89 protein-coding genes, 2 tRNA genes and 1 other RNA gene are annotated in these 99,589 nt (G+C 70.7%); 72 read left to right on the top strand and 20 right to left on the bottom strand.

Features of this window, described 5'->3' with window-relative positions; all coding sequences use genetic code 11:
- Positions 1–111: 111 nt before the first annotated feature.
- The 7 genes from hemL (at position 112) to G495_RS22205 (ending at position 6,813) form a co-directional block, all read left to right on the top strand.
- Positions 112–1,377 (top strand): glutamate-1-semialdehyde 2,1-aminomutase, encoded by a 1,266-nt coding sequence (hemL, locus tag G495_RS0109940; RefSeq protein ID WP_028587690.1) that lies wholly within the window; start codon positions 112–114, stop codon positions 1,375–1,377.
- A gap of 8 nt (positions 1,378–1,385) precedes the next feature.
- Positions 1,386–2,483: a cobalt-precorrin 5A hydrolase gene (locus G495_RS0109935; RefSeq protein ID WP_051445252.1), complete on the top strand. Its 1,098-nt coding sequence runs from the start codon at positions 1,386–1,388 to the stop codon at positions 2,481–2,483.
- Complete coding sequence (gene cobJ, locus G495_RS0109930; protein WP_035251653.1) at positions 2,480–3,244, top strand: precorrin-3B C(17)-methyltransferase; 765 nt, start codon at positions 2,480–2,482, stop codon at positions 3,242–3,244. The genes G495_RS0109935 and cobJ overlap by 4 nt, the downstream gene beginning before the upstream one ends.
- Before the next feature lie 231 nt (positions 3,245–3,475).
- Positions 3,476–3,874: a cytochrome c3 family protein gene (locus G495_RS0109925; RefSeq protein ID WP_028587687.1), complete on the top strand. Its 399-nt coding sequence runs from the start codon at positions 3,476–3,478 to the stop codon at positions 3,872–3,874.
- Between the two features lie 66 nt (positions 3,875–3,940).
- Positions 3,941–5,074 carry a hypothetical protein gene (locus G495_RS22210; protein WP_028587686.1) on the top strand — a complete coding sequence of 378 codons (1,134 nt, stop codon included), beginning with the start codon at positions 3,941–3,943 and terminating at the stop codon, positions 5,072–5,074.
- A gap of 319 nt (positions 5,075–5,393) precedes the next feature.
- Positions 5,394–5,582 carry a hypothetical protein gene (locus tag G495_RS0109915; RefSeq protein ID WP_028587685.1) on the top strand — a complete coding sequence of 63 codons (189 nt, stop codon included), beginning with the start codon at positions 5,394–5,396 and terminating at the stop codon, positions 5,580–5,582.
- A gap of 7 nt (positions 5,583–5,589) precedes the next feature.
- A complete protein-coding gene (locus G495_RS22205; RefSeq protein WP_211234139.1) occupies positions 5,590–6,813 on the top strand; it encodes a ubiquinone/menaquinone biosynthesis methyltransferase in 1,224 nt (407 codons plus the stop codon).
- A gap of 164 nt (positions 6,814–6,977) precedes the next feature.
- Here G495_RS22205 and G495_RS0109905 read toward each other — a convergent pair whose 3' ends face one another.
- The gene (locus tag G495_RS0109905) at positions 6,978–7,181 is read right to left on the bottom strand and encodes a DUF2065 family protein (protein WP_028587684.1); all 204 of its coding nucleotides are present in this window, start codon (positions 7,179–7,181) and stop codon (positions 6,978–6,980) included.
- 86 nt (positions 7,182–7,267) lie between these two features.
- Between G495_RS0109905 and G495_RS0109900 the strand changes: the two genes are divergently transcribed.
- The 10 genes from G495_RS0109900 (at position 7,268) to G495_RS0109855 (ending at position 20,105) form a co-directional block, all read left to right on the top strand.
- Positions 7,268–8,581 carry a nucleotide sugar dehydrogenase gene (locus tag G495_RS0109900; protein WP_028587683.1) on the top strand — a complete coding sequence of 438 codons (1,314 nt, stop codon included), beginning with the start codon at positions 7,268–7,270 and terminating at the stop codon, positions 8,579–8,581.
- An 89-nt stretch (positions 8,582–8,670) separates the two neighbouring features.
- Positions 8,671–8,832 (top strand): hypothetical protein, encoded by a 162-nt coding sequence (locus G495_RS21730; protein WP_156939666.1) that lies wholly within the window; start codon positions 8,671–8,673, stop codon positions 8,830–8,832.
- An 80-nt stretch (positions 8,833–8,912) separates the two neighbouring features.
- A complete protein-coding gene (gene mqnB, locus G495_RS0109890) occupies positions 8,913–9,626 on the top strand; it encodes a futalosine hydrolase (RefSeq protein ID WP_035251650.1) in 714 nt (237 codons plus the stop codon).
- A complete protein-coding gene (locus G495_RS0109885) occupies positions 9,623–10,432 on the top strand; it encodes a 1,4-dihydroxy-6-naphtoate synthase (RefSeq protein WP_028587681.1) in 810 nt (269 codons plus the stop codon). Before mqnB ends, G495_RS0109885 begins: the two co-directional genes overlap by 4 nt.
- Positions 10,433–10,500: 68 nt before the next feature.
- Entirely contained in the window at positions 10,501–11,466 is a 966-nt protein-coding gene (locus G495_RS0109880; protein WP_028587680.1) for a polyprenyl synthetase family protein, read from the top strand.
- Positions 11,467–11,484: 18 nt separating this feature from the next.
- Positions 11,485–13,980 (top strand): diguanylate cyclase, encoded by a 2,496-nt coding sequence (locus G495_RS0109875; protein ID WP_028587679.1) that lies wholly within the window; start codon positions 11,485–11,487, stop codon positions 13,978–13,980.
- 157 nt (positions 13,981–14,137) lie between these two features.
- A complete protein-coding gene (locus G495_RS0109870) occupies positions 14,138–17,143 on the top strand; it encodes an AIR synthase-related protein (RefSeq protein ID WP_028587678.1) in 3,006 nt (1,001 codons plus the stop codon).
- Positions 17,144–17,509: 366 nt separating this feature from the next.
- Positions 17,510–18,766 (top strand): tyrosine--tRNA ligase, encoded by a 1,257-nt coding sequence (gene tyrS, locus G495_RS0109865; RefSeq protein ID WP_028587677.1) that lies wholly within the window; start codon positions 17,510–17,512, stop codon positions 18,764–18,766.
- 128 nt (positions 18,767–18,894) lie between these two features.
- The gene (locus tag G495_RS0109860) at positions 18,895–19,740 is read left to right on the top strand and encodes a UbiA-like polyprenyltransferase (RefSeq protein WP_028587676.1); all 846 of its coding nucleotides are present in this window, start codon (positions 18,895–18,897) and stop codon (positions 19,738–19,740) included.
- A gap of 53 nt (positions 19,741–19,793) precedes the next feature.
- Positions 19,794–20,105: a hypothetical protein gene (locus G495_RS0109855; RefSeq protein WP_028587675.1), complete on the top strand. Its 312-nt coding sequence runs from the start codon at positions 19,794–19,796 to the stop codon at positions 20,103–20,105.
- A gap of 328 nt (positions 20,106–20,433) precedes the next feature.
- On the opposite strand, the gene G495_RS0109850 is transcribed toward G495_RS0109855, so the two are convergent.
- The gene (locus G495_RS0109850; RefSeq protein WP_028587674.1) at positions 20,434–20,925 is read right to left on the bottom strand and encodes a methylated-DNA--[protein]-cysteine S-methyltransferase; all 492 of its coding nucleotides are present in this window, start codon (positions 20,923–20,925) and stop codon (positions 20,434–20,436) included.
- Between the two features lie 18 nt (positions 20,926–20,943).
- Complete coding sequence (gene mnmL, locus G495_RS18570) at positions 20,944–21,942, bottom strand: tRNA modification radical SAM protein MnmL/YtqA (RefSeq protein WP_051445250.1); 999 nt, start codon at positions 21,940–21,942, stop codon at positions 20,944–20,946.
- Between the two features lie 156 nt (positions 21,943–22,098).
- On the opposite strand from mnmL, the gene G495_RS0109840 reads away from it, so the two are divergent.
- From G495_RS0109840 to cydB, 27 genes are all read left to right on the top strand, one after another.
- Complete coding sequence (locus G495_RS0109840) at positions 22,099–23,139, top strand: rod shape-determining protein (RefSeq protein ID WP_028587673.1); 1,041 nt, start codon at positions 22,099–22,101, stop codon at positions 23,137–23,139.
- 1 nt (position 23,140) lies between these two features.
- Positions 23,141–24,055, top strand: coding sequence for a rod shape-determining protein MreC (mreC, locus tag G495_RS18565; RefSeq protein WP_051445249.1), 915 nt, complete (start codon positions 23,141–23,143; stop codon positions 24,053–24,055).
- 9 nt (positions 24,056–24,064) lie between these two features.
- Positions 24,065–24,529, top strand: coding sequence for a hypothetical protein (locus G495_RS21725; RefSeq protein ID WP_051445248.1), 465 nt, complete (start codon positions 24,065–24,067; stop codon positions 24,527–24,529).
- Complete coding sequence (mrdA, locus tag G495_RS0109825; RefSeq protein WP_028587672.1) at positions 24,513–26,303, top strand: penicillin-binding protein 2; 1,791 nt, start codon at positions 24,513–24,515, stop codon at positions 26,301–26,303. The genes G495_RS21725 and mrdA overlap by 17 nt, the downstream gene beginning before the upstream one ends.
- Positions 26,300–27,415 carry a rod shape-determining protein RodA gene (rodA, locus tag G495_RS0109820; protein ID WP_028587671.1) on the top strand — a complete coding sequence of 372 codons (1,116 nt, stop codon included), beginning with the start codon at positions 26,300–26,302 and terminating at the stop codon, positions 27,413–27,415. Before mrdA ends, rodA begins: the two co-directional genes overlap by 4 nt.
- A gap of 77 nt (positions 27,416–27,492) precedes the next feature.
- Positions 27,493–27,936, top strand: a complete 444-nt coding sequence (locus G495_RS18555; RefSeq protein ID WP_084458105.1) for a bactofilin family protein — start codon at positions 27,493–27,495, stop codon at positions 27,934–27,936.
- Positions 27,937–28,075: 139 nt separating this feature from the next.
- Positions 28,076–28,492, top strand: a complete 417-nt coding sequence (locus G495_RS0109810; protein WP_028587670.1) for a F0F1 ATP synthase subunit B — start codon at positions 28,076–28,078, stop codon at positions 28,490–28,492.
- Positions 28,493–28,621: 129 nt separating this feature from the next.
- The gene (locus tag G495_RS0109805; protein WP_051445253.1) at positions 28,622–29,137 is read left to right on the top strand and encodes a F0F1 ATP synthase subunit B; all 516 of its coding nucleotides are present in this window, start codon (positions 28,622–28,624) and stop codon (positions 29,135–29,137) included.
- Positions 29,134–29,685: an ATP synthase F1 subunit delta gene (atpH, locus tag G495_RS0109800; RefSeq protein WP_028587668.1), complete on the top strand. Its 552-nt coding sequence runs from the start codon at positions 29,134–29,136 to the stop codon at positions 29,683–29,685. Before G495_RS0109805 ends, atpH begins: the two co-directional genes overlap by 4 nt.
- 3 nt (positions 29,686–29,688) lie before the next feature.
- On the top strand, positions 29,689–31,197 hold the full coding sequence (atpA, locus tag G495_RS0109795) for a F0F1 ATP synthase subunit alpha (RefSeq protein WP_028587667.1): 1,509 nt from the start codon (positions 29,689–29,691) through the stop codon (positions 31,195–31,197).
- A 22-nt stretch (positions 31,198–31,219) separates the two neighbouring features.
- The gene (locus tag G495_RS0109790) at positions 31,220–32,104 is read left to right on the top strand and encodes a F0F1 ATP synthase subunit gamma (protein ID WP_028587666.1); all 885 of its coding nucleotides are present in this window, start codon (positions 31,220–31,222) and stop codon (positions 32,102–32,104) included.
- A 16-nt stretch (positions 32,105–32,120) separates the two neighbouring features.
- Complete coding sequence (gene atpD / locus G495_RS0109785; protein WP_028587665.1) at positions 32,121–33,530, top strand: F0F1 ATP synthase subunit beta; 1,410 nt, start codon at positions 32,121–32,123, stop codon at positions 33,528–33,530.
- A gap of 18 nt (positions 33,531–33,548) precedes the next feature.
- The gene (locus tag G495_RS0109780) at positions 33,549–33,974 is read left to right on the top strand and encodes a F0F1 ATP synthase subunit epsilon (protein WP_028587664.1); all 426 of its coding nucleotides are present in this window, start codon (positions 33,549–33,551) and stop codon (positions 33,972–33,974) included.
- Positions 33,975–34,349: 375 nt separating this feature from the next.
- Positions 34,350–35,720: a bifunctional UDP-N-acetylglucosamine diphosphorylase/glucosamine-1-phosphate N-acetyltransferase GlmU gene (gene glmU / locus G495_RS0109775; protein ID WP_028587663.1), complete on the top strand. Its 1,371-nt coding sequence runs from the start codon at positions 34,350–34,352 to the stop codon at positions 35,718–35,720.
- A gap of 37 nt (positions 35,721–35,757) precedes the next feature.
- Positions 35,758–35,988 carry a cell division protein ZapB gene (gene zapB / locus G495_RS0109770; protein ID WP_028587662.1) on the top strand — a complete coding sequence of 77 codons (231 nt, stop codon included), beginning with the start codon at positions 35,758–35,760 and terminating at the stop codon, positions 35,986–35,988.
- 16 nt (positions 35,989–36,004) lie between these two features.
- Positions 36,005–36,286: a cell division protein ZapA gene (zapA, locus tag G495_RS0109765; RefSeq protein ID WP_028587661.1), complete on the top strand. Its 282-nt coding sequence runs from the start codon at positions 36,005–36,007 to the stop codon at positions 36,284–36,286.
- A 3-nt stretch (positions 36,287–36,289) separates the two neighbouring features.
- A non-coding RNA gene (gene ssrS / locus G495_RS21065) (6S RNA) lies at positions 36,290–36,473 on the top strand.
- 260 nt (positions 36,474–36,733) lie between these two features.
- A complete protein-coding gene (gene rny / locus G495_RS0109760) occupies positions 36,734–38,293 on the top strand; it encodes a ribonuclease Y (RefSeq protein ID WP_028587660.1) in 1,560 nt (519 codons plus the stop codon).
- 446 nt (positions 38,294–38,739) lie between these two features.
- Positions 38,740–39,210 (top strand): cytochrome c family protein, encoded by a 471-nt coding sequence (locus tag G495_RS0109755; RefSeq protein WP_028587659.1) that lies wholly within the window; start codon positions 38,740–38,742, stop codon positions 39,208–39,210.
- A gap of 21 nt (positions 39,211–39,231) precedes the next feature.
- Entirely contained in the window at positions 39,232–41,241 is a 2,010-nt protein-coding gene (locus tag G495_RS0109750) for a methyl-accepting chemotaxis protein (protein WP_028587658.1), read from the top strand.
- An 85-nt stretch (positions 41,242–41,326) separates the two neighbouring features.
- Positions 41,327–41,740 carry a PilZ domain-containing protein gene (locus G495_RS18550; RefSeq protein ID WP_035251647.1) on the top strand — a complete coding sequence of 138 codons (414 nt, stop codon included), beginning with the start codon at positions 41,327–41,329 and terminating at the stop codon, positions 41,738–41,740.
- Between the two features lie 80 nt (positions 41,741–41,820).
- The gene (gene rbr / locus G495_RS0109740) at positions 41,821–42,396 is read left to right on the top strand and encodes a rubrerythrin (protein WP_028587657.1); all 576 of its coding nucleotides are present in this window, start codon (positions 41,821–41,823) and stop codon (positions 42,394–42,396) included.
- Positions 42,397–42,467: 71 nt separating this feature from the next.
- Positions 42,468–42,848, top strand: coding sequence for a desulfoferrodoxin (locus G495_RS0109735; protein ID WP_028587656.1), 381 nt, complete (start codon positions 42,468–42,470; stop codon positions 42,846–42,848).
- Between the two features lie 36 nt (positions 42,849–42,884).
- A complete protein-coding gene (rd, locus tag G495_RS21060) occupies positions 42,885–43,043 on the top strand; it encodes a rubredoxin (RefSeq protein ID WP_084458101.1) in 159 nt (52 codons plus the stop codon).
- Positions 43,044–43,130: 87 nt separating this feature from the next.
- On the top strand, positions 43,131–44,333 hold the full coding sequence (locus tag G495_RS0109725) for an FprA family A-type flavoprotein (protein ID WP_028587655.1): 1,203 nt from the start codon (positions 43,131–43,133) through the stop codon (positions 44,331–44,333).
- An 81-nt stretch (positions 44,334–44,414) separates the two neighbouring features.
- Positions 44,415–45,713 (top strand): cytochrome ubiquinol oxidase subunit I, encoded by a 1,299-nt coding sequence (locus G495_RS0109720; protein WP_028587654.1) that lies wholly within the window; start codon positions 44,415–44,417, stop codon positions 45,711–45,713.
- A 62-nt stretch (positions 45,714–45,775) separates the two neighbouring features.
- Positions 45,776–46,804, top strand: a complete 1,029-nt coding sequence (gene cydB / locus G495_RS0109715) for a cytochrome d ubiquinol oxidase subunit II (protein WP_035251644.1) — start codon at positions 45,776–45,778, stop codon at positions 46,802–46,804.
- Between the two features lie 357 nt (positions 46,805–47,161).
- On the opposite strand, the gene G495_RS0109710 is transcribed toward cydB, so the two are convergent.
- Positions 47,162–47,755 (bottom strand): VOC family protein, encoded by a 594-nt coding sequence (locus tag G495_RS0109710; protein WP_028587652.1) that lies wholly within the window; start codon positions 47,753–47,755, stop codon positions 47,162–47,164.
- A 213-nt stretch (positions 47,756–47,968) separates the two neighbouring features.
- Between G495_RS0109710 and G495_RS0109705 the strand changes: the two genes are divergently transcribed.
- The 4 genes from G495_RS0109705 to thiC all read left to right on the top strand — a co-directional run bounded on the left by G495_RS0109705 (position 47,969) and on the right by thiC (position 51,345).
- Positions 47,969–48,586 (top strand): recombination-associated protein RdgC, encoded by a 618-nt coding sequence (locus tag G495_RS0109705; RefSeq protein ID WP_028587651.1) that lies wholly within the window; start codon positions 47,969–47,971, stop codon positions 48,584–48,586.
- A gap of 11 nt (positions 48,587–48,597) precedes the next feature.
- Positions 48,598–49,128 (top strand): hypothetical protein, encoded by a 531-nt coding sequence (locus G495_RS0109700; protein WP_035251642.1) that lies wholly within the window; start codon positions 48,598–48,600, stop codon positions 49,126–49,128.
- Between the two features lie 129 nt (positions 49,129–49,257).
- Positions 49,258–50,064: a prolipoprotein diacylglyceryl transferase gene (gene lgt / locus G495_RS0109695; protein ID WP_035251639.1), complete on the top strand. Its 807-nt coding sequence runs from the start codon at positions 49,258–49,260 to the stop codon at positions 50,062–50,064.
- Positions 50,065–50,073: 9 nt separating this feature from the next.
- Positions 50,074–51,345, top strand: coding sequence for a phosphomethylpyrimidine synthase ThiC (gene thiC, locus G495_RS0109690; RefSeq protein ID WP_028587648.1), 1,272 nt, complete (start codon positions 50,074–50,076; stop codon positions 51,343–51,345).
- A gap of 113 nt (positions 51,346–51,458) precedes the next feature.
- Here the strand turns inward: thiC and G495_RS20390 are convergent, their stop codons facing one another.
- The 3 genes from G495_RS20390 to G495_RS0109670 are packed head-to-tail and all read right to left on the bottom strand — an operon-like array spanning position 51,459 to position 54,305.
- Positions 51,459–52,133: a LutC/YkgG family protein gene (locus G495_RS20390; protein WP_051445247.1), complete on the bottom strand. Its 675-nt coding sequence runs from the start codon at positions 52,131–52,133 to the stop codon at positions 51,459–51,461.
- Positions 52,126–53,580 (bottom strand): lactate utilization protein B, encoded by a 1,455-nt coding sequence (locus G495_RS0109675; protein WP_028587647.1) that lies wholly within the window; start codon positions 53,578–53,580, stop codon positions 52,126–52,128. Before G495_RS0109675 ends, G495_RS20390 begins: the two co-directional genes overlap by 8 nt.
- Positions 53,577–54,305: a (Fe-S)-binding protein gene (locus G495_RS0109670; RefSeq protein WP_028587646.1), complete on the bottom strand. Its 729-nt coding sequence runs from the start codon at positions 54,303–54,305 to the stop codon at positions 53,577–53,579. The genes G495_RS0109675 and G495_RS0109670 overlap by 4 nt, the downstream gene beginning before the upstream one ends.
- A 271-nt stretch (positions 54,306–54,576) precedes the next feature.
- Between G495_RS0109670 and G495_RS0109665 the strand changes: the two genes are divergently transcribed.
- Together G495_RS0109665 and G495_RS20385 are read left to right on the top strand one after the other, a co-directional pair.
- The gene (locus G495_RS0109665; protein WP_028587645.1) at positions 54,577–57,006 is read left to right on the top strand and encodes a methyl-accepting chemotaxis protein; all 2,430 of its coding nucleotides are present in this window, start codon (positions 54,577–54,579) and stop codon (positions 57,004–57,006) included.
- A 141-nt stretch (positions 57,007–57,147) separates the two neighbouring features.
- Positions 57,148–57,537 carry a hypothetical protein gene (locus tag G495_RS20385; RefSeq protein WP_028587644.1) on the top strand — a complete coding sequence of 130 codons (390 nt, stop codon included), beginning with the start codon at positions 57,148–57,150 and terminating at the stop codon, positions 57,535–57,537.
- A 17-nt stretch (positions 57,538–57,554) separates the two neighbouring features.
- Here the strand turns inward: G495_RS20385 and G495_RS18540 are convergent, their stop codons facing one another.
- The 5 genes from G495_RS18540 to G495_RS22020 all read right to left on the bottom strand — a co-directional run bounded on the left by G495_RS18540 (position 57,555) and on the right by G495_RS22020 (position 62,975).
- Entirely contained in the window at positions 57,555–59,885 is a 2,331-nt protein-coding gene (locus G495_RS18540) for a type IA DNA topoisomerase (protein ID WP_051445246.1), read from the bottom strand.
- Between the two features lie 161 nt (positions 59,886–60,046).
- Positions 60,047–60,526 carry a tail fiber assembly protein gene (locus tag G495_RS22530; protein ID WP_051445245.1) on the bottom strand — a complete coding sequence of 160 codons (480 nt, stop codon included), beginning with the start codon at positions 60,524–60,526 and terminating at the stop codon, positions 60,047–60,049.
- Positions 60,527–60,534: 8 nt separating this feature from the next.
- A complete protein-coding gene (locus tag G495_RS20375; protein WP_051445244.1) occupies positions 60,535–61,242 on the bottom strand; it encodes a phage tail protein in 708 nt (235 codons plus the stop codon).
- Between the two features lie 116 nt (positions 61,243–61,358).
- Positions 61,359–62,222 (bottom strand): hypothetical protein, encoded by an 864-nt coding sequence (locus G495_RS22830; RefSeq protein WP_035251636.1) that lies wholly within the window; start codon positions 62,220–62,222, stop codon positions 61,359–61,361.
- A gap of 612 nt (positions 62,223–62,834) precedes the next feature.
- A complete protein-coding gene (locus tag G495_RS22020) occupies positions 62,835–62,975 on the bottom strand; it encodes a hypothetical protein (RefSeq protein WP_169734373.1) in 141 nt (46 codons plus the stop codon).
- An 85-nt stretch (positions 62,976–63,060) separates the two neighbouring features.
- Between G495_RS22020 and rlmD the strand changes: the two genes are divergently transcribed.
- Positions 63,061–64,428 carry a 23S rRNA (uracil(1939)-C(5))-methyltransferase RlmD gene (gene rlmD / locus G495_RS0109625; protein ID WP_028587643.1) on the top strand — a complete coding sequence of 456 codons (1,368 nt, stop codon included), beginning with the start codon at positions 63,061–63,063 and terminating at the stop codon, positions 64,426–64,428.
- 801 nt (positions 64,429–65,229) lie between these two features.
- On the opposite strand, the gene G495_RS18515 is transcribed toward rlmD, so the two are convergent.
- Both G495_RS18515 and G495_RS0109610 read right to left on the bottom strand, forming a co-directional pair.
- Positions 65,230–66,420: a Fic family protein gene (locus tag G495_RS18515; RefSeq protein WP_051445243.1), complete on the bottom strand. Its 1,191-nt coding sequence runs from the start codon at positions 66,418–66,420 to the stop codon at positions 65,230–65,232.
- A gap of 38 nt (positions 66,421–66,458) precedes the next feature.
- Positions 66,459–67,049 (bottom strand): GDSL-type esterase/lipase family protein, encoded by a 591-nt coding sequence (locus G495_RS0109610; RefSeq protein ID WP_028587642.1) that lies wholly within the window; start codon positions 67,047–67,049, stop codon positions 66,459–66,461.
- A gap of 572 nt (positions 67,050–67,621) precedes the next feature.
- Between G495_RS0109610 and trpB the strand changes: the two genes are divergently transcribed.
- From trpB to G495_RS0109585, 5 genes are all read left to right on the top strand, one after another.
- The gene (trpB, locus tag G495_RS0109605; protein ID WP_156939665.1) at positions 67,622–68,830 is read left to right on the top strand and encodes a tryptophan synthase subunit beta; all 1,209 of its coding nucleotides are present in this window, start codon (positions 67,622–67,624) and stop codon (positions 68,828–68,830) included.
- A gap of 138 nt (positions 68,831–68,968) precedes the next feature.
- The gene (locus G495_RS0109600; RefSeq protein ID WP_051445242.1) at positions 68,969–70,279 is read left to right on the top strand and encodes an HD domain-containing phosphohydrolase; all 1,311 of its coding nucleotides are present in this window, start codon (positions 68,969–68,971) and stop codon (positions 70,277–70,279) included.
- A 226-nt stretch (positions 70,280–70,505) separates the two neighbouring features.
- On the top strand, positions 70,506–71,246 hold the full coding sequence (gene ftsE, locus G495_RS18510) for a cell division ATP-binding protein FtsE (protein ID WP_051445241.1): 741 nt from the start codon (positions 70,506–70,508) through the stop codon (positions 71,244–71,246).
- Positions 71,243–72,118, top strand: coding sequence for a cell division protein FtsX (locus G495_RS0109590; protein WP_028587639.1), 876 nt, complete (start codon positions 71,243–71,245; stop codon positions 72,116–72,118). The genes ftsE and G495_RS0109590 overlap by 4 nt, the downstream gene beginning before the upstream one ends.
- 31 nt (positions 72,119–72,149) lie before the next feature.
- A complete protein-coding gene (locus tag G495_RS0109585) occupies positions 72,150–73,982 on the top strand; it encodes an SLC13 family permease (RefSeq protein ID WP_028587638.1) in 1,833 nt (610 codons plus the stop codon).
- Between the two features lie 12 nt (positions 73,983–73,994).
- On the opposite strand, the gene G495_RS0109580 is transcribed toward G495_RS0109585, so the two are convergent.
- On the bottom strand, positions 73,995–74,474 hold the full coding sequence (locus G495_RS0109580; RefSeq protein ID WP_035251633.1) for a pyridoxamine 5'-phosphate oxidase family protein: 480 nt from the start codon (positions 74,472–74,474) through the stop codon (positions 73,995–73,997).
- Positions 74,475–74,720: 246 nt separating this feature from the next.
- On the opposite strand from G495_RS0109580, the gene hisC reads away from it, so the two are divergent.
- The 4 genes from hisC (at position 74,721) to G495_RS0109560 (ending at position 79,652) form a co-directional block, all read left to right on the top strand.
- The gene (hisC, locus tag G495_RS0109575) at positions 74,721–75,833 is read left to right on the top strand and encodes a histidinol-phosphate transaminase (protein WP_028587636.1); all 1,113 of its coding nucleotides are present in this window, start codon (positions 74,721–74,723) and stop codon (positions 75,831–75,833) included.
- Complete coding sequence (gene cmk, locus G495_RS0109570) at positions 75,830–76,495, top strand: (d)CMP kinase (RefSeq protein ID WP_028587635.1); 666 nt, start codon at positions 75,830–75,832, stop codon at positions 76,493–76,495. The genes hisC and cmk overlap by 4 nt, the downstream gene beginning before the upstream one ends.
- 357 nt (positions 76,496–76,852) lie before the next feature.
- The gene (locus G495_RS22015) at positions 76,853–77,047 is read left to right on the top strand and encodes a FeoB-associated Cys-rich membrane protein (protein WP_028587634.1); all 195 of its coding nucleotides are present in this window, start codon (positions 76,853–76,855) and stop codon (positions 77,045–77,047) included.
- Between the two features lie 46 nt (positions 77,048–77,093).
- Complete coding sequence (locus G495_RS0109560; protein ID WP_051445240.1) at positions 77,094–79,652, top strand: heavy metal translocating P-type ATPase; 2,559 nt, start codon at positions 77,094–77,096, stop codon at positions 79,650–79,652.
- Positions 79,653–79,756: 104 nt separating this feature from the next.
- On the opposite strand, the gene epsC is transcribed toward G495_RS0109560, so the two are convergent.
- The 4 genes from epsC to nifU are packed head-to-tail and all read right to left on the bottom strand — an operon-like array spanning position 79,757 to position 83,727.
- Positions 79,757–80,689 (bottom strand): serine O-acetyltransferase EpsC, encoded by a 933-nt coding sequence (epsC, locus tag G495_RS0109555; protein WP_028587632.1) that lies wholly within the window; start codon positions 80,687–80,689, stop codon positions 79,757–79,759.
- Positions 80,690–80,727: 38 nt separating this feature from the next.
- Positions 80,728–81,663 (bottom strand): cysteine synthase A, encoded by a 936-nt coding sequence (gene cysK, locus G495_RS0109550; protein ID WP_028587631.1) that lies wholly within the window; start codon positions 81,661–81,663, stop codon positions 80,728–80,730.
- Positions 81,663–82,895, bottom strand: coding sequence for a cysteine desulfurase NifS (gene nifS / locus G495_RS18505; protein ID WP_035251630.1), 1,233 nt, complete (start codon positions 82,893–82,895; stop codon positions 81,663–81,665). Before nifS ends, cysK begins: the two co-directional genes overlap by 1 nt.
- A gap of 1 nt (position 82,896) precedes the next feature.
- The gene (nifU, locus tag G495_RS0109540) at positions 82,897–83,727 is read right to left on the bottom strand and encodes a Fe-S cluster assembly protein NifU (protein ID WP_028587630.1); all 831 of its coding nucleotides are present in this window, start codon (positions 83,725–83,727) and stop codon (positions 82,897–82,899) included.
- A 360-nt stretch (positions 83,728–84,087) separates the two neighbouring features.
- On the opposite strand from nifU, the gene speA reads away from it, so the two are divergent.
- The 6 genes from speA (at position 84,088) to ahcY (ending at position 92,062) form a co-directional block, all read left to right on the top strand.
- Positions 84,088–86,001, top strand: a complete 1,914-nt coding sequence (speA, locus tag G495_RS0109535) for a biosynthetic arginine decarboxylase (protein WP_028587629.1) — start codon at positions 84,088–84,090, stop codon at positions 85,999–86,001.
- 175 nt (positions 86,002–86,176) lie between these two features.
- Positions 86,177–87,355: a saccharopine dehydrogenase family protein gene (locus G495_RS0109530; RefSeq protein WP_028587628.1), complete on the top strand. Its 1,179-nt coding sequence runs from the start codon at positions 86,177–86,179 to the stop codon at positions 87,353–87,355.
- A 2-nt stretch (positions 87,356–87,357) separates the two neighbouring features.
- Positions 87,358–88,533 (top strand): carboxynorspermidine decarboxylase, encoded by a 1,176-nt coding sequence (locus G495_RS0109525; protein ID WP_028587627.1) that lies wholly within the window; start codon positions 87,358–87,360, stop codon positions 88,531–88,533.
- 26 nt (positions 88,534–88,559) lie between these two features.
- On the top strand, positions 88,560–89,432 hold the full coding sequence (gene speB / locus G495_RS0109520; protein WP_035251628.1) for an agmatinase: 873 nt from the start codon (positions 88,560–88,562) through the stop codon (positions 89,430–89,432).
- A 249-nt stretch (positions 89,433–89,681) separates the two neighbouring features.
- Complete coding sequence (locus G495_RS22825; protein ID WP_028587625.1) at positions 89,682–90,635, top strand: ArsR/SmtB family transcription factor; 954 nt, start codon at positions 89,682–89,684, stop codon at positions 90,633–90,635.
- On the top strand, positions 90,632–92,062 hold the full coding sequence (gene ahcY / locus G495_RS0109510) for an adenosylhomocysteinase (protein WP_028587624.1): 1,431 nt from the start codon (positions 90,632–90,634) through the stop codon (positions 92,060–92,062). Before G495_RS22825 ends, ahcY begins: the two co-directional genes overlap by 4 nt.
- Positions 92,063–92,241: 179 nt before the next feature.
- Here the strand turns inward: ahcY and G495_RS0109505 are convergent, their stop codons facing one another.
- Positions 92,242–93,045, bottom strand: a complete 804-nt coding sequence (locus tag G495_RS0109505) for a substrate-binding periplasmic protein (RefSeq protein ID WP_028587623.1) — start codon at positions 93,043–93,045, stop codon at positions 92,242–92,244.
- Between the two features lie 123 nt (positions 93,046–93,168).
- On the opposite strand from G495_RS0109505, the gene G495_RS0109500 reads away from it, so the two are divergent.
- From G495_RS0109500 to G495_RS0109475, 6 genes are all read left to right on the top strand, one after another.
- Entirely contained in the window at positions 93,169–93,651 is a 483-nt protein-coding gene (locus G495_RS0109500; protein WP_028587622.1) for a DciA family protein, read from the top strand.
- A 25-nt stretch (positions 93,652–93,676) separates the two neighbouring features.
- Entirely contained in the window at positions 93,677–94,024 is a 348-nt protein-coding gene (locus G495_RS0109495) for a hypothetical protein (RefSeq protein WP_028587621.1), read from the top strand.
- 67 nt (positions 94,025–94,091) lie between these two features.
- Positions 94,092–94,166: transfer RNA gene (locus G495_RS0109490), tRNA-Gln, on the top strand.
- A 5-nt stretch (positions 94,167–94,171) separates the two neighbouring features.
- Positions 94,172–94,249 (top strand) — tRNA-Glu (locus G495_RS0109485).
- 432 nt (positions 94,250–94,681) lie between these two features.
- A complete protein-coding gene (locus tag G495_RS20370; RefSeq protein WP_051445239.1) occupies positions 94,682–98,221 on the top strand; it encodes an ABC transporter substrate binding protein in 3,540 nt (1,179 codons plus the stop codon).
- A gap of 148 nt (positions 98,222–98,369) precedes the next feature.
- The coding region (locus G495_RS0109475; protein WP_028587620.1) for a methyl-accepting chemotaxis protein at positions 98,370–99,589 on the top strand (1,220 nt) is incomplete at its 3' end.

Raw genomic sequence — 99,589 nt, 5'->3', positions numbered from 1 at the left:
GGGAAAAACCCCCTTTTGCCGCCAGAAAAAGGGGGTTTTTCCCCGCCCCCTCTCCCGGCTTCCCGCATCACGACACGACCCGACACGCACCACAGCCACAGGAGACCCGACATGCGATCCGACGAATTGTTTGCCAAGGCCCAGCAGCTCATCCCCGGCGGGGTCAACAGCCCGGTGCGCGCCTGCCGCAGCGTGGGGGTGGACCCGCTGTTCATCGCGAGCGCGGCGGGCGCCCGGCTGCGCACGGTGGACGGCGACGAGCTTGTCGATATGGTCATGAGCTGGGGGCCGATGCTGCTTGGCTACGCGCACCCCGAGGTCACCCGCGCCGCTGCCGAGGCTGCGGCCCGGGGCGCCAGCTTCGGCGCGCCCTGCCCGCAGGAGGTGGCCATGGCCCAGGCGGTGGTGGACGCGGTGCCCGGCGTGGAGATGGTGCGCATGGTCAGCTCGGGCACCGAGGCGACCATGAGCGCCCTGCGTCTGGCGCGCGGCTACACGGGCCGCGATCTGGTGGTCAAGTTCACGGGCTGCTACCACGGCCATGCGGACAGCTTCCTGGCGGCGGCTGGCTCGGGGGTGGCGACCCTGTCCATTCCCGGCACCCCGGGCGTGCCCGCGCAGGTGGTGGCCCACACGCTGCTTGCGCCGTACAACGACCTGGAGGCCGTGCGCGCCCTGTTTGCGCAGCGCGGGGCGGACATCGCGGCGGTGATCGTGGAGCCCGTGGCGGGCAACATGGGGCTGGTGCTTCCGGCGCCGGGCTTCCTGGAGGGCCTGCGCGCGCTGACCCGCGAGCACGGCGCGCTGCTCATCTTCGACGAGGTCATCACCGGCTTCCGGGTGGCCCTGGGCGGCGCGCAGCAGCGCTTCGCCATCACGCCGGACCTGACGACCATGGGCAAGATCATCGGCGGCGGCTACCCCGTGGGCGCCTACGGCGGGCGGCGCGAGATCATGGAGCATGTGGCGCCGTGCGGCGGGGTGTATCAGGCGGGCACGCTGTCGGGCAACCCGGTGGCCATGGCCGCCGGGCTGGCGACCCTGACCCTGCTGGCCCGGGCGGACTACGCGGCCCTGGAGGCGCGCACGGACGCCCTGGTGGCCGAGCTGTCGGGCATCATGACCGAGAAGGGCGTGGCGCATACCATCAACCATATCGCGTCCATCTTCACCCTGTTCTTCGCCGAGGGCCCGGTGACGGATTTCGCCACGGCCAGCGCGGCGGACGCCGGGCGCTACGCGCGCTTCTACGCCCAGATGCGCCGGAGCGGGGTCAACCTCGCGCCCTCGGCCTACGAATGCGCGTTCACGTCCTTTGCGCACACCGAAGAGGACTACGACCGCTACCTGAGCGCCGCCCGCGCGGCGGACCTGTAGGCCGGGCCATGTTCGAGCCCGAAGGCGGCGCGGGGCGCGACCCGCTGCCCCCCGAGCGCCTGGCCACGGCGGTCTACGCGCTGACCCCCGCCGGGGCGCGCCTGGGCCGGGCCCTGGCCCGCGAGCTGGGGGCGGCGCTGTTCGTGACCCGACGCCTGGAGCCGGACTATCCCGGGGCCACGGCCTTCGACGCCCTGGTGCCCTTCGTGGGCACGGTGTTCGCGGCCTACCGGCGCCATGTGTTCGTGGCGGCGGCGGGCATCGTGGTCCGCGCCGTGGCGGCGCATTTGCGCGGCAAGGGGCAGGACCCGGCGGTGGTCGTGCTCGACCAGCGCGGACGCTTCGCCGTGAGCCTGGTGTCCGGGCATCTGGGCGGGGCCAACGCCCTGGCCCGCGAGGTGGCGGCCATCACGGCGGGCACGGCGGTGGTGACCACGGCCACGGACACCGAGGACCTGCCCGCCCTGGACGTGCTGGCCGCCGAGCGCGGGCTGGCCATTGCCAACCTGGGCGCGGTCAAGGCCGTGAACATCGCGCTGCTGGCGGGCGACCCCGTGCAGGTGCTCGACCCGCACGACTGGCTGGGCCTGCGCGCGGCGCCCGGGGGCGAGGAGCCCTGGCCCGGGCATTTCGTGCACCTGCCCGAGCCCGGGGCGTGGCGCCCGGGGCTGCCCGGGGTGCGCGTCACCGAGCGCGTGACCGAGCCCGGGGAGCAGGAGCTGGTACTGCACCCGCCGTGTCTGGCCGTGGGCGTGGGCTGCCGCCGGGGCGTGACGGCGGGCGAGGTCGGGGCCGCCGTGCAGGCGACCCTGGCCGGGGCCGGGCTGTCGCCCCTGGCGGTGCTCGGGCTGGCCAGCATCGGCCTCAAGCGCGACGAGGCCGGGCTGCTGGAGGCCGCCGCGCAGATGGGCAAGGCCATCCTGTTCTATGAAACTGGCGACCTCAAGGACATCCCCGTGCCGAACCCTTCGGCGCGGGTGGAACACGAGACAGGAGTACCCGGCGTATGCGAGGCAGCGGCCATGAAACTGGCGGGAGCGACGGAACTTCTGGTGCACAAGACCAGGTGCGGCAACGTGACGGTGGCCGTCGCCCTGGCCGGGTGACGGTGGTCGGGCTGGGCCCGGGCGACGACACCCACCTCTCCCCCCGGGCCTGGGCGGCGCTGACCCGCGCCCACGCCGTGGTCGGCTACAAGACCTACATCGACCTCGTGCATCCGGCGCTGCTGGAGGGCAAGGAGGTGGTGGTCACTGGCATGCGCCAGGAGCTGGACCGCGTGCGCGCGGCCATCGACCTGGCCCGCCAGGGCCGCGAGGTGGCGGTGGTCTCCGGCGGCGACGCCGGGGTCTACGGCATGGCCGGGCTGGTCTTCGAGATGCTCGAGCAGGCCGGGCTGCTGGACGAGGTGCGCGCCGAGGTGGTGCCGGGCATCCCGGCCCTGGCGGCGGCGGCGGCAGTGCTCGGCGCGCCGCTGACCCACGATTTCGCCGTCATCAGCCTGTCGGACCTGCTCACGCCCTGGGAGCGCATCGAGGCGCGCCTGGACCACGCGGCGGCGGCGGATTTCGTCGTCGTGCTCTACAACCCGCGCTCGCACCGCCGCGACTGGCAGCTGGCCCGGGCCTTGGACATCATCGCCCGCCACCGCGCGCCGCAGACGCCCGTGGGCCTCGTGCGCCAGGCCTGCCGCCCGGGCCAGACGGCCCTGGTGGCGCCGCTGTGCGCGTTCGACCCCGGCGCGGCGGACATGGTCTCCATCGTCATCGTGGGCAACTCGTGCACCCGGGCCCACGGCGGGCGGATGATCACCCCGCGCGGCTACATGGACAAATACGGCCCTGCGGAGGGCGGAGCCGGCGGCTGAGGGGCCGGGCGCGGCGCCGGTTCGCCGGGGCCGGGAGCCCTGCCGCTGGCCCGCATCTTGCTTGTGCGGAGGCGGGCACCCTGCGGACCGGGGGGCGGAAACGAAAAGCGGCGCCGCGCGCCGCGTAGAACCCCTCTTTCCGGCGAGGCTTGCCTTGACACGGCAAGCCACGTACACTAGTGCTCCCACTGTGTGAATACTTTGTCAATCACTTGAGGAGGTGAAACCACGATGAAGAAGTTCGTTTCCATGGGTCTCATGAGTGCCGCCGTCATGTGCTTCGTCGCTCTGCCCGCCGTCAACGCCGCCGACGCTCCCGCCGATGGTCTGAAGATGGCCAAGACCGAGAAGCCCGTGGTGTTCAACCACAGCACGCACAAGGCCGACGACTGCAAGGCGTGCCACCACACCTGGGACGGCGCCGGAGCGATCACTTCCTGCTCCGAGGCTGGCTGCCACGATGTGATGGACAAGAAGGACAAGTCCGTCAACTCGTACTACCTGGCCATGCACAACAAGAAGGCCGCGCATCCGACCTGCGTGTCCTGCCACGCCGACAAGGCTGGCGACGACAAGGAACTGAAGAAGAAGCTGACCGGCTGTAAGGGTTCCGCCTGCCACGCCGAGTAGCAAGGCACCGGGGGGGCCGCGCAAGCGGCCCCCATTGTTCATGGACGCAACCCCGAGAGGTCCGCGATGGTACCGGGCGACGCCGACACGGAAGACATCCTTGAACTGACCGAAATCATCAAGAAGGGCGACCTCGCCGACATGGGCGGGGGCGATGCCGATGACGACATCAGCTTCGAGCAGGAGTTGGAGGAGCTGTTCGCCGACGACAAGGACGGCGGATCCGATGCTCCGGTTTCCGACGGCGACGACCTCGACCTGGACGACCTGGAAAAGGAACTGGACTCCCTGGGCGCCGCACCGGCCCCCGGGCCGCAAGCCGCACCGGGCAAGGGCGGCGGCGCGGACCCGGACGGGCTGGACGACCTGGAGTCCGCCCTCTCGGGGCTGGACGGCGACGACCTGCCGGGTGTGCCCGGCCTGGACGACGAAGAAGACGATGACCTCGACCTCTCCAGCCTGGACGACCTGCTGAACGAGCTCGACGGCGGCGCCAAACCCGCCCCGAAGCCCGCCGCCAAGGCGGCCCAGAAGCCCTCGCCAGCCCCCGAACCCGCAGAAGAGCCCGAGGCGTTGGGCGACCTGGGCGATTTGGGCGATCTTGAATCCCTGGACGGGCTGGACGACCTGGATCAGGCCATCGCCGGGCTGGACGGACTGGACCTGGGCGACGAGGCCCCCGCCTTCGGGCCGGACCCCGAGCCCGAGCCCGCCCCGGAGCCCGAACCCGCTCCCGCCCCGGCCCCCAAGCCCGCCCCGGCGCCCCGGCCCACAGCCCAGGCCCATGGCGCGGGCGCCGAGCCCGTGCCCGCTTCCGGCCGCTTCCTCGAAGGGCCGCCCGCCGTGCTGCCCCAGGACGCCCTGGAAGGCCTGCTCGAACGCACGGACCGCCTCGAAGCCCTGGTGGACAAGGAATTGACCACGCGCCTGGAGGCCCGCTTCCAGGAGCTGGAGCAACGCCTGGCCGCAGCCCCGGCCCCGGAACCGGCCGCCGCCCCCGCCGACGCGCTGCTGGCCGAAATCAAGGCCACCCTGGCCGAAGAGCTGACCCGGGACATCAAGGCCGCCCTCACCGCAGAGCTGACCCAGGAGATCACGGCCACCCTGCGGGCCGAGTTGGAGGCCGACATGGAGCGCCAGGCCGCCGCCGCCGCCGCGCGCATCATCCGCGAGGAGATCGCGGCCCTGCTCAAGGGCTAGCAGCCCCGGCGGACGGCCCGCAGGGGCTGCCCGCACCCGGCCCCGGCGCGCCCGGCCCGCAGCCGCCCCGGCTCACGGGCCCTGCCAGACAACACGTTTTCGCCTTTAGGCTCTTGCGGGCCCCCGGCCTTTCACCGGGGGCCCTTTTCCTGGCCCGCGCGCACTCGACTCCCGCCGGGGGCCATGCTACAAGGCCGGAAAAACGAGGGTGGGCTTCACGGTTCCCTCTCTTTTCCCGCCCGGACGCCCGACTCGGTGGTCTGGGCCGTTTCCCCCCGGGCGGGTTTTTGTTTTCCCCTGAGCGTTCCCGGAGGCCATGGTGGACAAGGACAGCAAGCAGGCCCTACAGGTTGCCAAGGAGATCACGGTCAAGTTCATCGAGACCGGGCGCGTCTCCCCCAGCAATTTTTCCGAAATTTTCCCGGCCATCTACAACGAAGTGCTGCGCACCATCTCCGGCGCGGCCCCGGGCGCCGCGCCCGGCCCGTCCGACGCCGACAACGCCTGAGGCCGCCATGAGCACAGCCGAGCACACCGCCCACGCCGGACGCGTCCGCAGCATGTTCGGACGCATCGCGGGCCGCTACGACTTCCTCAACCATTTCCTGAGCCTGGGGCTGGACATCATCTGGCGCCGCCAGCTGGTGCGCGCCGTGCGGCCCCTGGCCACGCGGCGCTTCCTCGACCTGGCCGCAGGCACCATGGACGTGGCCCTGGAGCTGCGCCGCCAGCATCCGGGCTGCACCGTGCTGGCCCTGGATTTCGCCCTGCCCATGCTCCAGCGCGGCGCGGCCAAGCTCGGCGGGAACCGCTACGCCGTGCAGCCCGTGCAGGCCGACGGCCGGGCCCTGCCCCTGCCCGAGGGCTGCGTGGACGCCGTGACCATCGCCTTCGGCATCCGCAACATCCTGCCCCGCCCGGCGGCCTACGCCGAAATGCTGCGCGTGCTCACCCCGGGCGGGCGGCTGTGCATCCTGGAGTTCGGCTCCGCCAGCCGCCCCATCTGGAAGGGCCTGTACAACCTCTACCTCGACCGCCTGCTGCCCCTGGCGGGCCGGGTGATTTCCGGCGACGCCACGGCCTACCGCTATCTGGCCGACACCATCCGCGCCTTCCCCGACGCCCGGGGCCTGGAAGAAGAACTGCGCGCGGCGGGGTTCGTCAACGTGGCCCACGAGCCGCTCATGGGCGGGGTGGTCAATATCCACGTGGCCGAAAAGCGCCTGCACGCGGGCGACACCTTCGTGGTCGGCGCGGCCGGGGCCAAGGCCCCCGCCGAGGCTGCCGGGGCCGCGCCCCGGCCCGCCCCGGTCGCCGCGCCCGCCGCAGTCGCCGCGTTCGCTACGCCCAAGACGACGCCCGACCCCGACCCGGGGCAGGCCGCCCTGCGCGCCGCCGCCAACGTCGAGGCCGCCCTGAGCGCCCTGGGCACGGCCCGCCAGGGCGCCCCCGCCCCCGGGGGCGCGGCCAAGGCTCCGGCCAAGGCGAAGCCCGAGGCCAAGCCCAAGGCCGACGCCAAGGCTCCGGAAAAGGCCAAGGCTCCGGCCAAGCCCAAGGCGAAGGACACAGCAGCAAAGCCCAAGGCCGCCGCCAAGGCTCCGGCCAAACCCACGGCCAAGGCGAAGGACACCGCGCCCAAGGCTCCGGCCAAACCAAAGCCCAAGGCCAAGCCCAAAACCGACGCCAAGGCTCCGGCCAAGCCCAAGGCCCCCAAGGCTGCGGCGAAGAAGAAGGGATAAGGACAGGCGCCCCGGCCCGGCGGGCTGCGGGGAAATGCTTCTCCGCAGGCCGTGCGGCAAGGCCGAAACGGCATGGCAGGAACCATGCGCCTGACGCAGGAAAGGACATCCGCGAAGGCCCGGGCGCGGCGCAACGGCGCGGCCGGGCAGGGGCAGGCGGCCTGCTAGACGAGCTTGCGGGCCAGGTAGACCAGCGCCAGCCCCAGGACCACGGCGACGGCGCCCATGGCCCGCAGTTCGGCGGGGGTGCGCTCGGAGAGCGCGCGCAACAGTGCGGGCATCCGCGACGCCCCGGCCACGTAGACCAGCCCCTCGAACACGAAGGCCAGCCCCACGGCGCACACGAACAAGGACCAATCGAATTGCATGGGCACGTCCTACCCCGGCCCGGGGCGCGTGTCCAGACCCCGGCGGGGAACGCCCCGCCGGAACCCATCAGGAGACAACCCCGCACATGACGACCTTCGACGAACTTTCCTCGCACGCCAAGCCCGTGGCCGTGGTCGGCCTGGGCTATGTGGGCCTGCCCCTGGCCGTGGCCCTGTCGCGGCATTTTTCCGTCATCGGCTTCGACATCAGCGCCGCCCGGGTGGACGAGCTGCGCGCCGGGCGCGACCGCACCGGCGAGGTCGCCCCCGACGCCCTGGCCGGGGCGCGCATCGACTACAGCTGCGACCCCGCCAGCCTGCGCCGCGCCGGGCTCGTCATCGTGGCCGTGCCCACGCCCATCGACGCCTACCGCAGCCCGGACCTTGGCCCCGTGCGCGGGGCCAGCGCCACCGTGGGCGCCAACCTCGCCCCCGGCACGGTGGTGGCCTACGAGTCCACCGTCTACCCGGGGCTGACCGAAGAGGTCTGCGTGCCCATCCTGGAGGAACGCTCCGGGCTCGCCTGCGGGCGCGACTTCTTCGTGGGCTACTCGCCCGAGCGCATCAACCCCGGCGACAAGGTCCACACCCTGGAGACCATCGTCAAGGTCGTGGCGGGCATGGACGACGCCACCGCCGACCTGCTGTGCGCCGTCTATTCCCGCGTGGTCAAGGCCGGGGTCCACCGCGTGACCAGCATCCGCGTGGCCGAGGCCGCCAAGGTCATCGAGAACACCCAGCGCGACCTGAACATCGCCCTGATGAACGAGCTGGCCCTGATCTTCGACCGCATGGGCATCGACACCCTGGAGGTGCTCGAAGCCGCCGGGACCAAATGGAACTTCCTGCCCTTCCGGCCCGGGCTGGTGGGCGGCCACTGCATCGGCGTGGACCCCTACTACCTGACCTTCAAGGCCGAGGCCATCGGCTTCCACCCCCAGGTCATCCTGGCCGGGCGCGGCACCAACGACGGCATGGCCCGCTTCGTGGCCGAAACCGCCGTCAAGCGCATCATCGCCCGCGAGCGGCTGGTCAAGGGCGCGCGGGTCGGCATCCTGGGCCTGACCTTCAAGGAAAACGTGCCCGACCTGCGCAACACCAAGGTCGTGGACGTGGTCCGCGCGCTGGAGGAATACGGCGTGGCCTGCCTGGTCAACGACCCCATGGCCGACCCCGCCGAGGCCCGCCACGAGTACGGCCTGGAGCTGACGCCCCTGGAGGGCTTCACCGGGCTGGACGCGCTGATCCTGGCCGTGCCCCACGAGGCCTACCGCGCCCTGGACCTGCCCGCCCTGGCGACCATGTTCGCCCCGGGCCGGGCCCCGCTGCTGCTGGACCTCAAGGGCTTCTTCGACCGCCGGGCCGCGCTGGACGCGGGCTTCGACCTCTGGCGGCTGTAGGCGCCGCCATGGACGAGACGCAGCGCGACGCGGCCCCCGCCCCGGTGAACTGCTGGCGGGACTGCTGAACCGGGCTGCGCGAGGTGTCCATGCTCCTCGCGCAGCTGCCCCCCGGCGGGGGGCTCACGGCGGAAACCACGGGCGAGGGCGTGTTCAAGGTGGACGCCATCGCCCGCCACCGGGGCGCGCGCATCGCCGCCCGGCGCGTGCTGCCCTCGGGCCGCGTGCTGCTCACCCTGCGCAAGGACTGACGCCCCTGACCGGCGCCCCGGGAAGGATCGGCCCTCCCGCAAGGCTCCGGGATGCCGGTACCCGCTTTCTGAGGACACACATGCTTGTTCTGGCCCTGGCCACCGCAACCGAACTGTGCGCCGCCCTGCCCGGGGCGCCCCCGGGCCTGGAGCCGGGCGACACGGCCCCCGTGGCCCTGCCCGGGCGCCGGGCCCTGGCCCTGGTCGCGGGGGTCGGGCCCGTGGGCGCGGCCCTGCGCCTGGGGCGGCTGCTGGGCGCCCTGGACCCCGGGGCCGTGGCCGGGGTGCTCAACCTCGGCGTGGCGGGCAGCTTCGACACCGCCGCCCTGCCCCTGGGCGCCGTGGCCGTGGCCGGGCGCGAAACCTGGCCCGAATTCGGCCTGCGCACCCAGGCGGGAGTGGACGCCGCCGCCCTGGGCTTCCCCGTGGGCCGCACGCCCGCCGGGCCCCTGGGCGCGACCCTGGCCCTGGAGCCGGACGCCGCCGCGCGGGCCATGGGCCTGGCCCTGCCCGCCCCCTGGCCCCGGGTCCACGCCCTGACCGTGGCCGCCGCCAGCGCCGACGCCGCCACGGCCAGCGCCCTGCGCGCGGCCCACGGCGCGCAGCTTGAAAGCATGGAAGGCTATGCCCTGGCCCTGGCCTGCCTGGAAGCGGGCCTGCCCTTCCTGGAAGTCCGCACCGTGTCCAACGCCGTGGGCACCCGCCGCGCCGACCGCTGGGACCTGCCCGGGGCCCTGGCCGCCCTGCCCGGGGCCCTGGCCGCCCTGTGCGGGCACCCCGGAGGCACCCCGTGAGCGCCGCCCCCCTGTCCGTGGCCATCTCGCCCTGCCCCAACGACACCTTCATTTTCGCGGCCTGGGTGCTCGGCCTGTCGCCGGGCCCGGGCGTGGACGCGCGCTTCTGCTGGGCCGACGTGCAACAGCTCAACCAGGACGCCGCCGCCGGACGCTTCGACGTGGTCAAGCTCTCCGCAGCCGCCGCCCTGGGCCTTGAGGACCGCTACGAAATCCTGCCCTGCGGCGGGGCCTTCGGCACCGGGGCCGGGCCCAAGCTCGTGGCCCGGCCCGGCGGGCCCGAGGCCCCGCGCACCGTGGCCGTGCCCGGGCTGGACACCACGGCCTTCGCCGTGCTGCGCGCGGCCCTGCCCCGGCCCTTCACGCCCCTGCCCATGCGCTTCGACCTCGTGGCCGGGGCCGTGGCCCGGGGCGAGGCCGACGCCGGGCTGCTGATCCACGAAACCGCCCTGGTGCCCGAGCGCCACGGGCTGGAGTTGCGCCTGGACCTGGGCGCCTGGTGGGCGGCCAGGGCGGGCGGCACGCCGCTGCCCCTGGGCGTCATCGCCGCCCGGCGCAGCCTGCCCGCAGCCCTGCGCCGGGCCGTGGCCGGGGCCATCCGTGCCAGCCTGGCCCTGGCGCGGGCGCGGCGCGAGGCCGTGTGGCCCCTGGTGCGCGCCCTGGCCCGCGAGCTGGACGACGCCACCTTGCAGGCGCACATCGCCGCCTATGTGGACGCCCTGAGCCTGGACATGGGCCCCGCCGGATGCGCGGCCCTGGACGCCCTGCGCGCCCTGGCCCGGCCCGGGGCCGCGGCCGCGCCGTGACCCCCCGCGCCCCGCAGCCGCCCGGAAGCACTTGCCATCCACGCCCAACCATGGATAATGAGCATCACATGAACTCCATCGCCCGCTATCTCCAAGACGAACTGCCGCGCATCAACGCCTTCCTCGACGCCCAGACCGCGCGGCTCGACCCCGTGGTGCGCCCCGCCGCGCAGCATGTGCTGGGCGCCGGGGGCAAGCGCCTGCGCCCGCTGCTGGCCCTGGCCACCGCCCGGGCCCTGGGCTGCGCGGCCGACCCCTACCCCCTGGCCTGCTCCCTGGAGCTGCTGCACTCGGCCACCCTGCTGCACGACGACATCCTCGACGCCGCCGCCATGCGCCGGGGCCGCGCCGCCGCGCACCTGGAATTCGGCCGCACCGGCACCATCCTGGCCGGAGACGTGCTGCTGGCCCTGGCCAACCGCCTGGTGGCCGACTACGACATCCCGCGCCTGAACGCCGTGCTGGCCGAGGCCATCCTGCGCACCGTCACCGGCGAAATCATGGAGATCGCCAGCGTGCGCGACACGGCCATGAGCCAGGAGCGCTACTACGAGATCATCACCGGCAAGACGGCCTACCTGTTCCAGGGCGCCTGCCAGTGCGGGGCCATCCTGGCCGGATGCGGGGAGGCTGCCGAGCAGGCCGCCCACGACTACGGCCTGAACCTGGGCATCGCCTTCCAGCTCGTGGACGACGCCCTGGACTACGTGAGCCCCTTGGAGGTCACGGGCAAACCCTCGGGCGGCGACCTGCGCGAGGGCAAGATGACCCTGCCGCTCATCCTCTACCTGCGCACCCTGCCCCCCGCCGGGCGCCAGGAGCTGGAAGACCGCTTCACCCGGGGCGAGCTGGACGCCGACGCGGCCCGCCAGATCGCCGACCAGGTGGCCACCTCGGGCTGCGCCGAGGCCACGCGCGACGCTGCGCGCGGCTACGCGGCCCTGGCCGCCCAGGCCCTGGAGACCTTCCCCCCGGGCCCGGAGCGTGAGCTTCTGGCCGACATCCTGGATCTCGTGCTGTCCAGGAACAAATAGCATTTCCCGGGAGCAATCATGAGCAGCGGAACGGAACGCCTCCTCGCCTCGGTGCGCCAAGGGCTCGAACAGGTCTTCCCGCCCGTCACGGCGCAGCTCATGCGCGAGCTGGTCAAGCCCCACCCCGATTTCGAAGACATCGCCCGCGTCATCGGGCTGGACCCTGTGCTCTCCGCCGCCGCCCTGACCCTGGTCAACTCGCCCTTCTACTCCCTGTCCCAGAAGGTCACCACCCTGGAGCGGGCCGCCGTGGTCCTGGGCACCAAGGAGATCCTCAAGATCGCCCTGTCCGTGTCCTTCGCGGGCAAGGGCCTGGCTGGCGACAAGAGCGAGGCCAACTTCGCCAACTGGCGCCTGGTGGTCTGGTCGGCCATCGCCGCCGAGCTGCTGGCCGAGCGGCTGTGCCCCGGCGAAGCCGACCTGGCCTACCTGTGCGCCCTGCTCAAGGACCTTTCGCTGCTGCTGGTGGCGCGCACGGCGCCCGACATGCTGCCCTACGGCGGCGACGCCGAGGTGCTGACCTGCCTGCGCCCCGGGCAGATGGACGCCGAAGCCCGCGCCTGGGGCCTGACCCACCCGCAGCTGACCCTGCGCGCCCTGGCCGACTGGGGCGTGCCCGACCTGGGCGGCGGCTGCATCGCCCACCACCACGACACCGAGGCCGTGGACAGCCTGCCGCCCCTGGCCCAGGCCGTGACCCTGGCCACCCAGTGGGCCGAGCTGGCCGCCGGGTGCGACCGCGACCCCATCCTGCTGGTGCAGTTCGAGATGCTGCTGCGCGAGCGCCTGGGCGCCTCCACCGCCGACGTGGAGCAGATGCGCGCGGTGTGCATCCAGAAATACCGCTCCATGCTCGCCATCCTGGACCTGGAGGAGGCCGCCCCGGCGGCGCGGCTCTACGAGCACTCCATCCAGGCCATGCAGAACTACCATTTCCAGACCATGGAGATCACCGCGACCTCGGGGGGCACGCCCTCGGTGGCGCGCATCGTGGGCCGCCACCTGCGCTGGAACTTCGGACTCACGGAGTGGGACCTCGCCCTGCGCGCCCCGCGCGACGACGGCTGGGACCTGCTGCTGGCCAAGGACGGCACCCTGGAGGAAGGCGGCCATGCCGCCCTGGACGAGGGCCTGCCCTGGCGCTTCACCAAGCGCCGCCTGCTGCTGCTGGCCTCGGGCGAGAAGTGGGGCGAGCTGCGCCTGAAGGCCGGGACCCTGGCCAAGGAGGCCGAGCAGGACATGAACCTGTTCCTGCGCTTCCTGTCGCGGGCCTACGAGCAGTACTGCCTGCGCCACGCCGTGCTCGAGGCCAAGGCCGACACCCTGGACGCCCTGCCCGTGGGCGTGGCCCGGCTGGACGAGGACGGGCGCGTGCTGGAGCTCAACCCCGCCCTGTACGCCTTCCTGGGCCAGCCCAAGAACCCCCTGGGCCGCGACGTCATGGAATGCATGGCCCTGCTGGACGTGCCCAGCGTGGACACGGAATGGCGGCTGTTCCTGGGCAACCCCGACCGGCCGACCTTCTCCAAGATCTACTGCTCCGACCCCGGCCAGCCCGGGGCCCCGCCGCGCTGCATGTACTTCTCGGCGCACAAGGAATCCCGCGCCGGGCGCACCTCGGTGCTCTTCCTGGCCGAGGACGTGACCGAGGTCTCGGCCGTGGAGGCCCAGGCCCTCAGGCAGGGCGCGTTCATGGAGCAGCTCGTGGGCTCCATGCAGGACATGGTCATGACCGTGGACGCCGCCGGAACCATCACCTTCGCCAGCCCGCGCTACTCCGACCGCCTCACCGGGCGCAACCTGTTCGCCGTGGCCAAGCCCGTGGGCAGCTTCGCGGGAACCTGGGGCCCGGCCATGCTCGACGACGAGGCCCCCTCGGCGGAGATCATCCTCCAGCTGCGCGACGGCACCTTCAAGTCCCTGGAGCTGATGGTCTCGCGCCTGCGCGGGACCAGGGCCACCAGCCCGGCCTATCTCGTGGTCGGGCGCGACCTGACCTCCGTGCGCCGCCTGGAGGAGCGCCTCAAGCGCCAGGCCCTGTTCGACAGCCTGACCGAGCTGTTCAACCGCTTCCAGTTCCACGCCTTCCTGGAGCGCGAGGCACGCCGTGCCACGCGCACCGGCAGGCCCATGGGCATGGTCTTCTTCGACCTGGACGGCTTCAAGGACATCAACGACACCCGGGGCCACCAGGCGGGCGACGAGGTGCTCAAGGACGTGGCGGCCATCGTCCGCGACACGGTGCGCAAGGGCACGGACCTGCCCTGCCGCTACGGCGGCGACGAGTTCGCCATCATCGCCACCGACTCCAAGCCCGAAGGGCTGCGCGTGCTGGCCCAGCGCCTGCGCGACGCCATCGTGGCGCGCTACGGCCCGGAGCTGGGCGTGAGCCTTGGCCTGGCCACGCTGCTCGACGGCGAGAACCCCGACGACCTGGTGCGCCGCGCCGACCGCGCCTGCTACCGGGCCAAGGCCCGGGGCGGCAACGCCATCGTCGAGGCCGGGGAGCCCTAGCCCCCGGCGCCAGCTCCCGCCCGCCACGGGCCCGCAGCCGGGTTTTGCTTTTTTCCAGGACTCGCGTACAGTCCCCACCGGCGCCACGGCGCCATTTGCCGTTCCATGGCCCGCCCACACCGGGTGGGCCCATTTCGCCGCCACAGGAGTCGCCGCAATGCTCTGCCGCATCGAACTGGCCCCGCGCCCCCATGTCACCGACAGCGTCGGCCTGCGCACCGCGCGCGGCCTGCACGCCGCCCTGGGGGTGTGCGTCTCGCAGTGCCGGATCATCAAGGTCTTCACCATCCAGGGCGTGGACGAGGCCGGGATTGCCCGCATCCTGGACGCCGGGGCCCTGCACGATCCCGTGCTGCACTCCGTCTCGCGCACGCCCCTGGCCGAGGGCTTCGACTGGGCCATCGAGGTCGGACTGCGCCCCGGCGTCACCGACAACGAGGGCCGCACCGCCCGCGAGGCCGTGGCCCTGGTCCTGGGCCTGACCAAGGCCGAGGCCGCCCAGGTCGCCGTGTACACCTCCACCCAGTACCTGCTCTCGGGCGACCTGGACGAGGACGACGTGCGGCGCATGGCTGGCGGCTACCTGGCCAACGAGCTGATCCAGCGCTACGAGTACAAGAGCGCCGCCCAGTGGGCGAAGGCCCCCGGCTTCGAAGCCCGGGCCGCCCGCGTCACCGGCGAGGCCCACGACGAGGTCAACACCATCGACCTCGACGCCATGGACGACGACGGGCTCATGGCCTTCTCGCGCGAAAACACCCTGGCCCTGTCGCTGGTGGAGATGCGCACCATCCGCGACCACTACCGCGACCCCGCCGTGGCCGCCGCCCGCGCCGCCCGGGGCCTGCCCGCCATGCCCACCGACGCCGAGCTCGAAGCCCTGGCCCAGACCTGGTCCGAGCACTGCAAGCACAAGATATTCAACGCAAAGATCGACTACGACAACCGCGAAACCGGCGCCCGCACCACCGTGGACAGCCTGTTCAAGACCTACATCGCGGGCAGCACCGCCGCCATCCGCGCCGCGCGCGGCAAGGCCGACCTGTGCCTGTCCGTGTTCAAGGACAACGCGGGCGTCATCCGCTTCGACGACGAGCACGCCGTGTGCATCAAGGTCGAGACGCACAACAGCCCCTCGGCGCTGGACCCCTACGGTGGAGCCCTGACCGGCATCGTCGGCGTGAACCGCGACCCCATGGGCACCGGCATGGGCGCCAACCTCGTGTGCAACACCGACGTGTTCTGCTTCGCCTCGCCCTTCTGGAAAAACGAGCTGCCCCCGCGCCTGCTGCACCCGCGCCGCGTGCTCGAAGGCGTGCGCGAGGGCGTGGAGCACGGCGGCAACAAGTCCGGCATCCCCACGGTCAACGGCTCCATCGTCTTCCACGACCAGTACCTGGGCAAGCCCCTGGTCTTCTGCGGCACCGTGGGCCTCATGCCCGCCACCGTGGCCGGGCGCCCCAGCCACGAGAAGACCGTCAACCCCGGCGACGCCATCGTCATGACCGGCGGGCGCATCGGCAAGGACGGCATCCACGGCGCGACCTTCTCCTCCGAGGAACTCCACGAGGGCTCCCCGGCCACCGCCGTGCAGATCGGCGACCCCATCACCCAGCGCAAAATGTACGACTTCCTCATGCGCGCCCGCGACATGGGCCTGTACAACGCCATCACCGACAACGGCGCGGGCGGCCTGTCGTCCTCCGTGGGCGAAATGGCCGGCATGAGCGGCGGCTGCCGCATGGACGTGTCGCGCGCGCCGCTCAAGTACGACGGCCTGCGCCCGTGGGAAATCCTGCTCTCCGAGGCCCAGGAGCGCATGACCCTGGCCGTGCCCCAGGACAAGCTGGCCGCCTTCCTGGCCCTGGCCGAAGAAATGGACGTCGAGGCCTCCCACCTGGGCGAATTCACCGACTCGGGCTACTTCCACGTCACCTACGGCGAGCGCCCCGTGGCCTACCTGCCCATGGACTTCCTGCACGACGGCGTGCCGCAGATGGAACTCGCCGCCGTGTGGGAGCGCCCCGCCATCGACGAGCCCTACATGCCGCTGTTCATCGCCGACCACGGCAAGCTGCTGCGCACCATGCTCGGCCGCCTGAACATCTGCTCCAAGGAATACGTGGTGCGCCAGTACGACCACGAGGTCCAGGGCGGCAGCGTGGTCAAGCCGCTCACCGGCGCCCGGGCCGACGGCCCCTCCGACGCCGGGGCCCTGCGCCCCGTGCTGGGCTCCGACCAGGGCCTCGTGCTCTCCCACGGCATCTGCCCCAAGTTCTCGCGCCTGGACACCTACTGGATGATGGCCTCGGCCATCGACGAGGCCATCCGCAACGCCGTGGCCACCGGGGCGGACCCCGACCGCATGGCCGGGTGCGACAACTTCTGCTGGTGCGACCCCGTGCAGAGCGACAAGACCCCCGACGGGCACTACAAGCTGGCCCAGCTCGTGCGCGCCAACCAGGCCCTGGCCCACTTCTGCCAGGCCTTCGGCGTGCCCTGCATCTCCGGCAAGGACTCCATGAAGAACGACTACACCGGCGGCGGGCAGAAGATCTCCATCCCGCCCACGGTGCTCTACTCCGTGCTGGGCATCGTCGGCGACGTGAACCGCTGCGTGACCTCGGACTTCAAGACCCAGGGCGACCACGTCTACCTGCTGGGCCTGACGCGCCCCGAACTGGGCGGCTCGGAACTCTCCGAGCTCTACAAGGCCCCGTTCTCCGAGGTGCCCCAGGTGGACGCCGTGGCCGCGCGCACCCGCTACCGCACCCTGCACGCCGCCATGGGCCAGGGGCTGGTCAACGCCGCCCACGACCTGTCCGACGGCGGCCTGGGCGTGGCCGTGGCCGAAATGTGCATCGGCGGGCGCATCGGCGCGACCATCGATCTGGCCCGCGTGCCCGCCTGCCCGGACGACATGCAGGAAACAGACCTGCTCTACTCCGAATCCAACTCGCGGCTCTTGGTCAGCGTGCGCCCCGAAAACGCGGCGGCCTTCGAGGCCCTGTTCGCCGGGCAGCACTGCGCGCGCATCGGCACCGTGGGCGGCGACGCCCTGACCATCACCCAGGGCAACCGCCCCGTGCTCGCCGAACCCGTGGAGACCCTGGCCGCCGCCTGGAAGGCCCCCTTCGGCACCGACGGCCCCGGCGCCCAGTAGGGCGCCGGGCCGCCGGGCGCGGGCACGGCTGGGGGGAGGCCGGGCGGGGGAGGGGCCTCTTTTCTTGAGGAGAAAAGGGGTCCCTCCCCTCCCCCGCACCCCCACCCCTCCTCCCCAAAAGACCTTTTTCTTTGGGGGACGGAGCGACCGGCCACGGACAGAAACGAGGGCGGGAGCGGGCAACCAGAAGCCTCCCCTTGGCCCCCCGTTCCGGTCCCGCGCGGCGCTTCGCCGCGCGGGACCGGAACGGCGAGCGGGGTCCAGGGGCCATTGGCCCCTGGCGGGGGTCCAGGGGGCAGCGCCCCCTGGCGGGGGCCGGGGCCGCGCCCCAGCGAGGCCCGGCCATAACGACACAAAGGACGAGCAATGAACATCATCGACGAACTCAAGTGGCGCGGCCTGATTTTCCAGGTCTCCGACGAGGACGGCCTGCGCAAGCATTTCGAGACCCCGGGCCGCGCGCTGTATTGCGGCTTCGACCCCACGGCCAAAAGCCTGCACATCGGCAACATGGTGCCGCTGCTGGCGCTGTTGCGCTTCAAGCGTGCGGGGCATGACCCCATCGTGCTCATGGGCGGCGCCACGGGACGCATCGGCGACCCTTCGGGCAAGGATCAGGAGCGCCAGCTGCTGGCCTATGAGACCATCGAGGCCAACATCGAGAACATCCGGGGCCAGGTCCACGCCCTGTTCGGCAGCGACACCCGCGTGGTCAACAACTACGACTGGACCAGCGGCATGACCATCGTCGAATTCCTGCGCGACGTGGGCAAGCATTTCACGGTCAACGCCATGATGGCCAAGGAGTCGGTGCGCCAGCGCATCGAGCGCGACGAGGTGGGCATCTCCTTCACGGAGTTCAGCTACCAGATTCTCCAGGCCATGGATTTCGAGTTCCTGTACCGCGCCCACGACTGCCGCTTGCAGATCGGCGGGTCGGACCAGTGGGGCAACATCACGGCGGGCACGGAACTGGTGCGCAAGAAGGCCGGGGGCCAGGCCTACGCCCTGACCTTCCCGCTGCTGACCACCGCCAGCGGCGCCAAGTTCGGCAAGTCCGAGAAGGGCGCCATCTACATGGACCCGAGCCTGACCTCGCCCTGGGATTTCTACCAGTACTGGGTCAACGTGGACGACCGCGACGTGGTCAAGCTGCTCAAGGTGTTCACGTTCAAGGGCCAGGAGGAGATCGCGGCCCTGGCCGCGCGGGTGGCCGAGGCCCCGCAGCTGCGCGAGGCCCAGCGGGCCCTGGCCGCCGAGATGACGGCCATGGTCCACGGCGCGGACGAGCTGGCCAAGATCGAGACCGCCGTGGAGGTGCTCTTCGGCGCGGGCGACCCCGCCGGGGCGGACGCCCCGACCCTGCGCGCGGCGCTGGGCTCGGCGCCGCAGGTGGCCTATGCGGCTGCGGAGCTGCCGCCCCTGGCGCAGATCCTGGTGGACCTGGGGCTGTGCAAGTCCAAGGGCGCGGCCCGCAAGGACATCGAGGCCGGGGCCGTGCGTGTGAACATGCAGCCCGTGGCCGACCAGCTGTTCACCCCCGGCGCGGGGGACTTCCTGCACGGCGAGGTGCTTCTGGTGCGCAAGGGCAAGAAGCACTGGGGCCTGGTGACGCTGCGCTAGCCTGCGGGGCCCGGGGCGGCGCCGTCCCGGGCCTTGATTTTTTTGAGATTTTTTCCAACGGAACTCTAATTCCCTTGTGCGGCGGGGAGTTTCGGCAAGAAGCCCCGCCCGCCCGCCACGGAGGCGCCATGCACGTCCCGGCCCTGCTGCGGATGATCAAGATCGAGCATTCGGTGTTCGCCCTGCCTTTCGCCTATTGCGGCATGGTCCTGGCGGCGGGCGGCTGGCCGGGCGTGGTGCCCTTCGTGCTCATCACCGTGGCCATGGTGGCCATGCGCTCCTTCGCCATGGCCGTGAACCGCTTGGCGGACCTGCCCTTCGACGCGCAGAACCCGCGCACCCAGGGCCGCGAGCTGGTCACCGGCGCGGTGTCCGTGCGCCAGGCCTGGGTGTTCACGGCGGGCGCGGCGCTGGTTTTCGTGCTGGCCTGCGCGGGGCTGAACCGGCTGTGCCTGCTGCTCTCGCCCGTTGCCCTGGGGCTGGGGGCGCTGTACAGCTACACCAAGCGCTTCACCCCGCTGTGCCATTTCGTGCTCGGGGCGACCCTGGGGCTGGCGCCGGTGGCGGCGTGGCTGGGCGTGACGGCACAGTTCACGGTGACGGCCTGGCTGCTGTTCTTCGCCGTGACCTTCTGGGTGGCGGGCTTCGACATCCTCTACGCCTGCCAGGACGTGGAGTTCGACCGCGCCCAGGGGCTGCACTCGCTGCCCGCCGACGCGGGGCTGCCCACGGCCCTGGCCGTGTCGTGGATGTGCCACGTCAACACGGCCATCCTGCTGGGCCTGGCCGGGGCCCTGGCCGGGCTGGGCTGGGGCTGGTGGATCGTGTGGGCGCTGGTGTCGGGCATCCTGGTCTTCGAGCACATGCTGTTTCGCCCCGACGACATGCGCCGGGTGAACCTGACGTTCTTCACGCTCAACGGCGTGGTGGGCGTGGCGGTGCTGGCCGGGGTGCTGCTGGGGATGTGGATCTAGAACCGTCCCGGCCTGCGGGCCGGGCGCAAGGCCGGGATGCCGGGAGCGCGGACATGGAAGAATTACCCAGACTGACGGACGCGGAGCTGGAGGCCATGCAGGCCGACGCCGAGACGCTGATGACCCTGCTCATCGACGAGGAGGCCGAGGGCGAGGTGGAGGCCGGGCGGCTGCTGCTGGAGTGGGTGCCCGGGGTCTGCCACGAGCTGGCCGGGGCCCGGGCGGAGATCGCGCGGCTGCGCGCGGTGCTGGAATACTATGCGGACCACGGGCTGTGGGCCCAGGCGCGCGCCGAGGCCGCCGACTCCGGCGACCTGGGCGCCCCGGCCCGCGAGGCCCTGCGCACGGGCGGCTCCGCAGCCTAGGGGCACGCCGGGCGCGCCCGGGGCGGGCCGGGGGTGTCGCCAGGCGCGCGGCGCGGCCCGCAGGGCTGGCGTGCGCCCTGACAGGCCGCCCCCACATGGCGGGCCGCTGTGGTGCTCGAAAAATCCAAACCCTCGCGTAGCAGGGCCTGCGCGAGGGTTTGGATTTTTTCACGCCTTGTGTCCCGCCGTTTTTGCACGGCCCGGGAAAAGGCATTTTGCAGCCGTCAGCCAGAGCCGCCCACTGCGGGCGGCACGGACCGCACGGACCGCGCGGGCCCCTGGTCCGGGCCGGGAGCAGGGCGGGGATGTTTGCCGGGCCCGCCGCGCCTCAGGCCGGCAGCACGGCGCCCTCGATCTCCAGCAGCAGGCGCTTCAGGTCCAGCCCACCCTCGGCAGAAAAGCCGGTCAGGGCGCCGTCCGCGCCCAGCACGCGGTGGCAGGGCACCAGCAGCGGCCAGGAGTTGCGGGCCATGATCTGGCCCACGGCCCGGGCCGCGCCGGGGCTGCCCGCCAGGGCGGCCAGTTCGCCGTAGGTCGTGGTGGCGCCGTGGGGCACCTGGTCGCGCAGGGTCAGCAGCACCCGGCGGGTGAATTCCGGCAGGCCGTGCAGCTCCATGGGCACCCGGGGCCAGACCGTGGGCTGCCCGCCCACGTAGCGCTCCAGGGCCGCCAGCAGGCTGCGCCCCGCCGCCGTGGTGCCCGTGGGCACCAGCCCTGCGGCGTGGCGCACCCGGCAGCCCAACAGCACGCCGTTGAGCCACGACAGTTCCAGGCCCAGGGGCCAGGCCACCAGCAGTTCGGTCTTGTCGGCAATGCGCATGGGCGGAACTCCTTGCCGTCACGCCCGGGGCGTGGCGTCCGGCGCTGCGGCCCGGGGGGCCAGGGAGGGGGGCGGGCTCGCGCCCGGGTCGAACCATAGCGGAACCGGGGCGCCGGGGTCCAGGGCTTTCCCCTGCCACAGGTCCGCCGCCTCCAGGGCGCTGGCCACGGCGGCCAGGGTTTCGGCCTTGCGCGCGGCCCAGGCCGGGGCCAGCAGTTCGCCGGGCGCCGGGTCCGCCGCCAGGCGGTGCACGACCACATCGGGGCGCAGCGCCGCCAGGGCGCGGGCCACGAGGTCCGCGTACTGCGCGCGCTCCAGGGGCCGCAGCTCGCCGCGCCGCCAAGCCGCCGCCAGGGGCGCCCCCCGGCAGACCAGCAGGTTGTGCAGCTTGACCCCGGCCACGGGCAGCCCGTTCAGCAGGGCCACGCCCCCCAGCAGGGCCGGGGGCTCCTCGCCGGGCAGCCCGGCCATGAGGTGCGCGCAGACCTTGAGGCCGTGGCGGTGGCACAGCTCCACGGCGCGGACGAAATCGGCCACGGTGTGGCCCCGGTTCACGCGCTCCAGGGTCGCGTCGCGCGCCGACTGCAACCCCAGGTCCAGCCACAGCTCGCCCACGGGCAGCCCGGCCAGGATGCGCGCCTTCTCGTCGTCCAGGCAGTCGGGCCGGGTGCCCACGCACAGGCCCGCCAGCCCGGGCAAGGCCGCGGCCTCCTCCAGCACGGCGCGTACGCGCGCGGCGGGGCCGTAGGTGTTGGTGAACGATTGCAGGTAGCCCAGGTGGCGCCGCGGCCCGCGCGCGCCGCCCGCCGCGCGCCAGGCGTCCCACTGCGCGCGCAGCCCGGCCCCGGCGCCGTGGCGCCCGGTGCCCGAGCCGCGCTCGTTGCAGAAGGCGCAGCCCCCGGTGGACAGGGTGCCGTCACGGTTGGGGCAGGTCGCTCCCGCGTCCAGCGGCACCTTGCCCACCCGGCAGCCGAAGCGCTGGCGAAAATAGGCGGAAAGGGCGTAATATCTGAGCACTTGGTTTCACTGGCGTTTTTTAATTTCTTGCGAAACCTTGCCTGATGGAAGGGGTTTGTATATCACCCCCATTGAACGGCGGCGCACCGCTTCCGGGTGTCAGGCCCGTTTTTTTCCCTCCGCGCCGCACCACCGGGTTGACCCAAGAGAGCGTCCATGTCCAGAATTATCGATACGGTTCTTGGATTCTTCTCCAACGACCTCGCCATAGACCTGGGGACGGCCAACACCTGCGTCTACGTCAAGGGCCAGGGCATCGTGCTGCGCGAGCCCAGCGTCGTGGCCGTGAAGCAGGACAACCGCGGCGGGCGCAAGGTGCTGGCCGTGGGCAACGAGGCCAAGCAGATGCTCGGGCGCACCCCCGCCAACATCATGGCCATCCGCCCCATGAAGGACGGCGTCATCGCCGACTTCGACGTGACCCAGGAGATGCTCAAGTATTTCATCATGAAGGTCCACAACTCGCGCCGCCTGGTGCGCCCGAGGATCATCATCTGCGTGCCCACGGGCATCACCCAGGTGGAAAAGCGCGCGGTGAAGGAAAGCGCCGAGAGCGCGGGCGCGCGCGAGGTCTACCTCATCGAGGAGCCCATGGCCGCGGCCATCGGCGCCAACCTGCCCATCACCGAACCCACCTCCAACATGGTGGTGGACATCGGCGGCGGCACCACCGAGGTGGCGGTCATCTCCCTGTCGGGCGTGGTGTACTCCAAGTCCGTGCGCGTCGGCGGCGACAAGATGGACGAAGCCATCATGCAGCACGTCAAGCGCAAGTACAACATGCTCATCGGTGAATCCACGGCGGAGTCCATCAAGATCCAGGCCGGCAGCGCCTACCCCTCGGACAACGAGACCGAGATGTCCGTCAAGGGCCGCGACCTGGTTTCGGGCATCCCGCAGAACATCACCATCACCTCCGAGGAGGTGCGCAAGGCCATTTCCGAGCAGGTGGACGCCATCGTCCAGGCCTGCCGCATCGCCCTGGAGCAGACCCCGCCCGAGCTGGCCGCCGACATCGTGGACCGCGGCATCGTGCTCACCGGCGGCGGCGCCCTGCTCAAGGGGCTGGACCAGCTGCTGCGCGAGGAAACCGGCCTGCCGATCACCGTCGTTGACGACCCCCTGTCCACGGTGGTCCTGGGGTCCGGCAAGGCCCTGGACAACCTGGATGTGCTCAAGGAGGTCACGATAGACTAGGATGCGCTCCAAGAAGGGCGTCGTCGCCATCCTCCTCCTCGCGCTGTTCCTCTATCTCAGCCTGTATGCGTGGAACGCCCGCACCGGCGTTCTGGACGACGTGGCCAGCCGTTCGGGCCTGGAATTCGTCGGGCTTGTCATCAAGCCGGGCCAGTGGGTGGCGGACCAGACCCAGGCGTTGTGGAAACGCTACCTCTACCTGCTGGACCTGCGCCAGGAGAACGACGCCCTGCGCACGCGCCTGGACAGCATGACCCTGGAGCTGGCCCAGGTCCACGAGCAGGCCGCCGAAGTCCACAGGCTGCGGCGGCTTTTGTCGTTCGCGCCCCCCGAGGAATGGGACGGGATCGGGGCGCGGGTCATGGCCCACCGCATGGGCCCCAACGCCGTGCTCGAAAGCATCATCATCGACAAGGGCACCCTGGGCGGCATCGACGTGAACACGCCCGTGGCCACGCCCGACGGGCTAGTCGGGCGCGTGCTGCGCGCCGGGCTCAGCGTCTCCACGGTGCTGCTCATCACCGACCACAACAGCAAGGTGCCCGTGCTGGGGCGCACCAACCGCACCGCGGGCATCCTCACCGGCCAGGGCCCGGGCAGACCCCTGGAGGTCCGCTACGTGCCGCTCAACGCCACCCTGGAGGTCGGCGAGATCCTCATCACCTCCGGCCTGGCGCAGATCCACCCCAAAGGCCTGCCTGCGGCCCGGGTGGTAGCCGTGGAGCGGTCGGACATCTCGCTCTTTCTCACCGTACTCGCCGAGCCGCTGGTGGATCTGCGCGACCTGGAGGAGGTGCTGCTGCTGCTGCCCGAGGCCCAGCCGGAGCAGCCCGGCGCGCAGCCCGCCCCGGCGGAGCAGCCGGCTCCGGCGCCTCTGCCCGCCCCGACGCCCCCCCCCGCCGCCGGGGCGCAGTAGGGGGCGGCCATGCACGTCTTCCTGTGGTGGCTGGCCTACACGGTGGCCGCAGTCTGGATCCAGCGGGCCCTGCCCGGGCTGGACGCCTTCGGCCCGGCGGTGGTGGTGCTGCTCCAGGAGCGCAGGCTGCGCCAGCTCACCTGGCTGCTGCCGTGCTGGATCCTGCTCCAGGAGGGCATGGGCAGCGCGAGCTTCGGCAATATGATCCTGTGGTATGCGGGGCTGGTGGTCTTCTTCGTCCTCGGGCGCTGGCTGTTCGAGTCGCGCAACGTGCTTTTCGTGTTCTTCATCGGCGTGTTCATGGGCGGCTGGCACTTCGCGCTGCAAAGCGGCATGGGCGTGCTCCAGGGCCTGGCCCTGGACCAGCAGACCCTGGCCTGGGACAGCGTGCAGCAGGCCGTGGCCTTCCCTGTGGGCTGGGCCGTCCTGTACACCTTCTACGTGCGGCAGGTGCGCAGTGTCGTCGCAGTTTGAGCCCGAGGGCCAGGCCCCCCCGGCCACGGGCCTGCTCCTGCTCCAGGTGTGCATCTGGGGGCTGTTCTGCGTCTTCGCCCTGCGCTTTTGGTACCTGCAGGTCTACAAGGGCGAGCACTTCGCGGCCAAGGCCCGCGACAACCAGCTGCGCCAGGAGGCCAGCTTCGCCCCGCGCGGCCTGGTACGCGACAGAACCGGCGAGCTGGTGGCCGTGAACGAGCCCGCCTACGCCCTGGGCCTGGTGCGCGAGGACGTGCGTGACCTGGACGCCACCCTGGCCAAGATCGCCGAGTGGACCGGCACCCCCCAGGCGGAACTGCGCGAGCGCTTCGAGAAGGGCCGCCGCCGCGTCAAGCCCTTCGAGCACCTGATCCTGGTGCCCGACCTGTCCTTCGACCTCCTGGCCCACATCGAGGCCAACACCCTGTTCTGGCCGGGCCTGGAGATCGTGGTCCGCCCCAAGCGGCGCTACCCGCAGGACGAGCTGCTCTCCCACGTGCTGGGCTACGTGGCCGAAGCCAACGAGGAGGAGCTGGAAAAGGACTCCGGGCTGGCCCTGGGCGACAACGTGGGCAAGGGCGGGCTGGAGCTGGTGCTGGAAGGCCGCCTGCGCGGGGCCAAGGGCCTGACCCAGGTCGAGGTGGACGCCACCGGGCGCAGGCTGAACCAGATGGTCCTGCGCGAACCCGGCGCGGGCGAGGACATCAGCTTGTCCATCGACCTGGGCCTGCAGCGCCGCTGCACCGAGCAGATGGGCGGCCACTCCGGGGCCGTGGTGGTCATGGACCCCGACACCGGACGCATCCTGGCCTTCGTCAGCATGCCCTCCTTCGACGCCAACCTGTTCGTGGCCGGGCTGTCCACCGAGCAGTGGGTGGCGCTGCGCGACCACCCTCGCCACCCCCTGCAGAACCGCGTCATCCAGAGCATGTTCCCGCCGGGTTCGGTGTTCAAGCTGGTGGTCGGCGCCGCAGGCCTGGAGGCGGGCATCAACCCCCGCGAGACCGTCTATTGCAGCGGCCAGGTGCAGTTGGGCAAGCGCGTGTTCCGCTGCTGGAAGAAGCACGGCCACGGCGCGGTGAACTACCAGCAGGCCCAGGTCCAGTCCTGCGACGTGTATTTCTACAGCATGGGCGAGCGCCTGCGGGTGGACAAGATGGCGCCCTTCGCCATGGCCTGCGGCTTCGGCCAGCGCACGGGCATCGAGCTGCCCCACGAGAAAGGCGGGCTGGTGCCCACGCCGGACTGGAAGCGGCGGCGCTTCGGCGAGCCCTGGGTGGGCGGCGACAACCTCAACATGTCCATCGGCCAGGGCTTCAACCTGGTGACTCCGCTCCAGGTGGCGCGCTTCGTGTCCGCGCTGGTCAACGGCGGCACACTGTACAAGCCCCTGCTGCTGGCCGACCAGGCCCCCGAGGCCCAGAGCCGCCTGCCCATGAGCGAAGGCACGCGCAAGCTCATCGTGGACGCCATGGTCGAGACCGTGAAATCGGGCACGGCCCGGCGCCTGCAGCGGCGCGACGCCGTCATGGGCGGCAAGACCGGCACGGCCCAGGTGGTCAAGCTCAAGCTCAAGGAAGGCGATGTGCGCGAAACCACCGAGGAGATGGCCTACGAGGAGCGCGACCACGCCTGGCTGGCCTCCTTCGGCGAGAAGGACGGCCAGCGCTATGTGGCGGTATGCATGGTCGAGCACGGCGGGCACGGCGGGTCCGTGGCCGGGCCCATGCTGGCCTCGGTGTACGACTACCTCTTCGGGGAGGCCACGCGGTGAGCCCCATCGACCGGCGCATGCTCTACCACATCAACTGGCCGCTTCTGGGGCTGGCGGCGCTGCTGTTCGCCGTGGGCGTGGTCAACCTCTACTCGGCCAGCGGATTTCGCGTCGAAACCGGGCAGACCATGAGCAGCTTCTACCAGAAGCAGCTCATCTGGGGGGCCATGGGTCTGGTGGGCATGGTGGCCTTCCTGTTCCTGGACTACCGGCACCTGAAGACCCTGGCCTGGCCGCTGTTCGTGCTGGCCGTGCTGCTGCTGCTCTGCGTGCCGCTGTTCGGCAAGACCATCTACGGCGCCAAGCGCTGGCTGGACCTGGGGTTCTTCAACCTCCAGCCCAGCGAGATCGCCAAGATCAGCATCCTGCTCATCGGGGCCAAGCTGCTCGCGCGCGGGTCGCGGCCCATGGGCTGGGGCGAGCTGATCCTGGTGCTGCTGGTGGGCCTTGTGCCCGCCGGGCTGATCATCATCCAGCCCGACCTGGGGTCAGGCCTGTCGGTGCTGCTGCTGCTTGGCGGCATGATCCTCTACCGCGGGCTGCGCAAGGGCGTGCTGCGGGTGCTGCTGGTGGTCGGGCCGCTGCTGCTGCCCCTGTCGTGGTTCTTCCTGCACGACTACCAGAAACGGCGCATCATGACCTTCCTGGACCCCTCCACCGACCCCCTGGGCTCGGGCTACCATATCAACCAGTCGCAGATCGCCATCGGCTCGGGCCAGATCTGGGGCAAGGGCTACCTGGCGGGCACCCAGAGCCAGCTGCGCTTTCTGCCCGAGAAGCACACCGACTTCGCCATCGCCGTGTTCGGCGAGGAGTGGGGATTCATCGGCGCCATAATTTTACTTTCACTTTTCAGCATGTTTCTGTATCAAATCTTCGTCACGGCCAGCGTGGCCAAGGACCGTTTCGGCAGCTACCTCGCCGCCGGAGTGTTTTTTTATTTCTTCTGGCAGATTCTCATCAACATGGGCATGGTCCTCGGGCTGATGCCCGTGGTCGGCATCCCGCTGCCGTTCATCAGCTACGGCGGCAGCGCTATGGTCGTGAACCTGTGCCTCATCGGCGTGGTCATCAACGTGTCCATGCGCCGCTTCGTGTTCAAGCGGTCGTAGGGGCCCGCCGCGGCCAGCCACAGGACAGCAGCGCGCCGGTCCGGCGGGCCCGCCCCCCGGCGCGAAAGGAGCAACTCATGGGACGCGACGAGATCAACGCCTTCCTGGGCACCGGCACGACCTACCAGGGTCGGCTCGACTTCCAGGGCTCGGTGCGCATCGACGGCACCTTCAAGGGCGAGGTGGCCTCCCAGGGCACCCTGGTCATCGGCAAGGACGCCAACGTGGAAGGGACGGTCAACGTCGGCCAGCTGATCATCAGCGGCAGGCTCCAGGGCGAGATCAACGCCAAGGACAAGATCATCCTGCACAAGACCGCCAACGTCGTGGGCAGCCTGAGCTCCCCGGTGCTGGTCATCGAGGAGGGCGCCGTGCTGGAGGGCCAGATCACCATGGGCGGCAAGGGCATCAAGAAGGGCGCCGCCCCCGCGCCGGGCAGCGCCGCGGCGCCGGGCCAGGGAGATAGTGCCACAAGTAACAAGCCCGAGCCTCCGGCGCAGAAAACCGGCCTTTTCCGCTAGTTTTTTCGTTCTTTTCCGGGCTGTTGGCAGCCCGCTCCACCCGCCCCCGCCAGGGGAAAAAAACTTTGACAGGGGGGTGGAAATCAGCTAAAGCCCGTTTGACTTTGCTCAATAATTCACAACCTCCGCGAGGGCGAGCATGATTGATCTTGACTACACCTTTTTCGTGCAGTTCGTGAACTTCATCATCACGCTCATTGTGCTGAACTACCTGCTGGTCGCCCCCATCCGCGAGATCATCAGGCAGCGCAAGGGCGTGATGGGCGGTCTGCTCAGCGACACCGAGAAGTTCGTCGCCGACGCCGAAACGAAGCTCGCCAACTACCGCAAGTCCCTGGACGAGGCCCGCATGGCCGGTGCCGACAAGCGCTCCTCCCTCAAGGCCCAGGGGGCCGAGAAGGAGAAGGAGATCCTGTCCGCCGCCGGCCAGGAGGCCGCCGAGACCCTCAAGGCCGAGCGCGCGGCCGTGGCGTCCGAGATGCAGGCCGCCAAGTCCGGCCTGGCGGGCCGCATCGGCACCCTCGCGGACAAGGTCATCGCGAAGGTACTCGGGTAGAACGTCGCAAGGCGGGGCCGGCTTCCTGGCTCCGCTCCGCTTTTTCTGGTCACCATCTGGTTGGATAAGGAGGGTTTCGCGTTGACAGTCCTGAAACGTCTCTTCCCCGCAGCGCTTCTGGTGCTGGCCATGGCTTCGGTCGCCTGCGCGGCCGAAGGCGCGGCCCACGAGAGCGCCTTCACGACCATCATGCGCGTCGTGAACTTCATCATCTTCGTCGGCATCATCTACAAGTTTGCCGGCAAGAAGATTGCCGAGGCTTTCGGCGGCCGGCGCAAGCAGATCGAGACCCAGCTCTCCGATCTGGAGGCCCGCAAGAAGGACGCCGAAAAGAAGCTGGCCGACGTCGAGCGCAGCATCGCGGGCATCAACGCCGAGCGCGAGAAGATCCTCGCCGACTGCGTTGCCCAGGGCGAGGCCCTCAAGGCCAGCATCATCGAAGGCGCCAACAAGGCCGCCGAGCGCATCAAGGAGCAGGCCCGCCTGACGGCTGCCAACGAGCGCAAGGCCGCCATGAAGACCGTGCGCGCCGAGATCGCCGACATGGTGGCCGAGGCCGCGAAGCAGGCCCTCGCCGGCAAGCTCTCCGCCGAGGACCACGACAAGCTCATCAACGACTCCTTAACAAAGGTGGTGCTCAATTGACGGCTGACCTCGTTGCGCGCAGATACGCCCGGGCGCTGTTCGCCATCGGCCAAGGCCGTGGCGATGCCGAGCTTGAGGCGTACGGCAAGGATCTGGCCGCTTTCACCCAGGTGCTGGAGGGCAACACGGAGCTGCTCAAGCTGTTCCGCAACCCCATCTTCAGCATCGAGGAGAAGAAAGCCATCACAGGCAGGATTCTGGAGGCCCTGAACCCCTGCCCCACCATCAAGAACTTCTGCTTCCTGCTGGCCGACAAGAAGCGGCTGGCCTGGCTGCCGGAGATCGAAGCCTACTACGCCGTGCTGCTCGACCAGGCCAAGGGCGTGGTGCGCGGCGAGCTGGTCACGGCGGTGGAGCTGCCGGACGCCAGGCAGGAAGCCGTGAAGAAACAGCTCGCGGCCCAGCTGGGCAAGGAGTTGGTTCTCAATTTCTCCGCCGACGCGGGCATCCTGGGCGGAGTCGTGCTCAAGGTAGGGGACAAAATTCTGGACGCGAGCTTGCGTGCTCAGCTGAACGCAATGAAAGAACAGATCAAAAGGGGTGAGTAGGCGATGCAGATCAAAGCTGAAGAAATTAGCAAAATCATTGAGGATTCGATCCAAAATTACGAATCCAAGGTGGAGATGTCCGAGACCGGCACGGTGCTCTATGTCGGTGACGGCATCGCCCGCGTCCACGGCGTCGAGAACGTCATGGCCATGGAGCTCCTGGAGTTCCCCGGCGGCCTGATGGGCATGGCCCTCAACCTCGAAGAGGACAACGTCGGCGTGGCCCTGCTGGGCGACGACACCGGCATCAAGGAAGGCGACCCGGTCAAGCGTACCGGCAAGATCTTCTCCGTGCCCGTGGGCGACGCGGTCATGGGCCGCGTCATCAACCCCCTGGGCCAGCCCATCGACGGCCTGGGGCCCATCGACTCCAAGGATCTGCGCCCCGTGGAGCTCAAGGCTCCCGGCATCATCGCGCGCAAGTCGGTGCACCAGCCCATGTACACGGGCCTGAAGGCCATCGACGCCATGACGCCCATCGGCCGCGGCCAGCGCGAGCTGATCATCGGCGACCGCCAGACCGGCAAGACCGCCGTGTGCATCGACGCCATCCTGGCCCAGAAGGATTCGGACGTCCACTGCATCTACGTCGCCATCGGCCAGAAGAAGGCCTCCGTCGCCCTGGTGGCCGACGTGCTCAAGAAGCACGGCGCCATGGAGTACACCACCATCATCTCCGCCACGGCCTCCGAGCCCGCGCCGCTGCAGTTCATCGCGGCGTACACCGGCGCGACCATCGGCGAGTTCTACCGCGACAACGGCAAGCACGCGCTGATCATCTACGACGACCTGTCCAAGCAGGCCACCGCGTACCGCCAGATGTCGCTGCTGCTTCGCCGCCCCCCGGGACGCGAAGCCTTCCCCGGCGACGTGTTCTACCTGCACTCCCGCCTGCTGGAGCGCGCGGCCAAGGTCAACGACTCCCTGGGCGCCGGTTCCCTGACCGCCCTGCCCATCATCGAGACCCAGGCCGGTGACGTGTCGGCGTACATCCCGACCAACGTTATCTCCATCACCGACGGCCAGGTCTACCTGGAGCCCAACCTGTTCAACGCCGGCGTGCGCCCCGCCATCAACGTGGGCCTGTCGGTGTCCCGAGTCGGCGGCGCGGCCCAGATCAAGGCCATGAAGCAGGTCGCGGGCACCATGCGTCTGGACATGGCCCAGTACCGCGAGCTGGCAGCCTTCGCCCAGTTCGGCTCCGACCTGGACAAGGCCACCAAGGCCAAGCTGGACCGCGGCGCGCGCCTGGTGGAGCTGCTCAAGCAGCCCCAGTACAAGCCCCAGCCCGTGCAGGAGCAGGTTGCCTCCATGTTCGCCGCCACCCGCGGCTACATGGACGACGTGGCCGTGGAGAACATCCGCCGCTTCGAGGCCGAGTTCTTCGAGTTCATGCGCAACGCCAAGGCCGACGTGCTCAAGGACATCAAGGAAAAGGCCGTCATCGACGCGGACGTCGAGGCGCGCCTGCGGGCGGCCATCGAAGAGTTCAAGAAGACCTTCCAGGCCTAACCCCCGCGAAGGAGGATGAACCATGCCTTCGCTGAAGGATGTTCAAATAAAGATCGTCGGCGTCAAGAAGACCAAGCAGATCACCAAGGCCATGAACATGGTGGCCTCGGCGAAGCTGCGCAGCGCCCAGAGCCGCATCGAGCGGTTCCGGCCCTACGCGGACAAGTTCTACGAGATGCTTGGCGACCTGGCCGGACGTGCCGACGGGGATGCCCATCCCCTGCTGGCCGTGCGCGAGGAAATCAAAACCTCGGCCATTGTCCTGGTCACTTCCGACCGCGGCCTGTGCGGCAGCTTCAACGGCAACCTGATCAAGGACGCCACGAAGCTCGCTGCCGCCAAGAAGGCCGAGGGCAAGGAAGTCAAGTTCTACTGCGTCGGCAAGAAGGGCCGCGACGCCATCCGCAAGATGGACTCCTACGAGATCGCCATGCAGAAGGTGGGCGAGCTGAACAGCTTCGACTTCACCCTGGCCAACGAGGTGGGCATGGAGATCATCCGCGCCTACCTGGCGGGCGACCTCGACGAAGTGACCCTGGTGTACGGCGAGTTCGTGAGCGTGGCCAAGCAGGTGGCGACCACGTTGCCCATCCTGCCCATCGCCAAGGAGGCCGCCGAGGGCGCCGAGCCCGCCGCCGCCGCCAGCAGCGAATACATATACGAACCCGGCGTGGAAGGCCTGCTCGCGGAACTGCTCCCGCGCTTCATCAAGGTCCAGCTCTACCGCGGCATGCTCGACACGTCCGCCTCGGAGCATGCGGCCCGCATGAGCGCCATGGACAACGCGACCCGGGCCTGTGACGACATGGTCGGCGCCCTGACGCTGGTCTTCAACAAGACCCGCCAGGCGGCCATCACCACGGAACTCATGGACATAGTCGGCGGCGCCGAGGCGCTGAAAGGCTAATAAGGGGTAGAAAGCAATGAGTGCTCAAAATGGCAAATTGGTCCAGGTCATCGGCGCCGTCGTGGACGTCGAGTTCCCGGCCGGTCAGCTGCCCAACATCCTGACCGCCCTCGAGATCTCCAACCCGAACAACACCGACGCCCCCGATCTGGTGGTCGAGGTGGCGCAGCACCTGGGCAACAACCTGTGCCGCTGCATCGCCATGGACGCCACCGAGGGTCTGGTGCGCGGCATGGAAGTGCGCAACACCGGCAAGCCCATCCTGGTGCCCGCCGGCAAGGCCTCCCTGGGCCGCATCATGAACGTCGTGGGCCGCCCCGTGGACGAACTGGGCCCCATCGACTCCGCCAAGATGCTGCCCATCCACCGCCCGGCCCCCGAGTTCACCGAACTGTCCACCAAGATCGAGGTGCTGGAGACCGGCATCAAGGTCGTGGACCTGCTCATCCCCTTCCCCAAGGGCGGCAAGATGGGCCTGTTCGGCGGCGCCGGCGTGGGCAAGACCGTTATCCTCATGGAGATGATCAACAACATCGCCAAGCAGCACGGCGGCATCTCCGTGTTCGCCGGTGTGGGTGAGCGCACCCGCGAGGGCAACGACCTCTACCACGAGATGAAGGACGCTGGCGTTCTGGAGAAGGCCGCGCTCATCTACGGGCAGATGAACGAGCCTCCGGGAGCCCGCGCCCGCGTGGCCCTGACCGCCCTGACCTGCGCGGAATACTTCCGCGACGAGGAAGGCCAGGACGTGCTGCTGTTCGTTGACAACATCTTCCGCTTCACCCAGGCGGGCTCCGAAGTGTCGGCGCTGCTCGGCCGCATGCCTTCGGCGGTGGGTTACCAGCCCACCCTGGGCACCGACCTCGGCGGCCTGCAGGAGCGCATCACCTCCACCACCAAGGGCTCCATCACGTCCGTGCAGGCCGTGTACGTGCCCGCGGACGACCTGACCGACCCCGCGCCGGCCACGACCTTCTCGCACCTGGACGGCACCCTGGTGCTCTCGCGCCAGATCGCCGAGCTGGGCATCTACCCCGCGGTGGACCCGCTGGACTCCACCTCGCGCATCCTGGACCCCAACGTCCTGGGCGCGGACCACTACAACACCGCGCGCGAAGTGCAGCAGGTGCTCCAGAAGTACAAGGACCTGCAGGACATCATCGCCATTCTGGGCATGGACGAGCTCTCCGACGAGGACAAGCTCATCGTGCACCGCGCGCGGCGCATCCAGCGGTTCCTGTCCCAGCCCTTCCACGTTGCGGAAGTGTTCACCGGCCACCCCGGCCAGTACGTCACCCTTGAGGACACCATCCGCGGCTTCCGCGAAATCCTCGAAGGCAAGCACGACGACCTCGCTGAGAACGACTTCTACATGGTCGGCAACATCGACATGGCCATCGAGAAGGCCAAGAAGTCCGCAGCTTAATCGTCCGGGAGGCTCACAATGGCCCAACTGCAACTTGAGATAGTGACCCCCGACAGGCTCGTGCTGAGCGAGCCTGTGGAGTACGTCGGCGCGCCGGGGTACGAGGGTGAGTTCGGCATCCTGCCGGGCCACATCCCCTTCCTGTCGGCCCTCCAGGTGGGCAACCTCTACTACAAGTCTGGCGGCAAGACGTTCTTCGTCTTCGTCGCTGGCGGCTTCGCCGAGGTTTCCGACAACAAGGTGACCATCCTGGCCGAAGTCGCCGAAAAGGCCACCGAGATCGACGTGGAGCGCGCCCGCAAGGCCCGCGAACGCGCCGAGCAGCGGCTGGCCAAGCAGCAGGAAAACATCGACAACGCCCGCGTCCAGGCGGCCCTGGCCCGCGCCATGGCCCGCGTGAGCTGCCGCTCCCGCGCCAAAGACGCCGGGACCTGCGAGATGTAGTCCCGCACCGCATCGACATCGCCTCTACCCCCTGGCAGGCTGCCCCCGGGCAGCCTGCCTTTTTTCGCGCCCCGGCCCGGGCCCGCCCCGGCCCGGACCAACGCCGCCCCAGGCGCGGGCGCACGGCCCGGGCAGCCTGCCTTTCCCGCCCCCCGGACCGTGCCCCGCCTCGACTGCCGGGGCACGGCCTGCGGGCGGCCCGCTTTTTCGGGCCCCGCCCGGGCGCCCGGCCCGGCTTTGCCGCCGCTGCGGGCGGCGCCTGCCCGCCGCCCCGGCCCGCCCCCGGTCTGGACAAAGGCCCCGGCCCACGGTAGACGCCCTTGTACCGTTTGCACCACGGGCACGACGCCCAAGGACCGGAGGGACGAGGCGGGCATGGAACACACCGGCGCATTGATTCTGGCCGCAGGCAAGGGCACCCGGATGCGCTCCGAGCGCCCCAAGGTGCTGCACACCCTGCTGGGGGAACCCATGGTCTGGTACGTCTACCAGGCCCTGGACGGGCTGGTGCCCGAAGCCGCCGTGTGGACCGTGGTCGGCCACGGCGCGCAGCAGATGCGCGCGGCCTTCCCCGGGCGCACTCCGGGCTTCGTGGTCCAGGAGCGCCAGCTCGGCACGGGCCACGCCCTGCAGACGGCCTGGCCCGCCCTGGGCGAGGCGGGGGTGGGCACGCTGCTGGTGGTCAACGGCGACACGCCCCTGGTGCCGCGCGCGGCCCTGGCCGCGCTGCTCGAGGCCTTCCAGGCCCGGCGCCCGGCCCTGGCCTTCCTGACCGTGGACCTGCCCGACCCCGGGGCCTTCGGGCGCGTGGTGCGCGGCCCGGGCGGCGACGTGGCGGCCATCGTCGAGGCCAAGGACTACGACCCCACGACCCACGGCCCCGAGAGCGGGGAGATCAACTCCGGCATCTACGTGCTCGACATGGCCGCCGTGGGCCCGCTGCTGTCGCGCCTGGACAACAGCAACGCCAGCGGCGAGTTCTACATCACCGACCTGGTGGACCTGGCCGCCCGGGCCGGGCTGCCCGTGCTCGGGGTCCGCGCCGGGGCCGACCCGCAGCTGCTGGGGGTCAACAGCCCCGTCGAGCTGGCCCGGGCCGAGGAGCTTTTGCGCGCGCGCATCGTGGACGGCCTGCTGGAGGCCGGGGTCATGATCCACCAGCCCGGGACCACCGTGGTCGGCCCGCGCGCCGTACTGGAGCCGGGCTGCGAGATCAGCGGCCCTTGCGAGATCCTCGGCGCGACCCGCGTGGCCGCCGGGGCCAGCGTGGGCGCCCAGACCTGGATCAGGGACTCCGACATCGGCCCCGGGGCCCTGGTGCGGCCCTTCTGCCACATCGAGGGCGCCCAGGTCGGCCCGGATTGCCAGATCGGGCCCTTCGCCCGGCTGCGGCCCCTGGCCGTGACCGAACAGGGCGCGCGCGTGGGCAATTTTGTGGAGATGAAGAAGGCCCGCCTGGGCCCGGGGGCCAAGGCCGGGCACCTGAGCTACCTGGGCGATGCCCAGGTGGGCGCCGGGGCCAACATCGGCGCGGGCACCATCACCTGCAACTACGACGGCAAGAACAAGCACCAGACCGTCATCGGCCAGGACGCCTTCATCGGCAGCAACACGGCCCTGGTGGCCCCGGTGCGCATCGGCGACCGGGCCCTGGTGGGCGCCGGGTCGGTGATCACCAAGGACGTGGGCGACGACATGCTGGCCCTGGAGCGCTCCCGCCAGCGCGAACTGCCGCGCAGGAAATGAGATTGATTTCGAAAGGCGAACAGGATAATTCCGGGGTATGGAAATGCTGAGTCGTTTGGAAAGCAAGATCGAGTCGCTTTTGACGCGAGTGGCAGCCCTCAAGGAGGACAACGCCCGTTTGCGGGAGGAAGCGCAGCGCGGCCAGGAAGACCTGATGGCCGAGAACCGGCGCCTGCGCGAAGACCTGGAACGTGAACGTGCCTCCAAGGAGGAAGTGCTCGCGCGCATCGACGGGCTCTTGCAGAAGCTGCAGGACGAGACCGCCTGAGTTGCGGGAGCTTGTCATGCCGAGCTACACCCTCTCCGTCCTGGAACTTGAGGTTTCCTTCAAGGCCCAGGCGGACCATGAGCGTGTCCAGGCGGCCAAGGAGCTGCTTGAAGAACGATATAGGGAGCTGACGCAACACGGCAGGCGGTTGAGCAAGGAGAAGTTGCTCACGTTCCTGGCCCTCGGGCTGGCGGACGATCTGTTGCAGAACTCCAAGAGGCTCGCGGAGCTCGAAAAGCGCCTCGGAGGCCTTGCGGAGCGGATAGAGAAGGCGGAAGACACACAGGCAGGCGTTTGACATCTTTCCCTGGGGCGTGCGTGATCGTTTGGCCCGTCTCTGAGCCGATACGACACAAACGGGAGCCACTCGACGGTCCACCCGTGCGCAGACCCGCATCGCGGGGAGCCTGACGGCGGACACAGCGGCGCCCACCTTGCGCAAGCAAGGTTCAAGACGGCCAGCGACACGGCCTCCCGGGGACACACATATAGCAGCCCGACAACCTCAACCCGTATTGGCCCCGAACACCAACCTCTCGCCACGCCCGGCCTCGCCCTCGCCTTCTGGCCGCCCCCCGGCGGCGCAACAGACCCCTCGGCGCCCCCTCTTCCGGCGCCGGGCCACTTCTTCGCAACAACGCCTCCCGTTTTATACAGACCGCCGCAGGCGGGCCCCGTTTGCGTCGGGGCCAGGCCGGATCATCAACGGGCAGGCGGCAGCCCGTCGTCTATAAGGGAGGGCGCCATGAGCGTCGAAATCATTCTCATTGCCCTGTCCGGAGTGGTCGCGGGCGCGGGCGGCGGCTATCTGCTGCACCAGTACATCGCCTCCAAACGGCTCGAAGGGGCCAAGGATCTCGCCGACCGCATTCTCGACGAAGCCCGCAAGGACGCCCAGGCCGAGCGCAAGGAATACATGCTCCAGGCCCAGGACGAAATCCTGGAGCTCAAGCGCGAGATGCAGGCCGAGTTCAAGGACCGCGAACGCGAAATGGGCCGCCGCGAGGCCAAGGCCCAGGAGCGCGAGGAGCGCCTGGAGAACAAGGTCGAGAAGCTGAACCAGAAGGACTCGGAGCTGGTGGCCCTGGAAAAGCGCCTGTCGCGCCAGGAGCGTCAGCTCGCGGAGCAGGAGGCCCTGCTCGAAGGCCAGGCCGAGGAGCAGCGCCGCAAGCTCGAGGAAATTTCCGGCCTGACCGCCGAGGAGGCCAGACGCCGCCTGCTCGACGAGATCGAGTCCCAGACGCGCCACGACGCGGCGCGGATGATCCGCCAGATCGAGGTCGAGGCCTCGGAGACCGCCGACCGCAAGGCCAAGGACATCCTGGCCTCGGCGGTGCAGCGCTACGCGGGCGACTTCGTGGGCGAGAACACCGTGGCCACCGTGACCCTGCCCAGCGAGGACATGAAGGGCCGCATCATCGGCCGCGAGGGCCGCAACATCCGCGCCCTGGAGGCCGCCACCGGCGTGGACCTGATCATCGACGACACCCCCGAGACGGTGGTGCTCTCGGCCTTCTCGCCCCTGCGCCGCCAGATCGCCAAGCTCTCCCTGGAGCGGCTCATCTCCGACGGGCGCATCCACCCCGCGCGCATCGAGGACGTGGTCAAGAAGGTCGAGCAGGAGATGGACGTCAAGCTGCGCGAGATCGGCGAGCAGGCGACCTTCGACGTGGGCGTGCACGGCATCCACCCCGATATCATCCGCCTGCTGGGCCAGCTCCAGTACCGCACGAGCTTCTCCCAGAACGTGCTCCAGCACTCCCTGGAGGTCGCCTCGCTGTGCGGCATCATGGCCGCCGAGCTGAACCTGGACGTGAAGAAGGCCAAGCGCGCCGGGCTGCTGCACGACATCGGCAAGGCCGTGGACCACGAGGTCGAAGGCCCCCACGCCCTCATCGGCGCGGACCTGGCCAAGAAGTACGGCGAGAGCAAGGACATCATCCACGCCATCGCCGCCCACCACGAGGACACCGCGCCCACCACGCCCCTGGCCGTGCTGGTGCAGGCGGCGGACAGCCTGTCCGGCGCCCGCCCCGGCGCCCGCAAGGAGCTGCTGGAGAACTACGTCAAGCGCCTGGAGGAGCTCGAGGGCATCGCCACCGGCTTCGAGGGCGTGTCCAAGGCCTACGCCATCCAGGCCGGGCGCGAAATCCGCGTCATGGTCGATTCCGACAAGGTGGACGACGACCAGACGCACATCCTGTGCAAGGACATCGCCAAGCGCATCGAGGAAAACCTGACCTACCCGGGTCAGATCCGCGTGACGCTGATCCGCGAGCGCCGCGCCGTGGGCTACGCCAAGTAGCCGCCCCTCCCTTCGCCGCTTCCCGGGGCCGGGCAGGAGCTTCCTGCCCGGCCTTTTTCATGCCGGGCTCCGGGCGGCGGCGGTGCCCCGGGCGACCGTTGCCGCGGGCCCGGCCAGCCTTGCCTCTGCTCCGGGCGGCCAGCCCGCCCCGCCCCTGCCGCCCCCGCGCCGCCCTTGCTGCCCGCGCCAGCCCACGCTCTGCCCCGGCCCCGGGCGACGCCCCGCCGCCCCAGCCGGTTTCCCCTTGCCCCGCGCGGCGCCGCGCAGGCGCCAGCACAAAAAAGTCCGCCACGCCCCCCAAAGAAATGCCCAGATTTTGCCGATTGAATACACACCGTTAACAATACTGTCAGCGCGAGGCCTCGCCGTGCCGGGGGTTTTGAGGGTTTGACAAAAAGGACGGATGAGGCAATAGGGTTGTAGGCCTAACAAAGCGGGAGGAAACCATGAAAAATCGGTTTCTTGTGTCTGCCGGGTGTGCGGTGCTGGCCGTGTTGTGGCTTGCGCTGGGCGTGGGGGCCCAGCAGGAGCAGTCTACCTACGTGGGCTCCGCCGTGTGCGGGGAATGCCACGAGGAGCAATACGAGAACTTCACCAAATACGCCAAGAAATCCCACTCCGACCATAGCATCAAGATCATGGCCTCGGACCTGACCCCGCAAGAGGTGCAGGAGTGCTACAGCTGCCACACCACCGGCTATGGCCGCCCCGGGGGCTTCGTCAGCTTCGAGCAGACCCCCGAGATGGGCCACGCCGGGTGCGAGGTCTGCCACGGCCCCGGATCGGAGCATGCCGAGCAGGGCGACCCTGAGCTCATCAAGCGCAAGCTGACCATGGACGACTGCACCTCCTGCCACAACGAGGAGCGTGTCGGCGCGTTCAACTTCAAGCCGCTCATCTACGGCGGCGCCCACTAGCAAGCCACGGGGGTACGCGTCATGAACCTGCTTCGAGCCTCCCTCGGCGCGAAGATCATCATACCGGTCTCGCTGGTCACCGTGCTGACCTTCGTGATCCTGAACATCACGGTCTCCTCGCTGCACCGCGACTCCACCAACGAGCTCATCGACGTCTCCGCCGTCAAGACCTCGTCCATCCTGCTCAGCGCCATCGCCGAGCCCATGCGCATCGGCGACAACAAGGGCACGGCGGCGCAGCTCGACAAGGTCGCGGCCAACTACCCGGACGTGACCGTGTACCTGACCAACTTCCGGGGCAACGTCACCTATTCCACGCGTCCGGACGACCTGCGCAAGGACCTCGTGGCCCTGTACGACGACCCCGGCTTCGCCACCATGCTCCAGGGCAGCCTGCGCACGCCCACCCACACGGGCAGGACCCTGAAGATCGACGGCACGCCGTATTTCGTGGCCGTGGACACCATTCCCAACGAAAAGACCTGCCACCACTGCCACGGCGCGTCCCAGCCCATCCTGGGCTCCATGATCCTGTTCCAGGACGTGTCGCACCAGATGGAGCAGGTCACCTCCTCCGAGCGCATCTCCGCGCTCATCTCGGCGGGCGGGGCGCTGTTCCTGCTGGCCATGCTCGGCCTGTTCATCCGGCGCATCGTCATCAGCAAGATCGTGACCATCGCCCAGGTCAGCGACCGCATCCGCGGCGGCGACTACTCCGCCGAATTCGAGGTCCGCGGGCGCGACGAGCTGGCCAGCCTGGCCGGCAACCTCAAGGCCATGGTCAAGACCGTGCAGGACCAGCTCGAATACAACCGCGGCGTGCTCCAAGGCATCATCATCCCGCTGTTCGTCACCGACAACGACGAGCGCATCACCTACGTCAACGCGCCCATGCGCAACATCCTGGGCAAGGCCAAGGAAGAGCTCGAGGGCCGCACCGTGTCCCAGGTGCTGCCTGCCGACGGCGGCGAGGCCATCGCCGCCGGGGTCATCGCCTCGGGGCGCAGCCGCAGCGGCCAGATGCAATACGTGCGCGCCGACGGCGTGACGTTCCCGCTGCACTACGAGATCTCGGCCCTGCGCGACGCCCACGGCGCCATCGTCGGGGCCATCGGCATGATGATCGACCTGACCCAGGAGGAGCGTGACAAGGCGCGCATCCGCGCCCAGCGCGAGAACCTGCTCCTGGTGGCCAACGAGGTGACCCAGGTGGCCACCCAGCTCTCCCAGGCCGCAGGCGAGCTCACCGGGCAGATGCGCGAGGTCACGGCGGGCATGGAACGCACCGCCGGGCAGACGGCCCAGGTGGCCACGGCCATGGAGGAGATGAACGCCACGGTGCTCGAAGTGGCCCAGAACGCGGGCAAGGCCTCCGACGCCTCGGACAACGCCAGCTCCGTGGCCAAGGAAGGCGGCGCCGAGGTCGGGCGCACGGTGGAGGAAACCCGGGCCATGGCCCAGACCATCGAGGCCCTGGCCCAGAGCTTGGCCGACCTGTCCACCAAGGCCGAGAACATCGGCCAGGTGATGAGCGTCATCAACGACATCGCCGACCAGACCAACCTCTTGGCCCTCAACGCGGCCATCGAAGCCGCGCGGGCGGGCGATGCGGGCCGGGGCTTCGCCGTGGTGGCCGACGAGGTGCGCAAGCTGGCCGAGAAGACCATGACCGCCACCCGCGAGGTGGACGCGGCCATCACCGCCATCCAGCAGAGCGCCCGCGAGGCCGTGACCGAAATGGGCAACACCCGCGAGCGCGCCGGGCACACCGGCACCATGGCCGAGAACGCGGGCCGCGTGCTGGGGCAGATCGTCAGCGAATCCGACGCCATCGCCGACATGGTGCGCTCCATCGCCACCGCCGCCGAGCAGCAGTCGTCCACCAGCGAGGAGATCAACCTGAACGTCAACGGCATCAACGAGCTGTCCCAGGGCATCAGCCAGCGCATCGCCCAGGCCAACGACGCCATCCAGGAGGTGGCCGACATGGCCGGCAAGCTCTCGGGACTGGTGGAGAAGTTCAAGGAATAGCCAAACCCCTTGCCGCAGGACGCCCCCAGGGGCTATGGTGGGGACACTGGAAAGTGTCCCCACCCGTTTTCTGGAGGCCCAAACAATGACCCCTTTTGACCAGGACGCCGCGCCCGGCGACGACGCCGAGCGCAGGCGCCACCCGCGCATCACCCTCAAGGCCTACGGCCTGACCCACATCTGCGCCCTGCACCTGAAGAACGCCGTACGCGAGGCGATCATCGTGGACATCAGCTCCGGCGGCGCCAGGCTGCGCCCGCGCGACGGGCTGCCCGCCCCGGCCCAGGGCCAGACCCTGGTCCTGGACACGCGCTTTTCCGGGGTGCCCGCGGGCGACGCCCGGCGCGCCGGGGTGGTGCGCTGGCAGGCCGGGGCGGACTTCGGCATGGCCTTCGACCAGGAGCTGCCCTTCGGCGTCTTCGACCTGCAATGCCTGCTCGACGGCGGCTCGGCCTCGGGCCCCGGGACGGGTTGCCACCCCTCCCCGGAGGCGCTATAGACTGGTGTTGCTGGCATTTTTCCCTTTCCCCCCAACAACCCACCGCCTCGCCGGGCGGTCCATCCAAGGAGGTTCCGGCCATGAAACCCCTCAAAGGCTCCAAGACGGAGAAGAACATCCTGATCGCCTTCGCAGGCGAATCCCAGGCCCGCAACCGCTACGACTACTTCGCGTCCATCGCCAAGAAGGACGGCTACGTGCAGATCGAGCGCGTGTTCCAGGAGACCGCCCTCCAGGAGAAGGAGCACGCCAAGCGCCTGTTCAAGTTCCTGGAAGGCGGCGACGTGCAGATCAGCGCGGCCTACCCGGCGGGCAAGCTGGGCACGACCCTGGAGAACCTCTACGCCTCCGCCGAGGGCGAGCGCCACGAGTGGGAGGAGATGTACCCCGAGTTCGCCCATGTGGCCGACGAGGAGGGCTTCGGGCCCGTGGCGGCGGCCATGCGCGCCATCGCCAAGGCCGAGGCCTTCCACGAGGAGCGCTACCGGGGCTTCATCGCCAACATCGAGAAGAACGGCGTGTTCTCCCGGCCCGCCAAGGCCGCCTGGCGCTGTATCAACTGCGGCTATGTCCACGACGGCACCGAGCCGCCGCACGAGTGCCCGGCCTGCGCGCATCCCCGGGCCTTCTTTGAGATTCTTTGCAAAAACTGGTAGACAAAGCTAATAGGAACTAATATCACTTGAACCAATGGAGGGAACACCCCTCCAAGACCAAGGAGGACCCCATGCCTGAACTGCTGGAAATCTACAAATGCGCCGCGTGCGGCAATATCGTCGAGGTCGTCCATGCGGGCGGCGGTGAGCTGGTGTGCTGCGGCGAACCCATGAAGCTGTTCAAGGAGAACACCGTGGACGCGGCCAAGGAAAAGCACGTCCCGGTCATCGAGAAGACCGCCGACGGCTACAAGGTCAGCGTCGGCAGCGTGCTGCACCCCATGGAGGAGAAGCACTGGATCGAATGGATCGAGCTCATCGCCGACGGCGTGGTCATGCGCAAGCAGCTCGCCCCCGGCGACACCCCCGTGGCGACCTTCTGCACCAAGGCCGCCAAGGTCACGGCGCGCGAGTACTGCAACCTGCACGGCCTGTGGAAGGCCGAGGCCTAGCCCGCAACCTCAAGCCAACAGCACGGGAAAACACCGATGGACAAATACGTCTGCACCATCTGCGGCTATGTCTACGACCCCGCCGAGGGCGACCCGGATTCCAACGTCCCCGCGGGCACCAGCTTCGACAAGCTGCCCGCAGGGTGGGTCTGCCCCGTATGCGGCGCCCCCAAGGACCAGTTCGAAAAGGAATAACCGTCAGGCGGCGGGGCGAGCGCCCCGCCGCCTTCCCCATCCGGCACCACGGCGCCGCGCGCGCCAGCACATAGAGGCAAGACACCCATGCGACCCGTACAGATCAAAGACGGCATCCACTGGGTCGGGGCGGTCGATTGGAACAACATCGACTTCCACGGCTACTCCCTGGCCCGCTTCGGCACCACCTACAACGCCTATCTCGTCTTCGACGAGAAGATCACCCTGTTCGACACCGTGAAGGCGCCCTTCAAGGACGAGTTCCTGGAGTGCCTGTCCCAGGTGGTGGACCCCTGCAAGATCGACTACATCGTGGCCAACCACCTGGAGCCCGACCACAGCGGCTGCCTGCCCGAGCTCATCGCGGCCTGCAAGCCCGAGAAGGTCTTCTGCTCGCCCATGGGCCAGCGGGCCATGGAGGCCCACTTCGACACCACGGGCTGGCCCGTGCAGGCCATGAAATCCGGCTCCACCCTGAGCCTGGGCCGGCGCACGGTGCACTTCCTGGAAACCCGGATGCTGCACTGGCCCGACTCCATGCTCTCCTACATCCCCGAAGACAAACTGCTCATCGCCAACGACGCCTTCGGCCAGAACATCGCCTCCTCCGAGCGCTTCGCCGACCAGATCGACCGCGCCCACCTCAAGCGGCGGATGACCGAATACTACGCCAACATCATCACGCCGTACTCGCCGGTGGTGGAAAAAACCCTGGCCACCGTGGCCGAGATGGGCCTGGACATCGACATGATCGCCCCGGACCACGGGCTGATCTTCCGCGGCAAGGAGATGGTGGACTTCGCCCTGGACACCTACGCCGAATTCGCGGCCCAGAAGCCCGCCAACCGGGCCGTGGTCGTCTTCGACACCATGTGGCACTCCACCGAGCGCATGGCCCACGCCGTGGCCGACGGGCTCATGGACGAGGGCGTGTCCGTGCGCGTGATGCACCTCAAGAGCTTCCACCACAGCGAGGTGATGACCGAGATCTTCCAGGCCGGGGCCGTGGTGGTGGGCTCGCCCACGCACAACAACGGCATCCTGCCCCTGGTGGCCGACCTGCTGACCTACATGAAGGGCCTGCGGCCCCAGAACAAGGTCGGCGCGGCCTTCGGCTCCTTCGGCTGGAGCGGCGAATGCGTGAAGATCATCACCCAGTGGCTCGCGGACATGAGCTTCGAGGTGGTGGACCCGGCGGTGAAGGTCAAGCACGTGCCCGACCGGGCGGTGCTGGACCAGTGCGTGGATCTGGGCCGGGCCGTGGGCCGGACCCTGAAGGCAAAACTGTAATCCGCGCCGGGGAGGGCCCTGCGGGCCCTCCCCGACCGGCGGCAATACATTCCGCAACATTCTTCCCGGGGGGGGTGCCCTATGGACGCACTGCTTCTTTCCAGGCTCCAGTTCGCGGCAGCGACGATGTTCCATTTCATCTTCGTGCCGCTGACCCTGGGGCTGGTCATCATGGTGGCGATCATGGAGACGAAGTACGTCACCAGCGGCGACGAGACCTACAAACGCATGGCCAAGTTCTGGGGCAAGCTGTTCCTCATCAACTTCGCCCTGGGCGTGGTCACGGGCATCACCCTGGAGTTCCAGTTCGGCACCAACTGGTCGCGCTATTCGGCCTATGTGGGCGACATCTTCGGCTCGCTTCTGGCCATCGAGGCCACGGTGGCCTTCTTCCTGGAGTCCACCTTCATCGCCGTGTGGGTCTTCGGCTGGGACAAGCTCTCGCCCAAGCTGCACGCGGCCTGCATCTGGATCGTGGCCATCGCCGCCAACACCTCGGCCCTGTGGATCCTTTTGGCCAACGGTTTCATGCAGAACCCCGTGGGCTACGTGCTGCGCAACGGCCGCGCCGAACTGGCGGACTTCTTCGACGTCATCACCAACCCCTTCGGGTGGAACCAGTTCCTGCACGTCATCCCCGGCGCGCTGACCCTGGCCGGGTTCTTCATCATGGGCATCTCGGCCTGGCATCTGCTGCGCCGCAGCAACGTGGACTTCTTCACCAAGTCGTTTCGCATGGGCATGTGGGCCGCGCTGATCTTCTCGGTGCTCACCGCCGCCCAGGGCCACCTGCACGGCAACGAAGTGGCCCGGGTGCAGCCCGTGAAGCTGGCGGCCATGGAGTCGCACTGGGAGACCCAGGCCAACGCGCCCATGTACCTCTTGCAGATTCCCAATTTCGGCGGCGAGGGCAACCTCGTGGAGGCTCTGCCGGTGCCCGGGCTGCTCTCCTTCCTGGCCTACAACGACCCCAGCGCGGTGGTCATGGGCCTGAACGACGTGCCCGCGCAGGACCGCCCCCCGGTTGCCCTGACCTTCCTGGCCTTCCGGGCCATGGTCGGGCTGGGCACGCTGTTCGTGGGCCTGGCGGCCCTGGCCTGGCTGTTCCGCAACCGGCTGACCCAGGTGCCCTGGCTGCTCAAGGCGCTGGTCTACGCCATCCCCCTGCCCTATCTGGCGCACCAGTTCGGGTGGATCGTGGCCGAGGTCGGGCGCCAGCCGTGGATCGTCTACGGGCTGATGCGCACCTCCGAGGGCGTGTCGCCCATCGCGGCCTCGCAGGTGGCCGTGTCGCTGGTGGCGCTGACGCTCATGTACCTGCTGCTGGGCGCGGTGGATATCTTCCTGCTCTTCAAGTACGCCCGCAAGGGGCCCGCGTGAGGCCCCGCCCCGCGTAGCCAAGGCGACCATCGGAACAACCGCAACCAGCGAGGGATGCGACCATGATTCTCGAAACCATATGGTTCCTGTTGTGGGGCTTGCTGTGGGCCATATACTTCATGCTCGACGGCTTCGACCTGGGCATGGGCACGCTTTTGCCCTTCATCGCCAAAAATGAAACCGAACGCCGGACCATCTACAACGCCGCCGGGCCCTTCTGGGACGGCAACGAGGTCTGGCTGATCACGGCGGGCGGCGTGACCTTCGCGGCCTTCCCGGCGGCCTATGCCGTGCTGTTCTCGGGCATGTACGCGGCGCTGTTCCTGCTGCTGTTCGCGCTGATCCTGCGCGGGGTGTCCTTCGAGTTCCGCTCCAAGGTGGACTCCGAGGCCTGGCGCAAGGTGTGGGACGCCTGCCACTTCGTGGGCTCCTTCGCCCCGGCGCTGCTGCTCGGCGTGGCTTTTGCCAACATCTTCCGGGGCATCCCCATCGACGCCCAGGGCGTGAACCAGGAAGGGCTGCTGCAACTGCTCAACCCCTACGGCCTCTTGGGCGGGGTGGTCTTCGTGGTGCTGTTCGTGCAGCACGGGGCCATCTGGCTGGCCATCAAGAGCCAGGGCGCCCTGCACGACCGCGCCCAGGCCACGGCCATCAAGACCTGGCCCATCGCCGTGATCGGCACGGTGCTCTTCCTGGCCTACACCGCCGTGGATACCGTCCTGTTCAACAACTACCTGAAGACCCCGCTGCTGCTGGCCATCCCGGTGGGCACGGTGGCGGCCCTGGTGGCCATCCGCCCGGCCCTGGGCGCGGGGAAGATGGTCCGCGCCTGGGTGGCCAGCGCCACGTTCATCGTCGGCGTGACCATGTTCGGCGTGGTCGGCCTGTTCCCGGCCCTGCTGCCCTCGTCCCTCAACCCCGGGTGGTCCATGACCATCTTCAACTCGGCCTCCAGCCCGCTGACCCTGAAGATCATGCTCGGCGTGGCCCTGGTCATGGTGCCCATCGTCATCGCCTACCAGTTCTGGGTCTACCGGACCTTCTCGCACAAGATCACCGACGAGCACCTGGACTACGAGGAAGCCTACTAGGCCCGCCCCGCACCCAACACCAAACCGGCCTCCCCCGCCCGTGCGAGGGAGGCCGGTTCCATTCCGGGGCCCAAAAAAATTCTCCGCCTCCCGCTGCTCCTCGCCGAAGCCCGCGCCCAGGCCGTTCCCCTTCCCAACGGCCACTCCGAAAGGCCTCGCCCCTCCCCACAGCCCCCCAGTTCCGGGTTCTTCCCTGCCCCCGCGCACGACGCCCAAAAGCCTCCCGCGAGAGCGCATTTTGGCGGGGGTGGGGGGAGAGAGCGCGAGAGAGGGGGGCGGGGGAGACTTTTGGCGCCAGAAAAAGCCTCCCCCGCCCCCCTCTCTCGCTTCCCTTGCCTCCGCCGCCCCCCCGCTGCCTCAGCGGCGCCAGGCGTTGCGCGCGGGGTCGAGCAGTTCCAGGCCTTCGCCGGGGTAGACCTCGCGGTCGTCCTCGGTTTGCGGCCCGGCGGGGGGCCAGTGGCCGGGCTGGGGGTCCGGGCCTTCGGCGGCGGGGCCGCCCGGGGCGCTGTCGGCCATGACCGGGCGCGCGCGCGGGTCGGCCCCGGGCACGGCCCAGGAGAATTCGATGGGGATCATGTTGGGGTCGAAGCAGTAGACCGAGTGGATGAAGCCGTGGTCGATGACCGGCGAGGGCTCGCAGCCCGAGGCCGCCAGCAGGGCACGCACCTCATGCAGGTCCTCCTCGCTGGCCACGCCGATGGCCACATGGTCGAAGCCCGCGGGCCCGCGCACGGGAACGCCGTGGTCCTTCATCTCCAGGGGCCGGGCCCCGGGCCATTCGAAGAAGGCGATCATGTCGCGGCCATCGATCTCGAAGAAGTAGTGGCGGTAGCCCGGGCGGCCCAGGCCCGCCACCAGGCGCATGCCCAGCAGATCGCGCCAGAAGCGCACGGTGGCATCCATGTCGCCGGTGACCATGGCCAGGTGGTTGATGCCGTTGTAGCGGGGCATAGCGGCTCCGTCGGGCGCGCGGCCCTGGTTGGGGGGAGGGGTCAGCCCCAGGCTACGGCAAAACGCGGGCGGCGGCAACGCGCCCCGGGCCGCGCCCCGGCTTTGGGGTTGCCCGCGGGCGCGCCGAAGGGTAAGGAAGGGGCGGGCCCCAGGGGGCGCACCCGCCCCGGGCCGCCGCCCCTCCCCCGCCCGGACGAACAAGGAGAATCCACCGTGGGCTTTCTTTCCGCCAGCGCGAGCTTCACGCGCTACCGCATCATCGAGGAGATCCCGGACACCCTGTGGCCCGAGATCGCCGACCGGCTGCGCCGCAACGCCTTCAAGGACATCGACCACACGTCCGATGAGCGCTCCTTCGGCTGGGTGGCCTTCGACGACATGCTCGACGCCGACTGGCGCACGGCCCCGCCGCAGAAGGGCGAATTCATCACCATGGGCCTGCGCCTGGATACGCGGCGCGTCTCCCCGGCGGTGTTCAAGAAGCACCTGGCCCTGGCCCTGGCCGACGAGATGGCGCGCATGGAGCAGACCAAGGGCAAGGCCTATGTCTCGCGCGACCGCAAGACCGAGCTTAAGGAGCAGACCAAGCTGCGGCTCATGGCCCGGACCCTGCCCATCCCCGCGCAGTTCGACGTGGTCTGGAACACCACCAGCGGCGTGGTCTACCTGGCCTCCATCCAGAGCAAGCTGCGCGCGCTGTTCGAGGACATGTTCACCATGACCTTCGACCTGCACCTGGAGCCCATGACGCCCTACTACCAGGCCCTGGCCCGGCTGGGCGAGGAGCGCGCCAGCGCCCTGGAAGACCTTGAACCGACCATCTTCGTCTAGCCGGAGGGCGCATGGAACACGCATATCTCGGGGAAATGACGGACATCGTGCTGGGCCAGGAGTTCCTGACCTGGATGTGGTACAAGAGCGAGTCGCAGGCCGGGCGCTTCAAGGCCGACTCCGGCGAACCCTTTGCGCTGTTCATGGAGCAGCGCGTGTCCGTCACCGGCGGGGAGGGCGACGCCAAGGAGACGACCTCGGTCAGCGGGCTACTCAGCGAGCTGCGCGAGGCCAAGATCGGGCTGGCCATGGGCAAGAAGGTCTCCAAGGCCCTGGTGCGCATCGAGGCCGACGCCGAGCAGTGGACCGCGACCCTCAAGGCCGAGGACTTCAGCCTGTCGTCCTTCAAGACCCCCAAGGTGGAAACCCGGCGCGAGGAGGGCGAAGACCCCGACTCGGCCTTCCTGGAAAAGATGTACCTCATGGAGCGCGGGCTGGCCTTCCTGGACTGCGTGTTCCTGGAGTTCCTGGCCCTGCGGTTCTCCGGGGGCTGGAAGGAGGAGGCCGCCGCCGTGGGCCGCTGGATGGCCCAGGACGCCTAGCGCGCCGCCGCCGGGCGCCTGCCCCCGTCGGCGGGCCCCGGCTTGTCTGCGCCGCCAGCCCGCCGCAGTTCGCACCCCGCGAACAGGACTTCTACAACCGTCAGCCCGCCCGCCCCGCCGGAGCCGCCCATGCTCGCCCTGACCTTCCCCCATTTCGACCCCGTGGCCGTGGCCGTCGGTCCGCTGGCCGTGCGCTGGTACGGGCTGATGTACATGATCGGCTTCCTGGGCGGCTGGGGGCTGGGGCGTTGGCGCGCCTCGCGCCCCGGCTCGGGCTGGAGCGGGACCCAGGTGGACGACCTGGTGGCGCTGCTCATGCTCGGGGTCATCCTGGGCGGGCGGCTGGGCTACGTGGTCTTCTACGAGCCCATGGCCTACCTGGCCGACCCGCTGCGCATCGTACGACTGTGGGAGGGCGGCATGTCCTTCCACGGCGGGCTGCTGGGGGTGCTCGTCTGCTTCTGGCTCTTTGCCCGGCGCGCGGGCAAAAGCTTTTTCGCCGTGTCGGACTTCATCGCCCCGCTGGTGCCCCTGGGCCTGGGGGCCGGGCGCATCGGCAACTTCATCAACGGCGAGCTGTGGGGCCGCGTGAGCGACGCGCCCTGGGCCATGATCTTCCCGGGCTGGGAGGCCGGGCCCTACCCGCGCCACCCCTCCCAGCTCTATGAATTCGCCCTGGAGGGCGTCGTGCTGTTCGCCCTGTGCTGGTGGTTCTCCGCACGCAGGCGCCCCGAGGGCGCCGTGTCGGGGCTGTTCGCCGCCGGATACGGGACGTTCCGCTTCGCGGTGGAGTTCTTCCGCGAGCCCGACGCCCATCTGGGCCTGTTGACGGGCGGGCTGACCATGGGCCAGCTCCTGTCCATCCCCCTGGCCCTGTACGGGGTCTTCCTGCTCTGGCGGGCCTATTCCCGGGGCCCGCGCCAACCCGCAACATAATTCGAGGCCATGCCAAACAATCCCGTTCTCACGCGACTTCTGGACGAGCACCTGCCCGCGCTGGCCAAGCGCGAAGCCCTGGAACCCGAACTGATCCGCCAGGCCATCGCCGACGGCACCATGGTGCTCTTGGCCAACCCGGCCCACGCCGGGGTCCTGCCGACCCTGGTCGGCCAGCCCGCCACGGTGAAGGTCAACGCCAACATCGGCACCTCGCCCTTCGTGGAGGCCCCGGACAAGGAAATCCTGAAGCTCCAGATCGCCGAGGCCAGCGGCGCGCACACGGTCATGGACCTGTCCACCGGCGGCGATCTGGACGCCATCCGCGCCGCAATGCTGGCCGCGAGCCCCCTGCCCCTGGGCACAGTGCCGCTCTACGGCTGCGTGCAGAAGTACATCCGCGCCAAGGAGGACCCCGCCAGCTTCAGCGCCCAGGAACTGCTGGAGGAAATCGAGCGCCAGGCCGAGCAGGGCGTGGACTTCATGACCGTGCATTGCGGGGTGACCCGCCGCGCGGCGGCCCTGGTGGAAGAGGCCGGGCGCGTGCTGGGCGTGGTCTCGCGCGGCGGGTCCATCACCGTGCGCTGGATGAAGACCCACAATCAGGAAAACCCGCTGCTCACGCACTACGACCAGCTGCTGGACATCGCCGTGCGCCACAACGTGACCCTGTCCCTGGGCGACGGAATGCGCCCGGGCGCGGGCTGCGACGCGGGCGACCCCGCGCAGTGGGAAGAGGTCGTGGTGCTGGCCGAGCTGACCCGCCGGGCCTGGGCGCGCGGGGTGCAGGTGATGATCGAGGGCCCCGGGCATGTGCCGCTGCACCAGGTGCAGGCCCAGATCCAGGGCATCAAGCGCCTGTGCCACGGCGCGCCGCTCTACGTCCTCGGCCCGCTGACCACCGACAGCGCCCCGGGCTACGACCACATCGCCGGGGCCATCGGCGGGGCCATGGCCGCCTACTTCGGGGCGGACTTCCTGTGCTACCTGACCCCGGCGGAGCACCTGACCCTGCCCGACGGCGAGGACGTGCGCCAGGGCGTGCTGGCCTCGCGCATCGCCGCCCAGAGCGCGGAAAACGCCCTGGGCCGTCCCCTGGCCGTACGCCGCGACCTGGACATCTCGCGCGCCCGCGCGGCCCTGGACTGGAAGGCCATGGCCGACCTGGCCCTGGACCCGCCCATGGTCCGCCACCGCCGCCAGGCCCACGCCGACCGCGAGGAATGCGCCATGTGCGGCGAGTACTGCGCCGTGAAGATGCTGCGCGACTTCAAGAAATAGCCCGGGGGCCAGCCCTCCCGCGAGCCGGAAACAAGACGGCCTCCCTGCGCCAGCGCGCGGGGAGGCCGTTTTCGTTGCGGGCCCGGCACCAGGGGGGGCCGCAGCCCCCGCGCCTAGCCTGCGCCGCCCTCCAGGCCCACGGCCACCACCGCCACGCGCACCGGGCCGTGGACGCCCTTGACCACGACCATCTCGATGTCGCCTGTGGAGCTGGGGCCGGTGATGGCGTGCAGGGCCGAGGGCAGGTGGCCCTGGGCGTCGGCCAGGGCGCGCAGCAGGGGCGCGAGGTTGGCGATGCCCGGCACGGTGCGCCCCGGGGGCACCACAGCGAGGTGGGTTTCGGGCAACAGCGAGATGCTGCGCGGCGCGTCGGCCCCGGCGGCCACGAGGATGGACCCCGACTCGGCCAGCAGGCCCAGGGCCGAGGTGATGCCGATGTCGGCCCGGGCCAGGTCGCGGATGGACTCTTCGCGGACGGGGATGACCTCGACGCCCAGGGTGGCGCACAGGCCGGGCAGGTCCAGGGGCGCGAGGTCGGGGTGGTCCTGGATGGCGGCGCTGCGCACGCCGAGCTCGCGCAGCAGCCCGGCCACGGCGGCGCGGGCCCCGGCCCAGTCGGGCACGGGCAGCAGGCGCACGCCGCAGCGCGCGCAGGCTGCGGCCAGGGCCGCCGGATCGTCGGGGCCGAAGGCCTCGCTGGCCCCGGGCCGGGGCGCGGGCCCGGGGTCAGGGCAGTCGGTCAAGGCCAGGCGCAGGGCCATGAGGATTTCGCTGCGGGCGTCAGCCATGGTGGTCCTCCAGGGTGCGCCGCAGGCGGCCCCAGCGGGCGGAAAACGGCTTGCACAGGCGCGGGGGCCTGCGGCTGCGGGCCCACAGGGCGATGGCCGCGCCCACGCCGGGCAGGCAGCGGGCCAGGCGCAGGCCGGGGTCCAGGGTGCGGGCGGCGGCGGCGGCGGCGCGCCACAGCCCGGGCCGCGCGGCCAGCCGGGCAAAGGCGGCGGCGGCGCGCGGGCCCAGGGGCGCCAGGGCGGCGGTCTGTGGCGCGGCGGCAGCGCGGCGGCGCAGCTCCAGCAAAAGGGGCGGATGGTCGATACGCACGGGGCAGACCGCGGCGCAGGCCCCGCAGGTGGTGCAGGCAAAGGGCAGCTCGGCCAGGGCCGCAGCCCCGGGGTCGCCCTGGGCGCGGGCCAAAAGCGGCGCCAGCAGCGAGCCCATGGGTCCGCAGTAGGCCGAGCCGTAGCTGTGTCCGCCCACCTGGGCGTAGACCGGGCAGACGTTGATGCAGGCCCCGCAGCGAATGCAGGCCAGCACGTCGCGCATGGCCGGGTCGGCCACGATGCCCGAGCGCCCGTTGTCCAGCAGCACAAGGTGGAAGGCACGGGCCCCGTCGGCCTGGCCCGGGCGACGCGGCCCGGAGAGGACCGAGGTATACGACGACAGGGTCTGCCCGGTGCAACTGCGCGGCAGCACGGCCAGCAGGGCGGCCATGTCGTCCAGGGTGGCCACGACCTTCTCGATGCTCATGACGGCGACGTGGACGCGCGGCAGGGTGGTGCTCATGCGGATGTTGCCCTCGTTCTCCACGAGGACGAGGCTGCCGGTCTCGGCCACGGCCATGTTGGCGCCGGTGATGCCCATGTCGGCGGCCAGGAACTTGGCGCGCAGGGCGCGGCGGGCCATGAGGGTCAGTTCGGGGATGTCGTCGGACAGGGGCTCGCCCAGGTGGGCGTGGAACAGCTCGGAGACCTCGCGACGGTCCTTGTGCATGGCCGGGGCCACGATGTGCGAAGGCTTCTCGCCCGCGAGCTGGACGATCCACTCGCCCAGGTCGGTCTCCACCACTTCCACGCCCCGGGCTTCGAGGGCGGCGTTCAGGCCCGTCTCCTCGGTGACCATGGACTTGCCCTTGACGGCCAGGCGTACGCCCTCGGCGGCGGCGATGTCCGCCACGATCGCGTTGGCCTCGGCGCCGGTGCGCGCCCAGTGGACGTGCCCGCCCAGGGCGACCACGTTGTGCTCCAGGCGCTCCAGCAGCGCGGGCAGCGAGCGCAGGCAGCGGCGACGGACCTCGGCGGCACGCTCGCGCAGGGCCTCGAACTCGGCCTCGGGCAGCAGGGCCAGGCCCCGGGCGCGGTTGCCGCGAAACACGGCCACGGCGCTTTTCAGGGTCGCGCGCAGCCGGGCGTCGGCCAGGGCCGCAGCGGCGGCGGCGCGAAAGGGGGTCTGCGGGCTCATGGCGCCTCCGAGGCCAGGATCTGGGCGATATGCACAACGGGCAGGTCCAGCCCGCGCTTTTGCAGGCCGCCGCGCAGGTGCAGCAGGCAGCTCGGCTCGGCGGCGGTCAGGGCCGTGGCGCCGCTGGCGGCCAGGGCGTCCAGCTTGTCGCCCAAAAGCGCGGCGGACACGGTCTCGAACTGTACGGCGAAGGGCCCGCCGAAGCCGCAGCACTGGTCGGCGTCCGCCACCTCGGCCAGGGTCAGGCCCTTCACGGCGCGCAAGAGGGCCAGCGGCTCGGCGCGCACGCCCAGGGCCCGGCCCACCTGGCAGGAATCGTGGTAGGCCACGGTGCCCGCGAAATGCGCCCCCAGGTCGGTCACCCCCAGGCGGCGCACCAGGAATTCCGTCAGCTCGAAGGTCCGCGCCCCCAGGGCCAGGGCCTCGGCGTGGGCCGCAGGGTCGTCGGCCAGCAGCCCGGGGTAGACCGCGCGCACCATGTGCACGCACGAGCCCGAGGGCGCGACCACGGCCTCGGCCTGTGCGAACAGGCGCAGGAACCGCAGGGCCAGGGCCCGGGCCTGGTCGCCGTGGCCGGACTTGTACAGCGGCTGGCCGCAGCAGGTCTGGCCCCGGGGGCAGTCCACCCGGACGCCCGCCCGGGCCAGCACCCGCGCGGCGGCCTCGCCCGCCTCGGGCATGAACTGCTCCACCAGGCAGGGAATGAAAAGGCTTGCGTGTGTCATCGGCGCTCCAAGGCCCGGGAGTATGAACTCTTTGGGCCTCAAGTCAACGCCCGGGGCGGCCCGCCAGGCCGCCAGGCCGTCACCGGGGCGTCACCCGGCGCAGGGCCGCCGCCCGCGCCCCCGCCCGGGCGGGCGCCGAAATCGCCTTGCCCGCCAGGCTCCGTAGCGAAATCGTCACCGCATCTTCACAGGATGTCGCTCCCGGCGCCCGGCAGATGCGCTACGGGAGGGCCTGGGCCGCCAGCCCGCAACACCACCCCAAGGAGCCCCGATGACCCTGCGAATGAAGCTCATGATCTTCAGCCTGCTCGCGTGCCTGGTGCCCACGGCCACGGTGGGCCTGTTCAGCGTGCAGCGGGCCACCAGCGCCCTGGACGCGGCCTCGCGCCAGCAGTTGACCTCCGTGCGCGACGCGCGGCTGCACGAACTGGAGGCGCTGCTGGCGCGCTTCACGCACGAGGCCGCGATCTACGCGGGGGTCAAGGAGGTCTACAACGCCCTGGGCATGCTGCGCGACCACGCCTGGGGCACGGCCAAGGCCGGGGTGCGCATGGACGTGGCCGACCCGGCCTTCGTGGAGCTGCTGGACTATGTGGGCGGGGCCTTCGCGCCCTTCGTGGAGGTGCTCGGCTTCGAGGACGCGCTGCTCGTGGGCGACGACGGGCGGGTGTACTACAGCCACCTCCGGGGCCGCGAGCTGGGCGAGGACCTGAAGCAGGGCACCCTGCTGGCGGACTCCAACCTGGCCCGGGCCTGGGCCGGGGCCATGGCCGGGCAGACGACCCTGGTGGACGCCGCGCCCTACCCCGCCCTGGAGGGCCGCCCGGCCATGTTCGTGGCGGCGCCCGTGCGCTCGCACATCGGCGAGATCCAGGGCGCGGCGGTGCTGCGCCTGCCCCTGGAGGCCATCGGCGCGGTCATGGCCGCCGGGGCCGGGGGCATGGGCCAAAGCGGCGAGAGCTACCTCGTGGGGCCCGACGGGCTGATGCGCTCGCCCTCGCGACTGGACCCCGCAGGCCGCAGCGTGGCCGCCAGCTTCGCCGCGCCGGACCGGGGCCGCGTGGACACCGAGGCCGTGGGCGCGGCCCTGGCGGGCCGGGCCGACACGCGGATCATCACGGGCTACCTGGGCCACGAGGTGCTCTCGGCCTTCGCGCCGCTGGAGTCCGGCGGGCTGGGCTGGGCCGTGGTGGCCGAGGTCGGCACCCGCGAGGCCTTCGCCCCGGTGCGCGCCCTGCGCTGGGCGGCGGTGGCGGCGGGGCTGGTGGTGTCGCTGCTGGCCGGGGCGGCCTCGCTGCTCTTCGTGCGCCAGGAGATCCTGCGGCCCCTGGAGGCCGTGCAGGGCTTCCTGGCCCGGGTGGGCGGCGGCGATTTCCACGCCGAGCTGGACGGGCGCTTCCGGGCCGAGATGGCCGCCCTGGCCGACGGCGTGCGGGCCATGTTCACCGAGGTCAAGAAGAAGCTCGGCTTTGCCCAGGGCGTGCTGGACGGGGTGGCCCTGCCCTGCCTGGTCCTCGACCGCCAGGGGTGCATCACCTTCGTCAACGAACGCCTGCTGCGCCTGCTGGGCAAGCCCGGCCAGCCGCAGGACTTCCTGGGCCAGGGCGCGGGCGGGTTTTTCCACGGCGACCCCGGGCGCGAGACCACCTCCCTGGCCGCCCTGCGTGCCCAGGCGCGCCAGGAGCGCGAAGTGGAGCTGCCCGCCGCCGGGGGCCGGGTCACGGTCAGCGTCAGCGCCACCCCGGTCTACGACCTGGACGGCGCCCTGCTGGGGGTGTTTTCCCTGTATTTCGACCTGACCCCCATCCGCGCCCAGGAGCGGCGCATCCTGGAGCAGACCGAGCGCATGACGCGCACGGCCAGCGACGCCGGGGCCATCGCCGCCGGGGTCTCCGAGGCGGCCACGGAGCTGCTGCGCCAGGTGCGCGAGACCGAGAGCGGCGCCGGGCGCCAGAACGAGCGGACCATGGCCACGGCGGCCAGCATGCAGCAGATGAGCGCCACCACCAGCGACGTGGCCAGAAACGCGGGGGCCGCCGCCCTGGGCGCCGACGCCGCCCGGGCCAAGGCCCTGGAGGGCGACGCCGCCGTGGGCCGGGTCATCGCGTCCATCGAGCAGTTGCGCGGGCGCACCCAGGCCCTGGACGCCGACATGCGCGAACTGGGCCAGCGCGCGGGCGACATCGGCCACGTCATCACCGTCATCGAGGACATCGCCGACCAGACCAATCTGCTGGCGCTCAACGCGGCCATCGAGGCCGCCCGGGCAGGCGACGCGGGCCGGGGCTTCGCCGTGGTGGCCGACGAGGTGCGCAAGCTGGCCGAAAAAACCATGACCGCCACCCGCGAGGTGACCGCCGCCGTGGACGGCATCCAGAAGGGCACCGCCGAAAGCGCCCGGGCCACGCGCGAGGCGTTCTCCGCCGTGGCAAAGAGCACGGAGCTGGCGCGCCATTCCGGCCAGGCCCTGCGCGAGATCGTGGCGCTCATCGAGGGCACGGCGCGCCAGGTGCAGGCCATTGCCGCCGCCAGCGAGGAGCAGGCCGTGGCCGGCGAGGAGATCAGCCGCGCCGTGGAGGACGTGAGCGCCATCACCCGGGACACCCTGGAGGAAATGGCCCACAGCGCGCGGACCATCAGCGGGCTGGAGGAGCAGGCCCGCAGGCTGCACGAGCTGGTCCGGGGCATCCAGGGCGCGTGACCGGAGGGCATGGCCGGGGGCATGGCCCGTGAGGGGCGTGGCCGGGGGGCGAGAATACAGGAATTCCCCTATACCACGCACGCAAAGGCCGGGCTATAGGATGACGATAGAGCGTCGCCCGGGGGCGATGCGACACACGCCATGCCCAGCAAGACCGCCCTGCTCCTGCTGGCCGCCGCCCTGGCGGCCCTGTGCCTGCCCCTGCCGGGGGAATGCGGCACCCTGACCCTGCGCAACGACTCCGCCGAGGCGGCCTACTGCGTGACCTTCGACCTGTGGAGCGCCAGCGGCCCCGGACGGCGCAGCCTGACCAGCGCGCCCGGCAGCGCCCAGACCTTCCAGGCCCCGCCCCTGCGGGCCATCGGCAAGCTTGCGGTCTACCGCCTGCCCGAGGGCACGACCTGCGACCATCCCCCCGCCATTCCCGAGGCGCGCCACGATCCCGGCCTGCTGCTGCCCATGCGCAGCTTCACGGTGCATGTGCTGCCCGATGGGCAGGTGTGCATCGACGCCCGCCGCGACCCGTCCTGAACCGGGCGGGGCCGCCGTCAGTCGCCGAAATCCAGCTCGACCCTGCCGCCCGCCAGGCGCAGGTTGGCGTTGAAGGGCTTGCCCGCGCGCGAGACGAAGCGCGTGCGCCGGAAGGTGCGGCCCTTGGCCAGCAGGTCGCGCACCAGGGCCGCGCGCACCTCGCCGCCGAACAGCCGCCGGGGGATGGAAAACTCGCACTCGCCCGTGGCCCGGGCCACGCACTCGAAGGCCCCGGGCCGCTCGACCACATCGCGCCCGCACAGCGGGCAGGCGCCCAGGGCTTCGGCGGGGGCGCCGTCCGCTCCCGGAGGCGCCTCCAGAGGAAAGCCGTCGCGGTCCGTGGCCGGGGGCGCGGGGGCGGCGGACGGGGGCGGCCCGGCGGCGGGCGGCGCGGCCTCGACGCCGGGGGCCGCTTCCGGGCCCTGCAGCGCGGGCGCAGGGGCAGGCGCCGGGGGCCGCGCGGGTGTCGGGCGGCGGGCCGGGGCGGCGTCCAGGGGGAAGCCGTTCTCGTCCAGCCCGGAACCGAACAGCCGGGCGTGGGGCACCAGGGGCGCGTCGCGCACGGCGTCCACTCCCTGGCGCACGGCCTCGCGGATGGCCTGCATGAAGGCCGGGTAGGTGTCGCGGCCCTGCTCGATGTCCCCCAGGCGCTTCTCCCACTCCCCGGTCAGCTCCGGCGAGACCATCTGCGGCAGGTGGGCCTCCACCAGCTCCACGGCGTGGCGGCCCGCGTCGGTGGCCACGAGCTTCTTGCCGTCGCGGGCCACGTACTTGCGGGCCACCAGGGTCTCGATGATCTGGGCCCGGGTGGCCGGGGTGCCCAGGCCGCGCTCCTTCATGGCCTCGCGCAGTTCGCCGTCCTCCACCAGCTTGCCCGCCGTCTCCATGGCACCCAGCAGCGTGGCGTCGGTGAAGTGCGCCGGGGGCTTGGTCTGGTGGGCCTTGGCCTCCAGGGCCCGGGCGGCCACGGGCGCGCCCTTGCGCAGCCGGGGCAGGGGGTTGTCCGCCGCCGCGCGCCAGGGCTCGGCGGTCAGCCAGCCCAGCTCCTTGAACACCTTGCCCGTGGCCTTGAAACGCTGCCCGGCCACCTCGGCCCACACGGTGGTGGCCGAAAACTTCGCCGGGGCCATGAACGCCGCGCAGAACCGGCGGCAGATCATCTCGTAGACGTTCCACTCGTCGGCGGACAGGGCCTGGCGGTTGGCCCGGGCGGCGGTGGGGATGATGGCGTGGTGGTCGGTGACCTTGGCGTCGCTGACGCATTCGAAGCGCCGCCCCCCGGCCTTGACGCCCTCGGCGGCGGCCCGGGCCTCGTCGGGAAAATGGGCGTACACCGCGCGCAGGTGCTCCAGCACCTCGGCGAACAGCTCGCGGGTCAGGTGCCGCGAATCGGTGCGCGGGTAGGTGATGAGCTTGCGCCGCTCGTACAGGGCCTGGGCCACGGCCAGGGTGTCCTTGGCCGACAGGCCCAGGCGCGCGTTGGCCTCGCGTTGCAGGGTGGTCAGGTCGAAGGGCAGGGGCGGCTTCTGCTGGCGCGCGGCGCTCTCCACGGAAAGCACCGCGCCCTCGCGCCCGGCGCAGCCCGCCACCACAGCCTCGGCCTCGTCGCGCCGGTCGATGCGCGTTTCCTTGTAGTCCGGCGGGGCGTGCCAGGTGGCGGCAAAGGGCTCCTCGCCGTGGGCCAGGGTGGCTTCCACGGTCCAGTAGTCGCGTGGGGTAAAGTGCTCGATCTCGCGGCGGCGGTCCACCAGCAGCTTGAGCACCGGGGTCTGCACGCGGCCCACGGTGATCAGCGAGCCGTCCTTCAAGGTGAACAGCCGCGAGTAGTTCATGCCCACCAGCCAGTCGGCCTCGGCGCGGGCAAAGGCCGCCAGGCCCAGGTTGCGCTTGCGCTCGGCGGGCACGGTGCCCGCCAGGGCCTTCTTCAGGCCCTGCTCGGTCATGTCGCTGGCCCACAGGCGGCGCACGGGCTTGTCGCACCCGGCAAGCATGGCGATGCGCCGGAAGATCAGCTCACCCTCGCGCCCGGCGTCGGTGGCGTTAATGATCTCGCCCACGTCCTCGCGCAGCATGAGCCCGCGCACCACCTCGTACTGCCGGGCCGACTCGGGCAGCACGGCCAGCCGGAAGCGCGCAGGGACCATGGGCAACATGCGCATGTGCCAGCGCCCGGCCCAGGCCGGGTCCTGGTCGCCGGGCTCGGCGATGCCGATGAGGTGGCCCACGGCCCAGGTGACGACCCAGCCCGGGCCGGAGATGCAGCCCGAGCCGCGCCCCGGCAGGCCCAGGACCTTGGCGATCTCGCGGCCCACGGAGGGCTTCTCGGCGACGACGAGGGTGACGGACATGGCAGGCCCTGTCTACCAGGGGACGGCCCCGGGGGGAAGGGGCCCGGGCCCGGCGACGGTCGCCGGGCCCGGGCCGGAGGCCAACCCGAAGGAAGGGCAGGGGCGGGGCAGGGGGCGCCGGAAGCGGCGCCCGGCGGGCGGAAACTGTCGCGGCGCTGGCCTCAGCCCTGGGGCGCCCCGGGCCACTGCACCGCCCCCGGGAAGCCCGGCTGCTGGGGCACGTCGCGCAGCCCCTGGCGGCAGGCGGCCCAGGCCGCGCGCTGGGCGCCATCCAGCGGCGCGTCGGGCAGCTGCGTCCAGTCGCAGGCCGCCAGGCGCGTGTCGCGCTCTGCGCGGACCAGGGCGGCCAACGCGGCGGCGTCGGGCTCGGGGGCGGCGTCGGCCCAGCCTGCGGGCAGGGGGCCAAGCCCGGTGAGGGTCGCGGGCTGGCCGTCAAGCCAACCCTGGCGCCCCCGGTGATCCTCCACCAGGGCCCAGGCCCCGCCCTGCCAGACGGCGGCCCGCCCCGGCGGCGCCTCGGGCGGGGCCTGGGTGGTGGCGTGGGCCGGGATGAGCCAGCCGCCCGGCGCCAGGGGGTCGGGCCGAGCCGGGCTGGCGCCAAGGGCTTCGCCCGTCTCGGGGTGGTAGTGATACAACTGCATGGCTCCTCCTAGTATTTGATGACGTGCAGGAACGCGACGTTGCGCGGGCGGTTCTCGTTGGCGGTGGGCACCACGTTGGAGGCGTCGAAGGCCAGCCAGCGCGCGGAGCCAGTCCCACTGCTGATGATGCCCGTGGTGGCGGTGCCCAACTCGAAGCATCCGGTGACGTTCGCAGCGTCGTTTGCGATGAGACCAAACGTCCCGGTCCGCGTGGCCTCGCCCGTGATGTTGCGGATGGCGTCGCCCTGGGCCGAACCCAGGCTGCGCCCCGCATCGGCCCCGCGCCCGTGGTCCCAGCCGCGCACGAACTCGCCGCGCAGGTCGGGCAGGGCAAAGGTCGTGCTGCCGTCGCCCGCGCCGAAGGTCGTGCCGATGGCCGCGAACAGCGCCGCGTAGGCCGCGCGCGAGACGCTCGCCCCGTCGCATTCGAGATACCCCTCGGGCGGGGCCGCCCCGGCGAAGGCCAGGACGGTGCCGGGCGCCACGGCCCCCAGCGGCGCGGGCAGGCGCCCCGCGCCGTCCAGCTGCGCCACGTTGCCGGGTTCGGCGCCCGCGTCGAGGCTGGCGGCGCTGCCCAGGTCCGCCGTGGTCGCCAGGGCGTGCTGGGTCAGGTCCTTGCCGTTGACGGCGCAGGCCCACAGCGCGCCCCAACTGCGCTGCGGCCTGCCAAGGCCCCCTTCGCCGTGGGCGCGGGGGCAGATGCTGGCGGTGGTCATGTTTCCTCCTGGATGCGTGCTCGTGTCGCGTCCAAAATCAACCCAGGGTTTTTGAAAAACGTTTGGCCCAAGCTGTCATGCGGCCATGCAGCCAGCCGTATTTCGCGGACGCGGCACTAGAGGGCCGGGATGATGTCGCCGTCCGGGTCCTGCTCGAAGAGGTGGCCCCGGCCCACGGTGACGCGGACCCAGGCCGGGGAGCCCGGCGGCTCCTGGCCCTGGCTGGGCGCCACGGCGCGGTAGGAATGGCCGTCGCTCCAGGCGACCACGGCGGGGAAGTCGTAGGCCGTGGCGGCGTCCCAGGCGGGGGCTGCGGCGGCGAAGGCCAGGGCGGCATGCTGCTCGGCCTTGTGCCCGGCGGCCTCGGCCCGGGTGGCGTCGGCCTGGGCGCCCTGGGCGGCCGTCTCGGCGCGCAGGGTGGCCGCAGCGGCGAGCACCGAGGCCTCGTCCGCCCGCTGGGCGGCGGCCAGGGCGGCGCCCTCGCTGGCCAGGGCCCCGTCGCGCGCCGCCAGGGCCGTGTCGCGCGCGGCCAAAAGCGCGGCGGGCTCCACGGCCCGCCCGGGCTCGGGGTCGGCCACGGCGTATTTCACGCAGCGGCCCAGCTCCTCCTTGAGCTGCAGGCTGATGCGCGTCAGCTTGTCGTGGGCCTTTTCGATCTCCGCGGTGTCGATGACGTCCATGTTGTTCCAGGCGCGTTCCTGGGTCAGGGGCACGTCGCTGTACAGGGTCAGGGTCTGGCCCGGGGCCGGGGGCGCGGCCATCTCCAGGGTGCCGCCGCCGGGGTCGCCCGCGCCGCGCAGGGTGTAGTCCCGGCCCAGCTCCAGCAGGGCGTCCTGCACCCCTGCCGGGGCGCCCGGGGCCGGGCTGCGCAGCACGGCCCGCACGTGGGCGTCCTCCAGGAAGGCGAACTGCGTGGGAAATTCGCGGCCCACGCCGTTGCCTTCGTAGCGGGCCTTGATGATTTGCGATTCCACTGTCACTGTGATTCCTCCTTGGGCTGGGTGCGCGCGGCCCGGGCGGGCCCGCCGAAGCAGGCCGCAGACCTAGCACCGCCGCCACGGGCCCGGGCGCCAGCTGTGCAGCCTGGCGCCTACCGGGGCCGAAAAGGAGTCAGCAGCGGGGAATCAAAGGAAATATTTCTTTCTGGATCGGCGCGGAGAATTTATATTTCCGATTCACTCAATCGAAAAAATAAATCACAAGGCGCGCCACACGCCCCGACGGGCCCGGCGGATGGGGCCGCCGCACGGCGCAGGCAACGGAGCGTGGGGCGGCCCGGGGGCGCTCAGAGGCGGCGCGGGCCCCACAGAGGTGCCGCAGCAGGACGCGGGGTTTCCAGGAGTGCTGCGGGGCGGGCACGCATTCCGCAGGAGAACGCGGGGCAGGACCGCAAGGACCGGGCGGCCCGCAGGCTGTTCACCGTGCGCCCAGGCGTTGCGAGGGCCCGGGGAGGCCGCAAGAGCCGGGCGCACAGGGCGCAAAAAAGCCAACGCAACGGGACGCACCCGCGCGTTGGCTCCGCGTCCGGACGAAATGGGGACTTTTTCCTTGACCGCCGCCGCCAGTGGGGTAGACCGGCGGACCCGGGCGGCCTAGTGGCCGCCGTGCTGCTTGATGCGGTACAGGGCCGTGCCGACGATGACCGCCATGTAGATGAAGATCAGGGACACGCCCAGATAGCCCTGGGGGCTGCTGTGCAGCATGTTGGTGGCGAGTTCGAAAACGACGCTCATGGCATGGCTCCTTCGTTGGCGTTGGAAAACTCAAATTGTCTGAAACCATGAAAATGTCAAGGGCCAGGCCCTGGGAAAACAGCCGATGAGCGAAAAATTTCACAAGGACGCGGAGCTGGAGCTGACCGTGGACAAAATGGCCTTCGGCGGCCAGGGGCTGGCCCGGGTGGACGGGTTCGTGGTCTTCGTGGACGGCGCCCTGCCCGGCAGCCGGGTGCTGGCCCGGGTGACCAAGCCCGGCAAGCGCTTCGCCCAGGCCGAGACCGTGCGCGTGCTCGACCCCGGGCCCCACGCCGTGGAGCCCTTCTGCCCGCATTTCGGCAAGTGCGGCGGCTGCCTGTTCCAGGACCTGGACTACGCCGAGCAGCTGCGCTGCAAGACCGGGCACGTAGCCGACGCCCTGGCCCGCCTGGGCGGCGCGCGGGGCTTCACCGTGCACCCCGCCCTGCCCTCGCCCGCCACCCGCCGCTTCCGCAACAAGATGGAGTTCGCCTTTGCCGGGGGCGGCGCGCGGCTGGCCCTGGGCCTGCACCGGCGCGGGTCGGCCTCGGTGGTCAACGTGGAGCACTGCGCGCTGCAGGCCGAGCCGTGCATGGACGTGGTGCGCCACGCGCGCGAGTTCTGCCGCCAAGTGGGCGTTCCGGCCTACGACGCGCGCACCCGGCGCGGGGTCTGGCGCTTCCTGGTCGTGCGCCGCTCCGAGGCCACGGGCCAGGCCCTGGCCCACGTCATCACCGGGCCGGGGCCCGACGGCGGCGCCGCACGCGCACTGTGCGAAGACCTGCTGGCCGCCTTCCCGGCCCTGGCGGGCGCCGTGCATTCCGTGCGCGCCAACAACGCCGCCGTGGCCCAGGGCGAGCGCCAGGTGGCGGCCCACGGCCAGCCGTGGATCGAGGAACGCCTGCTGGGCCTGAGCTTCCGCATCTCGCCCGATGCCTTCTTCCAGACCAACACCCCCGGGGCCGAGGCCCTCTACGGCGCGGCCCTGGAGCTGGCCGGGCTCACGGGCGCCGAGGCCGTGCTCGACCTGTACTGCGGGGTGGGCGGGCTGGCCCTGGCCGCCGCCGGGCGCGCCGCGCGGGTCACGGGCATCGAGGTCCACGCCCCCGCCGTAGAGGACGCCCAGGGCAACGCGCAGCGCAACGGCCTGGGCAACTGCACCTTCCTGGCCGGAGACGCCGGGGCGCTGCTGGCCGGGCTGGACCACGTGCCCGACGTGGCTTTCGTGGACCCGCCGCGCGCGGGCATGGCCCCGCAGGCCGTGGCGGCCCTGGCGGCCCTGGGGCCGCGCCGGGTGGTCTACGTGTCGTGCAACCCCGCGACCCTGGCCCGCGACGTGGCCCTGCTGGCCGAGGGCGGCTACGCCCTGGCCGAGGTCCGGCCCGTGGACCTGTTTCCCCACAGCCCGCACATCGAATGCGCGGCGCTGCTGGAGCGGGGCGGGGCGGCCTGAGCGAAGGGCCGTCGGGCCGGATGGACGGGCGGCGCCGTGCCCTGCGGCAGCAGGGCGGCCTGCCCGGCCAGGAGGGGCGGGGCGGACGCGGCCAGCGAGGCTGCACCCGGCCAGCCCTCCGGGCCGGGCGCCTCGCCAGCCTGCGGCCGGATGGCCCGGCCGGGAGGCGCGGCGCAAAACAGGCCGAAATCCCGCCCCGCACCCCGGCTGAATGGTTGAAATGATGCGCGTTCCAGTGTAAGTGAAATTTTCCTCAACCAAGCAAGGAGCGCGACATGGACTTCCTGTTCTTCATCCTCGGCATCTTCCTGGTGGGCTGCTGCCTGTTCTACATCAAGCAGTCCTGGAAGAACGGCGAGTACTAGGCTGCGGGCCCGGCAACGGGCCGCCCGCCCCTTTCGCCCCCGCTGGCCCACCTCATGCGGCCGCTCACCGGAGCTGCCGCGTGATGTTTGGCGCCGCGCTCTGGGCCCCTGATACCATCGCGTGTTGCGGCGTGTGTGGGGGGGGTGGTTTTGGACGGCGAGCGTTCCCCCGCCTGAGGCAAAAAAACTCACCCGATTTTTCCTTGATGCCCCCGTAGCGTAAAATTTACGTACAATTTTTACGTTAACGACCGCCAAAAGCAACCGCGCCGCTTCTTTTCCCCACACCCCGTGCTGCCGCCAGCCGGGCACCTCCACCGGCACCGCTCACGAAAAGCCCCGGAGGGAACGCGGCTCAACTTTCAGCCGTGAAAGAAAACACAGGAAAATTTTCAACCCGCCCCTGCCAATGTAAAGAAAAGGCCAAAACTTTACATTAGAACTCTTCGACAGACTCAGCGCCCTCCACCTGCCCCTCTCCCGCATCGGCCTTCTCCCGGAACAAGTCCAGATACGCTTCGTACCTGTAGACCTTGTACCGTTGCCGCCCTGTGGCCTCCGAAAGCAGGCCGATCGCCTCGAAATCCTTCACCAGGGCACCAGCCGTGGGCCTGGAAACTTGAAGCCCCTCAGCGATGTTTGCAATGGACAGGACCGGACGTGCGTACAGCATATCGAGCAATTGCAAGCCGTTGCTACTGCGCCCACCCAGTTTGGAGAGCACCAGGGCGCGGCTGGAGTCGCGAAGACGCATTATCTCCTTGAACGTGGCAATGCCCTTGCGCGACGTGTCCCGGATAGCAACCAGAAAGAAACGCACCCATTGGCCGATATCGTTGGACTCCCGGACGACGGTAAGCGCATCATAGTACTTGCCCTTGTGGCGCTCCAAGTACGCCGAGAGGTACAACGATGGGCGGATCAACAGGCCTTTGCTCATCAGATACAACGTAATGAGCAGCCGCCCGATCCTGCCGTTGCCATCAAGGAACGGGTGAATCGTCTCGAACTGATAGTGGCTGATGGCCACCCGGATGAGGTGCGGGACGTCGATTTGCTCGTCATGCCAGAACTTTTCCAAGTCGCTCAGCAGTCCCGGCAGCTCCGTGTGGTGCGGAGGGATGAAGACCGCATCGCTCAGGGTTGCGCCCCCGATCCAGTTCTGGGAGCGGCGGAACTCCCCCGGGGTTTTGCGCTCACCCCGGACGCCGTCGAGGAGCACTCCGTGCGTCTCGCGCAACAGGCGCATGGAAAGGGGCAGCGTTTCCAACGCACCCCGCGCCATGGAGATGGCCCGGATGTAGTTCTGGACCTCCTGCCAATCATCCTTGCGCTCGGCGTCGATATAGACCTTGTCCATGAGTACTTCATCGATCTCGGTCTTGGTGCCCTCGATCTTGCTCGACGTGTTGGCCTCCTTCACGATGTGCATCATGATAAAGCGGTCCACGTCCGGGACAATCAGGGAAAAGGCATTGAGCTCCGCGAGGGAACGCGTTGCACCCTCAAGGAGCGTATTGATCCGCGGGTCTTCCCACAGCCACTGGCGGTCCACCAAGGCTGGTGAAAAACTTTTGTACCGGTATTGCTGGACATACCTGCCAGACGTAAACGCTTCGAACTTCATGCACTCCCCCTTTCCTCGCCGCGCCCCGGTCCGGGCCCCTACACCGCCACCCACTCCTGCCAGGCGGGCCACCCGGCCACGTGGGCGGCCATTTCGGCGTAGCCCGTGCTGGCGGGGTGTATGCCGTCGTTGGCGGCCACGTCGGCCAGGTACGCGCCCGAGGACACCAGCCGCCCGAACATGTCGAAGTAGCCCACGCCCCTGCGGGCGCAGACCGTGCCCAGCTCACGGTTGATCTCGCGGATGCGCGCCGTCAGCTCGCCCGAGGCCACGGGCGGCGGGCCGACAAAGAGCACCTCGTGGGCCGCCAGGGCCTGGTCGAGCAGGGTCTCGGCGTTGGCCACCGTGTCCGCCAGGGGCAGGTTGCGGCGCCCGTCGCGGTCTGCGGCGTCGGCCACGCCGAAGGAGAACACCAGCCGCGTGGCGGCCCCGGGCAGGGCGCGGCGCGCGGCCTCGTCCCGCCAGCGGGCCAGGATGTCGGCGCTGGAATGGCGCCGCGCGCCCAGGTTGTAGCAGGTCAGGGCCCGGCCCCGGGCCAGGGCCTGCACGCAGATGCGCCCGGCCCAGCCCAGGCAGGCCGCGTCGCCCGTGCCCAGGGTCAGGGAATCGCCGAAAAAGCAGATGACCATGGCGTCCTCCTGGCCCTGGTATAGCCCCCGGGGCCCGCGCCCGCAACCGGGAGCCATACGGCCCCGGCCCTCTGCAGTCCCAGGCCATCCGGCCCCCTCGCTCAGGGCAAAACCTTGCCCCCGCCCTCGCCCAGGCATATAGATGGCACCGGAATCTTCGGTCTGGGGGGCGCCCCCGTCATCTCCAGGCCGGGGAGCAGAGCGGGGCGCCTCGCTGCCTGCCTTCCTCCTCTGCCTTGCGGCGGACTCCGCCCCTGTGCTCCTTTTGGGGCAGGCCCGCCGCACTCACCGCCGCACCCACCGCGCCGCAGCCCGCGCCCTTCGCCGCCCCGCCCCTTCTTGACAAAACCGCACCGCGCGGCTATGGCTCGTGTTCATCATGCGCAACTCCGCCAGCCAGACCGCCCTTTCGGGCCTGTGGTGGCGGCTCTGGTAGCAGAGCCGCGCGAGTTGCGTTTGGATCACCGGAACGGAAAGAACCCAAGCACCCCCATCGACCGCGGCAGGACCACCGGCTGCGGTTTTTCAATGCTCCGCCGCCGGTGGCGGCCCCGCAAAGGAGCATGATGCCCATGACCACCACTCCCGATGCCAACGGCTTTTTCGGCGCCCATGGCGGCCGCTTCCTGCCGCCGGACCTCGTCCCGGTGATGGACGAGCTGACCCGGGCCTTCGAGCGCTACCGCGACGACCCCGAGTTCCTCCGCGAGTTCGACTACTACCAGCGTCACTTCACGGGCCGCCCCTCGCCGCTGTATTTCTGCGCCAACCTCTCCCGCCGCCTGGGCGGAGCCAAGATCTACCTGAAGCGCGAGGACCTGAACCACCTGGGCGCCCACAAGGTCAACAACACCGTGGGCCAGATCCTGCTGGCCCGGCGCATGGGCAAGAAAAAGATCATCGCCGAGACCGGCGCGGGCCAGCACGGCGTGGCCACCGCCGCCACCGCCGCGCTCATGGGCATGCAGTGCACCATCCACATGGGCGCCGAGGACATCGAGCGCCAGAAGCTCAACGTCTTCCGCATGGAGATGATGGGCGCGCGCGTGGTGCCCGCCATGAGCGGCCAGCGCACCCTCAAGGAGGCCGTGGACGAGGCCCTGGCCGCCTGGGTCCAGGACGCGGACAACACCTACTACCTGCTGGGCTCCGCCGTGGGGCCGCACCCCTACCCGATGATGGTCCGCCATTTCCAGTCCGTCATCGGCCGCGAGGCCCGCGAACAGATCCTCGAGTTGGAAAGCCGCCTGCCGCACACGGTCATCGCCTGCGTGGGCGGCGGCTCCAACGCCATCGGCCTGTTCTCCGCCTTCCTGGACGACGCGGACGTGGCCATCCAGGGCGTGGAGCCCTCGGGGCGCGGGCTGACCCCCGGCGACCACGCCGCCACCCTGACCCTGGGCACCCCCGGCGTGCTGCACGGCTTCAGCTCCTACATGCTCCAGGACGAGCACGGCGAGCCCGCCCCGGTCTATTCCATCTCCGCCGGGCTGGACTACCCCAGCGTGGGCCCCGAGCACAGCCACCTGAAGGACATCGGCCGCGCCAGCTACGTCACCGCCAGCGACGCCGACGCCGTGGACGCCTTCTTCACCCTCTCGCGCACCGAGGGCATCATCCCGGCCCTGGAGTCGGCCCACGCCCTGGCCCAGGCCATGCGCCTGGCCCCGACCCTGCCCGCCGACGCCGTGATCCTGGTCAACCTCTCGGGCCGCGGCGACAAGGACGTGGCCCAGATCGAGCGCATGCTGCGCGCCGGGGAGATCAGCGCCCCCCGCTAGCCTCGCCCCGCAGGTTCCGGGCGGGCGCCCCCGCGCCCGCCCGGAACCTGTGACACCGCAATTTTTCCACCCCGCACCGCTTTACTCCTTCCACTTCAATCGGATATATTCTCCTCTCCGGGACCACCACAAGGCATCATGACGCACCATCCCCCTGCCCAGGCCATCCTCGCCTCCGCCGTGCGCCCCGCGACCGGCGCTGTTTCCCTGTTCGAGCTCGTAGGCGGGCTCTCCGCCGCCCTGGACCTCATCAGCCCCCAGGTGGTGGACCATCACCTGCGCGTGGCCTTCCTGGCCTCGCGCCTGGCCGGACACATGGGCCTGCCCGCACGCGACGTGGCCGACACGATCTTCGCCGGGCTGCTGCACGACGTGGGCGCCTTCTCGCTGCAAACCCGCCTGGACACCCTGGCCTTCGAGACCGACAGCGTGGAGCACGCCTTCGTGGGCTGGATGCTGCTGCGCCGCTTCGCGCCCCTGACCGGGGTGGCGGGCATCGTGCGCTGGCACCACCAGCGCTTCGACGAGGCCGACCAGGCCGACGCCGACCCGCGCACCCTGCTCCTGGCCGGGCTCGTGCATATCGCCGACCGCCTGGACATCCTGCTGCGTCATGCGGGCCCGGCCTGCAACGACCCCAAGGCCCTGCGCCTGCGCCTGGAGCAGGGCGCGGGCCAGATGTTCGACCCCCTGGCCGTGCAGGCCGCCAGCGAGCTGCTGTGCACCACCACCCTGGCCGAGGACGCCGCCGCCCCGGCCCCGAGCCTCATGGCCGGGATGCGCGCCCTGGCCGCACCCGCCGACCTGCGCCTGGACGTGGCGGCCCTGGTGGAATTCTCCGGGCTCATGGCCCAGGTCATCGACTTCCGCTGCCGCTTCACGGCCACGCACTCGCGCGGGGTGGCCGCCACGGGCCGCTCCCTGGCGCTGCTGGCGGGCATGGCCCCCGGCGAGGCCGAAATGCTCTACGTGGCGGGCAACCTGCACGACATCGGCAAGCTGGCCGTGCCCCGGCGCCTGCTGGAGAAAAAGGAACCCCTGACCGAGGACGAATTCGAGGCCATCAAGAGCCACGCCGCCCATTCCGACGCCATCCTCACGCGCATCCCCGGGCTGGCCCCCGCCGGGCTCTGGGCCGCGCGGCACCACGAGCGCCTGGACGGCGGCGGCTACCCCCACCGCCTGGGCGCCGAGAATCTGGACACCGGCTCCCGCGTGCTGGCCGTGGCCGACGTGTTCACGGCGCTGACCGAGGACCGGCCCTACCGCGCGGGCATGACCCGCCCCCAGGCCGCCGGGGTGCTCGGCTCCATGGCCGGGCGCAAGGCCCTGGACCCCGCCCTGGTGGCCCTGCTGCTCGACCACTACGACACCGCCGACGCCACGCGCACCAGCGAGCAGGACCTGGCCCGCCAGGACTTCCTGACCTTTTCCGCCGCCCGGCCCTAGCGGGCGGCCAGGAATCCGCAGGCCCCAGGCGGCCCTGGCGCGCCCTGGCGCAACAGCGCGGTCCGGGCACTGCGCGGCGGGGCGGCGGGGCGCCGTCCGTTGCCCGGCCCTGGCGGCTTCGGGCCGCACGCCCGCAGGGCGCCCCTGCGCCGCCCCCCCCGGGCCCATTGCCCTGCCAGGGCAAACGCGCTACCCTGCCCCGAGCATGGAAACCACGCCCGCACCCATGGTCCGGGTCCAGCATGTGTCGCACAACTTCGGCGCGCACTGGGCCCTGCGCAACGTCAGCTTCTCCCTGCCCAAGGGCGGCTTCCTGTTCCTGTCCGGCCCGTCTGGCGCGGGCAAGACCACCCTCTTGCGCCTGTTGCACGGCGCGCTGCCCCTGGCGCGCGGCGCCGCCGAGGTTGCCGGGTTCCAGCTCAAGGGCCTGCCCGCGCGGCATATTCCCCAACTGCGCCGCCAGGTGAGCGTGGTCTTCCAGGACTTCCGCATCCTGCCCGCGCGCAGCGTGGCCGACAACGTGGCCCTGCCCCTGGAGGTCCGCGCCACGCCCCGGGCCACCATCCGCAAGCGCGTGAGCGCCGTGCTGCGCAGCCTGGGGCTGGACGACAAGGCCCTATGCCCCTGTGCGCGCCTTTCCGGCGGCGAGCAGCAGCGCGTGGCCATCGCCCGGGCCATCGTGGTCAACCCCCAGCTGCTGCTGGCCGACGAGCCCACCGGCAACCTCGACCGCGCCCTGGCCCTGCATCTCATGGAAGTCTTCAAGCAGTTCAACACCTTCGGCACGACCATCGTCCTGGCGACCCACAACCGCGACGTGGTGGCCGCCGTGCCCGGGGCGCGGCTCCTGGAGCTGACGGACGGACGCATCACCGCCGCCAACTGGCGCGCCGCCGACCTGGAAGTCGCCCCCCAGGGCGGCCCCGAGGACGGCCCGGCCTGCCCGGCCCCCCGGAGGGCGTCATGATCGCCCGGCTGGCGCGCCTTATCCTGCGCGGGGTGGCCGACCTGGGCCGCAACCCCCTGGCCCAGGCCCTGGCCCTGGGCGCCGTGACCCTCACGGCCTTCCTGGCCGGGCTGTTCCTGCTGCTGCTGGTCAACCTCAACCAGGCCCTGCTTTCCGCCGGGGGCGAGTTCGTCTTCCAGGTCTACTGGGCGTCCGACGCGCCCCTGGACACCGTGCGCGCCCAATGGCAGGAGCTGGACGCCCTGCCCGGCTTCCACGCCAAGACCACCTACACCCCCGACCAGGCCCTGGCTGAGCTGGGCGTGGCCCTGCAGGGCGGGGCCGAGGCCCTCAAGACGCTGCCCGGCGGCGGCCTGCCGCCCACGGCGGTGGTCAGCCTGCACGCCCCGGGGGCCGACCCCGCCGAGTTCGTGCAGCAGACCCTGCGCGCCCTGCAAGGGCTGCCCGGGGTGGCCGACATCCACTACAGCGCCCTGCAGGTGGACCTGGCCCGCTCCTGGCAGCGCTTCGCCCGCACGGTGCTCTGGCCGCTCATCGGCCTGCTCGGGCTCACGGGGGCGCTGGTGGTGGGCAATACGTTGCGCCTGGCCCTGGCCGGGCGGCGCGACGAGGTGGAAATCCTGCGCCTGGTGGGCGCCGGGCGCTGGTACATCCAGCTGCCGCTGCTGGTGGGCGGCGCGGTGCAGGGCCTGCTGGGCGGAGTTCTGGCCCTGGGGCTGCTGGCCCTGGCGCACCTGGCCCTGGCCGATCTGGCCGCCACCCCGCCCCTGCACATGGCCTTCACCTTCCTGCCCCTGGCCCACTGCCTGGCCCTGCTGGCGGGCATGACCCTGGTGGGCGTGCTCTCCAGCCTTGTGGCGCTGCGCGAATAATCCATGCTATGGTGGGGCCGGAGGCGGTCCCATGTTCGAGCAGACCTTCGTCTTCGGCACCCTGGCCATGGCCCTGGCGCTCTTCATCCACGGCGGGCTGCGCTACGATCTGGTGGCGCTGCTGGCGCTTTTGGCCGTGGTCCTGGCCGGGGTGGCCCCGGCGCAGACGGCCTTTTCCGGCTTCGGCCATCCGGCGGTGGTCACCGTGGCCGCCGTGCTGGTCATCAGCCGGGGCCTAGCCAAGGCTGGCGTCGTGGACGCCCTGGCCCGCAGGCTGGAATTCCTGGGCTCCAACCTCACGGTGCAGATCACCGCCCTCACCGCCCTGGTCCTGGTGGCCTCGGGGTTCATGAACAACGTCGGCGCCCTGGCCCTGCTCATGCCCGTGGCCGTGCGCCTGGCCCGCTCGCACAACCGCCCGCCCTCGCGCTTCCTCATGCCCCTGGCCTTCGGCTCGCTGCTGGGCGGGCTGACCACCCTCATCGGCACCCCGCCCAACCTGATCCTCTCGGCCTTCCGCCAGGAGGCCACGGGCCAGGCCTACCGGATGTTCGACTTCCTGCCCGTGGGCGCGGGCACGGCCCTGGCCGGGCTGGCCTTCATCGCCCTGGGCGGCTGGCGGCTCATCCCCAGCCGCGAGGGCGAGGGCCGCGACGACCTCTTCCACATCGACGCCTACCTGACCGAGGTCCGCGTGGGCGACGACTCGCCCCTGGTCGGCACCCGGGTGGGCGAGGTGGAGCATCTGCCCGAGGTGGATGTGCTGGTGGTGGGGCTGGTGCGCGCGGGCCGCGTGCTGGGCACCCCGGCGGACCGCGAAATTCTCGCCCCCGGCGACGTGCTGCTGGTGGAGGCCGCCCCCGCCGACCTGGAGCGCCTGCTGGAGACCGCGCGCCTGGAGCTGCGCGCCAGCAAGGACATCTGCACCCGCCTGTTCCAGGAGGACGCCCAGGCCGGGCCCGTGCCCCGGACCCCGGACCCCGACTGCGAAACCTACCGCGAGACCTCGCACATGGAGCTCATGGAGGCGGTGGTCGGCGTGAACTCGCGCCTGGTGGGCCGCACCGTGCGCGACCTGGCCCTGCGCCACCGCCACGGGGCGAACCTGCTGGCCGTCTCGCGCCAGGGCCAGCCCATCCGCAGGCGCCTGCGCAACGTGCGCTTCCGGCCCGGCGATGTGCTGCTGCTCCAGGGCATGGCCCAGGACATGGCCCCGGCCCTGCCCGCCCTGGGGCTTTTTCCCCTGGCCGAACGCGAACTGCGCCTGACGCGACCCTCGGGCGGGCCCCTGGCCGTGGGGCTCTTCGCGGCGGGCATCGCCGCCGCCACCTTCGGCCTGCTGCCCGTGCACATCGCCCTCACGGCGGCGGCGGCGGGCATGATCCTGGCGCGCGTGCTGAGTCTGCGCGAGGCCTACGACAGCATCGAATGGCCCGTCATCGTGCTGCTGGGCGCCATGTTCCCCGTGGGCGAAGCCCTGGAGGCCACGGGCGGCGCCGCCACCGTGGCCGACGCCCTCATGGCCGCCACCGGCGCGGGCGGCCCGGCCCTGGCCCTGGCCGTCTTGCTGGTGGGCACCATGGCCCTGTCCAACGTCATCAACAACGCCGCCGCCGCCGTGCTCATGGCGCCCATCGCCCTGCGCGTGGCCGCGGGCTTCGGCGCGCCCATGGACCCGTTCCTCATGGCCGTGTGCGTGGGCTGCTCCACGCCCTTCCTCACGCCCATCGGCCACCAGTCCAACACCCTGGTCATGGGCCCGGGCGGCTACCGCTTCGGCGACTACTGGCGCCTGGGGCTGCCGCTGTCCGTCCTGGTGCCCCTGGTGGCCGTGCCGCTGATCCTGCTGGTCTGGCCGCTGTAGGCGGCCCGCAGGTCAGCCGTTCCAGCCGTGGCGCGCGCCGGTCATGGACTCGATGTCCAGGCGCATCACGCAGGTCTTGGCCAGCACTGCTTCCGGAAAGGCCTCGTCGGGGTACTCGTCCTCGGTGTAGTGGGCCATGATCGCCCGCAGCCCCGCGCGCTTCTCGGCCACGGTTTCCAGCACCACCACGCGCCCGAAGCCCACGATGCTCTTGAACTTCATGCTGAAGCCGCAGGGCTTGTCGTCCTCGATGAGCGCCACGTCCGTCTCCAGCTCGAAGCACACCCGGGGGTCCGCGCGCAGCGTTTCGGCCTTGCGCCCCTTGCACGAGGAATGCAGGTACAGGCAGCCCCCGCCGATCCCATAGTTCATGGGCACCACGTACGGCCCGTCGGGGCCGGCCATGCCCAGCCGCAGGATCTGCGCCTTGCGCAACACATGGGCCAACTCCTCGGGGTTCGTAATCCGCCGCTCGGGCTTGCGTTCGATCATCGCCTTCTTCTCCAGGGTTGTGGCAGGCTTCGGGATGCGCCCACTCTAGGCCACCCGCCCCCCGGGCGCAATGGCGGCGCGGGGGCGGCGGTGGCGCACGCAGAGGCCGGAGGCGGCGGCGCCCCGCGTCCGGCGCCCCCCTTGTCCGGTTCTGCTTCCCCTTGCCCCGGCGCACCCCCGTGTTGACAAGCGCCGGGCTTTGGCGTTTGGTTTTGCGTTTGTTCAACCGCGAGGAGGCGATTGGGTATGGGCGACATCCGCAGGGTTCGGCCCGAGGTCGAGGGGTTCGAGGCGTACACGCCGGGGCTGACCATCGACGCCATCAAGGCCCGCTACGGCCTGGGCTCGGTGATCAAGATGGCCTCCAACGAGAACCCGCTGGGCACCTCGCCGGTGGTGCAGAAGGTGCTGTGCGACAAGGCCGGGCTGGCCTTCCGCTACGCCCAGGCGGGCACGCCCCGGCTGGCGGCGGCCATTGGCGCGCACCACGGCCTGCCTGCCGGGCGCGTGGTGGCGGGCAACGGGTCCGACGAGATCATCGACCTGCTCATCCGCGTCAAGGCCCGCCCCGGGCGCGACAATATCATCGCCTTCAAGCCGTGCTTTTCCATGTACAAGCTCCAGGCCCGGCTGTGCGGGGTGGAATTCCGCCAGACGCCCCTGCGCGAGGACTTCAGCTTCGACCCGGGCGCCCTGCTGGCCCTGGCCGACGAGAACACGGCCATCTGCTTCGTGACCACGCCGGACAACCCCTCGGGCTACGCCCCGCCGGTGGCCATGCTCGAGCGGCTGGCCCGCGAGCTGCCCCCGCAGTGCCTGCTGGTGCTCGACGAGGCCTACATGGACTTCGCCGAGCCGCAGCAGGCCTACTCCCTGCTGCCCCGGCTGGAGGAGTTCCCCGGCGTGGCGGTGCTGCGCACCTTCTCCAAGATGTACGGGCTGGCCGGGCTGCGCCTGGGCTACGGGCTCCTGCCCGAATGGCTGGCGGACTACTGCCTGCGGGTCAAGCCGCCCTTCTCGGTGAACATCCTGGCCGAGGAGGCGGGCATCGCCGCGCTGGCCGATGGCGATTTCGTACGCGCCACGCTCCAGGCCGTGCGCGAGGGCCGCGAGTACCTTTCGCGCGAGCTGGGGGCCCTGGGCTGCCGGGTCTGGCCGTCGCAGGCCAACTTCTTCATCATGGAGCTGCCCCGGGGCGCGAAGCTGGACGCCGGGGGCGTCTTCGAGGCGCTCTTGGCGCGCGGGATCATCCTGCGGCCCCTGGTCAGCTACGGCATGCCCTCGGCGCTGCGCGTGAGCGTGGGCAACGCCTTCGAGAACGCCGAGCTGGTGCGCCACCTGGGCGAGGTGCTGGCATGAGCGCGCCGCGCGTGGTGACCCTGGACGGCCCGGCGGGCGTGGGCAAGACGACCCTGGCCCGGCGCGTGGCCGAGGCGTTGGGGCTGGCCTACCTGGACACGGGGGCCATGTTCCGCGCCACGGCCCTGGCCCTGGGGCCCGGCGCGCGCGAGCTGCCCGAGGCCGAGTTGCGCGCGCGGCTGGCGGGGCTGGATTTCGGCCTGTCGGGCGGCGGGGCGGCCTCGGTGCTGCGCCTGAACGGGCGGGCCGTGGGCGACGAGGTGCGCACCGAGCAGGTGGGCATGATGGCCTCGGACGTGGCGACCCTGCCGGTGGTGCGCGAGTTCCTCAAGGCGGCCCAGCGCGCCGTGGGCCGGGCCACGGCCCTGGTGGCCGAGGGCCGCGACATGGGCACGGTGGTCTTCCCCGAGGCCGCGCACAAGATCTTCCTGGACGCGGCGCCCGAGGTCCGCGCCCGGCGGCGCTGCGAGCAGCTGCGCGCCATGGGCGCCCCGGCGGACCTGGCGGCCATCACCGAGCAGATCCGCGCCCGCGACCACCAGGACCGCAACCGCGCCGTGGCCCCCCTGCGCCCCGCGCCCGACGCCGTGGTCATCGACACCGGCGCCCTGGACATCGACGGCGTATTCGCCGCCATCATGGCCGCCCTGGGCCGGGCCTGAGGCAGGGAAGCCGCAGCCCGGCACCGGACCCGCCCAGGCCCGCCCGGCAGCCTGACGCAAGGCCTGCCCTGCCCCGGGGCCGCCCGGGAAGCCGTCTCCCCGATGCCCGGTGCGCAGAGCGCCCGCCCTCCGGTGCCCGAGCCCGGCACGGCACGGCGCGGGCGCCCCAGGTCCTGCGACCGCGACCCCGGCGCCGGAAGCCCGCCCCCCGGGGCCGGGCCCACGAACTGCGCGCGCACCCGCCCCACGGCACGACGGGCCCTTGACGCCGCCCCGCACGGGCACTATCCTTTTGCTGCAAATGATTTTCATATTCAGACTGGCGCGCCGCTCCCGGCGCGCCCAGCGAGGACGACCATGAGCAATTTCGCCGATCTGGCCCTGGTGCTGGCCATCGTGGCCATTGCGGGGGTATACCTGTACCGCCGCCTCAAAAAGCAACGCCAGGGCGGCGGCTGCTGCGGCTGCGACGGCTGCGACGATTCGGGCGGCGGGGCCTGCCCCTCACAGGGCCAGGGCCAGGGCCTGGGCGACCATCGCCCCAGGGACTGATCCGCCGCAACCGGCGCGCCGCCGCGCGCCGCGCCAAGGAGACCCCATGAGCGACGACACACCCGCCACCGCGCGCCTCACGGCGCCCGTGGAAGGGATGCACTGCGCGGCGTGCTCCGCGCGCATCGAGCGCGTGGTAGGCGCCATGGACGGCGTGCGCGAGGTCAGCGTCAACCTGGCCAGCGAGACCATGAACCTGGCCTACGACCCCGGGACCCTGAGCCCGGAGGCCGTGGCCCGCCGCGTGGCGGACCTGGGCTTCAGCGTGACCCTGCCCCCCGCGCCCGGAGCCGCCGGGGCGCCCGAAAGTCCGGACGGCCTGCCCGGCGAGGAGACCCTGGACCTGGCCATCGGCGGCATGCACTGCGCGGCGTGTTCCGCGCGCATCGAGCGCGTGGTGGGCGCCATGGACGGCGTACTGGCCGCCGAGGTCAGCCTGGCGGGCGAGACGGGCCGTTTCCGCTTCGAGCCCGCCCGGGTGTCGCGCCGCGACATCCGCGCCACAATCCGCGAACTGGGCTTCGAGTCGCGCATCATGACCCCCGGGGCCGGGCCGGACCTCTTCGAGGAGCGCCGCCGCGAGGCCCTGGCCCGGCTGGACGCCACCCGGCGCCGCCTGATCCCGGCCTTCGCCTTTGCCGCGCCGCTGCTGGTGCTCTCCATGGGCCACATGGCCGGGCTGCCCCTGCCCGTGTGGCTCGACCCCATGCACAACCCCCTGGGCTTCGCCCTGGCCCAGCTGGCCCTGACCCTGCCCGTGGTCTGGTCGGGCCGCCATTTCTACCTGCGCGGGCTGCCGAACCTCTGGCGCCGCCAGCCGGACATGGACTCCCTGGTGGCCGTGGGCACCGGCGCGGCCCTGGTGCACAGCCTGTGGGCCACCCTGCTGGTGGCCCTGGGGGTGGACCCGCAGACCCACGCCATGGACCTCTACTACGAGTCCGCGGCGGTGCTCATCGCCATGATCTCCCTGGGCAAGTATTTCGAGGCCCGCTCGCGGCTGCGCACCTCCGACGCCATCCGCGCGCTGATGCGCCTGGCGCCGGACACGGCGACCCTGGTCGGCCCCGGCGGCGAGCACACCACCGTAGCCCTGGACGAGGTGGAGCCCGGGGACGTGGTGCTGGTGCGCCCGGGCGAGCGCGTGCCCGTGGACGGCGCGGTGGTGGCGGGCGGCAGCGCGGTGGACGAGTCCATGCTCACCGGCGAGCCCCTGCCCGTGAGCAAGAACCCCGGCGACACCGTGACCGGCGGGACCATGAACACCACCGGCGCGCTCACCGTGCGCGCGGCCCGCGTGGGCCAGGATACGGTGCTGGCACGCATCATCCGCCTGGTGCAGCAGGCCCAGGGCTCCAAGGCGCCCATTTCCGGGCTGGCCGACCGCATCAGCTTTTATTTCGTGCCCGCCGTCATCGCCGTGGCCATCGTCTCCGGGCTGGCCTGGCTGCTGGGCACGGGCGACACGGCCCTGGCGCTGCGCATCTTCATCGCCGTGCTGGTCATCGCCTGCCCCTGCGCCATGGGCCTGGCCACGCCCATGTCCATCATGGTCGGCACCGGGCGCGGCGCGCAGCTCGGGGTGCTGGTCAAGAGCGGCGCGGCCTTGCAGACCGCCGAGTCCGTGCGCGCCGTGGTCTTCGACAAGACCGGCACCCTGACCCATGGCCAGCCGGTGCTCACGGACATCACGCCCCTGCCCGGCTGCGGGCTGGGCGAAGACCGCCTGCTGGCCCTGGCCGCCGGGGTGGAGCGCACCTCGGAGCATCCCCTGGCCCTGGCCATTGTCCGCGCCGCCCAGGACCGCGGGCTGGAGCTGCCCGAGCCCGGAGGCTTCCAGGCCCTGGCCGGACGCGGGGTCTCGGCCTCCATTGACGGCCACGCCCTGCTGCTGGGCAACGCGGCGCTCATGGACGAGCACGAGGTGGCCGGGCGCGACGAGCCCGCCGCCGCGCGCGCCGCCGAGGAACTCTCCGCCCAGGGCAAGACCGCCCTGTACCTGGCGCTGGACGGACGGCTGGTGGCGCTCTTGGCCGTGGCCGACACTCTGCGGCCCGAGGCGCCCGCCGTGGTGGCGCGTCTGCGGGCCCTGGGGCTGCGCGTGGTCATGCTCACGGGCGACAACGCCGTCACGGCCCGGGCCATGGCCGCCCAGGCGGGCATCGACGAGGTGCTGGCCCAGGTCCGCCCCGAGGACAAGGAAGCCCGCGTGCGCGAGATCCAGGCCCAGGGCCTGCCCGTGGCCATGGTCGGCGACGGCATCAACGACGCCCCGGCCCTGGCGCGGGCCGACCTGGGCATGGCCATGGGCTCGGGCATCGACGTGGCCGTGGAGTCCGGCGACGTGGTGCTCATGCACGCCGACCTGCACGGGGTGCTCACAGCCCTGGAGCTGGCCCGGGCCACCATGGGCAACATCCGCCAGAACCTGTTCTGGGCCTTCGCCTTCAACACCCTGGGCATCCCCGTGGCCGCCGGGCTGCTGCACCTCTTCGGCGGCCCGACCCTGAACCCCATGCTCGCAGGCACGGCCATGGCCCTGTCGTCGGTGACGGTGGTCAGCAACGCGCTGCGCCTGCGCCTGTTCCGGCCCTCGGCGCGCTGAGGCGCCCGGGGCGCGCCTGAAAAACGGGCGGGGCCCGGCGCGGCGGGGTGCGAAAACACCTCGCCGCGCCGGGCCCCGGTCCGTTGGGGCGCCAGCGGTCCGCGTCAGCCGATGCCCTGCTGCGGCAGGGCGGCCTCGCCGTCGCCGTTGCCGCCCGCCGGGCGCTGGATGATCCGCGTGCCGGGCGGCACGTCGTTGAGCAGCCACACGTTGCCGCCGATGACCGAGCCCTTGCCGATGGTCACCCGGCCCAGGATGGTCGCCCCGGAGTAGATGATGACCTCGTCCTCCACGATGGGGTGGCGCGCGATGCCCTTGATGAGCGCGCCGTCCTCGCCCTTGGGGAAGCTCTTGGCGCCCAGGGTCACGCCCTGGTACAGCCGCACCCCGCGCCCGATGATGCACGTCTCGCCGATGACCACGCCGGTGCCGTGGTCGATGAAGAAGCCCTCGCCGATCTCCGCGCCGGGGTGGATGTCGATGCCCGTGCGCGAGTGGGCCATCTCGGTGATGATGCGCGGGATGAGGTCCACGCCCAGGTGGTACAGCTCGTGGGCGATGCGGTAGTGGGTCATGGCCAGGATGGAGGGGTAGCAGAAGATGGTCTCCCCCGGGCTCTTGGCCGCCGGGTCGCCCGCGTAGGCGGCCATCACGTCCGTGGACAGCAGGCGGCGCACCTCGGGCAGCCGGGCGATGAACTGCGAGGCCACCTCGCGCGAGCGGGCGTCGCAGTCGGCGCAGTCGGCGGCCTCCAGGGCGCAGGTGAAGCAGCGCCCGCGCATGATCTGCTCGGCCAGCAGGCGGTGGATCTTGTCCAGGTTGGCGCCGACATGGAAGCGCATGGTGGCGGCGTCCACGTCGGAGTAGCCGTAGTAGCCGGGGAACAGCACCGCGCGCAGGCGGCCCACGATCTCCTCCAGCACGGCCACCGAGGGCATGGGCACGTGGCGTTCGTGGCTGTGGTGGACCACCTCGTAGGAGCGCGGGTCGCACAGGGCGTCGATGACCTGGTCGAACTTCGGGTCGAACTGTTTCATGGGCTCTGGGGGGCGAAAGGGTTGTGGGCGCCGCGCGCTCAGGGCGCGGCGGGCGCCTGGAACAGGGCCGTGGACAGGTAGCGCTCGGCGGTGTCGGGAATGACGCAGACCACCAGCCGCCCGGCGTTCTCCGGCCGCGCGGCGACCTGCACGGCCACGTGGGCCGCCGCCCCGGAGGAGATGCCGCAGGCGATGCCCTCCTCGCGCATGAGCCGCCGGGCCATGGTCAGGGCGTCGGCGGTGGCCACGGGCACGACCTCGTCGAACAGCGCCGTGTCGGCGTTGCCGGGCACGAACCCGGCGCCGATGCCCTGGATGCCGTGGGGCCCCGGGGCGCCGCCGGAGAGCACGGGCGAGTCCGCAGGCTCCACGGCCACGGCCCGCAGCCCGGGCTTTCTGGCCTTGAGGGCCCGGGCCACGCCCGACAGGGTGCCCCCGGTGCCGACCCCGGCCACGAGCACGTCCAGCGCGCCGTCGGTGTCGTCCCAGAGTTCCACGGCGGTGGTGGCCTCGTGGGTGGCGGGGTTGGCAGGGTTGTCGAACTGCGAGGGCATGAAGGCCCCGGGCGTGGCCGCCAGGATGGCCCGGGCCTGTTCGATGGCCCCGGTCATGCCCCGGGCCGCCGGGGTCAGCACCAGCTCGGCCCCGAAGCCCGCAAGCAGCGCCCGGCGCTCCACGCTCATGCTCTCGGGCATGGTCAGGATGAGCCGGTAGCCGCGCACGGCGCAGACCAGGGCCAGGCCGATGCCCGTGTTGCCGCTGGTGGGCTCGACCACCACGGCCCCGGGCTCCAGGCGCCCGGCGGCCTCGGCGGCCTCGACCATGCCCAGGGCGATGCGGTCCTTCACCGACGAGCCGGGGTTGAAGAACTCCAGCTTGGCCACCACCGTGGCGGGCAGCCCGGCGGCCACCCGGTTCAGGCGCACCAGGGGCGTGCGGCCCACCAGACGGGTCATGTCCTGGGCGATGCGCATCAGTGTGTACCTCCGCCCGGGGTTGCGCAGGAGCAGGCGCAGGCCCCGCCGTCGGGGGCGTCGGCGCCCTCGCGGAAGGGCGACATGGCCCGCAGCCGCGCGATGATGCCCGGCATCTCGCGCAGCACGGTGTCCACCTCGGCCTCGGTGTTGTAGCGCGACAGGGAGAAGCGGATGGAGCCGTGGGCAAAGGTGAAGGGCACGCCCAGGGCGCGCAGCACATGCGAGGGCTCCAGGCTGCCCGAGGTGCAGGCCGAGCCCGAGCTGGCGCAGATGCCCAGCTCGTCCATGAGCAGCAGGATGGCCTCGCCCTCCACGTACTTGAAGGAGATGTTGGTGGTGTTGGGCAGGCGCTGGTCCGCGTGGCCGTTGCGCCGCGCGTCGGGGATGGACTCCAGCAGCCCGCGCTCCAGGCGGTCGCGCAGGGCGCGCACGCGGGTGTTCTCGTCGGCGATATGCGCGGTGGCCAGCTCCACGGCCTTGCCCAGGGCCACGATGGAGGCCATGTTCTCCGTGCCCGCGCGGCGGCCGCGCTCCTGGTGCCCGCCGAGCATGAAGGGCCGCAGCGGCGCGCCCCGGCGCACGTAGAGCGCGCCCACGCCCTTGGGCGCGTGCAGCTTGTGGCCCGACAGGGCCAGGTAGTCCACGCCCAGGGTGGCGAGGTCCATGGGCACCTTGCCCACGGCCTGCACGGCGTCGGTGTGCAGCAGCACCCCGCGCTCCTTGCAGAGGGCCGCGATGTCCGCCATGGGGTAGATGGTGCCCGTCTCGTTGTTGGCGAACATCACCGAGACCAGGGCCGTGTCGTCGCGCAGGGCGCGGCGCAGCTCGTCCAGGTCCAGCAGGCCCTGGGAGTCCACCCCGAGCCAGGTCACGTCGTAGCCGCGCTTTTCCAGGTGCTGGGCCACGTTGAGCACGGCGGGGTGCTCCACCCGGGTGGTCACCAGGTGCTTCTTGCCCGGGTTGGCCGTCACGGCGCTGTGCAGGGCCGTGTTGTCCGACTCCGTGCCGCAGGAGGTGAAGACGATCTCCTCGGGCGAGCAGCCCAGCCCGGCGGCCACGCGCTCGCGGGCCCGGGCCAGCAGCCTGCCCACCTGCCCGCCGAAGCGGTGCATGCTCGACGGGTTGCCGTAGAGGTCTGTCAGCAGGGGCAGCATCTCTTCGAGCACTTCGGGCGCCACGCGGGTGGTGGCGTTGTTGTCGAAATACAGGGGCGTCGGTTGGGGCGCCATGTCAGACCCCCTTGACCCGGATGGCCGGGTCCACCTGCTCGCGCAGGGTCTTCTGCACGAAATCCGTGAGCGTCAGCTGGCTTGAGGGGCAGCTGGAGCAGGCCCCGCGCAGGGAGACCGAAACGTCCGTGCCGTCCACGTCCACCAGCTCGATGTCCCCGCCGTCCTTGCGCAAGCTCGGGGCCACCACCTCGTCGATGACCTGCATGACCTTCTGCATCCGCTGGAGATTGGTCAAGGGCTTGGGGGCCGGAGCCTGCGCCGGGGCCTGGCCCAGCACCTCGGCCAGGATCTCTTCCAGCCGGGGCACGCAGTCGCCGCAGCCGCCGCCCGCCTTGGTGTAGTTGGTGATCTCCTCCACCGTGCGCAGCCCGTTTTCCTCGATGGCCCGGCGGATGGTCACGTCGGTGACGCCAAAGCAGCGGCAGACCAGCTCGCCCTCGGCGTGGGCCTCGGGGGCGGCCTCGCCGCGCCAGTTCTTCAGCGCAGCGGCCAGGGCTTCCTCGCCCATCACCGAGCAGTGCATCTTTTCCTTGGGCAGCCCGCCCAGATACTCGGCGATGTCCTTGTTGGTCAGCGCCTCGGCCTCGGCCACGGTCTTGCCCTTGAGGATCTCGGTCAGCGCCGAGGACGAGGCGATGGCGCTGGCGCAGCCGAAGGTCTGGAAGGTGGCGTTCTCGATGACGCCCTGGTCGTTGATCCTGAGGAAAAGCTTGAGGGCGTCGCCGCAGGCCAGGCTGCCCACCTCGCCCACTGCGTCAGGGTTCTCCATCGCCCCCGCGTTGCGCGGGTTCAGGAAGTGCTCCTTGACCTTATCCGTATAGTCCCACATGGGCATCTCCTTGCTTGGCGGACGCTCGGCGCCCCGGAATTCCTATCTCTGCGGTCCACTATAAGGCGCATGAGCCGCCCTGCAAAGCCCCCGGGGCCGGATTTTTCCCGCCCCGCCCGCCGCTCGGGCCAGCGTAGCACAGGGCGCGGCCCGAGGCGAGGGGCGGGGCGGGGGCGAAACCCCGCCGGGCAACCAAAAATTTTCATTGACGCCGCAAGCGATGGCATCTAGGTAAACCCTCCGGCTGCGCGTTGCCCAAGATCCTCGATCCCTCTCGCCGCGCAGCCCTTTCCAGGGCCCCCGGGGGCCCGGCAAGTTCAGGTCCGCGTCCCGCGCGGACGGCGAGGAGGGGAATCCCCCATGAGCAAACGATCCCTGGAGAAGTGGACCGCCGAACGGTCTGCCGACCTCTACGGCATCCGCAACTGGAGCGGCGGCTATTTCGACGTGGCCGAGAACGGCGACCTCGTGCTGGTGCCCACGCCGGGCAACGGCGTGCGCGTCAGCGTGCCGCAGATCATCGACGGTCTCAAGGAGCGCGGGCTGGAACTGCCCGTGCTGCTGCGCGTGGAAAATATCCTCGACTCGCAGATTTCGCTGATCCACGAGACCTTCCGCACGGCCATCGCCGCCCTGGGCTACCGGGGCGAATACCGCGGCGTGTTCCCCGTCAAGGTCAACCAGCAGCAGCAGGTGGTGGAGGAGATCGCCCAGTTCGGCTCGCGCTACCACCACGGCCTGGAGGTCGGCTCCAAGGCCGAGCTCATCGCCGCCCTGGCCTACCTCTCCGACCGCGAAGCCTGCCTGGTGTGCAACGGCTACAAGGACCGCGACTTCGTGGACCTGGCCCTGTACGCCACCAAGATGGGCTTCAACTGCTTCCTGGTCATGGAGATGCCCGGCGAGCTGCAACTGATCCTGGAACGCTCCAAGGTCCTGGGCGTGCGGCCCAAGATGGGCGTGCGCACCAAGGTCAGCGCCCAGGTGGGCGGCCACTGGGCCGAGTCCGCCGGCGACCTGTCCATCTTCGGCCTGTCCACCTCCGAGGTGGTCGAGGCCGTGGACGCCCTGCGCGCCGAAAACATGCTCGACTGCCTGCGCCTTTTGCACTTCCACCTCGGCTCGCAGATCCCCAACATCCGCGACATCCGCGTGGCCGTGCAGGAGGCCTGCCGCATGTACGCCGAGCTGGTGGGCGAGGGCTGCGCCATGGGCTACCTGGACCTGGGCGGCGGCCTGGCCGTGGACTACGACGGCTCGCACACCAACTTCGAGAGCAGCCGCAACTACACCCTGGACGAATACTGCGCCGACATCATCGAATCGGTGATGAGCGAGATGGACGAGCGCGACGTGCCCCACCCGCACATCATCACCGAGTCGGGCCGCGCCACCGTGGCCTACTACTCCGTGCTGCTCTTCGACGTGCTCGACGTCAGCCGCCTGGAAAGCCGCCCGGTGCCCGGGGCCGTGCCCGACGACGCCCCCGACCCCGTGCGCAACCTCTGGGAGACCCACCGCTCCCTGACGGTGAAAAACGTCCAGGAATGCTACAACGACGCCATCTACTACCGCGACGAAGTGCGCCAGATGTTCCGCCTGGGCCGCTGCTCCCTGCGCGAGCGGGCCATGGGCGAGACCATCTTCTGGGCCGTGATGCGCAACATCGCGGACATGCTCGAAGACGTGAAGAACCCGCCCAAGTGGATGGAAGACGTGGCCCTGTCGCTGGCCAGCATCTACTACTGCAACATGAGCGTGTTCCAGTCCCTGCCCGACGCCTGGGCCATCGACCACCTCTTCCCCATCATGCCCGTACACCGGCTGAACGAACAGCCCACGGAACGGGCCTTCCTGGCCGACATCACCTGCGACTGCGACGGCAAGATCGACCGCTTCATCGACACCCGCGGCGTCAAGCGCGTGCTGGAGCTGCACACCCTGGAGGACGACCGGCCCTACTACCTGGGCGCGTTCCTCGTGGGCGCCTACCAGGAAACCCTGGGTGACCTGCACAACCTCTTCGGCGATACCAACGTCGTCTCCGTGCGCATCAACCCCGACGGCACCTTCGATATCGTGCGCGAGCTGGAAGGCGACAGCGTGTCCGACGTGCTTTCCTACGTGGAATACGACCCCAAGCATGTGGTGGAGAGCTTCCGCCTGCTGGCCGAGCAGGGTGTGCGCGACGGCAACATCACCCCCCAGGAGCGCTACTACATCATGAAGGCCTACGAGCGCTGCATGCGGGGCTACACCTACCTCTACAGGTAGCTGCCCGCCCCGAAACGGCGGCCAGCCGCGTTGCCCCGGGAACCCAACCCCGCGCGTCCGTCCCGCGACGCGCCGGTCCTGAATGCTTTTCGCGCCGCCGCCCACCCGGGCAGGACGGCCTGGGACAAGGGATTTTCCAAACAGTCACTCACCCTCGACCCCCGGGAGGACTCCCATGAAGAAGGTTCTCATCATCGGCGCCGGTGGCGTCGGCCAGGTGGTGGCGCACAAGTGCGCCCAGGTGCCCGAGGTCTTCGGCGAAATCATGCTCGCCAGCCGCACCAAGGCCAAGTGCGACGCCATCGCCGCCGGGCTGCCCCGGCCCATCCGGACCGCCCAGGTGGACGCCGACAACGTGCCCGAGCTGGTGGCGCTCATCAAAAGCTTCGGGCCCGACCTGGTGCTCAACGTGGCCCTGCCCTACCAGGACCTGCACATCATGGACGCCTGCCTGGAAACGGGCACCCATTACCTGGACACCGCCAACTACGAGCCCCTGGACGAGGCCAAGTTCGAGTACAAATGGCAGTGGGCCTACCAGGAGCGCTTCCGCCAGGCCGGGCTCATGGCCCTGCTGGGCTCGGGCTTCGACCCCGGCGTGACCAACGTGTTCTGCGCCTACGCCCAGAAGCACCTCTTCGACGAGATCCACGTCCTGGACATCATCGACTGCAACGCGGGCGACCACGGCCAGCCCTTCGCCACCAATTTCAACCCCGAGATCAACATCCGCGAGGTCACGGCCCGGGGGCGCTACTGGGAGCGCGGCGAATGGCTGGAGACCGACCCGCTGTCCTGGTCCATGACCTACGACTTCCCCGAGGGCATCGGCCCCAAGAAGTGCTTCCTCATGTACCACGAGGAGCTGGAGTCGCTGGTGCGCAACCTGCGCGGCCTGCGCCGGGCGCGCTTCTGGATGACCTTCTCCGACAACTACCTGAACCACCTGAAGGTGCTGGAAAACGTGGGCATGACGCGCATCGACGCCGTGGACTACCAGGGCCAGCAGATCGTGCCGCTGAAGTTCCTCAAGGCCGTGCTGCCCGACCCCGGCTCCCTGGGCCCGCTGACCAAGGGCCGCACCTGCATCGGCTGCCTCATGCGCGGGGTCAAGGACGGGCGCGAGAAGACCGTGTTCATCTACAACATCTGCGACCACGAGGAGGCCTACCGCGAGGTCGGCTCCCAGGCCATCAGCTACACCACGGGCGTCCCGGCCATGATCGGCGCCAAGATGATGCTCACCGGCGCCTGGACGGGCGCGGGGGTCTTCAACATGGAGCAGCTCGACCCCGACCCGTTCATGGCGGCCCTTGGCGTCCATGGCCTGCCCTGGGTCGTCCGGGAGCTCTAGCCGTGGACGGCCGCACCCAGGTCCGCTTCGACCCCGACCGCGTGCCCGACACCCCGGCCTATGTGCTGGACCTGGGCCTTGTGGCCGACAATCTGGCCGTGCTGGCCGACGTGCAGGCCCGCTCGGGCGCGACCATCCTCCTGGCCCTCAAGGCCTTCGCCATGTTCCGGGTCTTCCCCCTGCTGCGCGGGGTGCTCGGCGGGGTCTGCGCCAGCTCGCCCCACGAGGCGCGCCTGGGCCGCGAGGAGTTCGGCGGCGAGGTCCACGCCTTCGCCGCCGCCTTCTCCCGGGCCGACGTGATCGATCTGGCGGCCACGGCGGACCACCTGGTCTTCAACTCCCCGGCCCAGCGCCGGGCCCTGGAACCCGTGGCCCGGGCCGAGGCCGCGCGCCTGGGCCGGACCCTGCACTTCGGCCTGCGCGTGAACCCCGAGCACTCCGAGGGCGCCAACCCGCTCTACGACCCCTGTGGCCCGGGCTCACGCCTGGGCGCCCGCCGGGCCGACATCGGCCCGGGCGACGTGCGCGGCCTGTCGGGGCTGCACTTCCACACCCTGTGCGAGCAGAACGTCGGGCCCCTGGAGCGGACCCTGGCCGCCTTCGAGGCCGGTTTCGGCGACCTGCTCCCTGGCCTGGACTACGTGAACTTCGGCGGCGGACACCACATCACCCGCGCGGACTACGACCGCGAACGGCTGGTGGAACTGGTGCGCGGCTTCCGCGCCCGCCACGGGCTGCGCGTGTACCTGGAGCCCGGCGAGGCCGTGGTCCTGAACGCGGGCTACCTGGTGACCAGCGTGCTGGACGTGGTGCCCGGCGGCGCCCGGCCCGTGGCCATCATGGACACCGCCGTGCCCTGCCACATGCCCGACGTGCTCGAAGGGCCCTACCGGCCCCACGTCGTCGGCGCGGGCCTGCCCGGCGAGAAGGCCCACACCGTGGGCCTGGGCGGCCCGTCCTGCCTGGCGGGCGACATGGCGGGCGACTACAGCTTCGACGCGCCCCCGGTGCCCGGGCAGCGCCTTGTCTTCACCGACATGGCCCACTACACCATGGTCAAGAACACCACCTTCAACGGCGTGCGCCTGCCGTCCATCGTGCTCTACGACCCGGCGCGCGACGCCTTCGAGACCGTGCGCCGCTTCGGCTACCAGGACTTCAAGAGCCGCCTGTCCTGAAGCCACGCGGCGCGCAAGGAGCGCCCATGCCCGCCCCCGTCACGCCCGGCTTCCTGGAAGAGGAAATCGGCCGCCCCGCCGCCCGGGGCAGCCGCATCCACGTCATCCCCGCGCCCTTCGAGGCCAGCGTGTCCTACGGCGGCGGCACGGCCTGCGGCCCGGCGGCCATCCTGGCGGCCTCCAACCAGCTTGAGTTGTGGGACGGCCATGGCGTGCCCGCCGACGCGGGCATCCACACCCGCCCGGCCATCGACTGCGGCGGCCCCGCCGAGGCCGTGCTGGCGCGCATCGAAACCGCCGTGGCCGAAGCCCTGGACGCGGGCGCCGTGCCCGTGCTGCTGGGCGGCGAGCACACCGTGACCCTGGGCGCCCTGGCCGCCCTGCGCCGCGCCCTGGGCCCCGCCGAGCCCTTCGGGGTGGTCCAGTTCGACGCCCACGCCGACCTGCGCGACGCCTACCAGGGCTCGCGCCTGAGCCACGCCTGCGTCATGCGCCGCGCCCTGGACCTGGGCCTGCCCCTGTTCCAGATCGGCGTGCGCGCCCTGTGCCGCGACGAGCACGACCTGCGCGAGGCCCTGGCCATCGGGCGCATGGACGGCCCGGACCTGCCCCTGGCCCCGCCCGCCGCCCCGGTGCTGCCGCCGGATTTCCCCGCGCGGCTCTACGTCACCTTCGACGTGGACGGCCTGGACCCCGCGCTCATGCCCAGCACCGGCACCCCCGTGCCCGGCGGCCTGTTCTGGCACCAGGCCATGTGGCTGCTGGACAACGTGGCCCGGGGCCGGACCATCGTGGGCTGCGACGTGGTCGAGCTGGCCCCGGCCCCCGGCCAGCACGGCCCCGACTTCACCGCCGCCCGCCTGGCCTACGCCCTCATGGGCCTAATCGCGCGCGGATAGCACAGGCCGGATTCCCCGCCCCGGACCCGCGCGGCGCTTCGCCGCGCGGGTCCGGGGCGGCGTGTGGGGTCCAGGGGCCCTTGGCCCCTGGCGGGTGCAGGGCGGAGCCCTGCCCGCCGGAGGCGCCGCACCCCGCCGTGCCCAGGCACTCCACCGCACCGCCCCCCCCCGCACCGCAGACGCAGCCCCCGGTTGACAAGCGCAGCCCTGCTGGTATATCAACTTATCTCAATATACGGAAAAGCACACATGAGCACCCCGCCCCTTCTTGATCTTGCCAAGGCCCTGGCCGACGAAACCCGCCTGCGGCTGCTGCGCGTGCTGCTGGAGCACGAGCTGGCGGTGGGCGAAATCGTGCGCGCCCTGGGGCTGGGGCAGTCGCGCATCTCGCGGCATTTGAAGATCCTGGCCGGGGCCGGGCTTCTGGTCTCGCGGCGCGACGGGCAGCGGGTGTACTATGCCGCGCCGGAGTCCGGCCCGCAGCGCGCTTTTCTCGACGCCCTGGCGCCTTTTCTGGCCGATCCCGCCCTGGACGCCGACGCCAGGGCCGCCGCCAGGGCCGTGGCCCGGCGCGCCGAGCACACCTCCGCCTTTTTCGCCGCCCATGCCGGGGCCTGGGACGAACTGCGCGAGCAGTCCCTGGGCGGGCTGGACCTGGCCGGGGAAATCCTGGCGCGGATGCCCCGGGGCGTGGCCACGGCGGCGGACCTGGGCTGCGGCACGGGCGCCCTGCTGCACGCCATGCGCCCCCGGGCCGGGCGGGTCATCGGCGTGGACAGCTCCGCCGAAATGCTGGCCCAGGCCCGGCGCGCCTTCGGGCCCGAGGCGGACGGCGCGGCCCCCGGGGTCAGCCTGCGCATCGGCGACCTGGAGCACCTGCCCCTTGGCGACGGCGAGGCCGACTTTGCCGTCATGAGCCTGGCGCTGCACCATCTGCCCTCGCCGCGCCTGGGGCTGGCGGAGGCGCACCGCGTGCTGGCCCCGGGGGGCCGCTTCGTCCTCGTGGATTTCGAGCCCCACGCCGACGAATCCATGCGCGAGCGCTACGGCGACAACTGGCTCGGCTTCGACCCCGCGCGCGTGCAAGGCTGGCTTGCCGCCGCAGGACTGCATACCGACGAGACAACCCGCTACCCCCTGCCCTCGGGCCTAGCCCTGCGGCTCTACGGGGCGGTGAAACCCGCACAGGAGAAACGCCAATGACCACCCAAGTGAAACCCGTCGATCCGGCCCTGGACCACATGGTCAAGGATATGGACCTGGCCGAGTTCGGCCTCAAGGAAATGCAGCTGTCCGAGCGCGAGATGCCCGGGCTCATGCAGCTCATCGCCAAGCACGGCGCCGAGAAGCCCCTGAAGGGCCTGAAGATCATGGGCTCGCTGCACATGACCATCCAGACGGCCATGCTCATCAAGACCCTGCACGCCCTGGGCGCGGACCTGCGCTGGGCGTCGTGCAACATCTTCTCCACCCAGGACCACGCCGCCGCCGCCGTGGCCAAGGCCGGGCTGGCCAAAGTCTTCGCCTGGAAGGGCGAGACCCTGGAGGACTACTGGTGGTGCACCGAGCAGGCCCTGACCTGGCCTGACGGCTCCGGCCCGGACCTCATCGTGGACGACGGCGGCGACGCCACCCTGCTCATCCACAAAGGCGTGGAGGCCGAGAAGAACCCCGAGGTGGTCAACCAGGCCACGGACAACAAGGAGTTCCGCATCATCCTGGCCCGGCTGGCGGCCAGCCTCAAGGCCCACCCCGGCAAGTGGACGGCCATCGCCAAGAAGGTCCGCGGCGTGTCCGAGGAGACGACCACGGGCGTGCACCGGCTCTACCAGATGCAGCAGCGCGGGGCTCTGCTCTTCCCGGCCATCAACGTCAACGACTCGGTGACCAAGTCAAAGTTCGACAACCTGTACGGCTGCCGCGAGTCCCTGGCCGACGGCATCAAGCGCGCCACGGACATCATGATCGCGGGCAAGGTGGTCGTGGTGGCGGGCTACGGTGACGTGGGCAAGGGCTGCGCCCAGTCCATGCGCGGCTTCGGCGCCCGGGTGCTGGTCACGGAGATCGACCCCATCTGCGCGCTGCAGGCCGCCATGGAAGGCTACGAGGTCACGACCATGGAGCGCGCCGTGGAGGAGGGCGACATCTTCGTCACCGCCACGGGCAACTACCACGTCATCACCGGCGCGCACATGATGCGCATGAAGGACGAGGCCATTCTCTGCAACATCGGGCACTTCGACTCCGAGATCGAGATGTCCGCCCTGGAGAACAACCCGGCCTGCACGCGCATCGAGATCAAGCCCCAGGTGGACAAGTGGCTGCTGCCCTCGGGGCGCTCGATCATCGTGCTGGCCGAAGGCCGGCTGGTGAACCTGGGCTGCGCCACGGGCCACCCCTCGTTCGTCATGTCCAACAGCTTCACCAACCAGGTGCTGGCCCAGCTCGACCTGGCCCGCAACAGCTACGAGCCCTGCGTCATGACCCTGCCCAAGCACCTGGACGAGGAAGTCGCCCGGCTGCACCTGGAGCGCCTGGGCGTGACCCTGGAGACCCTGACCCCCGAGCAGGCCGAGTACATCGGCGTGCCCCTGGCCGGGCCCTACAAGCCGGACCACTACCGCTACTAGGCCGACCCCGGACCGCGACACGGCCGCCCCGGCCCACCGGGCCGGGGCGGCCCAGCAAAACAGCGACACACCCTCCCCTGGCCCAAGGCCGAGGGAGGGTGTGTCGTCTTGGGCGGTCCGGGGCTGACGCCAGGCCGCGCGGGTTGCATGGCGGCTGCCCCGCGCCGCGCCGCGCGCCCTCAGGGCGCCAGGGGCCCCACCGTGGCCCGTATGCCCTGGTCCAGGCGCTCCATGAAGGCGGGCCCCACGCCGGGGGTGCACATGATATGGCGCGCGGGGCCGTCCGGCAGGTCCGCCAGGGGCAGCACCAGGAAATCCCCGTGCCGCGCGGCGCTTTCCGGGCCCTGGGCGGGCTGCTCCCGCTCTTCACCCACCGCCCCGTCCGGGTCCAGCAGGGGCAGTTCCTCGGGGGCCAGCAGCAGGTAGTCGAAGCGCCCGGCGGCGAGCATGGCCAGCATCTGGTTCAGGGCCACCGGGGCGTCGGCCACCCGGGGTTCCAGACGCGCGCGCAACTCGTCCACCACCGCGCCGTAGACGTACCCGCCCGGCACGCCCCAGGTCAGCCCCGGCGCGGCGAAGACCTCAGCCAGGGTCGTCAGGCCCGCCAGGCGCGCCCTGCCGTGCCACGCAGCCACCAGCACCAGGGGCTGGCCCCGGTAGATGGGCACGGAGAACAGCGCGAAGGCCTCGCGCTCGGGCGTGCGGAACCAGCCCACCGAGCACAGCCGCCCGCCCTCGTGCATGCGGGCCATGATCCGCTTGGGCGGGGCGGACTCGTAGCCCACCTCCAGCCCGGCGGCCTCGAAGGCGTTGCGCGCGATGGCCAGCAGAAAGCCCCCGGGCTGCCCCTGGTGGGTGTAGTAGTACGGTGGCCGCTCGAAGTAGACCACCGTGGCCTGGCGGGGCGGCTGCGCCGGGGCCGCAGCTGCGGAAAAGACCAGCAGCGCCAGGGCCGCGAGGACGAGGGACGCGAAACGTTCCATCGGGCCAGGGTAGAGCCTGCGCCGCGGCATTGCAAGCCCTGTATCGCCTGGCCACTGCGCCTCGGGCGCGCTCCGCCCTTGCCTTTGGCGCGCGGATGTGCTCCGCTGCGCCCTGGTGCCGCCATGAAACGACTCGCCACGCTGTTCAACCGCTTCCTCTCCAGGCGCGACCCCGACGGGACGCGCTACCATCTGTCGCGCCTGTGGCGGCACTGGCAGCAGGTGGTCGGCCCGCATATCGCCGAGGTCGCCCGGCCCGTGGGCCACAGGGGCACGACCCTGGTCATCGGCGCGCAGGACCACATGATCGCCCAGGAGCTGGCCATGTACGCCCCGGCCCTGCTGGAACAGGCCAACGCCTTTTTGGGCATGAATTTCTTTGACAAGGTTCGGGTGGACCTGTTAGGAGACCACGTTTCACTGGATGCAGTCGCCCAGCCCGCGCCCAGCCCGCCGCCCAGGCCGGGCCGGCCCGCGCGCCTGGGCGGCCTGGAGGGGCGGATCGACCCCGCCTCGCCCATCGCCAGGTGTTACGCGGCGTACCTGCGCTCCTTCGACCAGGACGCCACGCCCGGCGACGACCCCGCCCCACCGGCAGAAAAATGACATTCCCCAAGGAGGACGAGATCATATGAGCGAAGAACTCACCCTGGAAAGCCTCGAGCTCAAGAAGCCCCTGGACAAGATGACCCAGAAGGAGCTGCGCGAGCTGTGCATGGAGAAGATCCCCATGATCACCGGCGCCTCCGGCATGAGCAAGGAGGAGCTGCTGCCCGCCATCAAGGAGATCCTGGGCATCGAGGACGAGGTGGTCGAGGGCACGCCCTACAAGGACCAGATCCACGCCATCAAGCAGGACATCCGCGCCCTGCGCGCCAAGAAGGTCGAAAGCGCCAACCGCAAGGAGCGCGAGATCCTGCGCAAGAAGATCAACAAGCTCAAGAAGCGCACCCGTCGCCTGGCGCATGCCAACGCCTAGGGCGAAAATGATTCCCTGCGGGGTTGACAGTCCGGGTCCGAGTCTGTAAATCCCATCTTCCCAATGTTGGCGGATCGTCTAATTGGCAGGACGCTGGATTCTGGCTCCAGTAGTCTAGGTTCGAGTCCTAGTCCGCCAGCCACTTCTGTCCCCATCGTCTAGCCTGGTCCAGGACACCGGCCTTTCACGCCGGCAACAGGGGTTCAAATCCCCTTGGGGACGCCAGGAAAACAAAGGGTTACGGCACATGCCGTAGCCCTTTTTCTTTTGGGACGGCAAAGCCACCCGAAGCGGCCAGCACGCCCCTGCGCCCCGCCCCCAAAGATCAGTCCTCCCCGGCCCACAAAACAGAGCGTTTCGCTCTGCAACAGCCCCCCGCAGGCCATCCAGGCCGACCTTCCGGCAAAGAAATGCATTGCCGCTGGACATGCCGGAACAATCATGCATAATCATACTAGTGCCTGGGTCTGCCGATTATCTGTCTTTGCATACCCATGCCGTTTCTTTTCGGCCAGGACGGTGCGAATGCACAAGACGATCAGCAGACCGCTTCCCGCCCAGGAGAATCGCTTGGCTCCCCCCGCCAGATGGAAAAGCGACAGGCGCACGGCGCTCCCGAAGGCTGACGCAGGCGCGGGGCTGTGTCTTGCGCTCTTCATGGCCGCCGTCGTGGTCCTCGGCCTGGCCCCCCGCACCGTCCTTGCTGCGCGGCAGCCCCTGCCCAACATCCTCGTCCTGCACAGCTACCACCAGGGCCTGACCTGGACCGACGACATCCAGCTCGGCATCGAGGAAGCCCTGGCCCGCAGCGGCCTGGCCTTCGATCTCGATGTCGAATACCTCGACGCGGCCCGCTTCGGCGACGCCACGGACAGGCGTGAGCATTTCGAACTCTTCCTGCGCCAGCTTCTGCTCAAGATCTCCCGCCGGGCCTTCGACCTGATCCTGGTCACCGACAACGTGGCCCTGGACTTCGTGCTCGAACACCGCGACAGCCTGGGCCCGGCGACCCCGGTGGTGTTCTGCGGCGTCAACAATTTCGCCCCCGAGCTCCTGCGGGGCCAGGAGAACGTCACCGGGGTCGGGGAGACCCCGGCCTTCGACGCGACCCTCGAACTGGCCCTCGGGCTCCACCCCGCCGCGAAGCGGGTCCTCGTGCTCACGGAGGACACGGCCACGGGCCGGGCCAACCTGGAGCTGTTCCGGCGCCAGACCGGCCACCTCGCGGCCAGACTCGCCGTGCAGATCGTCCAGGACACGGACATCGCCAGCCAGGAGCGGCACCTTGCCGCGCTGGACGCGGACTGGATCGTGCTGCCCATGTGCCGCACGCGCGAGGGCGGCGCGGTCCTGCCGGACGAGGAGTCCAGCAGGCGCCTGAGCCAGGCCAGCGCAGTGCCCGTTTTCGCGGCCTGGGATTTCTGGATGGGCCACGGCCCGGTGGCGGGCGTCGTCGTGTCGGCCAGGGCCCAGGGCCAGGCCGCGGGGGCCATCGCCCTGCGCGTCCTGGGCGGTGAGCCCAGCGCCACCATCCCCGTTTCCAGCGAATACAACATCCCCCTGGCCGACCACCGGGCCCTGACGCGGTTCAGGATGCCCGACCTCCCGCTGCCGCCGGGCACCGTGATGCTCCACCAGCCCGCGTCCTTCTACACACTGAACAAGACCCTCGTCTGGGGCGCCCTCGCGGTCCTGGCCCTGGGCGGCGTCCAGATGTTCCTGCTGGCGCGAAGCGTCCGCCGCCGCAAGCGGGCCGAGGAGCTCTACCGCTCGCAGCTGAACTTCGTGTCCAAGCTGCTGGAGGCCATGCCCGCCCCGGTGTTCTTCAAGGACCTGGAAGGCCGCTACCTGGGGGTCAACCCGGCCTTCGAAACGCTGATGGGCAAGGCGGCGAGCGAGGTCGTCGGCAAACGGACGACGGAGGTCTTCCCTCCCGACCAGGGCGGCTTCTTCCAGCGGCGCGACGAGGAGATGCTCGAAGGCCAGGGCCGGCAGAGCTACGAGCACGTCATGCAGTGCGCCACGGGACTGCGCACCCTGGTCATCGACAAGGCGCTCTTTCTCGACGGCAGCGGTGCCCCGGCGGGCATCGTCGGCGTCATCTCCGACGTGACCCCCATCCGGGAGGCCCAGCGCTCCCTGGCGCAAAGCGAGGAACGGCTGCGCCTGGCCATGGAGGCGACCAGCGACGGGGTCTGGGACTGGAACCTCGCCACGGGCGCCGTGGCCTGGAGCCCGCGCACGTACACCATGCTCGGCTACGAGCCCGACGAGTTTCCCGTGGATTTCGAGGCCTGGAAGTCGCTCATCCACCCCGACGACCGGGAGGCGGTGGCCGCCGAGATTCTGCGCCAGATGGCCACCGAGGACGGCTCGTTCCAGGTCGAGTTCCGCCTGCGCAACAAGGCGGGCGACTGGCTGTGGACCCTGGGCCGGGGCAAGGTCGTCCAGCGCGACGGGCAGGGCGCCGTGCTGCGGATGCTCGGCACCCATGTGGACGTCACCCAGCGCAGACGCCAGGAAGAGGCGGCCAAGCGCAACGCCAAGCTGCTGAGCAGCCTGTTGAACATCTACCACCAGGAGGCCATGGGGCGGCACGAACTTCTGGACTACACGCTCCACGAGGCCCTCGACATCACGAAAAGCCAGATCGGCTACATCTACAACTACAACGAGAGCCTCGAGACCTTCGAGTTGAACTCCTGGTCCCGCAGCGTCTCGAAGCAATGCACCGTCGTTGACCCCAAACGCGTGCATACCCTTGATGCCACGGGCGCCTGGGGCGAGGTCGTCCGCCAGCGCAAGCCCATCATCCTCAACGATTTCCAGGGCGACAACCCGTACCGCAAGGGCGTGCCCCAGGGCCACGCGCCGCTGTCCCGGTTCATGAGCGTGCCGCTGTTCGACGGCGGGAGGATCATCGCCGTGGTCGGCGTCGCCAACAAGGTCGAACCGTACACCGACGCCGACGCCCTGCAGCTCTCCCTGCTGATGGGCGGCGCCTGGCGGGTGCTGGAGCGCAACCAGTACCTGGGCGACCTCGTCAAGGCCAAGGAGGCCGCCGAGGTCGCCAGTAGGGCCAAATCGGAGTTCCTGGCCATCATGAGCCACGAGTTCCGCACGCCGCTGAGCGGCATCATGGGCATGCTGCAACTGATGCAGGGCACGCCCCTGGACGGCGAGCAGGAGGAATTCGTGGCCACGGCGCTGTCCGCCAGCCGCCACCTGGCGCAGATCCTCGACGATGTGCTGAATCTCGCCTGCCTGGAGTTCGGCCGCGAAACCCTCCAGGAGGAGCCCTTCGTGGTCAAGGCGGTGGTGGACTCGGTGACCGGGGTGCTCGAACCCAAGGCCAGGCAGAAGGGCCTGCGCTTCGTGTCCGCCATCGGCCCGGAGCTGGCCGCGCCCCTGCTCGGCGACATGCGCCGCTTGCGCCAGATCCTGTTCAACCTCGTGGGCAACTCCCTGAAATACACCACCAGCGGGGAAATCAGGATCGAGGCCCACGCCCTTCCGGTTTTCGCCTCGCCGTCCGAACTGCGGATCCTGTTTTCCGTCGTGGACACGGGCGTTGGCATTCCCGAAAACAAGATCAAGGACGTCTTCGAGCCGTTTTCCCAGGCGGATACGCCTTACACCCGCAAGCAGGGTGGGGCGGGGCTCGGGCTGGCCATCGTCCGGCGGCTGGTCGCCCTCATGGGCGGCACCCTGGCCATCAGCTCCGAGCCCGGCCAGGGCACGGAGGTCCATTTTTCGCTGCCACTGCGCCGGGCCCAGGCGCAGGCCCCCGCGCCGGGCGGGGAAAGCTGCGCGGTGGCGCGCCCCCTGCGCATCCTCGTGGTCGAGGACGAGGCGGTCAACCGCCTGTGCGTGCGCAAGATGCTGGAAAGCGCGGGGCATACCGTGCACGAGGCGCACAACGGGGCCCAGGCCCTGGACATCCTGGCCAGGGAGCCCCTCGATCTGGTACTGATGGACATTCAGATGCCGGTCATGGACGGCGTGCAGACCACGCGGCTGCTCCGCGCCAGCACGGCCCTGGGGGAGCGGGCACGGATTCCCATCGTCGCCCTGACCGCCCATTCCATGGCCGGGGACAGGGAAAAATTCCTGGACGCGGGCATGGACGGCTACGTCTCCAAGCCGGTGGAGATGCACGAGCTGTGCGCGGAGATCCAGCGGGTCGGCGGCGGCTGAAGCCGCGCGCGGCGGGCGCCGGGGCGGGCGGATGCCGCCGGGCGCAGTCGCAGGCCCAGCCCTGATCCGCAAAGCGGCACTTTTTCGGAAACAACGGGATGCGGAGTCGGGAAAACAATCCGGGAAGACGCAGGAGGAAGGACAAGCGATGAAAAATCTCAAACTGGGCGTCAAGCTCATCGGCGGGTTCGTGATCACGGCGCTCATCGCCCTGGCCATCGGCGGGGTGGGCATCCTGGAAATCAACTCCCTGGGCGGGCATGTGCAGAACATCGGGGAAAACAGGCTGCCCGCCGTCCAGGAGCTGCTGCATGCCGAAAACGGCCTGCGCAGGCTGCAGACGGCCATGCGCACCATGAGCAGCCCCTACCTCGACGCCCAGGGCCGCAAGCGGCAGCTGGAAAACGTCCAGTCGGCCCGCAGCCAGTACCAGACAAGCCTGAAAGCCTACGAGGAGTTGCCGCACACGCCGGAGGAAACCGAGCTCTGGTCGCAGTTCGGACCCGCCGAGTCCAAGGCGGCGGAGGCCAACTCAAAAGCCCTGGCCATGTCGGAGCAGCTCCTGGTCCTGGACGTCCTGAACCCCGAAGCCCTGATGCGCGACCTGCAGATGTTCCGCGGCGACCACTACATGCTGTCGTCGCGGATCGCCGAACTGCTGCTGGCCGGAAAGGTGTTCGAGGGCGGCGACGACCCCACGGCCTGCAACTTCGGCAAGTGGCTGGCGGGCATGAAGACGGACAACCCGGCCATGGCGAAGCTTCTGGCCGACGTGCGCGAGCCGCACAACCAGTTCCACGCCGTGCTGGGCGAGATCAAGAAGGCCGCAGCCGCCGGGCAGACGGAGCGGGCCCGGACCCTGTACATCAACGAGATGGCGCCCAACGCCGAGAAGGTCTTCGGCCTCTTCCGCGAGATGCGCGCCGAGGCCCAGAAGTCCCTGGACCTGTTCACCGGCATGAACGACGTTCTGCTGGGCGACGCCCGCGAGCACATGAACCATGCCTTCGAGGTGGTGGAAGAGCTGGTGGCCGTCAACGTCAAGGCCGGAGGGCTGGCCGTGGAAGAGGCCAACGCCGACGCCGCCCTCGGGCGCACCGTGGCGACCACGGGCATGGTCGTGGGGGTCGTCCTGGCCCTGGCCCTGGGCATCGTGCTGACCCGGGCCATCACCGGCCCGCTCTTCAAGGGCGTGGGCTTCGCCCAGGCCATCGCCGCAGGCGACCTCACGGCGCGCATCGACGTGAACCAGAAGGACGAGATCGGCCAGCTGGCCGCCGCGCTCCAGGAGATGGTCGCCAAGCTCTCCGAGGTCGTGGGCGAGGTGCAGAGCGCGGGCGAGAACGTGGCCTCGGGCAGCGAGGAGCT

Origin of the sequence: Desulfocurvus vexinensis DSM 17965, from assembly GCF_000519125.1 — a bacterium.
In the GTDB taxonomy this organism is placed as follows: Bacteria; Desulfobacterota; Desulfovibrionia; order Desulfovibrionales; family Desulfovibrionaceae; genus Desulfocurvus; species Desulfocurvus vexinensis.
Note: the sequence above shows the minus strand (reverse complement) of the source record. Positions and strands in the feature narration are given on the sequence as shown.

What these genes read in the sequence shown, in the direction of transcription:
- hemL (WP_028587690.1), top strand. Translation starts at nt 112, where the DNA reads ATGCGATCCGACGAATTGTTTGCCAAGGCCCAGCAGCTCATCCCCGGC.
- G495_RS0109935 (WP_051445252.1), top strand. Translation starts at nt 1,386, where the DNA reads ATGTTCGAGCCCGAAGGCGGCGCGGGGCGCGACCCGCTGCCCCCCGAG.
- G495_RS0109925 (WP_028587687.1), top strand. Translation starts at nt 3,476, where the DNA reads ATGAAGAAGTTCGTTTCCATGGGTCTCATGAGTGCCGCCGTCATGTGC.
- G495_RS22210 (WP_028587686.1), top strand. Translation starts at nt 3,941, where the DNA reads ATGGTACCGGGCGACGCCGACACGGAAGACATCCTTGAACTGACCGAA.
- G495_RS22205 (WP_211234139.1), top strand. Translation starts at nt 5,590, where the DNA reads ATGAGCACAGCCGAGCACACCGCCCACGCCGGACGCGTCCGCAGCATG.
- G495_RS0109905 (WP_028587684.1), bottom strand. Translation starts at nt 7,181, where the DNA reads ATGCAATTCGATTGGTCCTTGTTCGTGTGCGCCGTGGGGCTGGCCTTC.
- G495_RS0109900 (WP_028587683.1), top strand. Translation starts at nt 7,268, where the DNA reads ATGACGACCTTCGACGAACTTTCCTCGCACGCCAAGCCCGTGGCCGTG.
- G495_RS21730 (WP_156939666.1), top strand. Translation starts at nt 8,671, where the DNA reads ATGCTCCTCGCGCAGCTGCCCCCCGGCGGGGGGCTCACGGCGGAAACC.
- mqnB (WP_035251650.1), top strand. Translation starts at nt 8,913, where the DNA reads ATGCTTGTTCTGGCCCTGGCCACCGCAACCGAACTGTGCGCCGCCCTG.
- G495_RS0109880 (WP_028587680.1), top strand. Translation starts at nt 10,501, where the DNA reads ATGAACTCCATCGCCCGCTATCTCCAAGACGAACTGCCGCGCATCAAC.
- G495_RS0109875 (WP_028587679.1), top strand. Translation starts at nt 11,485, where the DNA reads ATGAGCAGCGGAACGGAACGCCTCCTCGCCTCGGTGCGCCAAGGGCTC.
- G495_RS0109870 (WP_028587678.1), top strand. Translation starts at nt 14,138, where the DNA reads ATGCTCTGCCGCATCGAACTGGCCCCGCGCCCCCATGTCACCGACAGC.
- tyrS (WP_028587677.1), top strand. Translation starts at nt 17,510, where the DNA reads ATGAACATCATCGACGAACTCAAGTGGCGCGGCCTGATTTTCCAGGTC.
- G495_RS0109860 (WP_028587676.1), top strand. Translation starts at nt 18,895, where the DNA reads ATGCACGTCCCGGCCCTGCTGCGGATGATCAAGATCGAGCATTCGGTG.
- G495_RS0109855 (WP_028587675.1), top strand. Translation starts at nt 19,794, where the DNA reads ATGGAAGAATTACCCAGACTGACGGACGCGGAGCTGGAGGCCATGCAG.
- G495_RS0109850 (WP_028587674.1), bottom strand. Translation starts at nt 20,925, where the DNA reads ATGCGCATTGCCGACAAGACCGAACTGCTGGTGGCCTGGCCCCTGGGC.
- G495_RS0109840 (WP_028587673.1), top strand. Translation starts at nt 22,099, where the DNA reads ATGTCCAGAATTATCGATACGGTTCTTGGATTCTTCTCCAACGACCTC.
- mreC (WP_051445249.1), top strand. Translation starts at nt 23,141, where the DNA reads ATGCGCTCCAAGAAGGGCGTCGTCGCCATCCTCCTCCTCGCGCTGTTC.
- G495_RS21725 (WP_051445248.1), top strand. Translation starts at nt 24,065, where the DNA reads ATGCACGTCTTCCTGTGGTGGCTGGCCTACACGGTGGCCGCAGTCTGG.
- G495_RS18555 (WP_084458105.1), top strand. Translation starts at nt 27,493, where the DNA reads ATGGGACGCGACGAGATCAACGCCTTCCTGGGCACCGGCACGACCTAC.
- G495_RS0109810 (WP_028587670.1), top strand. Translation starts at nt 28,076, where the DNA reads ATGATTGATCTTGACTACACCTTTTTCGTGCAGTTCGTGAACTTCATC.
- G495_RS0109805 (WP_051445253.1), top strand. Translation starts at nt 28,622, where the DNA reads ATGGCTTCGGTCGCCTGCGCGGCCGAAGGCGCGGCCCACGAGAGCGCC.
- atpA (WP_028587667.1), top strand. Translation starts at nt 29,689, where the DNA reads ATGCAGATCAAAGCTGAAGAAATTAGCAAAATCATTGAGGATTCGATC.
- G495_RS0109790 (WP_028587666.1), top strand. Translation starts at nt 31,220, where the DNA reads ATGCCTTCGCTGAAGGATGTTCAAATAAAGATCGTCGGCGTCAAGAAG.
- atpD (WP_028587665.1), top strand. Translation starts at nt 32,121, where the DNA reads ATGAGTGCTCAAAATGGCAAATTGGTCCAGGTCATCGGCGCCGTCGTG.
- G495_RS0109780 (WP_028587664.1), top strand. Translation starts at nt 33,549, where the DNA reads ATGGCCCAACTGCAACTTGAGATAGTGACCCCCGACAGGCTCGTGCTG.
- glmU (WP_028587663.1), top strand. Translation starts at nt 34,350, where the DNA reads ATGGAACACACCGGCGCATTGATTCTGGCCGCAGGCAAGGGCACCCGG.
- zapB (WP_028587662.1), top strand. Translation starts at nt 35,758, where the DNA reads ATGGAAATGCTGAGTCGTTTGGAAAGCAAGATCGAGTCGCTTTTGACG.
- zapA (WP_028587661.1), top strand. Translation starts at nt 36,005, where the DNA reads ATGCCGAGCTACACCCTCTCCGTCCTGGAACTTGAGGTTTCCTTCAAG.
- rny (WP_028587660.1), top strand. Translation starts at nt 36,734, where the DNA reads ATGAGCGTCGAAATCATTCTCATTGCCCTGTCCGGAGTGGTCGCGGGC.
- G495_RS0109755 (WP_028587659.1), top strand. Translation starts at nt 38,740, where the DNA reads ATGAAAAATCGGTTTCTTGTGTCTGCCGGGTGTGCGGTGCTGGCCGTG.
- G495_RS0109750 (WP_028587658.1), top strand. Translation starts at nt 39,232, where the DNA reads ATGAACCTGCTTCGAGCCTCCCTCGGCGCGAAGATCATCATACCGGTC.
- G495_RS18550 (WP_035251647.1), top strand. Translation starts at nt 41,327, where the DNA reads ATGACCCCTTTTGACCAGGACGCCGCGCCCGGCGACGACGCCGAGCGC.
- rbr (WP_028587657.1), top strand. Translation starts at nt 41,821, where the DNA reads ATGAAACCCCTCAAAGGCTCCAAGACGGAGAAGAACATCCTGATCGCC.
- G495_RS0109735 (WP_028587656.1), top strand. Translation starts at nt 42,468, where the DNA reads ATGCCTGAACTGCTGGAAATCTACAAATGCGCCGCGTGCGGCAATATC.
- rd (WP_084458101.1), top strand. Translation starts at nt 42,885, where the DNA reads ATGGACAAATACGTCTGCACCATCTGCGGCTATGTCTACGACCCCGCC.
- G495_RS0109725 (WP_028587655.1), top strand. Translation starts at nt 43,131, where the DNA reads ATGCGACCCGTACAGATCAAAGACGGCATCCACTGGGTCGGGGCGGTC.
- G495_RS0109720 (WP_028587654.1), top strand. Translation starts at nt 44,415, where the DNA reads ATGGACGCACTGCTTCTTTCCAGGCTCCAGTTCGCGGCAGCGACGATG.
- cydB (WP_035251644.1), top strand. Translation starts at nt 45,776, where the DNA reads ATGATTCTCGAAACCATATGGTTCCTGTTGTGGGGCTTGCTGTGGGCC.
- G495_RS0109710 (WP_028587652.1), bottom strand. Translation starts at nt 47,755, where the DNA reads ATGCCCCGCTACAACGGCATCAACCACCTGGCCATGGTCACCGGCGAC.
- G495_RS0109700 (WP_035251642.1), top strand. Translation starts at nt 48,598, where the DNA reads ATGGAACACGCATATCTCGGGGAAATGACGGACATCGTGCTGGGCCAG.
- lgt (WP_035251639.1), top strand. Translation starts at nt 49,258, where the DNA reads ATGCTCGCCCTGACCTTCCCCCATTTCGACCCCGTGGCCGTGGCCGTC.
- thiC (WP_028587648.1), top strand. Translation starts at nt 50,074, where the DNA reads ATGCCAAACAATCCCGTTCTCACGCGACTTCTGGACGAGCACCTGCCC.
- G495_RS20390 (WP_051445247.1), bottom strand. Translation starts at nt 52,133, where the DNA reads ATGGCTGACGCCCGCAGCGAAATCCTCATGGCCCTGCGCCTGGCCTTG.
- G495_RS0109675 (WP_028587647.1), bottom strand. Translation starts at nt 53,580, where the DNA reads ATGAGCCCGCAGACCCCCTTTCGCGCCGCCGCCGCTGCGGCCCTGGCC.
- G495_RS0109670 (WP_028587646.1), bottom strand. Translation starts at nt 54,305, where the DNA reads ATGACACACGCAAGCCTTTTCATTCCCTGCCTGGTGGAGCAGTTCATG.
- G495_RS0109665 (WP_028587645.1), top strand. Translation starts at nt 54,577, where the DNA reads ATGACCCTGCGAATGAAGCTCATGATCTTCAGCCTGCTCGCGTGCCTG.
- G495_RS20385 (WP_028587644.1), top strand. Translation starts at nt 57,148, where the DNA reads ATGCCCAGCAAGACCGCCCTGCTCCTGCTGGCCGCCGCCCTGGCGGCC.
- G495_RS18540 (WP_051445246.1), bottom strand. Translation starts at nt 59,885, where the DNA reads ATGTCCGTCACCCTCGTCGTCGCCGAGAAGCCCTCCGTGGGCCGCGAG.
- G495_RS22530 (WP_051445245.1), bottom strand. Translation starts at nt 60,526, where the DNA reads ATGCAGTTGTATCACTACCACCCCGAGACGGGCGAAGCCCTTGGCGCC.
- G495_RS20375 (WP_051445244.1), bottom strand. Translation starts at nt 61,242, where the DNA reads ATGACCACCGCCAGCATCTGCCCCCGCGCCCACGGCGAAGGGGGCCTT.
- G495_RS22020 (WP_169734373.1), bottom strand. Translation starts at nt 62,975, where the DNA reads ATGAGCGTCGTTTTCGAACTCGCCACCAACATGCTGCACAGCAGCCCC.
- rlmD (WP_028587643.1), top strand. Translation starts at nt 63,061, where the DNA reads ATGAGCGAAAAATTTCACAAGGACGCGGAGCTGGAGCTGACCGTGGAC.
- G495_RS18515 (WP_051445243.1), bottom strand. Translation starts at nt 66,420, where the DNA reads ATGAAGTTCGAAGCGTTTACGTCTGGCAGGTATGTCCAGCAATACCGG.
- G495_RS0109610 (WP_028587642.1), bottom strand. Translation starts at nt 67,049, where the DNA reads ATGGTCATCTGCTTTTTCGGCGATTCCCTGACCCTGGGCACGGGCGAC.
- trpB (WP_156939665.1), top strand. Translation starts at nt 67,622, where the DNA reads ATGACCACCACTCCCGATGCCAACGGCTTTTTCGGCGCCCATGGCGGC.
- G495_RS0109600 (WP_051445242.1), top strand. Translation starts at nt 68,969, where the DNA reads ATGACGCACCATCCCCCTGCCCAGGCCATCCTCGCCTCCGCCGTGCGC.
- ftsE (WP_051445241.1), top strand. Translation starts at nt 70,506, where the DNA reads ATGGTCCGGGTCCAGCATGTGTCGCACAACTTCGGCGCGCACTGGGCC.
- G495_RS0109590 (WP_028587639.1), top strand. Translation starts at nt 71,243, where the DNA reads ATGATCGCCCGGCTGGCGCGCCTTATCCTGCGCGGGGTGGCCGACCTG.
- G495_RS0109585 (WP_028587638.1), top strand. Translation starts at nt 72,150, where the DNA reads ATGTTCGAGCAGACCTTCGTCTTCGGCACCCTGGCCATGGCCCTGGCG.
- G495_RS0109580 (WP_035251633.1), bottom strand. Translation starts at nt 74,474, where the DNA reads ATGATCGAACGCAAGCCCGAGCGGCGGATTACGAACCCCGAGGAGTTG.
- hisC (WP_028587636.1), top strand. Translation starts at nt 74,721, where the DNA reads ATGGGCGACATCCGCAGGGTTCGGCCCGAGGTCGAGGGGTTCGAGGCG.
- cmk (WP_028587635.1), top strand. Translation starts at nt 75,830, where the DNA reads ATGAGCGCGCCGCGCGTGGTGACCCTGGACGGCCCGGCGGGCGTGGGC.
- G495_RS22015 (WP_028587634.1), top strand. Translation starts at nt 76,853, where the DNA reads ATGAGCAATTTCGCCGATCTGGCCCTGGTGCTGGCCATCGTGGCCATT.
- G495_RS0109560 (WP_051445240.1), top strand. Translation starts at nt 77,094, where the DNA reads ATGAGCGACGACACACCCGCCACCGCGCGCCTCACGGCGCCCGTGGAA.
- epsC (WP_028587632.1), bottom strand. Translation starts at nt 80,689, where the DNA reads ATGAAACAGTTCGACCCGAAGTTCGACCAGGTCATCGACGCCCTGTGC.
- cysK (WP_028587631.1), bottom strand. Translation starts at nt 81,663, where the DNA reads ATGCGCATCGCCCAGGACATGACCCGTCTGGTGGGCCGCACGCCCCTG.
- nifS (WP_035251630.1), bottom strand. Translation starts at nt 82,895, where the DNA reads ATGGCGCCCCAACCGACGCCCCTGTATTTCGACAACAACGCCACCACC.
- nifU (WP_028587630.1), bottom strand. Translation starts at nt 83,727, where the DNA reads ATGTGGGACTATACGGATAAGGTCAAGGAGCACTTCCTGAACCCGCGC.
- speA (WP_028587629.1), top strand. Translation starts at nt 84,088, where the DNA reads ATGAGCAAACGATCCCTGGAGAAGTGGACCGCCGAACGGTCTGCCGAC.
- G495_RS0109530 (WP_028587628.1), top strand. Translation starts at nt 86,177, where the DNA reads ATGAAGAAGGTTCTCATCATCGGCGCCGGTGGCGTCGGCCAGGTGGTG.
- speB (WP_035251628.1), top strand. Translation starts at nt 88,560, where the DNA reads ATGCCCGCCCCCGTCACGCCCGGCTTCCTGGAAGAGGAAATCGGCCGC.
- G495_RS22825 (WP_028587625.1), top strand. Translation starts at nt 89,682, where the DNA reads ATGAGCACCCCGCCCCTTCTTGATCTTGCCAAGGCCCTGGCCGACGAA.
- ahcY (WP_028587624.1), top strand. Translation starts at nt 90,632, where the DNA reads ATGACCACCCAAGTGAAACCCGTCGATCCGGCCCTGGACCACATGGTC.
- G495_RS0109505 (WP_028587623.1), bottom strand. Translation starts at nt 93,045, where the DNA reads ATGGAACGTTTCGCGTCCCTCGTCCTCGCGGCCCTGGCGCTGCTGGTC.
- G495_RS0109500 (WP_028587622.1), top strand. Translation starts at nt 93,169, where the DNA reads ATGAAACGACTCGCCACGCTGTTCAACCGCTTCCTCTCCAGGCGCGAC.
- G495_RS0109495 (WP_028587621.1), top strand. Translation starts at nt 93,677, where the DNA reads ATGAGCGAAGAACTCACCCTGGAAAGCCTCGAGCTCAAGAAGCCCCTG.
- G495_RS20370 (WP_051445239.1), top strand. Translation starts at nt 94,682, where the DNA reads ATGGCCGCCGTCGTGGTCCTCGGCCTGGCCCCCCGCACCGTCCTTGCT.